Consider the following 110,199-nt stretch of genomic DNA (forward strand, 5'->3'; position numbering starts at 1 on the left):
AGTTCCGTGGACACGCGGACCGAGGTGCTGATCCAGAAGGGCATGGCCAAACTCGCCGCCGGGCGGACGTCGTTCGTGATCGCGCACCGGTTGTCGACGATCCGGGACGCGGACACGATCCTCGTCATGGAGAACGGTTCCATCGTCGAACAGGGCGCGCACGCCGAACTGCTGGCGGCGGACGGGGCGTACGCCCGCCTGTACAAGGCGCAGTTCGCGCAGGCGGTGGCCGAGGTGGACTAGGCGGGGAGGGGGCCGCTCCCGGTTGTCCGGGCGGCCCCTCTTCCTCGTCCGCCTCAGTCCAGGTAGCCCCTGAGCTGGTCCGCGTACGCGTGGTCCCTGAGCTTGTTGAGGGTCTTGGACTCGATCTGGCGTATCCGTTCGCGGGTGACGCCGAAGAGGCGGCCGATCTCCTCCAGGGTGCGCGGACGGCCGTCGAGGAGGCCGTAGCGCAGCTGTACGACCTTGCGCTCGCGCTCGCCCAGCGTGGACAGCACGGCCTCCAGGTGCTGCTTGAGCAGCAGGAACGCGGCGGACTCCACGGGGCTGGCGGCGTCGCCGTCCTCGATGAGGTCGCCGAGCGCCACGTCGTCCTCCTCGCCGACGGGGGCGTGCAGCGAGACGGGTTCCTGGGCGAGCCGCAGCACCTCGCCGACGCGCTCGGGCGGGAGGTCGAGATGGGCGGCGACCTCCTCGGGCGTCGGCTCGTACCCGCGCTCCTGGAGCATGCGGCGCTGCACCCGCACCACCCGGTTGATCAGCTCCACGACGTGCACCGGGACGCGGATGGTGCGGGCCTGGTCGGCGAGGGCGCGGGACATGGCCTGGCGGATCCACCAGGTGGCGTACGTGGAGAACTTGTAGCCGCGCGCGTAGTCGAACTTCTCCACGGCCCGGATGAGCCCGAGGTTGCCCTCCTGCACGAGGTCGAGCATGGTCAGTCCGCGCCCGACGTACCGCTTGGCCACCGACACGACGAGCCGCAGGTTGGCCTCGATGAGCCGCCGCTTGGCCAGCCGTCCCATGACCACCAGCCGGTCCAGATCGTGCGCCAGCCGGCTGTCCAGGTCAGGGGTGCCGCTCAGCTTCTCCTCCGCGAACAGGCCGGCCTCGACGCGGCGGGCGAGTTCGACCTCCTCGGCGGCCGTGAGCAGCGGGATGCGGCCGATCTCGCGCAGGTACTGCCGGAAGAGGTCGGCGGAGGGCCCGCCGCTCTCCGGGTACTGTGACGGACGCCCCTGTGGTGGCACGGCCACGAGAAGGTCCGGCTCCGCGTCCGGCTCGTCCGTGACGGCACCGGTACCACCGGGGGCAGGGGTGAGGGTCTGGGTCTGCACGAGGGCGACCTCCAGGATGTACGCCGGACTCGGCACCCCAAACAGTGTGGGGTAAGACACATCGCCGCCACGAGGGGTGTGCGGTGACTTTTTGCGTCCGATCCGTGACCCGCTGCTGACCGGGCCCGCCGACGGGTACCAAGTGCAGCGCCGCGTCGATCCCTTCGGGGGCTGCCGGTCGGCTGGCGGGGTCGCCGAGGTGGAGGCCGACGGCGCATCTGTGGCCGGCGGGTCGGCGCTGTACTAGCTAGCTAGTACTGGAAGAGTACTTCCGGATTGTTCGGCGAGGGGCCGTCCAGCAGCGGACGGTGGATCCCCTTCAGCGTCCGGTCGAAGAACGCTGTCACGTACTCGCGGGTGATCACCACCCCGCGTTCCGGGGAGAGGGGCGGCGCCGGGAACCCGGCCTCCTCCAGAAGCAGGTCCAGGTCGGTGAAGCTGGTGTGGTCGGCGCCGGCGACCGTCAGCCACTTCTTGTAGCCGCCGAGGGCGGCCCAGGTCTGCCCCCACGCGGTGTCGTGGCTGCCGACCGAGTGGTAGGGGGCCCTGCCCAGCATGAGGAACGGCCGGTTGATCTGGCCGGGCATCGGGGCCGGGTGGAAGGTGCCGTCCATGTCCACTCCGGCCAGTACTCGCGGGTCGGTGATCATCGTGGTGGCGGCCGCCGCTCCGCCGAGGGAGTGTCCGGCCATGCCGATCTCGTGCTTGTCGATGAGGTGTGCCAGGGGCCACGCGGTATTGCCATGCGTCAACCGGTCGATCACGAAGGACACGTCCAGCGCGCGGCTGGCGGCGACGGAGTCGAAGTCGAGCGACGCCGGGTCATCGCAGATCGCGCACGGCGGCGTCCGGCCGTCCGCCAGCGTCTCGCCGCTGTCCTCGTAGGTGTGGCCGACGAGCGCGACGACGTAGCCGTGACTGGCCAGGTCGGTCGCGAGCGAGGTGAGCACCATGCGCGGGTCCTCGAACCCGGGTGAGAGGACCACCAGCGGATACGTGCCGCTCTGCGGCCGCGCGCCGTCGAAGGCGTGAGTGGTGACGCTGGAAAGGTTCTGTGGGGTGACGCCGGAGCTCGCCGGCATCTTCCGGTGCTGGATGGATCCGGCTGCCTCGGCGAGGGTCATATAAGGGGCCGGAGTCCCGGTCCCGGGGACGGCCGGGTAGACCATCGTGACGGTCAGTTGGCGGGGGCCGGACGACGGCACCCACGGGTCGGGACGGCTCGCGTCGGTGAGGTGGACGACGTCCTCGCCGGCGGCGTAGGGGCCGGTCGGCGCGGGGAGCGTGCCTTGGAAGGACGGCGTGGGCGCGGTGGCCGTGGCCGGTGCGGTGTCGAACGCCTGCGTGGCCACCGGTGTGGCCGACGGTGTGGTCGTGGCGGCGAACCCGGCGCCGGTTCCGGTGACGAGGGCGGCGAGCGCCAGCACCGCGACAGCGCTGATACGGCGATTGCGTTTCATGGGATCGACGCTAGGTTCCGCGGCTCCGTATCGAGTCAGCCCACGGATGTAAACAGTCCGTAGCCCCTGCGAGGTACTGGAGTCATCCGCCGAGACTATGCCGTGCGGTGCGGGGTTCCCTTCGCCGGCATCGTCGAGGCGCCGCACTAGAGCGCCGCCGCGCCCCGTTCCCGCAAGGACTGGTCGTACTGCTGGAGGATCCACATCTCGTTCTGGACGGCGGCCAGTCGGGCGGGGTCGCCGCCGGCGGAGAGGCGGGTCATCTGGAACTCGATGTCGTGGATGCGTCGTTCGACGGCGCGGCGGCGGATCTGGACCAGGACCGTGCCGGCGTAGGTCTCGTCGACGGTGCGGCGCAGGATCGGTTCGACGGCCAGTTCGGTGACCATGGCGCGCACCGTGTCGTCCGGCGCGGCCTCGCGGACGCGGACCAGGTACTCCTGCGGGTCGGACACGCCCAGCTCCGCGCCGCCCGCCTCCGCGATGGTCTGGCGTACGGCGGCGTACGGCGGGGCCGTGAACTCGTCGACCCCGTACGCGTCGAAGGCCGGAGAGACCAACTCGGGCCGCTGGAGGGCGAGTTTGAGGAGTTCGCGTTCGGCGGCGTACACCGGGTTGCGCAGGGTGAGGGCCGGGCCGGAGTTCGCGGTGCGCGGGGCCGCCGCCCACTGCTGGTCCGCGCCGCGCGGCCGGTCCTGCTGCGGGCCCCGGCCACCCCGGTCCCGTGCCCAGCGGGCCAGCTGGGCCACCCGGCGCACCACGAACTGCGTGTCCAGGATGCCGAGCAGACCGGCCAGTTCGACCGCGACCTCGTGCTGCGCGCCGCTGTTCTTGATGCGGGCCACGATCGGCGCGGCCTCGTCCAGCGCGGCGGCGCGCCCCCCCGAGGTGTCCAGGTCGTACCGGCTCACGATCTGCCGCAGCGCGAACTCGAAGAGCGGGGTGCGGGGTTCGACCAGGTCGGCCACCGCCTCGTCCCCCTTGGCGAGGCGCAGCTCGCACGGGTCCATGCCGTCCGGCGCGATCGCGATGTACGTCTCGGCGGCGAACTTCTGGTCGTCCTCGAACGCCCGCAGCGCGGCCTTCTGTCCCGCCGCGTCGCCGTCGAAGGTGAAGATCACCCGGGCCGAGCCGTTGTCCATCAGCAGCCGGCGCAGGATCTTGATGTGCTCGCCGCCGAAGGCCGTACCGCACGTCGCGATGGCCGTCCTGACCCCGGCCAGATGGCAGGCCATGACGTCGGTGTAGCCCTCGACCACGACCGCCCGGCTGGACTTCGCGATCTCCTTCTTGGCCAGGTCGATGCCGTAGAGGACCTGCGACTTCTTGTAGATCGCGGTCTCGGGGGTGTTGAGGTACTTCGGCCCGTTGTCCGACTCGTACAGCTTGCGCGCGCCGAAGCCGACGACCTCGCCGCCGATGTCCCGGATCGGCCACATGAGGCGGCCCCGGAAGCGGTCGATGGGCCCGCGCCGCCCCTCCTGGGACAGACCGGAGAGGATCAGTTCCTTGTCGCTGAAGCCCTTGCCGCGCAGGTAGCGGGTGAGGTGGTCCCAGCCCTGGGGGCTGTAGCCGACACCGAAGTGCACCGCGGCGGCCTGGTCGAAGCCGCGCTCGGCGAGGAAGACCCGGCCGGTCTCCGCCTCGGGGCCGCTCGCCAGCTGCTCGGCGTACCACTGCGCGGCGATCTTGTGCGCCTCGACCAGCCGGATGCGCTCGCCGCGCTGGTGGGCCGGGTTGTACCCGCCCTCCTCGTACCGCAGCGTGATCCCGGCCTGGGCGGCGAGCCGCTCCACCGCCTCCGAGAAGGAGAGGTGGTCCACCTTCATCACGAAGGTGATGGTGTCGCCGCCCTCCTGGCACCCGAAGCAGTGGAAGAGACCCTTGCCGGGGCTGACCTGGAAGGACGGCGACTTCTCGTCATGGAACGGGCACAGCCCCTTGAGGTTGCCGCCGCCCGCGTTGCGCAGCTGGAGGTACTCGGAGACCACGGCGTCGATCGGGACCGCGTCCCGTACCGCCTTCACGTCCTCGTCGTTGATCCGTCCTGCCACGAGTGAATTCTACGGTGGCGCGCGGGCAGCCCCGGGGCTCCGGGGGTTCAGGGGACGATGCGGTCGAGGGGCACATGGGGGTCGGCCAGGGCGTCCGTGTCCACCCGCGCGCGGGACCGGATCAGCCGCTGCACCTGCTCCGTGACGTTCCACACATTCACGTTCATCCCCGCGAGCACCCTCCCCTCGCGCACCCAGAACGCGATGAACTCCCGCCTGCCCATGTCGCCGCGGACGACCACCTGGTCGTACGACCCCGGCGGCGCCCACCCGCTGTACTCCATCCCCAGGTCGTACTGGTCGGTGAAGAAGTACGGCACCCGGTCGTACACGGCGTCCTGCCCGAGCATCGAGCGCGCCGCGGCCGGTCCCCCGTTGAGCGCGTTGGCCCAGTGCTCGACCCGGACCCGGGTGCCGAACAGTTCCAGCGGGAAGGCGGCGACGTCACCCGCGGCGTGGATGTCGGGGTCGGACGTCCGCAGCCGCTCGTCCACCACGATCCCGCCACCGCGCGCCCGGTCGGCGATCTCCAGGCCCGCCGCCTCCGCGAGCGCGACCCGCGGCACCGCGCCGATCGCCGCGAGGACGTCGTGCGCCGGGTGCTCCTCGCCGTCGTCCGTGCGCGCCGCGAGGACCATCCCGTCCTGGCCGATGATCTCGGTGAGCCGCCGTCCGAACCGGAAGCGGACGCCGTGCTCGCTGTGCAGCTGCGCGAAGACGTCGCCCAGCTCGGGGCCGAGCACGCCGTGCAGCGGCGTCGGCTCCGGCTCGATCACGGTGACCTCGGCGCCGTACTCGCGCGCCGCCGCCGCGACCTCCAGGCCGATCCAGCCGGCGCCGGCGATCACGAGGTGCCCGTTGTCCCGGCCCAGGGAGGCGAGCACGCCCTTGAGCCGCTCGGCGTGGGCGAGGCGGCGCAGATGGTGGACGCCCGCGAGACCCGTGCCGGGGATGTCCAGGCGGCGGGGCTCGGCGCCGGTGGCCAGCAGCAGCTTGTCGTAGCGGACGAGGGTGCCGTCGTCGCCGTAGCGCACCGTCTTGGCCGTACGGTCGATGCGGTCGACGGTCTGGCCGAGGTGCAGCTCGATGTCGTTCTGCGCGTACCAGGCGGGCTCGTGCACGAAGACGCTGTCGCGCTCCTCCTTGCCGAGCAGGAAGCCCTTGGACAGCGGCGGTCGCTCGTACGGGTGGTCGCGTTCGTCGCAGATCAGTATCACCCTGCCGGTGAAGCCCTCCGCGCGGAGCGTCTCCGCCGCCTTCGCGCCGGCCAGGCCGCCTCCGACGATGACGAATGTCTGATCCGCGTCGACCACTTGTATGCCTCCTCGTAAGGGTGCCGCCACATGCGAGCGTCCCGCACACGGTGTGCTGCGGGAAGGGGGGGTGACCCGATCAGGCCACCCGGTGTCACGTTCCTCTCACATATGCCCCGTCAGTCTCGCGTGCAGCGAGAGGGCGGAGGCGTCGGTGAGGGACGCGATCTGGTCGACGATCACCCGCTTGCGCGCGTGGTCGTCGGATGCCCGGTCGAACAGGGTCCGGAACTGCGGGTCCAGGCCGTCCGGCGCGCGGGCGGTCAGCGCCTCGGCCAGCTCCGCCACGATCACCCGCTGATCGGCCCGCAGCCGCTCCTGCTCGGCGCGCTGCATCACGTACCGGTCGGCGACCGCCTTGAGGACCGCGCACTCCATCCGGGTCTCGCGGGGTACGACGAGACGCGCGCCGTAGCGGGTGAGCCGGCCGCTGCCGTACGCGGCGCGGGTGGCGCCCTCGGCGGCCAGGCAGAACCGCCCGATGAGCTGACTGGTGGCGTCCTTCAGGCGGGCCTGGGCGACCGCGGTGCCGTCGTAGCCGTGCGGCCACCACTCCTCGTCCTGGAGGCGGTCGAGGGCGCCCGCGAGTTCCGCGGGATCGGTGTCGGCGGGGGCGTAGCGGCCGACGGCCACCTCGAACACGGCCTGCCGTTCGGGCTCGGCGTGCAGGCAGTTGGGGTCGATGTGGCCGGCGTGCAGGCCGTCCTCGACGTCGTGCACGGAGTAGGCCACGTCGTCGGACCAGTCCATGACCTGGGCCTCGAAGCAGGTGCGGGTGCCGGGGGCCTCGGCCCTGACCCAGTCGAACACCGGGCGGTCGTCCTCGTACACCCCGAACTTCCCGGACGCGGGGTCGGTGGGATGGGCGCCGCGCGGCCACGGGTACTTGGTGGCGGCGTCGAGGGCGGCGCGGGTGAGGTTGAGGCCGACGGAGCCCTCCTCGGTGAACCGCTTGGGCTCGATGCGGGTGAGCAGGCGCAGGGACTGGGCGTTGCCCTCGAAGCCGCCGCAGTCGTCCGCGAAGGCGTTCAGCGCCTGTTCGCCGTTGTGGCCGAAGGGCGGGTGGCCCAGGTCGTGGGAGAGGCAGGCCGCCTCGACCAGGTCGGGGTCGCAGCCGAGGGCGGCGCCCAGTTCCCGTCCGACCTGGGCGCATTCCAGGGAGTGGGTGAGCCGGGTGCGGGGGCTGGCGTCCCAGACCTGGCTGTGGCTGCCCGGCGTGACGACCTGGGTCTTGCCGGCGAGGCGGCGCAGCGCGGCGGAGTGCAGGACGCGGGCGCGGTCGCGCTGGAAGGCGGTGCGGCCGGGGCGCTTGTCGGGCTCGGGGGCCCAGCGCTCCAGCGCGGCCGGGCCGTAGGGGTCGGTGGATGCGCTGCCTTCCATGATTCGACAGTAAGCGCAGGTGGTGACGAATGGGGGGTGCCGGGTGGCCCAGTCGTACGGCCGCGGCGGGAATTCGCCCTCCCCGGCGGCGGCGGAATCGCACAACGAGGCGAACCGGATCGCCGCCGCAGGCGTCCTCCTTGGTCGGAACCGACACCGGAATCAACACCGGGACCGACACCGGGGCCGGGCGGCGGGATCCTGTACGCGAGCCGAACGCCGGGACCGGCGACCGGGTTCCGAACCGAGGGGGAGCACATGAGGATCCGTCGACCGCGGCTGCCGCGCACACGCGCCGGGCAGCGGCGGCTGGTGCAGGCCGTGGTGGCCGTCTGCGTGCTGGCGCTGCTGCCGACGACCTGGCTCTTCACGTCCACGGCGGGCCGGATGCGCACGGTCGCCGACGCGCCGGGGGCGCCGGTCGCGGTGGTGTTCGGGGCCGGGCTGTGGAACGGGGAGCCGTCGCCGTACCTGGCGCACCGCCTGGACGCGACGGCGGCGCTGTACCACGCGGGCCGGATCAGGGCCGTCCTGGTCACCGGCGACAACAGCCGCAAGGACTACGACGAGCCGGACGCCATGCGCACCTACCTGACCGAGCACGGGGTGCCGGCCGGGCGGATCGTGCGCGACTACGCCGGGTTCGACACCTGGGACTCCTGCGTCCGGGCGAAGAAGATCTTCGGGGTGGACCGGGCCGTGCTGGTCAGCCAGGGCTTCCACATCAGGCGGGCGGTCGCGCTGTGCGAGGCGGCGGGCGTCGACTCGTACGGCGTCGGGGTCGACGAGCCGCACGACGTGACCTGGTACTACGGCGGCACGCGCGAGGTGTTCGCGGCGGGCAAGGCGCTGCTGGACACCGTCTTCCACCCGAACCCGACCTTCCTGGGCCCCCGGGACCAGGGGGTCGCGAAGGCGCTTGCCGGGGCGGGGAGCCCGGCGGGCACGGCCCGGCGCGGGAACGGCTGAGCATGGAGATCACGGACCTGACGCCCGCCGAACTCCGCGTCCGCGACGCCTTCCCGCTCGGCGAGGGGGTGGACTTCCGGGAGGGGGACGACGACGATCCCGCGCTGGGCGCCGCCTGGGGGCCGGAGCGCACCGTACGGGCCGAGTTCCTGCGGGAGTTGCTGCTGGCCGGGCCGGTGCGGGAGGACCGTACGGCCGGGCTGAAGGTGCGCGGCGCGCGGATCACCGGGCGGCTGGATCTGAAGTACGGCACCGTCGCCCACGCCGTCCGGCTGCGGCACTGCCACTTCGAGCAGGCGCCCGACCTGTACGGGGCGCGAATCCTCGCCCTGGTCCTCAGCGACTCGGTGCTGCCGGGGCTGACGGCCGGGACGCTGCGCGCCGACGGGGTCGTACGGATCACCTGCTGCCGCGTCACCGGCCCGGTACGGCTCCAGGGGGCGAAGCTGGCCGGGGCGTTCTTCGCCAACGGGGCGCACCTCGGGGCGCCGGGCGAGGACCCGGAGGAGGCGGTGCTCCAGCTCAACCACGCCGAGCTGGCCACGGACGTGTGGGCGCCGGGGCTGGTCGCGCATGGCACGGTACAGCTGAACGGGGCGGTCGTCGGCGGGCAGGTGAACCTCAACGACGCGGTGCTCGACGCCCCCGGCGGCACCGCGCTGCACGCCGAGGTGCTGGCGGTCGGCACCGACCTGCACGCGATGCGGCTGCGCGCCCGGGGCCGGGTGAACCTCAGCGGCGCCCGTATCCCGCGCCAACTCAACCTGGCCCGCGCACGGTTGTCCAATCCCGACGGCCATGCCCTGCGCGCCAGCAGCAGCGTCATAGGCGAGCTGTGGCTGCGCTCGGCCGCACCGATCCAGGGCACGGTCAATCTGCGCCGCGCCCAGTTCGACGTGCTGCACGTGCCACCGGAGGTCTGGCCCGACCGGGTCCAACTCGACGGCCTGTCCTACCGCGTCCTGACCCCGCACCTCCCCGCCGAACAGCGCCTGCCCCTGCTGGAACGCGAACCGGACGGCTACCTCCCCTACCCCTACGAGCAGTTGGCCACCGCCTACCGCACGGTGGGCGACGACGACGCCGCCCGCACCGTCCAGCTGGCCAAGCTCCGCCGCCACCGCGGCACCCTGCCGCCGTACGCCCGGCTGTGGGGTTACCTCCAGGACGCCGTCGTCGGCTACGGCTTCCGCCCGATGCGCGCCGCGTTCTGGCTCCTCCTGCTCCTGTGCACGGGCACCCTCGCCTTCGCCCTGCACCACCCGCCCGCGCTCAAGCCCTCGGAGGCGCCCGCCTTCAACCCGCTCTTCTACACCCTCGACCTCCTCCTCCCCATCATCGACTTCGGCCAGGAGTCCGCCTTCGCCCCCCGGGGCGGCTACCAGTGGCTGTCGTACCTGCTGATCGCCTTGGGCTGGGTGCTGGCGACGACGATCGCGGCGGGCGTCACACGGTCGCTGAACCGGCAGTGACACGAGGGCGGTCGGGGCGGGGCGGGAGGGGCGTCTTCCCGCCTTTCCTGTGAACCCCCTATGGGCATCGCAGTCACCCTCTCCCCCGCCGCCCACGCCGCGGCCACACCCACGCGGGCCGCCGCCGTGCGGCACGCGGCGTCGGCGCCCGCGGCACACGCGTCGAGTCTCGGGCTCGACTCCGCGCAGGCCACGAGCGTGCGGGACGGACTCGCCCACGTGCGACGGCTCCACGGTCACCGGCATCGGCCGCGACAAGGTCGGCAGGATCTGGTACCGGGCGCTGACGGTCCTCACGACCTCCTCCACCGACTACGCGGGCGCCCGCACGGCCACCCTCGACGCGGCCAAGGACCTCTACGGCGCTGGCGGCACGGAGTACGACGCGGTGGCGGCGGCGTGGAGCGCGGTCAACGTGAACTGAGGCGGCGGGTCACGGACGGGAGGCCAGGGGCTCCGCGGCCGTCCGCCGTGCGGGCCCCTGTCCCGTGACGGTGCCCGTCCATGACGCCCCGTCACCCGTTCTCCGTTCCTCGTCGCTCCATTCGTGTGTTCTTCTTACTTTCTTCTCGTGCTCCCCGGCACACCCCCTCTGACCTGCCCGGATTCCCCCGCGGCTCAGCCGCATGGCCGCCGCGCCCGCCACCCGTTCACCGCAGTCCGGACGAACTCTCGGCAAGCGGATCGCGCCGCGAGCCCTTTTCCTCAAAAGGGCAGGGGACACACCAGTCGGACAAGCTCTGGGGAGCACCATGCGACGCACCGCCCGTCTGCTGACCGGTACCGCGCTCGCCGCGGCCACGGCGGCACTCGCCGCCGCGCCCGCCCACGGCGGCGCGCCGCAGCCGGCGGCCCAGCCCTTGCGCGCCCCCGTCGGCAGCCTGGAGGTGTACCCGGCCACCGCGATCCCCGGCGGACAGGTCACGGTGAACACCGCCGCCTGCGGGGACAAGGGCGGCGCGACCGGGGACGCGGGCGCGGTCGGCGCCGGCGTCTTCACCCTGGCGCCCACCACGCACCAGGGCGAGGCGATCGGCCGGTTCCAGGTGCCGCCGAGCGCGCAGCCGGGGACGTACGAGATCGTCGCGAAGTGCGCGGAGGGCAGCAGGCAGGTGACGGGCGACCTGGTGGTGGCCCTCGGCGCGGCGCAGGTGCAGCCGCGCGGAAGCGTGAAGACGGGGGTCGGCGGCGCGCTCGGTCCCGACCCCGTGCAGACCGCGGCGGGTGTGACGGCGCTGGCCGTCGCCGCCGCGGGCGGTACCTGGCTCCTGCATCGCCGGGCGAGAGGCGACGGGATCTGACGGACACCCTCCGCTGTCCGTCCGCCGGTACCGCACGTCCCACCCCCTCCGGGTCCGATGCCCCTCGCGGCCCGGAGGGGGAGGGGGTCCGCCAGCAGCTGGCAGGACCGCCCCGGGTTTCCGGTCCGGGCCCGACCCGGGTCCGGTCCGGCCCCAGGTCCAGTTCGGGGGTCCGCCCCCGGGAGAGGGGTCCGTATGCGCGGCACAGGCCGTACGACCGGGAGCCGCACCCGTGGCACCCGCCGGCTCCGCCCGCGTGGGCGCCGCGCGCGCCGGCTCGGGGACACCGCGATAGCCGCGGTCACCGTGGTCGCGCTCGCCTCGGGAGTCTGGCTGCTGGGCGGCCGGTCGCACACTCCCCCGCAGCCGACGGCCGCCGAGGGCCGCCCCGACCCCGGCGAGGAGCGTCTGACCGCGCCCTCCCTGCCGCCGTCCCCGCCGCTGCGCATCCGCATTCCGGCCATCCGCGTGGACGCCCCGCTGATGGGCCTCGCCCTCACCCCCTCCGGCAGCCTGGACGTGCCGCCCGCGCGGGACAAGAACCTGGCCGGCTGGTACGAGGCCGGGACCATGCCCGGTGAGACCGGCACCGCGGTGGTCGCCGGGCACGTGGACAACACGGAGGGCCCGGCCGTCTTCTACGACCTGGGCGCGCTCAAGCGGGGCGCCCGGATCGAGGTGGACCGCCGGGACGGCACGGTGGCCGAGTTCACCGTGGACGCCGTCGAGGTCTACGCCGCCAGCAACTTCCCCGACCAGAAGGTCTACGGCGCCGCCCGCCGCCCGGAGCTGCGCGTGATCACCTGCGGCGGCGGCTACTCGAAGACCACCGGCTACCAGGGCAACGTCGTCGTCTTCGCCCATCTGACCGGCAGCCGCTGAGGCGGTCAGTCGATGCCCGACCGCTCCACCCCCGCCACGATCCACCGCTGGAAGCACAGGAACACCACCAGCAGCGGCAGGATCGAGGCGGCCGCCGCGACGAACAGCTCGTGCAGGCGCACCACCTGGGCGGTGGTGAAGGAGGACAGCGCCACCTGGACCGTCCAGGCGTTCCGGTCCTGCCCGATCACCAGCGGCCACAGGAAGGAGTTCCACGCGCCGAGGAAGACGATGGTGCCGACCGCCGCGAACACCGGCCGCGCGTTGGGCACGACCACCAGCCAGTACGTCCGCCAGGGGCCGAGCCCGTCGACCTGTGCCGCGTCCTCCAGTTCCCGGGGGAACCCCAGGAAGTACTGCCGGAAGACGAAGCAGGCGAACGCCGAGAACAGGGTGGGGACGATCAGCCCGCGCAGCGTGGAGATCCAGCCGAGGGACGACACCAGCACGAAGCTCGGTACGAAGGTGACGGCGGCCGGGACCAGGAGGGTGCCGAGGATGCCGTAGAAGACCTTGTCCGCGTGCCGGTAGGGGATGCGGGCGAGGCCGTAGCCCGCGAGGGAGGCGAGCAGGAGGGTGCCGAGGGTGGTGGCGACGGCGATCAGGGCGGAGTTGAGCAGCGACCGGGCGAACGGCACGGAGGGGTCGTCGAACAGCTCCGGTACGTTTCCCCACCGCACCTCTGCCGGGAAGAAGGTCCAGTCGGGTGAGGTGATGTCCTGCTCGCTGGACAGCCCGTTGCGGACCAGCAGATAGAAGGGGATGAGGAAGAGCAGCGCGAGCACCACGAGCACCACGACCCGCAGCGCCCGTCCGGCCCGTACCAGCGCGTCATCCATCGGCCTCGCTCCTTCCCAGCCGCAGCCAGCGCGCCTGCCCCACCGTGACGATCGCGATGATCAGGGCGAGGAGCACCGCGCCCGCGCTGCCGAGTCCCAGGTTCTGCCCCTGGCCGAGGGCGGTGTAGTAGAGGTAGACGAGCGGCGGTCGGGCGTACGGCGGGTAGCCCTGCGCGTTCGACAGCAGGTTGTAGAACTCGTCGAAGGCCTGGAAGGCGTTGATGACGAGCAGCAGCGCCACCGCGACCGAGGTGCCCCGCAGCTGGGGCAGCGTGATGTTCCGCAGCACCGTCCAGCCGGGCCGGGCCCCGTCCACGGCGGCGGCCTCGTAGAGCACCGGGTCGATCCGCTGGAGCCCGGCGAGGAACAGGATCATGTAGAACCCGGCCTGCAACCACAGCCGCACGGTCACGATGACCAGCCAGTACCAGGGCGGATCGGTGGTCGACAGCCAGGCCACGGGATCGGCGCCGAACCAGCCCAGCACGGTGTTGGCGAGCCCGAAGCGCACCCCGTTGAACAGGGACATCTTCCAGATCAGGGCGGCCACGACGTAACTGCACGCGGCGGGGAGGAAGAAGACCGAGCGGAAGAACGCGCGGGCCCGCCGCACCCGGTTGACCATCAGGGCGAGCGCGAGGGAGAGGGCGAAGGTGACCGGCACGATGAAGGCGGTGAAGACGAGGAACGTGCGCAGGCTCCCGGTGAACGCGCCGTCCCTCAGCATCGCCGTGTAGTTGTCCAGGCCGACGAAGCGGGTGGGCGTCACGGTGTTGTGCGCGTCGAAGAAGCTCAGGCCGACGCTCCACAGCAGCGGAACGTAGGTGAACAGCGCGAGCCCGGCCGCGAACGGTCCCACGAACACCCAGAACCAGAAGGTCCTGCCCCGCCTCACGACGTGTGCCGCACGCGTTCGAGTTCCGCGGACACCTTCCTCACGACGCCCCGCAGTTCACCCTCCGGGCTCGCGCCGTCCTTGATGATCCTGCTCAGCGCGTCCTGGTAGGCGGCCTGGGCGGCCGGGGTCCACAACAGGGGCTGGGCGTGACCGTGTTCGGTGGCGAACCGTACGGCGTCGGCGGCGGCGCCCGACTTCAGCTTGCCGGCCCTCCGGGCGAGGGAGATCCGGGCCGGGATGTGGAAGCCGTAACCGAGCGCGAAGTCCTCCTGGTCGTCGGTGCGTTCGACCCAGAGCCACTTCACGTACTCCTTGGCCGCCTCCTTGTGCCTGCTGCGCGCGCTGACGGCGGCGCCGTACGCCCCGACGGGGACGGCGGGCCTCCCCGCGGGGCCGTCCGCGGGGAACGGCAACACCCCGAAGTCGTCGCCGAGTTCCTTCTGCACCTGCGGCAGGGCCCACAGCCCGGACCACTGCATCGCGGTGAGCCCCTGGAGGAGGGCGGAGGGGTCCGACCAGTCGGCGGGCGCGCCGAGCAGCAGGGACTTGTCGGCGTAGAGCCGGTGGAGTTTGCCGAGGGTCCGGGCGGCGGCGGGATCGTCGAAGCCGGCCTTCCCGTCGTCGGTCACCAGGCTCAGCCCCGCCGCGTACAGGGGCGTCCCGCCGAGCACCCCGGCACCCCCGTCGTTACCGAGGAACAACCCCTTGACCTTGCTGCTGGTCAACGTGCGTGCCGCCGCGACGAGTTCGTCGAGCGTCCGCGGCGCCCGCACCCCCGCGTCCCGCAGCATGCTCCTGCGGTAGTAGAGCATCTGCATGTCGATGGTCTGCGGGATGCCGTAGACCTTCCCCCGGTACGTCTTGGGCGCCAGCACCGCCGGATTGAAGTCGTCCCTGACCCCGTCCAGCAACGCGGTGAGGTCCTCGACCTGCCCGCCCTGGATCTGGTCGAGCGAGGGCCCGTTGACCTCGAAGACATCGGGGCCGGAGTCGGTGAGCAGCGCGGCGGCGGTCTGCTGGTCGTAGTTCCCGGGACGCCACTGCACGGTGACGTGCGCCTTCCCGTAGGCGGCGGCATACCGCTCGACGGCCTGCTCGGTCCCGGGTTCCCCGTACTGGTGGTACCACTGCGCGAGCCGGACCCCGCCCGAACCCCCGCTCCCGCGCCCGGTGTTGGACCCACAGGCGCTCAGCATCCCCGCACCGAGTCCGGCACCCGCGCCCAGCAGCGTCCTACGGCTGATCGTCATCTTCTCCCCCTGACGTCGGTCCTCAACGCACGGCCCAACGATCAACCATGCGCGCCGATTACGAAAGGGTGCCGCGGCGGTGTGTCACCGCGCTCGGACAGCGTGTGACCCCGCGCTGCCCTACCATTTCCAGCGGGCGGGAGGGCCCGCCCGTACGACCGTGACGAGGAACGGGACGAGGGGGCACGGTGAACCCGGAGACGGCTGTCGAGTTGGCGCGGACCGCTGGAACCGCGATCGTCGGCGCCATGGCGACGGACACCTGGAACCGCACGCGGGACGGGATCGTCGCCCTGTGGCGTCGAGCGCATCCGGAGGGCACGGAGCAGGTGGGGAGTCAGCTCGACGCGACACGCGACGACTTGCTCAACGCACGCGCACGTGGTGACGAACTCTCCGAGGCGGAGCTGCGTGCGGAGTGGCAGGGGCGGGTGCGCAGACTCCTGGTGGAGCACCCCGACCTCGCCGCCACGCTGCGCGCGCTCCTCGAAGAGGCCGGCGCGCTTCCCGCGGGGCGCAACGCCGATGTCGGGGAGGTACGGATGAGCGCCCGCGCGACCGGCAACGGCCGGGTCTACCAGGCGGGTCGGGACCAGCACATCACCGAGCGATGAGATCCCAGCACGGAGAGGCCTCCGGGCAGGGGCAGGTGCACCAGGCCGGGCGCGACCAGAACAACCACCACATCGAGACGCACTTCCACCTTCCGGTGGGGCGGTTGACGGTGCTCGCGGCCGGCCTCGCGGCGGTGGCCATCGGCATCACCGTGATCGTGTGGCCGGCCTCCGGGGACAAGGCGGCGCAGCGGACACCGGGCCCGCCCGCCTCCGCACAGGCCGGCGCGACGGCGGCATCGTCCGCGCCGGAGACCCCCTCGGCGTCCGCCTCCGGCGACGAGGCGTCACCGAGCCCCCGGGCGGACAAGCCGGTGTACACCGGGGATCTCAGACTGACCAATGTCGATCTCGACTCGGATCCGCCCTCGGTGCTGTCGAGCAACACGGGAGCGAGCTTCTGGATCAACTACTCCACCGTCGGCGACACCCGCCAGGACACGATCTACGGCCTCGGCGGGGGATCTTTCACGGTGAAGCCGACCATCGCCGCGTGGCAGGGCACCACGCGCCCCAGCCGGCGGCAGTGCACGACACTGATCGCCACCCAGGGAGCGGAGAACCTGCCGGTCAGCCCCGGCAGCCGCTACTGCGTGAAGTCGGCGAAGGGCCGTATCGCCTCCGTCACCGTCACGGCGTTCGACGAAGCCGGCGGCAGCTACGCGGGCAGCGTCACCGTGTGGAACGGCGCCTCCTGACCGCCCGCGGCCCCCGGCCTCGGGCGCGTACCGGCCGCCGGGGACCCCCGGCGGCCGGTACGCCGAGGGGCGGCACCCCCGCACGGGGGCCACGGCGCGCGGCCGGCCGGGCTACGACTCCTGAACGTCGCTGCTGCCCCTGGCCGGTGCCGCTGCCGCTCTTGCGGTAGGGCGTTTTCGACGGCATGCACCATGCAGTCGGATACGATAAATGGGTGTAAACCTCGCGTAGCCACCCCGTCCTATCGGATGCAGTGCCTGCGGGAGGCGCGGGTCGCAAGGAGCAAGGCATGATCCATTCAGCCGATATCCGCGAGTGGCGCAACCGGGACGTGATCGATCCCAAGGGGCGCAAGATCGGAGCCCTGGAAGCGGTCTATGTGGACACCACCACCGACGCGCCGACCATGGCCACCGTCCGTACCGGCCTGCCGACTCGACACCGACTGGTCTTCGTGCCCCTCGACGAAGCAACGCTGGGCCCCGGGTACGTGAAGGTGGCGCACGGCAGAGGGCTGGTGAGGAAGGCGCCGTCCATGGGCATGGACGACGTCCTGCCGGTCGAGCGGGAGGAAGAGGTCTTCAAGCACTACGAGAGGCCTTACGAGCGCGGCAAGGGGCGTCGCCTCGCACGCCGCTGACCGGCCTCCGTCGCAGGAGCGCGGCAGAGGCCTGAGGATGTGCTCACCATGGCACTTTTCCTGTTCCTTATCCTCGTGGCCATCGTCCTGGGAATCATCGGCACGGTGGCGGCGGGGCTGTCCTACCTTCTGATCATCGGCATCGTGGTCTTCGTGGCAGACCTGGTCCTGTTCGGTGTGCGCTGGTCCCGGCGCTCTCATGGGCACTTCGTCCGGTGATGCCACCACTGCCGGGGACCGGTACGGGCGTGAGCGGCAAACTGGCTACGAGGTTCGATTCCCGCCGCCCGCGCTGTACGCCGAAGGCCCAGGCAAGAGGCTGCTTCCCTCTTCCCCTCCGTGGAGTCTCACTGCTCGTGTGCCCCTGGTGATATGCGGTGAAAACGCCGTTCAGCCTGGTCAGCGGCTTGGCTCGGCACTCTTGGCAGATCGTGCGCCGAGGGGCGGCACCCCCGCACAGGGTGCCGCCCCTCTCTTTCGTGCGCCGGGTCCGCCGTCGATCCGATGAGGGTCGGGGACCGACGGCTGACCCGGGCTGCGGACCCGGCAGGGGTCAGCGGTGGTCGCTGCCCGCGGACTGGGTCGCCGCCCGGCCCGCTTCGAGGCGGGCGACCGGGATGCGGAACGGGGAGCAGGAGACGTAGTCGAGTCCGGCCTCGTGGAAGAAGTGGACCGACTCCGGGTCGCCGCCGTGCTCGCCGCAGACGCCGAGCTTGAGGTCGGGGCGGGTGCGCCGGCCGGCCTCCGCCGCGGCCTTCACCAGGGAGCCCACGCCGTCCTTGTCGATCGTCTCGAAGGGCGACACACCGAAGATGCCCTTCTCCAGGTAGGCCGTGAAGAAGGAGGCCTCGACGTCGTCCCGGCTGAAGCCCCAGACCGTCTGCGTGAGGTCGTTGGTGCCGAAGGAGAAGAACTCCGCCGCCTCCGCGATCTGGCCGGCGGTCAGCGCGGCGCGCGGCAGCTCGATCATCGTGCCGATCGCCAGCTTCAGCTCGGTGCCCGTCGCCGCCTGCACCTCCGCGATGACCTTGTCGGCCTCCTCGCGGACGATCTCCAGCTCCTGGACGGTGCCCACGAGCGGGATCATGACCTCGGCGCGCGGGTCGCCCTTGGCCGCCTTGCGCTCCGCGGCCGCCTCGGCGATCGCGCGGACCTGCATCGAGAACAGGCCGGGGATGACCAGGCCGAGGCGCACGCCGCGCAGGCCCAGCATCGGGTTCTGCTCGTGCAGCCGGTGCACGGCCTGGAGCAGGCGCAGGTCGTTCTCGTGCGGCTCCTGGCGGGCCTCGGCGAGGGCCACGCGGACGGAGAGTTCCGTGATGTCGGGCAGGAACTCGTGCAGCGGCGGGTCGAGGAGGCGGATGGTGACCGGCAGGCCGTCCATCGCCTCGAACAGCTCGACGAAGTCCTTCTTCTGCAACGGCAGCAGCTCGGTCAGGGCCGCCTCGCGCTCCTCCGCGGTGTCCGCGAGGATCAGCTTCTCGACCATCTCGCGGCGCTCACCGAGGAACATGTGCTCGGTGCGGCACAGGCCGATGCCCTGGGCGCCGAAGCGACGGGCGCGCAGCGCGTCCTCGGCGTTGTCCGCGTTGGCCCGCACCCGCAGCCTGCGCTTGCGGTCGGCGAAGGCCATCATCCGGTGCACGGCCTCGACCAGCTCGTCGGCGTCGTCCGCGCCCGGGTGCATCCGGCCCTCGAAGTACTCCACGACCGGCGAGGGGACCACCGGGACCTCGCCCAGGTAGACCTTGCCCGTGGAGCCGTCGATGGAGATGACGTCGCCCTCCTCGACCACATGGCCGCCGGGGACCGTCATACGGCGCCGCTTGGTGTCGACCTCCAGCTCCTCCGCGCCGCAGACACAGGTCTTGCCCATGCCGCGCGCGACCACGGCCGCGTGGGAGGTCTTGCCGCCGCGCGAGGTCAGGATGCCCTCGGCCGCGATCATGCCGTCGAGGTCGTCGGGGTTGGTCTCCCGGCGGACCAGGATGACCTTCTCACCCGAGCGCGACCACTTGACGGCCGTGTACGAGTCGAAGACCGCCTTGCCGACCGCCGCGCCCGGCGACGCCGCGATGCCGCGGCCGACCTGCTCGACCTTCGCGCCCTCGTCGAAGCGCGGGAACATCAGCTGGGCCAGCTGGGCGCCGGTGACGCGCTGAAGCGCCTCGGTCTCGTCGATCAGGCCCTGGTCGACCAGCTGGGTGGCGATGCGGAACGCGGCGCCCGCGGTGCGCTTGCCGACCCGGGTCTGGAGCATCCACAGCTGACCGCGCTCGATCGTGAACTCGATGTCGCACAGGTCCTTGTAGTGGTTCTCCAGCGTCTCCATGATCTGCATCAGCTGGTCGTACGACTTCTTGTCGATCTGCTCCAGCTCCGCCAGGGGGACGGTGTTGCGGATGCCCGCCACGACGTCCTCGCCCTGGGCGTTCTGCAGGTAGTCGCCGTAGACGCCCTGGTGGCCGGAGGCGGGGTCGCGGGTGAAGGCGACGCCGGTGCCGGAGTCCGGGCCGAGGTTGCCGAAGACCATGGAGCAGACGTTGACGGCCGTGCCGAGGTCGTGCGGGATGCGCTCCTGGCGGCGGTAGAGCTTGGCGCGGTCGCCGTTCCAGGACTCGAAGACCGCCTTGATGGCGAGGTCCATCTGCTCCCGCGGGTCCTGCGGGAAGTCCCGGCCGGCCTCCTTCTTGACGATCTTCTTGAAGGCGGTGACCAGCTTCTTCAGGTCGGCGGCCTCCAGGTCGGTGTCGACCTTGACCTTCTTGGCGTCCTTGGCCTTGTCCAGGGCCTCCTCGAAGAGGTCGCCCTCGACGCCGAGGACGGTCTTGCCGAACATCTGGATGAGGCGGCGGTAGGAGTCCCACGCGAAGCGCTCGTCGCCGGCCTGCTTGGCCAGGCCCTGCACCGACTTGTCCGACAGGCCGATGTTGAGGACCGTGTCCATCATGCCGGGCATGGAGAACTTGGCACCCGAGCGCACCGACACCAGCAGCGGGTCGTCCGCCTGGCCGAGCTTCTTGCCCATCCGGGACTCCAGGGCGTCGAGGTGCGCACTCACCTCGTCACGCAGTGCCGCCGGCTCCTCGCCGCTCTCCAGGTAGACCTTGCAGGCCTCCGTGGTGATGGTGAAACCGGGAGGAACCGGGAGACCCAGGTTGGTCATCTCGGCGAGGTTCGCGCCCTTGCCACCGAGGAGGTCTTTGAGGTCCTTGTTTCCCTCGGTGAAGTCGTAAACGAACTTCGCTACGTGGGGTGCTTTGTTTTCCGACACGGGACTCGACTCCTTGAGACCACGGTGGCTGCCCTGACGGCGAGGAACATACCCAGATCGAAGGCCCATGGGTACGTCCACTTGCGGGTCATGTGCATGTAACCACCCGTCCGCCAGCGGATCAAAAGTCAAAGCTTGGCAAGGCGTAACGCGATTATGTGTTCACTTCTTGAACACAAACCCCCCGGGAGAGTGGGTTTTCCGCTCACATGAGCGACTCTCGCCACGATTGAGTTCGATCGATGAACGATCAAAGGGTGGCACCCAGTGCCACCCTTTGGAGAAGTGCATCCGGGCCACCCCTCGCTCATTTGAGCACAACCGTGATCAGGGGTGGCGAGAATCACGCTCTCGCGACGCCCCGGATTTCACCATCCGGACCCCGGTGGGTCGCCACACGGACGACGTGCCACCGGACATACCGGCGTGAAGCGGATGGTACGGCACCATCACACCCCCAGGGCCCGCAGCCGCTCCTCCACCCGCTCCGGCGCGTACAGATGCTCCACGACCAGCGCCCCCGCTCCGATGAGCGCCGCCCGTTCCCCGAGCTTGGAGGTGACCACGTCCAGGTGGGCCGTGGAGCGCGGCAGCGCCCGCTGGTACAGCAGCTCCCGCACGCCGGTGAGGAAGGGTGTTCCGGCCAGATCTCCCGCGATCATCAGCACCCCGGGGTTGAGGAGCGTGACGACGGTCGCCAGGACGTCCCCGACCCGGCGCCCGGCCTCCCGGGCCAGCGCCGCCGCCTCCGGGTGCCCCGCCGCCAGCAGGTCCCGTACGTCCGAGCCGGAGGCGGCCGGCACCCCGGAGGCCGCCAGCCGCCGGGCCACGGCGCCACCGCTCGCGACGGCCGCGAGACAGCCGTACGAGCCGCAGCGGCACAGCGCGTCCGCACCCACCCGGATGTGCCCGATGTCGCCCGCGCCGCCGTCGATCCCCCGGTATATGGAGCCGTCGACCACGACGCCCGCGCCGATGCCCGTGGACACCTTCACCAGGACGAAGGCCCCGCAGTCGGGATGGCCCGCGCGCTGTTCGCCGTACGCCATGAGGTTGGCGTCGTTGTCCACCAGGACCGGGACCGGCGGCGCCCCGGTGTGTTCGGCGAGGGCGCGCGAGAGGCGGGCCGTTATGTCGTAGCCGTCCCAGCCGGGCATCATCGGGGGCTGCACCACCCGGCCGGTCACCGTGTCGACCGGGCCGGGCACCGCGAGCCCGACGCCGCACACCTCGTCCGGCCGCTGCCCGGCCTTCTCCAGCAACTCGCCGAACCAGAGTCCGAGTTCCGCCAGCACCGGCTCCGGGCCCTCCTCGATCACCAGGGTGCCGGAGTGCTCGGCCAGGATCTCGCCGGTCAGGGACAGCACGGCGGCGCGCGCGTGCCGGGTGTCGAGGTCGGCCGCGAGGACGACCGCGTGGGAGCCGTCGAACTCCAGGGTGATGGAGGGGCGTCCGCCGAGCGGGGACCCGACCGGCCCGCCGGCGCCCTCGCGCAGCCAGCCGGCCCGGAACAGCCGGTCCAGGCGCTGGCCCACGGTCGCCCGGGACAGCCCGGTCGCCTGCTGGAGCGCGCCCCGCGTCACCGCCCGCCCGCTGCGCACCAGTTCGAGCAGATCCCCGGCGCCTGCCTGACTGCCGCTCCTGGAGTTCATCCCGTTCCTCCTCGGACGTCCGGTCATGCGCACCCCCTTGTGTTTCCCAAGCGTGCATTACATAGTGGGTTTTGCGTGTTAAATAGACGTAACTCTACGGCGGTCGGGGCCGAACCCCGTCGGCCGTCCGTCCGGACGTCGCCCCGGGGGAGCCGCGAGTGGACCGCACCGCCCAACTCACCGCCCACGCAACGCCGTACGCGACCCCGTCCGCCCTGTGCGCGAGGGCCGCGCGGGTGCTGGACGCCAACTGGACGGGCGGCTCGACGGTCCCCTCCCGGAGCCTGTATCCCCACCAGTGGTCGTGGGACTCGGCGTTCATCGCGATCGGACTGCGGCACGTCTCGCCGCTGCGCGCCCAGACCGAGCTGGAGACACTGCTGGCGGCCCAGTGGGCGGACGGGCGTGTGCCGCACATCGTCTTCAACCCCTCCGTCCCCCTCGGCGCCTACTTCCCCGGCCCCGACTTCTGGCGCTCCAGCACCGCCGGACACCCGGCGGGCGCTCCGCGCACCGTACAGACGTCGGGCATCGTGCAGCCACCGGTGCACGCGCTGGCGGCCTGGCTGGTGCACCGCGCCGACCCCGGACTCTCGCATGCCCGGGGCTTCCTGGCCCGCGTGTATCCCAGGCTGGCCGCCTGGCACCGCTATCTGCTGCGGTGCCGGGACCTGGGCGGCGGCGGTCTGGTGTCCGTCGTCCACCCCTGGGAGCAGGGGATGGACAACAGCCCCTGCTGGGACATGCCGCTCGCGCGGATCACCCCGGCGCCGGCCCGTTCCTTCCGGCGCGCCGACCTGGACCACGGCGCGCCCGAGGACCGGCCGACGGATCTGGACTACGGGCGGTACGTGCGGCTGGCCGTGGACTACCGGGACGCCCGGTACGCCGACGGGCAGGGGGAGTTCGCGGTGGAGGACCCGTCGTTCAACGCCCTCCTCATCGCCTCCGAGCACGCCCTCGCCCATATCGCCGCCGAGTTGGGCGCCTGTGCCGCCGCCCGGCACGCGCGGGCCGAGCGGCTGACGTCGGTGCTGGTGGAGCGGCTGTGGAGCGCGGAGTACGGGATGTTCCTGTGCCGGGACGTGCGGGGCGGCGGGCTGATCCCGGAGCGGGGCGTCACCGGCCTCGTCCCCCTCCTGCTCCCCACGCTGCCCCGCGAGTCGGTCGCCGCGCTGGTGCGCACCCTGACCGGTCCGCACTTCGGGCTCGGCGGCGCGACCCGGCTCGTACCCAGTTACGACCTGCTCGGCGAGGGCTTCGATCCGCACCGGTACTGGCGGGGTCCGGCCTGGTTCAACACCAGCTGGCTGGTGGAGCGGGGGCTGCGGCTGCACGGCGAGCGGGCACCGGCCGACGCGCTGCGGTCGGCGGTGCTGGAGCTGGCCGAGGCGACCGGCTTCGCGGAGTACGTCGATCCCTACACGGGCGAGGCGTGCGGCGCGACCGGCTTCGGCTGGACCGCCGCGCTCGCGCTCGACCTGCACCGAGAGCCGCTCGACCGGCCCGCATAAAGGGCTTCTCAAGCGACCTGCATAAAGAGCTCAAGCGCCCGTCGCGAGGCGTGTCCAAGGCGGGCACCGGCACGTTCGACAGGAGTGACGAGGGAAGGGACCGGGGAATGACCGACCGGCATCACCTGCTCGTACACGGCGCGACGTTCGCCGCCGTGGGCGATCGGGGCGACATCAGCGGGGTCCGGGGCGGCGGCTCCCCGGACGGGCTGTTCGTGCGCGACGCCCGGCATCTCAGCCGCTGGCAGCTCACCGTGGACGGGGCGGTGCCCGAGGTGCTCACGCCGGTCGCCGACGGCGCCACCGCGCGCTGCGTCCTCGTGCCGCGCGGCACCTGTCCGGAGCCGCCCGCGCACACGCTCTTCCGTGAACAGGCGGTCGGGGACGGCGCGTTCGTGGAGACGGTACGGGTGACGAGCAATCGCCCGGCGCCGACGACGATCCGGCTGGCGATCACCGCGGACGCGGACTTCGCCGACCAGTTCGAGCTGCGCCCGGACCATCGCACGTACGTGAAGGCGGGCGCCCTGCGCTCCCGGATCGTGCTGGACGACGGGATCGAGTTCGCGTACCGGCGCGCGGAATGGCGTTCGTGCACGACGATCACGGCGGACCCGGCGCCGGACGCGGTGGAGGAGACGGGCACGGGCGCGCGCCGCCTGGTGTGGACGCTGGAGCTGCCGGCGCACGGCACGCGGGAACTGGTGCTGCGGGTGATGGCGCGGCCGCACGGGGACAGGCGGGCGCTGCGGGTGCCCCGGGACCCCTCCGCCGTGGAAGCCCAACGCGAATCGCTGGAAGCCGAGTTCGTGGAGGGCGTGGCCTTCCCTACCGGGTGGCCGGAGCTGGCGGCGGCCTGCGCGCGGGGCCTCACCGACCTGGCGGCGCTCCAGATCCCGGCCACCGGGCCGGACGGCGAGGAGCTGCGGGTGCCGGCCGGCGGAGCCCCCTGGCACCTGACGCTGCTCGCCCGGGACGCCCTGCTCACCTCTCTGTTCGCGCTCCCCTACCGGCCCCGCTCGGCGGCGGCGACGCTGCTCGCGCTCGCCGCGACCCAGGCGACCGGCGCGGGCCGGGGCCAGGGCGCCGAACCGGGCAAGATCGTGCACGAGGTACGGCACGGGGAGCTGGCGCACTTCGGGCAGGTGCCGTACGCGCGTTACTACGGCTCGGTCGACGCGACCCCGCTCTTCCTCGTCCTGCTCGGCGCGTACACCGAGCGGACCGGCGACCTGGCACCGGCCCGCCGCCTGGAGACGCACGCCCGAGCCGCCGTCGGCTGGATGCTGGACCACGGCGGGCTGGCCTCACGCGGCTACCTCGTCTACCGCGCCGACGAGGGCGGACTCGCCAACCAGAACTGGAAGGACTCCCCCGGCGCGATCTGCCACGCCGACGGCACGCGGCCGAGCGGGCCGGTGATGGCGGCGGGCGCGCAGGGCTACGCGTACGACGCGCTGCGGCGCACGGCGTGGGTGGCGCGCACGGTGTGGGCCGACGGGACCTACGCCGCGCTCCTGGAGCAAGCGGCCGCCGACCTGCGGGACCGCTTCCAGCGGGACTTCTGGATGCCGGACGCGTCCTTCCCGGCGCTGGCCCTGGACAGCGAGGGCCGCCGGGTCGACGCGCTGGCCTCGGACGCGGGGCACCTGCTGTGGACCGGACTCCTGGACAAGGAGTACGGCGAGGTGGTGGGCCGCCGCCTGCTGGAACCCGACTTCTTCTCCGGCTGGGGCGTGCGCACCCTGGCCTGCGGCCAGCCCGCCTACCATCCCCTCTCCCCCCACCGCGGCTCCGTCTGGCCCCACGACAACGCCCTCCTCGCCCTCGGCCTCTCCCGCTACGGCCTCCACGACGAATCCCGCGCCATCGCCCACGCCCTTCTCGCCGCCTCCCTCGCCACCTCCCACCGCCTCCCCGAGGTCCTCGCCGGCTACCCCCGCACCACCCACCCCGAACCGGTCCCCTATCCCCACACGTGCACCCTCGAATCACGCTCGGCGGCGGCTCCGCTGGCGTTGCTGACGGCGGTGGGGGGCGCCTGACGGTCCCCCGGGTGCTGTGCGGGACGCGAGGGTGCCCGGGGTGCCCGAGCACGGGCCCGGGAGCCTCGTCGTCGATCTCGACGGGCCGGTGATCGGCCGGATCCTCCCAGGCGGGCGACGGGGAGCGTCGCCCGCCGCGGGACGCGTCGAGTCGGCGTCGGCACTCTGGGTGGTGCGCACCACCGGCTCGCCGGCAAGCGCGTGGGCGAGCCGGCCGGGTGCCGCCGCGCGTGCCTCGGTCGGCGTGAGCCACGTCACCGATGCGGAGCGGTCCCGGGCAGCGGACGCCGAGCGGCGGCCCGGCCCGTGGCCCCTGGTCACGCCCACCCCTTGAGACGGCATCGCCGGGCCGCCCGGCCGGAGCATGGCCGAGAACTGGGTTCCGGCGGCCGGCGCAAGGGGCCGGGCCCCGCGGGGTCAGCCGCCGGAGGTGTCCAGTTCCGCGTCCTCGCTCACGCCCGCGCAGTCGTACGGGTCCTTCAGCCAGCCGTCCGGCAGGACCACGCGGTTGTTGCCGGAGGTGCGGCCGCGGGGGCCGTCGGCGCCGGAGGGCCAGGGCTGGGAGAGGTCCAGCTCGTCGAGGCCGTCGCGCAGCTCCGACAGGGAGGACGTGATCGCGAGGCGCTTGCGCATCTCCGAGCCCACCGCGAAGCCCTTCAGGTACCACGCGACGTGCTTGCGGAAGTCGATCACGCCCTTGGACTCGTCGCCGAGCCACTCGCCGAGCAGCCGGGCGTGCCGGACCATCACGTCGGCGACCTCGCGCAGCGTGGGCCGGCGGAAGTCGTCGCGGCCCTCGAAGGCGGCGACCAGGTCGGCGAAGAGCCAGGGGCGGCCCAGGCAGCCGCGGCCCACGACCACGCCGTCGCACCCGGTCTCGCGGACCATCCGCAGCGCGTCCTCGGCCGACCAGATGTCCCCGTTGCCGAGCACGGGGATCTCCGGCACGTGCTCCTTCAGACGCGCGATGGCGGACCAGTCGGCCGTGCCGCCGTAGTGCTGCGCCGCGGTACGGCCGTGCAGCGCGATCGCCGTCACGCCCTCCTCCACGGCGATCCGCCCGGCGTCGAGGAAAGTGAGGTGATCGTCGTCGATGCCCTTGCGCATCTTCATCGTCACGGGCAGGTCCCCCGCCCCGGACACCGCCTCGCGCAGGATCGCCCGCAGCAGGTTCCGCTTGTACGGCAGCGCCGAGCCGCCGCCCTTCCGGGTCACCTTGGGGACCGGGCAGCCGAAGTTCAGGTCGATGTGATCGGCGAGGTCCTCCTCCGCGATCATGCGGACGGCCTTGCCGACGGTCGCGGGGTCGACGCCGTACAGCTGGATCGAGCGCGGCGTCTCGCTCGCGTCGAACCTGATCAGCTGCATGGTCTTCTCGTTGCGCTCGACCAGCGCCCGGGTCGTGATCATCTCGCTGACGTACAGCCCCTTGCCCCCGCTGAACTCGCGGCACAGAGTGCGGAAGGGCGCGTTCGTGATCCCCGCCATGGGTGCGAGCACGACGGGCGGTGTCACGGCGTGCGGGCCGATGGAGAGCGGGTGGGTCATCAGACGGCTCCGGGGCGGATGTGCGGACGGGCGTACAGCGGGAAACAACGTAGGACGAGGATCCATTGTCCCTCACCGCCCGAGGTGCCGGACGACCTCGCCCGTCGGCGGGCAACCCCAGCCCGTGTAATAGTCATTAGTTAGACGCACTATCGAATTCCGCGTACGATGACGCGCATGCCAGAGCTGAGTCACCGCGGACGCCTGCTCGTGCTGGCGATCTGCTGCATGAGCCTGCTGATCGTGAGCCTCGACAACACCGTGCTGAACGTGGCGTTGCCCTCGATGCAGCGCGACCTGCACGCCACCACCTCCGGTCTGCAGTGGACCATCGACGCCTACACCCTCGTCCTGGCCTCGCTGCTGATGCTGGCGGGTTCGACGGCCGACCGGATCGGCCGCAAGCGCGTCTTCATGGCCGGCCTCGCGGTGTTCACGGCCGGCTCGGTGCTGTGTTCGCTCGCGCCCGACCTGAGCCTGCTCGTCGTCTTCCGCATGGTCCAGGCCATCGGTGGCTCGATGCTCAACCCGGTCGCCATGTCGATCATCACCAACACCTTCACCGACGCCCGCGAACGCGCCCGCGCGATCGGCGCGTGGGGCGCGGTGGTCGGCATATCCATGGCACTCGGCCCGCTGGTCGGCGGCCTGTTGGTGCAGTCCGTGAGCTGGCGCGCGATCTTCTGGATCAACCTCCCGATCGGCCTCGCCGCCCTGCTGCTCACCCTGCGCTTCGTCCCGGAGTCCCGCGCCCCCAAGGGCCGCCGCCCCGACCCGGTGGGCCAGGTGCTGGTGATCGCCCTGTTCGGCGCGCTGACGTACGGGATCATCCAGGCCCCGGACGCGGGCCCCGCCTCGGTCACGCCGTACTTCGTGATCGCCCTCGCCGCCCTGCTCGCGCTGCTCTGGTACGAGCCCCGGCGCGATGAGCCCCTCATCGACCTGCGCTTCTTCCGCTCCGCGCCGTTCAGCGGGGCGACCGTGATCGCGATCAGCGCCTTCGCCGCGCTCGGTGGCTTCCTGTTCATGTCGACGCTGTACCTCCAGAACGTGCGCGGCCTCGACGCCCTGCACGCGGGTCTGTGGATGCTCCCCATGGCCACGCCGACGTTCCTGTGCGCGCCCCTGTCCGGCCGCCTGGTCGGCACCCGCGGCCCCCGCCTGCCGCTGCTGATCGCCGGTACGGCGATGACGGTCAGCGGCCTCATGTTCGCGCTCTTCGAGGCGGAGACCTCGAACGTCACCCTGTTCATCGGATACGTCCTGTTCGGCATCGGCTTCGGCTTCGTCAACGCGCCGATCACCAACACGGCCGTCTCCGGCATGCCCCGCGCCCAGGCCGGCGTCGCCGCCGCCGTCGCCTCCACCAGCCGTCAACTGGGCCAGACCCTCGGCGTCGCGGTGATCGGCGCGGTCCTCGCCTCCGGCATCGGCGCGTCGTCGTACCGCGCCGCCTTCGTCTCCGCCGCCCGCCCCGGCTGGTGGATCCTCACCGTCTGCGGTCTCGCCGTGCTCGCCCTGGGCCTGCTCACCAGCGGCCTGTGGGCCCGTCGTACGGCCGAGCGTGCGGCGGAGCGGCTGGAGACCGCGGAGATACGGCAGGCGGTGGGCGCCGCCGGCCGCGGCTGACCCCCACGGACGAGGAAGGAGCCGGCCCCGGCAGGACACCGGGGCCGGCTCCTTCTCGGTGGGGAGCCTCAGCGGCGGGCGGCCTTGGCCAGCGCCTTGACGAAGCTCGGCGCGTCCGGTGTGCCGACGCCGGTGGCCATGTCGTAGCCGTCGACGGCCTTGTAGCCGGTGACGCCGCCGTAGCTGTTGTCCGTGCCGTCGTTGACGTCCACGACGCCGGTGCCCCTGTGCTTGGCGAGGCTGTAGAGCGCGGCGTTGATGTTGCCGAGGCGGTGCCCGGCGACCTGGTCGGCGAGGGCGACGACGCCCGCGAAGAGCGGGCTGGACTCGCTGGTGCCGCCGTAGACGTTCCAGCCGACGGCGGTCGGGTCGTAGCTGGAGTACACCCAGGCACCGCCGTTGACGGCGGCGGACATCGAGATGTCCGGGGTGCCGCGGTGAGTGCCGACGATCTTCTTGACGCCGTTCTGGAAGGCGGGCCGGGAGAACACGTGGGACTCGCCGCCGCCGCCCGCCCCGTAGTCGTTGTAGACGCTGTCGGGGCTGACCCGGTCGCCGTGGTCGTCCAGGTGCAGCTGGGTGCCGCCGACGGAGGTGACCAACGGGTCCGAGGAGGGCCAGGAGTTGACCCGCATCGGGTAGTCGCCCGAGCCGTCCAGCGTGCTGTTGGTCGGGCCGTCGTCGCCGGAGGAACCGAGGACGGTCACGCCCTTGCGGGCCGCGTCCTCGAACGCGTAGCGCAGGTTCCGGATGCTGGAGAAGTCGCCCTTGTCGAAGCCCGGGAAGGTGTTCTCGGTCGCGTCGAAGCTCTGCGTGATGACGTCGCCGACCCCGTGGTCGATCAGGGACTTCTCGGCGCTCATCATCTCCGGCAGACCGGTGACGCCCTCGGTCTCGGCCACCCCCGTCTCGACGAGCACGATCTTGGCACCCGGCGCGGCCGCGTGGGCCATCTCGACGTCCAGGGTGGACTCGCCGGCCCAGCCCGTCATGTCGGGGTTCTTCGGGTCGAAGGGGGGCACCTTGCCCCACTTGACGACCGAGACCTTGGTGCTCGCCATGCCGAACTGCTTGCTGTACACGTCGAGGTCGTGCTGGATCGTCGGGGAGCCGAACGAGTCGACGATGACGATCGTGCGCCCCTTGCCCGTGATGCCCTCGCGGTACAGCGCGCCGAGGCGGTACGCGGTGCGGTACTGCAACGGCGTGTAGCAGTTGATGTGCCACTTGGCCTGGCACTGGGCGATGGAGAGCGGGCTGTCCACGTCGTGGGCGAGGGTGTGCCCGGCGATGGCCGGAGCCGCGAAGGTGTGCGGCACGGCGGCGGGGGCCGCGGCGGCGGTGACGCCCGCGGGGGCGGCGGTCGCCAGCGCGGCGGCGACGAGGGCGGCGGCGCCGGTCGTGGCGGCAGCGACGCCTCGCCCGGTACGGGATATGCGCATGAAATCCCCTGAGAGGTCTGGTGTCGACCGAAGTGGTCTCACGCATCCCATCGAGCGAGTCATGCACAGGACAACCCTGTCGAGTTGTGGGTCTCGAATGTTTTACCCAAAGCGCACCAGTCCGCGGGGGACTGATCAACTCCCCTGCGCCGGCCGGTCGCCGCCGACATCGCGGGGAGCGGCCGGCGGGCGGTGTTCCTCGTCAACGTGCCCGTGGTGGTGCTGGGCCTGGTCCTCGCCGTACGACTGGTGCCGGAGACCCGTTCCCAGCACCCGGAGCCCGTGGACGGCCCCGGCACCGCGCTGCTCGCGGTGTCGCTGCTGACGCCGCTCGCGCCGCTCACCGAGGGCCGGGCGGCGGGCCGGCCGCTGTGGACGTGGCTGTCGCTGGCCGCGTTCCCGTTCGCGGCGGGCGCGTTTGGCTGGTGGAGCTGCGGGCGGACCGGGCGGGGCGCACGCCCCGGGTGCCGCCGAGCCTGCTCGGGCTCGTGTCGCCGCGGCGCGGGCTGGTGCTGATCGTGCCGTTCTCGGTCGGCGTCAGCGGGTTCATGTTCGTGATCGCGCTGGCGCTCCAGCAGGGGGCGCACCCGGGCCCGGTGCCGACGGGGCTCGCGCTCGCGCCGATGGCGTTGGTGTTCCTCTTCGTCTCGCTCGTGGGACCGCGGCTGATCGGACGGTTCGGCACCCGGGTGGTCCCGGCCGGGTCGGGGGTGCAGGGCGTCGGCGTGCTGCTGATCGCGCTGGCGGTCTGGCGGGACTGGCCGCATCCGGGTCTCCTCGCGCTGCTGCCGGGGGTGGCGGCGGCCGGGTCCGGTCAGGCGCTCCAACTGCCCGATTTGATGCGGCTGGTGCTGTCCGAGGTGCCGAGCGCCCGCGCCGGCGTCGGCGGCGGGATGCTGGTGACCACGCAGCAGTCGGGACTCGCGCTCGGGGGTGGCGACGCTCGGGACGCTCTACCTGACGCTGGTGCCGCACGTGGGGATGCGGGAGGCGCTGGTGGTCACGCTCCTCACGCAGGTGGCGGGGATCGTCCTGACGGGGCTGCTGGGGCTGCGGCTGCCGCGGCGGGTGGGGTGAGCGGGTGCCCGCGGCGCCGGCGCGGGTGGCGGGACTGTGGCCGGGTGCGGCCGTTCGGCGGACGGGCGCAGGGGCCCCCACCGCTTCGGCAGGGCTCGCGGAAGGGAGCCTGGAATCCGTCCTAAATCGCTTCTGACCTGGGCATTCATAGATCCACTTACTCGATTACCCACCGTTTCGAGTGGCCGACGGAGCGAAGTCGGGTCAGCCTGGGAGACGTCCGATCGAGCGAACGATCGAACGATCGAGCGACAGGAGACAACCATGACCTCCGTACTCCGCCACCACCGCTACGGCCGTGCGCTGGGCGCCGGTGCGATGACCGTGGCGCTGCTCTCCGGCGGTACGGCCGGAGCCTTCGCCGCGACCAGCACCCCCAGCCCCAAGGCGACCATGAGCGCGGGCATGCCGACCAAGAAGCCGATGCCCACCCACATGGCGACCGGGAAACCGATGCCGACGCGCACGGCGACCGCGATGGGCTCCATCACGGTCTCGACCGCCCACAAGACCGTCCGGCACGGTGAGACCGTGGCCTTCGCCGGACGCGTCAAGGGCATCAAGTCCGGCGCCACGCTGGTGCTCCAGCACCGGACGAAGGGCAAGTGGACCACCCTGCGGTCCATGACGACCGTCAACCGCAACGGCACCTTCACCATCCGCCGGGCGTTCACCGCCAAGGGCACCGAGACGGTGCGCGTGGCGACGAAGGACGGCAGGATCATGTCCTCGCCGCTCACCGTGAAGGTCAGCTGACCTCGGCAGACGTCAGCGAAGACCCCGCGGCGGCAGGTCCATGACGGCCGTGGACTCCTCGCCGACGCCGGACCGGTCCACTCCCTGGCATGACAGGGATCGCGGAGACGGCCGGTGGCCTGGAGGACGGCTCGGGCCGCGGCGGCCGGGTCGGGCACCGTGAAGGCGCCCGACCCGGCCGCTTCCTCGTTGGGCCGGGCCATCGAGCTGGGACGACTCGAAGGGCTGGGCGTTCAGCGACAACGCCGAGGCGCCGCGAGGACGTTGACACGCGCGGGACATACGGGAGCCGGGCGGGCCGAGTCGATCGGCCCGCCCGGCTTCGCGACGATCTGACCGCCGCGGACGGGCGACGGACCGTCCGCGGCGCTGCCGGTGGAGCGCTTACGCGCCGATGAGGCGCTGCGCCAGGTAGCCCTCGATCTGGTCGAGGGACACGCGCTCCTGCTTCATCGTGTCGCGCTCACGCACCGTCACCGCGTTGTCCTCGAGGGTGTCGAAGTCGACGGTCACGCAGAACGGCGTACCGATCTCGTCCTGACGGCGGTAGCGGCGGCCGATGGCGCCGGCGTCGTCGAAGTCGATGTTCCAGTTCTGCCGCAGCGCCTGCGCGAGGCCCTTGGCCTTCGGCGACAGCTCCGGGTTGCGGGACAGCGGCAGCACGGCCACCTTCACCGGGGCGAGACGGTGGTCGAGGCGCAGCACGGTGCGCTTCTCCATCTTGCCCTTGGCGTTCGGCGCCTCGTCCTCGACGTACGCGTCGAGCAGGAAGGCCAGCATGGTGCGGCCGACACCGGCCGCGGGCTCGATGACGTACGGCGTCCAGCGCTCGCCGGCCTCCTGGTCGAAGTAGGAGAGGTCCTGGCCGGAGGCCTTGGCGTGGGCGCCGAGGTCGTAGTCCGTACGGTTGGCGACACCCTCCAGCTCGCCCCACTCGCTGCCGCCGAACTGGAAGCGGTACTCGATGTCCGCGGTCCGCTTCGAGTAGTGGGAGAGCTTCTCCTTCGGGTGCTCGTACCAGCGCATGTTCTCGGTACGCAGGCCGAGGCCCGTGTACCAGTTCCAGCGCTGCTCCATCCAGTACTCCTGCCACTTCTCGTCCTCGCCCGGCTTGACGAAGAACTCCATCTCCATCTGCTCGAACTCGCGGGTGCGGAAGATGAAGTTGCCGGGCGTGATCTCGTTGCGGAACGACTTGCCCATCTGGGCGATGCCGAACGGCGGCTTGCGGCGGGAGGTGGTCTGCACCTGGGCGAAGTTGGTGAAGATGCCCTGGGCGGTCTCGGGGCGCAGGTAGGCGACCGAGCCGGAGTCCTGGGTCGGGCCGAGGTGCGTCGACAGCAGACCGGAGAACTGCTTGGGCTCGGTGAACTGGCCCTTGTTGCCGCAGTTCGGGCAGTTGATGTCGGCCAGGCCGTTCGCCGGGGCGTGGCCCTTCTTCTCCTCGTAGGCCTCTTCGAGGTGGTCGGCACGGAACCGCTTGTGACACGCGGTGCACTCGGTCAGCGGGTCCGTGAAGGTGGCGACGTGGCCGGACGCGACCCAGACCTCGGGGGCCAGGATGACGGACGAGTCGATACCGACCACGTCCTCGCGCGACGTCACCATGTAGCGCCACCACTGACGCTTGATGTTCTCCTTGAGCTCGACACCCAGCGGTCCGTAGTCCCAGGCGGCACGCTGACCGCCGTAGATCTCACTGCACGGGAAAACGAAGCCACGGCGCTTGCTCAGGCTGACGATGGTGTCGATCTTGTCGGCGGCCACGGTGCTCTCTTCATTACGACGACGGGCGTTGAAGCGAGATGCTTCCAGCGAATGATTCAGGTTACCGGCGCAGGCTCCCCCACGACCAAATCGGCCCCCGTCCCGGGACCCACGGGAGGGCTTGTTGACAACGGTTTCCATTTTTGTTGAAAATGACTGTCATGAACATACGTGGACGCCTCATACCCGTCGCCGCCCTCACGGCCGTCGCCGCGCTCGGCGTCGGCACCCTCTCCGGCTGCTCCGGGAACGACGCGGCGGCGGCCGGCGACGGCAGGCTCGACGTCATCGCGTCCTTCTATCCGATGTCCTTCCTCGCCGAGCGGATCGGCGGCGCCCACGTCCACGTCACCAGTCTCACCACACCCGGCCAGGAGCCGCACGACCTGGAGATCAGCCCCCGGCAGATCGCCGCGATCGACGACGCCGACGCCGTCCTCTACCTCAGGAACCTCCAGCCCTCCGTCGACGACGCGGTCGCCCAGTCCTCGGTGAGGACGAAGATCGACGCCGCCGCCCTGACCACCCTGGAGGCGCACGGCAACGAGGTCGGCGGGCACGCGGCCGCACACGACACCCGGCCCGGCGAGGAGTCCGCGGGCCGGGACCCGCACCTCTGGCTCGACCCCGTGCGCTACGCCCAGGTCGCCCAAGGGGTCGGCAAGGCCCTCGAGAAGGCGGACCCCCGGCACGCGGCCGACTACGAGAAGAACACCGCCGCCCTGGTCAAGCAGCTGAAGGACCTGGACCAGCGGTTCCGCGCCGGACTCGCGCACACCCGGTCCAAGGTCTTCATCACCACGCACGCCGCGTTCGGCTACCTCGCCGAGCGCTACGGCCTCACCGAGGAGGCGGTCAACGGCCTCGACCCCGACTCCGAGCCGAGCGCCGCGCGGGTGCGGGACCTGGAGCGGATGGCGAAGGCCGACCACGTCTCCACCGTCTTCTACGAGACGCTCGTCAGCGACAAGACCGCGAAGACCATCGCGCACGACGCGAACCTGCGGACCGACGTCCTCGACCCGCTCGAAGGCATCACGGCCAAGTCCCGCGGCACGGACTACTTCTCCGTCCAGAACGCCAACCTCAAGGCCCTCCAGCAGGCGCTGGGCGCCGAGTGACGGGAGATCCCATGGAAACCACCGAACCTGTCATATCCCTGCGCGGGGTGCGGGCCGACCTCGGCGCCCGCCCCGTCCTGCGCGGCATCGACCTCACGGTCCGCCGCGGCGAGGTCGTCGCCCTGCTGGGCGCCAACGGCTCCGGCAAGTCCACGGCGATCCGGGCCCTCATCGGCCAGGTCCCGGTCACCGACGGCACCGTCGAACTGTTCGGCACGCCCCGGCGCGCCTTCCGCGACTGGGCCCGCGTGGGCTACGTGCCGCAGCGCACCACGGCCGCGGGCGGCGTCCCGGCCACGGTCGCCGAGATCGTCTCGTCCGGCCGCATCGCCCGCACCCGCTTCGGCCTCTTCCGCAGGGACGACCGGGACGCCGTGCGGCACGCACTGGAGCAGGTCGGCATGGCGGACCGCGCCAAGGACGCGGTGACCGCCCTGTCCGGCGGACAGCACCAGCGCGTCCTGATCGCCCGCGCGCTCGTCGCCCGGCCCGAGCTGCTGATCATGGACGAGCCGATGGCCGGCGTCGACCTGGCCAGCCAGGAGGTCCTGGCGCGGACGCTGAAGGACCAGGTGAAGGCGGGTACGACGGTCCTCCTCGTGCTGCACGAACTGGGCCCCCTGGAACCGCTGATCGACCGGGCGGTCGTCCTGCGCGACGGCCGCGTCCTGCACGACGGCCCACCGCCGAGCGCCGTCGGCCGGCACGATCCCCGGCCCGGCCACGACCACGTGCACCCCCACGCCCCCGAACCGATCCGCACGGGACTGCTGAGCTGATGGACTTCCTGAACTACGCCTTCATGCAGCGGGCCCTGCTCGCCGCCGTCCTGGTCGGCGTCACCGCCCCCGCCATCGGCATCTACCTCGTCCAGCGCCGCCAGGCCCTGATGGGCGACGGCATCGGCCACGTCGCCATGACCGGCGTCGGCCTCGGCTTCCTGCTGTCCACGTCCCCGGTCTGGATGGCGACGGCGGTCTCCGTCCTCGGCGCCCTGCTGATGGAGCTGATCCGCTGGTACGGCCGCACACGCGGCGACATCGCGCTGGCCATGCTGTTCTACGGCGGCATGGCGGGCGGCGTGATGTTCATCAACATCGCCCCGACGGGCTCCAACGCCAACCTGATGACGTACCTCTTCGGCTCCCTCTCCACGGTCTCGCAGTCCGACGTCCTGGCGATCTGCCTGCTGGCCGCGTTCGTGGTGCTGGTCACCCTCGTCCTGCGCCGCCAGATGTTCGCGGTGAACCAGGACGAGGAGTTCGCACGGGTCCTGGGCCTGCCGGTGCGCGCGCTCAACCTGCTGACGGCGGTCACGGCGGCGGTGACGGTGACGGTCGCCATGCGCGTCGTCGGGCTGCTGCTGGTCTCCGCGCTGATGGTGGTGCCGGTGGCGGCGGCGCAGCAACTCGCCCGCAGCTTCGCCGCGACGTTCGCGATCGCGGTGGCGATCGGGGTGACCGTGACGGTGAGCGGCACGATCACGTCGTTCTACCAGGACGTTCCGCCCGGCGCGACGATCGTCCTGCTCACCATCGCCGCGTTCGCCGCGCTGACCGTGCTGGCCGCTCCGCTGGCCCGCCGACGCGCCCGCGCGGCGACGGCGGCGGAGCCCGGCGGGGACCCCGCGCAATGCGTGATCCCCGTCGCGCGCGGCACGGCGGAGGAGATCAACGCCTGACCCCGGGCGGACCGGGCTGGCACAATGGCCCGGGTCAGGGGTGAGACGTGAGGAGGCAACAGTGACGACCGCTGGACCGCCCGTGAAGGGCCGCGCGACCCGGCAACGGGCAGCAGTGGCGGCGGCGCTGGACGAGGTCGACGAGTTCCGCAGCGCGCAGGAACTCCACGACATGCTCAAGCACAAGGGCGACTCGGTCGGCCTCACCACCGTCTACCGCACGCTCCAGTCCCTCGCCGACGCCGGCGAGGTCGACGTCCTGCGCACCTCCGACGGCGAGTCCGTCTACCGCCGCTGCTCCACCGGCGAGCACCACCACCACCTCGTCTGCCGCACCTGCGGCAAGGCGGTCGAGGTGGAGGGCCCGGCGGTGGAGAAGTGGGCGGAGGCGATCGCGGCGGAGCACGGCTACGTCAACGTGGCGCACACCGTGGAGATCTTCGGTACGTGTGCGGACTGCGCGAGCGGCTGATCGCCGAGCCGCGGCTCAGGACGAGCCGTCGCCCTCCATCGCCAGCAGTTCCTCGTTCGGGATCGCGCCGCCGAAGCGGCGGTCGCGGGAGGCGAACTCGACGCACGCCCGCCACAGGTCCCGCCGGTCGAAGTCCGGCCACAGCACGTCCTGGAAGACCAGTTCGGCGTAAGCGCTCTGCCAGAGAAGGTAGTTGGACGTCCGCTGCTCCCCGCTGGGCCGCAGGAACATGTCGACGTCCGGCATGTCCGGGTAGTACAGGTACTTCTGGATCGTCTTCTCGGACACCTTCGCCGGGTCCAGCCGGCCGGCCCGTACGTCCTCCGCCAACGCCTTGGCCGCGTCCGCGAGTTCGGCCCGGCCGCCGTAGTTCATGCAGAAGTACAGCGTGAGCAGGTCGTTGTCCTTGGTCTGCTCCTGCGCGACCTGGAGTTCCTTGGCGACCGACTTCCACAGCCTGGGCATCCGCCCGGCCCAGCGCACCCGCACGCCCAGCGCGTCCAGCTGGTCCCGGCTCTTGCGGATGAAGTCGCGGTTGAAGTTCATGAGGAAGCGCACCTCCTCGGGCGACCGCTTCCAGTTCTCGGTGGAGAAGGCGTACAGCGAGATGTTGCGCACGCCCATCTCGATCGCCCCCTGGAGCACGTCGAGCACCTGCTCGGCGCCGACCTTGTGCCCCTCGGTCCGCGGCAGCCCCCGCTCCTTGGCCCACCGCCCATTGCCGTCCATGACGATCGCCACGTGGTTCGGGACCAGCTCACCGGGGAGCTTCGGCGGCCGGGCCCCGGAGGGGTGCGGCTCCGGCGCCGTGTACTCGCGCCGCTGGCGCCCCAGGATCCCGCGTACCACCATGTGCTCGACTCCCTCTACGACTCTCTAGGCCGACTATCCAGGTCCGTCTAGGACTTTTCCACGTACCGCAGCGACCGCAGCCCGCGCTCCAGATGCCAGTGCAGATAGGCGGAGACCAGCCCACTGCCCTCCCGGACGTACCGCGCCTCGCAGGCGTCCGCCGTCTCCCAGTCTCCCGTAAGCAGCGCGCCCAGCAGTACCAGGGTCCCCGGGGAGGGTACGACGCTGCCCGGCACCCGGCAGTCGGCGCACACGGAGCCGCCGGAGGCGACGGAGAAGAACCGGTTGGGGCCGGGCATCCCGCACTTCGCGCAGTCACCGAAGCTGGGCGCGTACCCGTTGACCGCGAGCGAGCGCAGCAGGAAGGCGTCCAGCACGAGGTGCGGGGCGTGCTCCCCCCGGGCCAGCGTGCGCAGGCCGCCGACCAGCAGCAGGTACTGCTGCACGGCCGGCTCGCCCTCGTGGTCGGTGAACCGCTCGGCGGTCTCCAGCATGGCCGTGCCGGCGGTGTAGCGCGCGTAGTCGGTCACGATGCCACCCCCGTACGGCGCGATCGTCTCGCTCTGCGTGCACAGCGGCAGCCCCCGCCCGACCAGTTCGCTCCCGCGCGCGAAGAACTGCACGTCCACATGGGAGAAGGGCTCCAGCCGGGCTCCGAACTTCGACTTGGTCCGCCGCACGCCCCGCGCCACGGCCCGCACCCGGCCGTGTCCCCGGGTGAGCAGGGTGATGATCCGGTCCGCCTCGCCCAGTTTCTGGGTGCGCAGCACGATGCCGTCGTCGCGGAACAGACTCATGCCCCCATTCTCCCCCATGGGCCCGACGGCCCTTCCCCGCCGGTCCGGCACGGCGGGCACCGCCGGGGCCCGCGATGTCCGAAAGGTGATCGCTCGTTGGTGGGACCCCGGCATAAGGGGGCGATTTCGTGACGAGCCTCCCGTCGGCCGTCGCGGACGGCCGCGCAGTCCCACCCCCACACGGAGGATCGACCATGAGCTTCATCCAGACGGGCAAGATCGCCCTGAGGTCCGACAATCCGATCGAGACGAGCGGCGGCAACACCTCGACCTTCACGCGGGTCACGTTCCCCACGCCGTTCCCGCCCGGTTCCGACGTGGTCGTCCTCCCGCTGACGCAGACCTTCAACGGCCCGGAGACGCCGGGCATCCGCATCCACGACGTCACCAACACGGGCTTCCTCATCCGCCTGAACGAGGTGTACGCCGGCGCCACCAAGAGCGACGGCAAGCACACCACCGAGACCATCGGCTGGCTGGCCGCGACCGTCTGACCCGCCGCTCGGAGACTCCGGCCGAGCACCGGGCACCCGGTCCCGCCCGGCCGGAGTCTCGTCAGCGCGGGCCGCCCGTTCGCCGGCCGGCGTCGCCGACGTGCTCGTTACGATCGCGGCATGACAGCGAGAAGAGGCCGGTCAGCCGCCGGGAGCGGCCCGCGAAGCCCGCGCTGACCCGGCAGGGCGTCGTGGACGCCGCCGTACGGCTCATGCGCGCCGAGGGGCTGGAGAAGGTCACCATGCGCCGTCCGGCGCAGGAGCTGGACACCCGGCCCGGCCTCGCTGTACGTGACCCCGGCGCGTCCACGCCCTCCCCATCGGCCACCGCTGGGACCGGGTCCCGGGCGTGACCCTGCCGGGCGACGCCGCCCACGTGATGCCCCCGTTCGCCGGCGAGGGCGCCGACCTGGCCATGTTCGACGGCGCGGAACTCGCCCGAGCCGTCGCCGCCCGGCCCGGCGACACCGAGGCCGCCTGACCGCCTACGAGCAGGCCCTCTTCCCCCGCCCGCGGCGCCGCCTCCGCCACGGAGTCCGCGGCCCGCCTGGACACCATGTTCGGCGAGGACGGCCCGACCCGGACGGCCGCCTTCTCCACCACCCACGCGACCTCCTCGTGACTCCCCGGACCGGCTCGGGCCGCCCCCGGGCCGCCGCACCCCGTCGGCCCGATCCCGCCGGCCGGTCCGGTGCCGTCCGCGACCCGGCCGCCGGGCGGCCGCCCCTCCGTACCCGACGCCGGAAGGCGGACAAGGTCCGCGCACAGGTGATGCCTGACTTCCCGGCCGCGTCGCACCCGGCGCACCGCTCCCGCTGTCACATCCTGTGGAGGAGGACCCGTCGACCCCCAGCCCGCAGGAGCCGTGAATGACCTTCCCCGCACCGCTCACCGGAGTCGTCCCGCCCCTGTGCACGCCCCTGACGCCCGAGCGGGAGGTCGACGTGCCCTCGCTGCTCCGGCTGGTGGACCACCTCGTGGGCGCGGGGGTGCACGGGCTGTTCGTACTCGGCTCGACCTCCGAGGCGGCCTTCCTCACGGACGCCCAGCGGCGGCGGGTGGTGGAGGCGGTCGCCGGGCACGTGGGCGGGCAACTGCCGGTGCTGGCCGGGGTGATCGACATGACGACCCCGCGGGTCCTGGACCACGTGCGGGCGGTCACGGCGGCCGGCGCGGAGGCGGTCGTGGTCACCGCGCCGTTCTACGCCCGCACCCACCCCTCGGAGATCGTCCACCACTACCGCAGGATCGCGGCGACGAGCCCGGTGCCGGTGATCGCCTACGACATCCCGGTCGCCGTGCACACCAAGCTGCCCCCCGAGCTGGTTCTGGGGCTCGCCGGGGACGGGGTGCTGGCGGGGGTCAAGGACTCCAGCGGGGATCTGGCGGCCTTCCGGCAGATCGTCACCGGGGCCCGCGCCCATCCCGGCTTCGCCGTGCTGACCGGCTCCGAGCTGATCGCCGACGCCGCGCTGGCGCTGGGCGCCGACGGGGCGGTGCCGGGGCTCGCCAATGTCGATCCGCACGGGTACGTACGGCTCTACCGGCAGTGCCGGGCGGGCGACTGGACGGGGGCGCGGGCCGAACAGGACCGGCTGTGCGCGCTGTTCGGGCTGACGGGGGTGGGCGATCCGGCGCGCATGGGCGGCAGTTCCTCGGCGCTCGGCGCCTTCAAGGCGGCCCTGCACCTGAGGGGCGTGATCGCCTGCCCGGTCACGGCCGAGCCGCAGGTGCCGCTGTCCGGCGAGGAGACGGAGAAGGTCGCCAAGTTCCTCGCGTCGGCGGGGCTGTTGTAGCGGCCCGCCGCCCGGGTCCCGGGCCCGCGACCGCCTGGCGCGGTCCGGGTCAGTCCGGCTCCGGCCCGCCGGCCACGCGCGTCTCGGCCCAGCTGACCAGCTCGGGCTCACGCAGTGTCGGCAGCCACAGGTCGGCCCGTTCCGCGCCGTCCCCGGCCGGGCGGGGACCGACCCCGAGCACCCGCAGCCCGGCTCGGTGGGCCGACTCCACCCCGGTCAGGGAGTCCTCGACGGCCATCGCCTGGAGCGGGGGCACCCCGCACAGCCGCGCCGCCAGCAGGTACACGTCCGGCCAGGGCTTGGGACGTACCGAGTCGCCTGCCTCGGGTACGACGATGTGCTGGAAGTGCGTGCGCAGCCCGGCCCGTTCCAGGCTGCCCTCCACCACGACCATCGGGCAGTTGCTGGCCACCGCGAGGGGCAGCCGGCCGGACAGCGTCCGGACGAGGTGGACGGCGCCCGGCATGGTCACCGGGTCGTCGGTGACCAGCTCCAGGAAGTGGTCGAGGAGCGCGCCCGTCAGGCCGGCCGCCAGCTCGGGTTTGTGCACCGAGTCCGCCATCAGCCGGCCGCACTCCTCGTAGTGCATGCCCTTGGCCTGCTCGGCGAACCCGGGCGGCGCCTGGAGGCCGAACTCCCGGAAGGCCCGGCTGCGGGCCTCCTGCCAGTGGCGCTCGCTGTCCATCAGCGTGCCGTCGCAGTCGAAGACGACGGCTCGGGGCGACCAGTCGAGCAGCGGGCGGGGGTTGGCGTTCACAGTGACCTCCTAGGGTGGCAGGGACGGGGGGCGGCGTGCGGCGCACGCGTGGATGAATTGCGGCATTCCCGATCGATCCACAGGAAACGGAAAGATAGCGACGACTACGATATTTTCCCGTCGGGAAATCATGCAATAACCCCATAGAGGGACTGGACTGCGGCGATATCCGGGTGTATGGGATGTGCAAACGACTCCCATACCACCCAGCCGCGTTCACGCTCGAAGGAAATACGTGATTACCGCGCGAGTGTGATTCCTGATTGCTCCCGGCGTACGCGGGCGCACTACATTCAAGCCGTCGGAAATGCCGGACGAGGGCAGGCGGAACGTTGCAGGAACGGGCCAGGACAACCCGCAGATCACTTCTGGAAGCGGCCGCCCAGCTCTTCGCCGAACAGGGATACGCGGGCACCAGCGTCAACGACATAAGCGCACGGTCCGGCCGGACCAGCGGCGCCGTCTACTTCCACTACGCCAGCAAGGAGGGCATCGCCCTCGCCGTCGTCAGGGACCGCTTCGCCACCTGGCCCCAGCTCACCGCGCGCTACGCGGACGCGGCGGTCCCGCCGGTCGACCGGCTCGTGGCCCTCAGCTACGACATCGCCCGCGCCCTCGCCGAGGACCCGCTGACGCGCGCGGGCGCACGCCTGTGGGCCGAGCGCGCCACCATCGACGCACCCCTGCCCGACCCCTTCGCGCTGTGGACCGCCGCGGCGACCCGGCTGCTCGCCGAGGCCCGGCACGCGGGCCACCTGGCCGCGCATGTGCGCCCCGCGCCCACCGCCCGGACCCTGGTGCGCGCGTTCTTCGGGCTGTGCTCCCTCACCGAGGCGCTGGAGGGCGCGGCCACCGTCACCGACCGGCTCACCGACTGGTGGCAGCTGACCCTGCCCTCGCTCCGGGCCGCCGCCCCGGGGGGTCAGCGGCGGGACGGCGAGCCCGCGGGCGAGTGGGCGCCGACGCCGGTCAGCCGGCGGAACTCCAGGCCGTCGTAGGAACCCGTCTCGTAGAGGACACCGACCGCGCCGGTGCCGAGCTGGACCAGGTCGGAGTAGGCGGCCGGGCCGTCGTTCAGGGTGGTCAGGCGGGTGAAGGTGCGGCCCGCGTCGGTGCTGGACCACACGGCCAGGTCGCGCCGGGCGGTCGGCACGGAGGGCGCGGAGAACAGCAACGGGGCGCGTGCGCCCTGGAGTTGGAGGACGCTGCCCTGGACCACGGGGACGTCCTTGAGGGTGGGCTGCGCGGCGTAGGGGCGGTCGAGGCCGGCGCCGCCGTCGGACGAGTAGGTGTCGAGGCGATTGCCGGGGGCGCTGCCGTACTGGTCGCGGGCGCTGAAGTAGACCCGTCCGTCGGGGAGTTGGGTGGCAGTGGTCTCGTTGACGTCGACGACCCCGCCGGGTCCGGTGGCGGTGAAGCCGAGGCGCCAGGTGAGGCCGCCGTCGTCGCTGTAGAGGGCGTGGCCGCCGTAGTGGCGGCTCTCCCGGCCGGTGTCCTTCGAGCCCGCGGGCGGGGCGGTGGAGTGGTCGGCGGGGACGAGGAGGCGCCCGGCACGGGGGCCCCGGGTGAGGGCGACGGCGTGCCCGGGACCGGTGGCGTACCAGCGCCAGCCGGGGCGCTTCACGTCGGCCGTGATGTCCCGCGGCGCGGTGAAGGTGCGGCCGTCGTCGGTGCTGCGCTGGACGTACACCCGGCGGCCCCGCTCGGCCGTGACCCGCCCGCGCATGATCTGGTCCTCCGTCACGTCGCCCGGGTTTCCGCAGGTGACGAGGACGATGGCGCCGGTGCTCGGGTCGACCACGGGCGCCGGGTTGCCCCGGGTGTCCCCCTCGCCCGCGGCCACCACGGCGAGCGGGCCCCAGGTGCAGCCGCCGTCGAGGGAGCGGCGCAGCACCACGTCGATGTCGCCGCTGTCGCCGGAGCCGTCGCGCCGGCCCTCGGCGAAGGCCAGGACGGTGCCGCGTCCGGTGCGGACCAGGGCGGGGATGCGGTAGGCGGCGTATCCGCCCCGTCCCGAGGTGTAGGGCCGGGAAGAGGCGCAGCCCCGCGGGGGGTCGAGTGGCCCGGCGTGGGCCGGCGGGGGGGCCGCCAGGGCGGCGAGGAGCGTGAGGCCGGTGAGAACGGCGCGTCGCAGCGGAGTCACGCCGTGATGCTGCCCCGATCCGGCCGGCCCTCGCTACTCCGTTCGGGGTAATCCGGGCACACCGGCGGCGCATCCGCAGGGTTCGGGAGGGCGGCGGGGGGCGCCGGGTGGTCAGGACGGGGTGCGGGCCGCCGCCAGGAGCCGGGTCACGTCGTCGGCCGGGAGCGTCAGGGCCGCGCCGACCGTGGTCAGGGCATCGCGTTCGGCGGGGGTGTAGGGACCGTCGGCGAGGGCGATGTGGGCGCCCTGGAGGAGCAGGGCCTCGCGGCCCGCCGGGGCGAGGTGGGGGGCGAGCGGGTCCAGCGCCTCGTGCAGCTCTATGGTCAGGCCGGCGCCGCAGGGCTCGCCCAGGACCCGCCCGGTGTCGGCGGCCAGGGCCTCGACCAGGGCGGCGAGCTGGTCCTCGGTGCAGTCGTCGACGCCGCCCGCGCGGACCGCGGCACAGGCCGTCTCCAGGGGCGCCCGGGAGCCGGTGCCGCCCGCGGCGAGGACGGCGAGGGCGACGGTGTGCACGCCGTCGCGGAGCATCGCCGAGAAGCGGCGGGTGGTGGGGTGGTCGAGGACCTCGGTGCCGTAGCGGTGGCCGCAGGCGGCGCACTCCACGACGGGCCCGGTGGTCCCGCGCGGCAGCACCGGCACCCCGAGCAGGGTGAGCCGGCGGCGTCCGGTGAGCCGCTGGTAGTTGCGGTCGCCCCCGCAGCCGGGACAGTAGAACTCGCCGTCGCCGACGGGCGTCCATGCGATGCGGGTGCCCAGGATGCGCGGCACCCTGGAGTCATGGCCGTCTCGTCCCCGTACTGGCAGCACGTCGCACCTCCCTCACCGCACGGCACCATCGCCGCGCTGGCGTGATGTTAGCCACATCACGGAGGCTGAGTCAGTACCCCGGACGATACCGATCTGTGACCTGTTCGGCCCTATGGCCGAGAAACGACGGGGCTCCGGTCGCCACGCGCGGCGATCGGAGCCCCGAAACCCCCGATGGGGGTGGATCAGCGGGCGGCGCGGTTGACGGCCGAGACGACCGCCTTCAGCGAGGCACGCGTCGTGTTCGCGTCGATGCCGATGCCCCACAGGACCTTGCCGTCGATCGCGCACTCGATGTACGAGGCGGCCTGCGCGGAGGCGCCCTCGCTCATCGTGTGCTCCTGGTAGTCGAGCAGGCGTACGTCGATGCCGATGGACTCCAGGGCGTCGAAGAAGGCCGAGATCGGACCGTTGCCGGAACCGGTCAGCACGCGGTCCTCGCCGTCCACGGTGGCCTCGACGGTGAGCGTGTCCACGCCGTCGTTGTCGGTGGTCGACTGACCCGTCTTGACCTGGATGCGGCCCCACGGGTTGTCCGGGTTGGGCAGGTACTCGTCCTGGAAGACCGCCCAGATCTCCTTCGGGGTGATCTCGCCGCCCTCGGCGTCCGTCTTCGTCTGGATGATCTTCGAGAACTCGATCTGCATCCGGCGCGGCAGGTCCAGCTTGTGGTCGTTCTTCAGGACGTACGAGACGCCGCCCTTGCCGGACTGGGAGTTGACGCGGATGACGGCCTCGTAGGAGCGGCCGACGTCCTTGGGGTCGATGGGCAGGTACGGCACCGCCCACTCCAGGTCGTCCACCGAGACGCCCTTGGCCTTCGCGTCGGCCTCCATCGCGTCGAAGCCCTTCTTGATGGCGTCCTGGTGGGAGCCGGAGAAGGACGTGTAGACCAGGTCGCCCACGTACGGGTGGCGCGGGTGGACCTCCATCTGATTGCAGTACTCCCACGTACGACGGATCTCGTCGATGTCGGAGAAGTCGATCTGCGGGTCGACGCCCTGGGAGAACAGGTTCATGCCCAGGGTGACCAGGTCGACGTTGCCGGTGCGCTCGCCCTGGCCGAACAGGCAGCCCTCGACGCGGTCGGCGCCGGCCATCACGGCCAGCTCGGCCGCCGCCACCGCCGTACCGCGGTCGTTGTGCGGGTGCACGGACAGGCACACGTACTCGCGGCGGGAGAGGTTGCGGTGCATCCACTCGAAGCGGTCCGCGTGCGTGGACGGGGCCGAACGCTCCACCGTGGCGGGCAGGTTGAGGATGATCTCGCGGCCCGGACCCGGCTGGTAGACGTCCATGACCGCCTCGCAGACCTCCAGGGCGAAGTCCAGCTCGGTGTCGGTGAAGATCTCCGGCGAGTACTGGTAGCCGAACTCCGTCTCCGGGCCCAGCAGCTTCTCGGCGTACTCCATCACCAGGCGGGTGCCGTCGACGGCGATCTGCTTGATGTCGTCCTTGGAGCCGCGGAAGACGACCCGGCGGAAGACCGGGGCGGTGGCGTTGTACAGGTGGACGGTGGCGCGCCGCGCGCCCTTGAGGGACTCGACGGTCCGCTCGATCAGGTCCTCGCGGGCCTGGGTCAGGACGGAGATGGTCACGTCCTCGGGGATCGCGCCCTCCTCCTCGATGATGGAGCGCACGAAGTCGAAGTCGGTCTGGCCGGAGGCGGGGAAGCCGACCTCGATCTCCTTGTAGCCCATCCTGACCAGCTGGTCGAACATCCGGCGCTTGCGCTCGGGCGACATCGGGTCGATCAGGGCCTGGTTGCCGTCGCGCAGGTCGGTGGAGAGCCAGCGGGGAGCTACGGTGATCCTCTGGTCCGGCCAGGTGCGGTCCGGGATGTCCACCTGCTCGTAACGGCCGTACTTGTGGATCGGCATGGAACTGGGCTGCTGGCGGTTGGCCATGGTGCGTGGCTCCTCGATGGGGTCCGGATGTCCGAGTGGACGGCCGACGACGCAACGCCAAGCTCCGCGGGGAGGGAGTCGGCCTCGACTACAGACCCTCGCCGCGGCAGCTAAGGAGAAGCAGCCCGAAACGCATGATGCTGCGCAGCCTAGCCGAGCGGTTCAGGATGTGGGGACGCCGTCCAGTATGCGGGACCGTGGGGACAAAAAGGGCAAAGAGTGCCGTAGACCACAGCGACGCCGCGAGGGTGGCACGGAAAGGCGCATCGCCGTACCACAGCGTCACACCCCGCCGTGTCCTCTGTCCCGGTATTTCACCAATCATGGTTGCGAGTAGTGACTTTGACGTCACTCAGTGCAATGGTCGATGACATGACGACGACGAACGGGGGCTTCGGGCCCGTCTTCTGCACGATCGTGCCGCCGCACGTCCTCGACCGGCTCTCCCAGGCCGAGGACCCGGATGTGTCGGCACCCGCCCGCCGCTCCCTGGAACACGACGCCTACCAGCGCACCCGGCGCCGGCTGACCACCGTGCTCGGCGCGACCGCCGCCGCGCTTCCCGAGGGCGCCGCCGCCGACCGGCCGCACCGCACCGTCTACGACACCCACCACACCCAGGACCTGCCCGGCACCAAGGTCCGCGAGGAGGGCTCGGACCCGGGCCCGGACGCCTCCGTCAACCGCGCGTACGCGGGCCTCGGCGCCACCTTCGAGCTGTACCTGAAGGTGTACGGCCGCCACTCCATCGACGGCAACGGACTGCCGCTGGACGCCACCGTGCACTTCGGGGAGGGCTACGACAACGCCTTCTGGAACGGCGAGCAGATGGTGTTCGGCGACGGCGACGGCAAGGTCTTCCTCGACTTCACCATCCCGGTCGACGTCATCGGGCACGAACTGACCCACGGCGTCACCCAGCACACCGCCAACCTGGAGTACTTCGGCCAGTCCGGCGCGCTCAACGAGTCGCTCTCCGATGTCTTCGGCTCGCTGATCAAGCAGTACGCGCTGGGCCAGACCGCCGCCGAGGCCGACTGGCTGATCGGCGCGGGTCTGCTCGCCCCGGGCGTGCACGGCACCGCGCTGCGCTCGATGAAGGCCCCGGGCACGGCGTACGACGACCCGGACCTCGGCAAGGACCCGCAGCCCGCGACCATGGAGCACTACGTGCGCACCGGCCGTGACAACGGCGGCGTGCACATCAACTCCGGCATCCCCAACCACGCCTTCTACCTCGCCGCCAAGGCACTCGGCGGCCACGCCTGGGAGAAGGCGGGGCAGATCTGGTACGACACGCTGACCGGCGGCGACCTGGCGTCGGACGCCCAGTTCGCCGACTTCGCCACGCTCACCGTGAAGGCGGCGCGCGAGCGGTTCGGCGCCGACGAGCTCCAGGCCGTGCAGAAGGCCTGGGAACAGGTCGGGGTGCCCACGCGGTAGCGCCCGCGCTGCGACACTGGACCCATGCGGATTCAGGTGAGGCGCACAGGCGGTTTCGCGGGCATCGAGCGCCGGGCCGAGGTGGACACCTCGGCCCGGCCCGACGCCGAGGAGTGGCACTCCCTGGCCGGACGCGCCCTCGCGTCCGGCCAGGACACCCCGCCGGCCGGTGTCCCGGACGGCTTCAGCTACGAGATCACGGTGGACGGCCGCACGGTGTACGCGGCCGACCCCCGGCTGTCCGAGGACCAGCGGGAGTTGGTCTCCCGGGTGCTCAAGGAGGGCGCTTAGCGGGACGCGGGGATCGCTAGCAGTAGCCCTTCTCCAGGAAGCCGCGCCGACCCGGGTCGCCGAGGTCCAGCGGGATGTCGACGTGGCTCGGCAGCTCGGCGAAGGACGCGTTGGGGAGGATGAACTCCCGCCCGGTGTACCGCTGTCGTACGGTCTGCTCGTCGGCGGGCTTGCACACGAACGGGTTGGCGTACGTGTTGTAGCCGAGGCCCACACCGGTGTTGAGGAACCCGGCGTCCTGGCACTGGTACAGGACGGCGCGCAGGGCGGCGGCGTCGCGCGGGCCGGTGTAGCCGGACTGGAAGCCGGCGAAGCAGGCCAGCGAGGAGGCGCCGTCGTACGGGGAGGGCCCGGCGGCGGCCAGCGCGTCGAGGAAGTCGCGGTTGCAGCCGATGGCCGCCGAGGGGGCGGCGCCCTGGAGCAGCTGGTCGCGGCGGCAGCCGGTCACGTCCTGGAAGGCGCCGACGACGTCCTCGCCCTTGCGCAGGCGTGAGTAGGCGAGCACGAGGTCGCGCTGGGCGGCGAGCGGGTAGGCGCCGGTGTCGCCGAACTTCTCGTCCAGCAGCCGGAACCAGGTCTCGAACGCCGGGACCTGGGCGCGGACCTGGGCCGGCACGGTGTAGACGGCCAGATCGGTCGGCGTGGTCCAGGTGTCGAGTCCCGGGTAGCCGACGAAGGACAGGACGCCGATGCCGGTCTTCGGCGGCTGGTCGCCGTAGCGGCTGCGCAGCTGGAGGTACCGCTCCAGGTTGGTGTTCGAGCCCGCCCACGCGTACCAGAAGCCGCTCGGGTAGAGAGTGGTGTCGCCCCGGGTGTGGGTGGTGCCGAACAGGGTCGGCGCCACACAGCGCACCCGGCGCGCGTCCCAGGCGGCCTTGTACTCGGCCGGGGTGGCGATGCAGTCGGTGGACGCCGTGTCGCGCCGGGTGTCGGCGAGCGCGCCGGGCACGCCGCCGAGCAGGAAGAGCAGGCACGCCGCGAGCACGGTGAGCAGTCGTGCGCGCGGCCTGGTGGACCGCTGATGGAGAGTCATGCGGGACAGTCTCGGAACGGCGGTGCGCGAGATGCCAGTCGATTGGGCCATGCGGCCCACAGGCACGCGGTCACTGGAGCCGCTGCGCACACGGGTGTTGGCCACTTCCCGCCCGTGCGTCGGCCACTGTCGGCACGGGCGTTGACTTCGTTACCGGGGGTACGGATGATCCGGCCATGGCGACTGACGCAGGCAATCCGATCCCTCGGTTCCCGGCCGGCTTCCTGTGGGGCGTGTCGACCTCCGCCCACCAGATCGAGGGGGCGGCCGACGAGCGCGAGCCCTCCGTGTGGGATGAGTTCACCGCCGGACCGGGCCGGGTGAAGGACGGCTCGACGGCGGCGGTGACCTGCGACCACTACCACCGCTACCCCGAGGACGTGGCCCTCCTCGCCGGCCTGGGCGTGGACGCGTACCGCTTCTCCGTCTCCTGGCCCCGGGTCTCCTCCCCCGGCGGCCTCGACTTCTACGACCGGCTGGTGGACGAGTTGTGCGCGGCGGGCGTGCGGCCGGTCGCCACCCTCTTCCACTGGGACCTGCCCGCCTCCCTGGACTGGCTGGAGCGGGACACGGCGGCCCGGTTCGCCGACCACGTGTCGGTGATCGCCGGGCGCCTGGGCGACCGGGTCGCCAAGTGGATCACCCTCAACGAGCCCGCCGAACACACCCTCCTGGGCCACGCCCTCGGTGTCCACGCCCCCGGCAAGCGGCTGCTGTTCGACGCCCTGCCGGTGGCCCACCACCAGCTCCTCGCCCACGGCCTCGCGGTACGGGCCCTGCGCGCGGCCGGCGCCGGCGACATCGGCATCGCCAACTCACACGGCCCGACGTGGGCGGCGTCCGCGGACCCGGCGGACACGGAGGCCGCGGACTTCTACGACACGCTCCTCAACCGACTCTTCGCGGAACCGGTGCTGCTGGGCGAGTACCCGGAGGGGCTGGGCGATGTGATGCCCGCCGACATCGCGGCGGATCTGACGGTGATCGCCGAACCCCTCGACTGGTACGGGATCAACTACTACGCGCCGACCCTGGTGGGCGCCCCGCTGGGCACGGAGACCGAGTTCGGCGGGGTGCCGATACCCGCGGAACTCCCCTTCTCGGTGCGGGAGATACCGGACCGGCCCCGGACGGACTTCGGCTGGCCGGTGGTCCCGGAGGGGCTGACCGAGCTGCTGTGCGGCTTTCGCGACCGCTACGGCGACCGGCTCCCGCCGATCCTCATCACCGAGAACGGCTGCTCGTACGAGGGCCTCGACGACCAGGACCGGATCGCCTACCTGGACGCCCACCTCCGCGCGCTGCACGCCGCGTTGACGGCCGGGGTGGACGTGCGCGGCTACTTCGTGTGGTCCCTCATGGACAACTTCGAGTGGGCCGAGGGCCATGCGCGGCGCTTCGGTCTGGTGCACGTGGACTACGAGACGCTGGAGCGGGTGCCGAAGGCGTCGTACCGGTGGTTCCGGGACGTGCTGCGGGCCCAGAGGTGACCACCGGCCGCCTCCCGGCCGCGCTCGCCGAGCCGGCCGAGCCGGTGGGCCGGGGCTGGACGGCGGCCCTCTCGCTGGCCAACGGGGCGATCTGGGTGGGCTGGTTCGGCCCCCTCCAGATCCTCCTGGCCTCCCAGGCGAAGGACCTCGCGCCCGGCACCGGGATGTCCAAGGAGACGCTGCTGGCCTGGGTGACCGGTACGGGCGCGGTGGTCTCCCTGCTGGCGAACCCCCTCTTCGGCGCCCTGTCCGACCGTACGACCGCCCGTGCGGGCCGCCGCACGCCGTGGATCGTGTCCGGGGCGGCGGGCGGCGCGCTGGCGCTGCTGCTGCTCGCGGGCGCGGACGGGCCGTGGTCGATGGCACTCGGCTGGTGCCTGGTGCAGTTCACCCTGAACGCGGCCTTCGCCGCGGTGACGGCGGCCGTCCCGGACCGGGTGCCCCGGCGCCAGCGGGGCGCGGTGGGCGGCTGGTTGGGCGCGGCGCAGATCCTCGGCGTGGTCGGGGGCACGGGCCTGGCGACGGCGGCGGGCGGCGTCCGGGCGGGCTACGCGGCCTGCGCGGCGTGCACGCTGGCGGGCGTCCTGCCGTACGTCGTGCGCTACCGGGATCTCCGCCTCCCCCGCGGGAACCGCCCCCCGTGGTCCTGGCGCGGCTTCCTGGCGTCCTTCTGGCTGAGCCCCCGCCGCCACCCCGACCTGGGCTGGGCCTGGCTGACCCGCTTCCTGATCAACCTGAGCAACTCCCTGGTACTGCTGTACCTGCTCTACTACCTCCGCGACCGCGTCCACTACCCCGACCCGGGCCGGGGCGTCCTGATCCTGACCGCGGTGAACGGCGTGACCCTGCTGGCGACGGTGGTGATCGGCGGGGTCTGGTCCGACCGGCTCGGCCGCCGCAAGCCGTTCGTCGTCTGGTCGGGCGCCCTGATGGCGCTCGCGACGGCCGCCCTGTCCGGCTGGCAGACCTGGCCCGGAGCGGTGGCGGCGGCGGCCGTCCTGGGCGTCGGCTTCGGCGTCTTCACCTCGGTCGACTTCGCCCTGATGACCGACGTCCTGCCGCACGCCCTCGACCGGGCCAAGGACCTGGGCGTCATCAACGTGGCCAACGCCCTGCCCCAGGCGGCGGCCCCGGCCCTGGCTGCGCCGCTGGTGGCGTACGCGGGCGGCTACCGGGTGCTCTATCTGGTGGCGGCGGGGTTCGGGGTGGCGGGGGCGGTACTGGTGGGGCGGATCAGGGGAGTGGACTAGAGGCGGACCAGCGGGTCAGAAGCCCAGCTTGCGGAGCTGCTTCGGGTCCCGCTGCCAGTCCTTGGCCACCTTGACGTGCAGGTCGAGGAAGACCGGCGTACCCAGCAAGGCCTCGATCTGCTTGCGGGACTTGATGCCGACCTCCTTGAGCCGCTTGCCCTTCGGCCCGATGATGATGCCCTTCTGGCTGGGCCGCTCGATGTAGACGTTCGCGTGGATGTCGAGCAGCGGACGGTCCGCGGGCCGGTCCTCGCGCGGCAGCATCTCCTCGACCACCACCGCGATGGAGTGCGGCAGCTCGTCCCGCACCCCCTCCAGCGCCGCCTCGCGGATCAGTTCGGCGACCATCACCTGCTCGGGCTCGTCCGTGAGGTCGCCCTCGGGGTAGAGCGCCGGCCCCTCGGGCAGCAGCGGCACCAGCAGGTCGGCCAGCAGCTCCACCTGCTTCGAGCCGACCGCGGACACCGGCACGATCTCCGCCCACTCGAAACCCAGCTCCTTGCCGAGCTGGTCGATGGCGATCAGCTGCTCGGCGAGCGTCTTGGAGTCCACGAGGTCGGTCTTGGTGACGACGGCGACCTTGGGCGTCTTCCTGATCCCGGCCAGTTCCTTGGCGATGAACCGGTCGCCGGGTCCGATCTTCTGGTCGGCCGGCAGGCAGAACCCGATCACGTCGACCTCGGCCCACGTCGTGCGCACGACGTCGTTCAGCCGCTCGCCCAGCAGCGTGCGCGGCTTGTGCAGACCGGGGGTGTCGACCAGGATCAGCTGGGCGTCGGGCCGGTGCACGATGCCCCGCACCGTGTGCCGCGTGGTCTGCGGCCGGTTCGAGGTGATCGCCACCTTCTGCCCGACCAGAGCGTTCGTGAGGGTGGACTTGCCCGCGTTGGGGCGGCCCACGAAGCAGGCGAAGCCGGCGCGGTGGACGGTTTCCGCCGGCTGCTCGGATGACTGGGTGCGAACGCTCATGCCGTTCATTGTCCCTGATCCCGAAGCCCCCGCCGCACCGCGAACCTCCGGTGACAGAGCGTCGCGACACCGTCACGGAAACACACTTCCACTCGCCACACGACCACCATCGCCACCAACGGCAGCCGGGTCATTGCGTGGAACGACGTCCGCGCCGGGACCCGCGCCCCGGCGCACCCGCGGTCGCGGCGACGGCCACCCGGTCGGGCGACGGCGCGTCGGGCGAGGTCTCGAAGAGTCGTGCCGACTGGCCGGGCAGCGGCTCGGCCGGCACCCGGGCCGCCCGGCGGGGGTGCGGCCGAACGCCGGTGGTGGCTGGGGCGCAGGTGGGGCACCGCGGGCGCGGGCAGCGCCGGGCCGCTCACCCGGAGGTGGATCCGCTCCCCGGGTCGATCCGCTCGTCCAGCGCGACGATCGCCCCGGGATGATCACCGGGCTCCGCGTCCCGCGGCACTCGCGGTGTCAACGGCACGGTCACCGTCCGATGCCCCGGCACCATGATCCGCGCCGTCGCGAGCCGTCCCCGCACCCCGGCCCCGCGCATCGCCGCGGCGGCCGTGCGGCGGCGGACGTGGCCGTGCCGCCGCCGAAGATGCCGCGGCGCGCGGTGACGGCCGCCGACCGGGGAGCCACGGCGGCCGCGGACGGTGCGCGGGCGGGACCGGCGACCGCGAGGGCCCCGGCGGCCACGGCCGCCTCCTGCCGGGCACGCCGGACGTGCCGGTCGGGTGACCGGAAGGTGCGCCGACGAGCGGCAGGCCGGTCGGGCGGGCGCGGGCGCACGGGACCGGCGGTGCGGATCTGACGGGTCGTAACCGGCTTTCGCCCGGCTGAGGGACGGAGCGGAGGCCGCCGCGGGACGTACGCGTTCACTGACGCACCGCGCCCCGCGACCCGGTCAGGCCGAATTCCGGCCGGTCTCCCGGTGTGTCACTCGGAGTCGGCGGAGAGGGTGGCGCGCACCGTGCCGTCCGTCCCCGCGAGCAGCACCGGTGTGCCCGCGGCCCCGAGGTCGGCCACCGCGGCCAGGTCCTCGGCCGGCACCGACTCCACGTCGCTGACCACCGCCGCCGCCTCCAGCGACGCGGCGCCGGACGCCACCGCCATGGCGACGGCGGTGCGCAGCGCGCTGAGCTTCAGCGAGGGCAGGTCCACGGTCCCGGCGACGTAGGTGCGCCCGGTGTCGTCGCGTACGGCCGCCCCCTCGGGCACGGCGTTGCGGGCCCGCGCGGAACGGGCCAGGGTCACGATCTTGCGGTCCTCGGGGTCAAGCGCGCTGCTGTCGGTCATGCCCCGAGCATACGAAGCCGTACGGAGTCGTACGACGCTCACCCCGCCACGGGGTACATGGCGCCCCGCCGGCCCTCCGGGGAGGCCAGCCACTCCAGCTTCTCCGCGGTGTTCGCCTCGTCCAGCGGAGCGTGCAGCACGATCATCAGATCGGGCCGGGCGGGCACCTTCAGCACCGTCGACTCCACGACCAGCAGCCCGGCCAGCGGATGCGACAGTTCCTTGCGCACCTGCCCCTGGTCCTCGATGTCCCGCTCGGCCCACAGCGCCCTGAACTCCTCGCTGGCCGCGCTCACCTCGGCGAGCACCTCCCGGAAGCCCTCGTCGTCGGGGCGCGCCGCGCACGCGGCCCGGAACTGCGCCACGACGGTGCGCGCGTTGCGCTCCCAGCTCCGGCTGCGCTCCCGGTACAGCGGGTCGGTGAAGAAGTCGATCAGGCAGTTCTGGGTGATGCCGGGGCGCATGCCGAGCACGATCGCGGCCGCGTCGTTGTACAGCACGCAGTTGTAGTAGAGGTCCATGATGTGCGCCGGGTACGGCATCCAGGTGTCGATCAGCCGCCGCAGCCCGTCGCACATGTCCCGCTTGCCCGGCGTCACCCGGGGCGCGGGCGGGTTCAGCCCGGCCAGCAGGTACAGGTGCCGCCGCTCGGCGTCGCTGAGCCGCAGCACCCGGGCTACCGCGTCCAGCACCTGCGGGGAGACGGAGATCTCCCGCCCCTGTTCCAGCCACTGGTACCAGGAGGCGCCCACCCCGGCGAGCACGGCCACCTCCTCGCGGCGCAGCCCCGGCGTCCTGCGCCTGCCGCCGCCGGCCGGCAGCCCGGCCTCCTCGGGGCTGATGCGGGCGCGCCGGCTCATCAGGAACTCCCGCAGTTCGTCACGCCGATGACTGCGCGTCGCCTCAGCAGCAGACACGTCCGCCCCTCCCCCGTCGGGTCCGTCTGGTGGTGCCACCACCACCATAAGTTGCGACTCCCCACCGGTATTCCGCTCGTCCGAAGCTCTTGCCATGGCGATCGACACCACCACCCAGACCTCCCCCGCAGCGGTCACGCCGCCTGACACTCCCCGGCTGTCGACGCGTGACAAGCTCGTCCTGTTCGTGCTGTGCGCGGCCCAGTTCATGGTCGCGCTGGACTTCTCCGTGCTGAACGTGGCCCTGCCCGCCCTCGGCCGCGACCTCGGGATGAGCCGCGCCGCGCTCCAGTGGGCCGTCACCGCGTTCGCGCTGCCCTCCGGCGGCTTCCTGCTGCTGTTCGGACGCGTCGGCGACCTCTTCGGGCGCCGCAGGCTGTTCCTGACCGGACTGACCCTGTTCGGCGCGGCCTCGCTGCTGTCCACCCTCGCCTGGGACCCGGCCTCCTTCCTCGCCGGGCGTGCCCTGCAAGGGCTCGGTGCGGCGGCGATCGTACCGACCGGCATGTCCCTGCTGACGACCACCTTCCCGGAGGGCCCGGCCCGCGACCGCGCCCTCGGCATCTCCGGCACCCTGCTGTCGCTGGGCTTCACCATCGGCATGGTCGCGGGCGGCACCCTCACCGACACCTTCGGCTGGCGCTCCACGATGGCCCTGCTGACGGTGTTCGCGCTGATCGTGCTGCCGCTGGCGCCGGGCCTGCTGCCGGAATCGCGCACCCCGGACCGCCCCCGCCTGGACGTGCCCGGCGCGGTCACCGTCACCGCCGGACTGCTGTCCCTGATCTACGCCCTGTCCACCGCCGCCGACCACGGCTTCGGCCGCGCCGACGTCATCGCGGCCCTGATCGCCGGACTCCTGCTGCTGGCCGCGTTCGCGATCGTGGAATCCCGCTCGGCCGCGCCCCTGGTCTCCCTGCCGATGCTGCGCCGCCGCACGGTGGCATGGGGCAACCTGGGCGGACTCGTCACCTTCTCGATGATGTCCACGATCGTCTTCGTGCTGACCCTGTACCTCCAGGAGATCCTGCGCCTGTCCGCCTTCGAGACCGGCCTGGTCTTCGGCTTCCAGGGCCTGCTGTCCGTCGTCGCCGGCACCCTCGCCCCGAAGGTCATCGGCCGCCTCGGCGCCCGCCGCACCCTGGTCGGCTCGCTGACCGGCCAGGGCGCGCTGATCGCGACCCTGCTCCTGCTGGACCGCCACGGCTGGTCGGTGTGGCTGGCCACGGCCGCGGTGGCCCTGGCCAGCATGTGCCACCTGGGCGCGATCATCGCCTACGGCCTGACGGTCACCTCGGGCGTCCCGGACGCCGAACAGGGCCTGGCCACCGGCCTGGTGACCTCCACCCAGCAGGTCGGCATCACGGTCGGCATCCCGCTGCTGGGCGTGCTGGCCACCACCTCCGGCGATCTGCTGTCGGGCGTGCGCACGGTGGTCGCGCTGGACGCGGCGATCGTGCTCGGCGCCGCGGTCCTGATCGGGCTGGGCCTGCGCCGGGGCCGGTCCGGGGCCTGACCCCGCACCGGGCTCGGCACCCGGTCCGGGGGCTGACCTCAGTCCAGGGTCTGGACGATCTCGCTGCGCGCGGCCGTGTGCACCACACGGCCGCGCGCGCCGTTGACCAGCGGGAGGTGCGGCGCGACATGCCCGCACTCGACGTCCGCGATGATCGGCACGCCCAGCGGTCCGAGCGCGTCGAGGACGGCCTCGCGCTGGGTGAGGGTGGGGCTGTCCGGGGCGTTGGTACGGCCGACGAGCACGGCGGCGGCCCGGTCGAAGAACCCGGCCAGGCGCAGACCGTGCAGATGGCGGCAGATGGTGAAGGCGTTGTCCTCGCACGCCTCGACGTAGACCAGCAGCGGCTCGTCCCCGGCGAACCGGGAGGTGTCGAGGTACCGGCTGCCGGCGAGCGGGGCGACGGTCTCGACGCACCCGCCGATCAGCCGCCCCTCGACGTCCACGTCCCCGTCGCCGTCGAGCCGGGTCCAGCCGCCCTGGCCGTCCAGGGTGAGGTCGCGGATCTCCGGGTCGCGGGTCCAGTCGTCCCAGCCGCCGGTGCGGTACCGGCCGGGCGGGATCTGGGCGAACGGCTCCCCCTGGGGCGCCGCCACGACGTCCAGCCAGGACACCAGCCCCTCGGGCACCCGGTACGGGGTGTCCATGAGGTTGTTTCCGTGCACGGTCGCGACCCCGGTCAGCAGGGTCAGCGGGGTGAGCACGGTGGACATGTCCGAGTAGCCGACGACCCAGGTCGGCTCGGCCCGGCCGATCGCCTCGAAGTCCAGGTGGGGCATCAGGTCGATCGCCGTCTCACCGCCCCACGGCGGCACCACGGCCCGGATCGTCGGGTCGGTCAGCATGTCCGTCAGCTCGGCGGCGCGTTCGGCGGCCGGGGCGCTGACGTGGGTGGTGCCGTCCATGCACCGGCCGACGACGACCTCGTGGCCGCGCGCCTCGATCTCCTTGATCGCGACGTCGAGGCGCGGCCGGAGGGGCCCTGCCACACCCGAGGAGGGGGAGGTCACGCCGATACGGTCACCGGGGCGCAGGGGGCGCGGGTATCGAATGGTCATACGGGATGCTTTCGAACTCGCCCGCCCCGGGGCAACGCGATTACGGCCGGTCCAGCCGCAGCCGCTCCGCCCTCGGCAGCCCGGCGACGACGAGGTCGTACGAGTCCTCGATCAGCTCGCGCAGCAGCTTGTCCGGCAGGCCGCCGTCGGCGGTGACGGTGTTCCAGTGCCGCTTGTTCATGTGCCAGCCGGGGACGATCAGGCCCGGGTGGTCGGCGCGCAGCCGCAGCGCGTCCTCCGGGTCGCACTTGAGGTTGACCGTCAGGGGCCGCGTGTCCAGGCCCGTGAGGGCGAACATCCTGCCCAGCACCTTGAAGACCGAGGTCTCCGGGTTGAAGGGGAAGTCCTCCACGGCCGCGTTGAAGGACAGGCAGAAGGCGCGCAGCTCCTCCGGGGTCACTCCGGCTTCTCCTCCCCGGCGGACGCGGCGGGTTCCACCAGCACGGTGACGATCTTGTTGCGGCGGCCGGCGGAGGACTCCGCCGTGAGCTTCAGCCGCCGCTCGTCGGGCAGTTCGACCTCGGCATGGGCGCCGGCGATCGGAACGCGGCCGAGGGCCTTGGCCAGCAGTCCGCCGACGGTCTCCACGTCCTCGTCGTCGTACTCCTCCAGGCCGTACAGCTCGCCGAGATCGGTGATGTCCAGGCGGGCGGTGACCCGGAAGCGCCCGTCGCCGAGGTCGACCACGGGCGGCAGTTCACGGTCGTACTCGTCGGTGATCTCGCCGACGATCTCCTCGAGGATGTCCTCGATGGTGACGATGCCCGCGGTACCGCCGTACTCGTCGATGACGACGGCGACGTGGTTGCGCTCCTTCTGCATCTCGCGCAGCAGGTCGCCGGCGTTCTTGGTGTCGGGCACGAAGACCGCCGGACGCATGGCCGTCGACACCAGGTCGCTTTCGGCGTCCCGGCTGATGTGCGTCTTGCGGACCAGGTCCTTCAGATACACGATGCCGACGATGTCGTCCTCGCTCTCACCGGTGACCGGGATCCGGGAGAACCCGGAGCGCAGGGCGAGGGTGAGGGCCTGCCGGATGGTCTTGAACCGCTCGATGGTCACCAGGTCGGTGCGCGGCACCATGACCTCGCGCACCAGGGTGTCGCCCAGCTCGAAGACGGAGTGCACCATGCGGCGCTCCTCGTCCTCGATCAGCGACTCCTTCTCGGCGAGGTCGACCAGCGCGCGCAGCTCCGCCTCGGAGGCGAACGGGCCGTGCCGGAAGCCCTTGCCGGGGGTGAGCGCGTTGCCGAGGAGGATCAGCAGTGAGGGGATCGGGCCCATCACCCGGGCCAGCGGCACCAGGACGTACGCGGCGGCGGTCGCGGTGTTCAGCGGGTGCTGGCGTCCGATGGTGCGCGGGGAGACGCCGACGGCGACGTACGACACCAGGACCATCACGGCGATGGCGACCAGCAGGGCCTGCCAGGTGGCGGGGAACTCCTCCAGGCAGGCGTAGGTGACCAGGGCCGCGGCCGCCATCTCGCAGGCGACGCGGACCAGGAGGGCCACGTTGAGGTAGCGGGTGGGGTCGGCGGCGATCTGCGCCAGCTTGGCGCCGCCGCGCCGCCCGGACTTCACGGCCTCCTCGGCCCGGAAGCTGGAGACCCGGGCCAGGCCCGCCTCCGCGCAGGCGGCGAGCCAGGCGACGACGACCAGCGCGATCGCGCCGATCACGATCTGCGGGGACATACGGCCGGCTTACGAGACGGTCGGCGCCGGGGAGGGCCCGGTCAGGCCGTGCTCGGCCCGCCAGCCGTCCACGATGGCGGCCTGGAGCCCGAACATCTCGGCCTTCTCGTCGGGCTCCTCGTGGTCGTACCCCAGCAGGTGCAGCACGCCGTGGACGGTGAGCAGCTGGAGCTCCTCGTCCATGGAGTGCTGCGTCGGGGCGTCCGCCCCCTGCTTGGCGGCCACCTCCGGGCACAGCACGATGTCGCCGAGCAGCCCCTGCGGGGGCTCCTCGTCGTCCTTGCCCGGCGGGCGCAGCTCGTCCATCGGGAAGGACATGACATCGGTGGGGCCGGGCAGGTCCATCCACTGGATGTGCAGCTGCTCCATGGCGTCGGCGTCCACGACGATCACCGACAGCTCGGAGAGCGGGTGGATGCGCATCCGCGCGAGCGCGTAGCGGGCGATGTCGAGGATCGCCTGCTCGTCGACCTCGGTGCCGGATTCGTTGTTGACGTCGATCGACATGCTCGCCGGTCTACTTCCCCTTGGTGCCCTTGGCGCCGGTTCTGACACGGCCGCCCTTGTGGGTGCCGTTCTCGGTGCCGTTCTTGCTGTCGTACTTCTCGTACGCGTCGACAATACGGCCCACCAGCTTGTGCCGTACGACATCGTGGGACGACAGCCGGGAGAAGTGCACGTCCTCGACGCCCTCCAGGATCTCCTGGACCTGGCGCAGACCCGACTTCTGCCCGTTCGGCAGGTCGACCTGCGTCACGTCACCCGTGATCACGATCTTCGAGTCGAAGCCGAGGCGGGTGAGGAACATCTTCATCTGCTCGGGGCTCGTGTTCTGGGCCTCGTCCAGGATGATGAAGGCGTCGTTGAGCGTGCGGCCGCGCATGTACGCCAGCGGGGCGACCTCGATCGTCCCGGCGGCCATCAGCTTCGGGATGGAGTCCGGGTCGAGCATGTCGTGCAGCGCGTCGTACAGCGGGCGCAGGTAGGGGTCGATCTTCTCGTAGAGCGTGCCGGGCAGGAAGCCCAGCCGCTCGCCGGCCTCGACCGCGGGCCGGGTGAGGATGATCCGGTTGACCTGCTTGGACTGGAGGGCCTGGACGGCCTTGGCCATGGCCAGGTAGGTCTTGCCGGTACCGGCGGGGCCGATGCCGAAGACGACCGTGTGCTTGTCGATCGCGTCGACATAGCGCTTCTGGTTGAGGGTCTTGGGGCGGATGGTGCGGCCGCGCGAGGACAGGATGTTCTGCGTCAGCACCTCGGCCGGGGTCTCCGAACCGTCGTTCGTACCGTTCTCGCTCGCCTTGAGCATGGCGATCGAGCGTTCCACTGCGTCCTCCGTCATCGGCTGCCCGGTGCGGAGCACCAGCATCATCTCGTCGAACACGCGGGAGATCAGGGCGACGTCGACCGGGTCGCCCACCGCGCTGATCTCATTGCCCCGGACATGGATGTCGGCCGCCGGGAAGGCCCTCTCGATCACACGCAGGAGGGAGTCGCCGGAACCCAGAACGGTCACCATGGGGTGCTGGGCGGGGACGGTGAGCTGCGCTCTCGCCTGCTCCTGCGCGGGGGTGTGAGCTGTGGGTGTCTGTGTCATGGGCCGGCGCGAAGGCCTTGCGCTTCCTCCTGATCACGACCGCACAACGCAGGGCGGCCTCGTCGCTGTCCAGGGTACGCCGGACGACGTACAAGCCTGTAGGACTTTTCCACCGGTCCGGGCCGCGCGTCCGGCCGCGGTCGTCCGCCGGTCAGCTGGAGCGCCGGAAGCCGATCGTCGGCACCGCCCGGCGCAGCGGCCAGGGGCGGTCCAACTCCCTGGGGACCAGTCCGTCGAGGAAGGCGTACCGCCGCAGCGCCATCGGGTCCTGGCCCGGCAGGGACTGCACCCGGCGCCACCACGCGCCGATCTCCGACCACCCCGGTGCCGACAGCGATCCCCCGAACTCCTGCACCGACAGCGCCGCCGTGAGGCCCGCGAAGGCCAGCCGGTCCGCCAGGGGCCAGCCCGCCAGGGAGCCCGTCACGAAGCCGGCCACGAAGACGTCGCCCGCGCCCGTGGGGTCCAGCGCCTGCACCGCGATCGCCGGGACCTCGGCGGCCTCGCCGGTCCGGCGGTCGACGGCGTACGCGCCCTCGGAGCCCAGCGTCACCACCGCCACCGGCACGTACTCGGTGAGCGCGTGCGCGGCGAGCCGGGGGCAGTCGGCGCCGGTGTACCGCTTCGCCTCCTCCGCGTTGGGCAGGAACGCCTCGCAGTGTTCGAGGTCGGGCAGCCCCGCGAGGTCCCACGCGCCCGTCTCGTCCCAGCCGACGTCGGCGAAGATCCGTGTCCCCTCGCGCGCCGCCTGGGCGATCCAGGGGGCCCGGCGGCCCGGCGTGAGGGAGGCGACCGCGGCCCTGGCGCGGGGCGGGCAGTCGGGGGCCGGCTCCTCCGGCGGCGGCTCGTGCCCGTGCGAGACCATCGTCCGCTCGCCCTCGTACGCCATGGACACCGTCACCGGTGAGTGCCAGCCGGGCACCGTCCGCGACGGCGTGAGGTCGATCCCCTCGCCCTGTTCCAGCGCGTCCCAGCAGTACTCCCCGTAGTGGTCGTCCCCGAACGCGGCCGCGAGCGAGGTCCGCAGCCCGAGCCGGGCCAGCGCGCTGGCCATGTTGGCGACCCCGCCGGGGCTGGACCCCATGCCCCGCGCCCAGGACTCCGTGCCGCGCACGGGCGCCGAGTCGAGGCCGGTGAAGATGATGTCGAGGAAGACGGTGCCCGTGAGATAGACGTCCCAGGGCGGGTCCCCGGGCGCCCGCCGGGCGGCGAGCGGATCGACCTGGGCCTGGCGGTGCCCCGCCGGGGTGAGGTGCTCGGGTTCCTCTCCGGTGAGGGTGTGCGACGAGGTCACGGTGCGCTCCCTGGTGTGCGGGTCTGGCCAGTGTGCACCACGGCGGTCACCGCGCACGGGCATACGGCCGGGTCCGCGAACGGGAAAGAGCCCCGCCCCGCGCATCGCGGGACGGGGCTCACCTTGAGCGCCGGGCAGGCCTTGCACCTGCATTTCCCCGCAGGAAGCGGGGCGTCTTTCCTTGGACCACCAACGCACTGTCCGGCTACCGGAGTTCCGGCGGCCTCGACATGATCAATCATAGCCCATGCCGGGACCCCGTCCGGACACGCTCAGAACGCGTACGCGTCCACCTCGGCCAGGTACCGGGCGCGGCGTTCCTCGTCGTCCTCCAGGAAGGAGGCGAGGAAGGAGTTGCGGGCCAGCTCGCGCAGCCGCTCCTCGGTCAGCCCGAGACTCTCGCGCACGGCCCGGAAGTTGTCCTCGGCGTACCCGCCGAAGTAGGCCGGGTCGTCGGAGTTGACGGTGCACAGCAGCCCGGCGTCCAGCATGGCCGGCAGCGGGTGGTCGGCCAGGGTGTCCACCGCGCGCAGCCGGACGTTGGACAGCGGGCACAGGGTGAGCGGGATCCGCTCCCGCACCAGCCGCTCGACCAGCGCGGGGTCCTCCATGCAGCGCAGCCCGTGGTCGACGCGCTCGACGCCGAGCAGGTCCAGGGCCTCGGCGATGTACTCCGGCGGCCCCTCCTCGCCGGCGTGCGCCACCCGGCGCAGCCCGAGCGCGGCGGCGGCCTCGTACACCTCGCGGAACTTCACCGGCGGGTGCCCGACCTCGGCGGAGTCGAGGCCGATGCCGGTGATCCGGTCCAGGTAGGGTCGGGCTGCGTCGAGGGTCTCCAGCGCGGAGTCGGCGGACTCGTCGCGCAGGAAGCACATGATGAGCTTCGTGGAGATGCCGTGGTTCTCCTCGCTGCGGCCGAGCGCCCGCCACAGCCCCTCCACGACGGTGCCCATGTCCAGGCCCCGGGCCAGGTGGGCCTGCGGGTCGAAGAAGATCTCCGCGTGCCGCACCCCCTGGGTCGCGGCGCGGGCCAGATAGGCGTCGGCGAGGTCCTCGAAGTCCCGCTCGGTGCGCAGGACGGCCATCAGCTCGTAGTACAGGTCCAGGAAGGACTGGAGGTCCTCGAACCGGTACGCCTCGCGCAGTTCGTCCGTGTCGGCGTAGGGCAGCTTCACGCCGTTGCGGGCGGCCAGCTCGAAGGCGAGGTCCGGCTCCAGGGTGCCTTCGATGTGGAGGTGCAGTTCTGCTTTGGGGAGGGGCATCAAAGCATCGTACGGCGCGTTCACCGACGTTTCGGAACCGGCACTCGCTGAAGGTCGTACGCCACCGTCAGCTCACCCTCGAAGCCGGCGGCCCGCGCCTGCCGCTCGAACTCCCCGGGTTCGGAGTACCGCTGGCTGAAGTGGGTGAGCACGAGGTGCCGCACTCCCGCCTCCCTCGCCACCGCCCCCGCCTGCCCGGCCGTCAGGTGCCCGTGTTCCGCCGCCAGTTCCCGGTCCTCGTCCAGGAAGGTGGACTCGATGACGAGCAGGTCGCAGCCCTCGGCGAGCGCGTGGACGCCCTCGCAGAGCCGGGTGTCCATGACGAACGCGAACCGCTGTCCGCGCCGTACCTCGCTGACCTCCTCCAGCGTCACGTCCCCGAGCCGTCCCTCGCGCTGGAGCACGCCCACGTCCGGGCCCTTGATCCCGTGCGCGGCGAGCCGCTCGGGCAGCATCCGGCGGCCGTCGGGCTCGGTGAGCCGGTAGCCGTACGACTCCACCGGGTGCGACAGCCTGCGGGCCTCCAGGGTGTACGACGGCGTCACCGCGAGGGTGCCGTCGGCGGCCACCGGGGCCTCGGTGACGCCCACGGTCTCCCGGTACGCGGTGGCGTACCGCAGCCGGTCGAAGAAGCGCTGCCCGGAGGCCGGGTAGTGCGCGGTGACCCGGTGCGGCACCTGGTCCAGGTTGATCCGCTGGATGATCCCGGCGAGGCCGAGGCAGTGGTCGCCGTGGAAGTGGGTGACGCACAGGCGGTTCAGGTCGTGCGCGGCGGCCCCGGCGCGCAGCATCTGGCGCTGGGTGCCCTCGCCGGGGTCGAAGAGGATGCCCTCGCCGTCCCAGCGCAGCAGGTAGCCGTTGTGGTTGCGGTGCCGGGTCGGGACCTGGCTGGCGGTGCCCAGCACCACGAGTTCACGGACGGACACGGCGGACTATCCGGGCGGCCACTCGAGGCCACGGCCGCCGAGCACGTGCCCGTGGGCGTGCCAGACGGTCTGGCCCGCGCCGGTTCCGGTGTTGAAGACGACGCGGTAGCTGTCGAGCTTCTCCTCGTCGGCCACGGCCTGGGTCTCGCGCAGCACGTCCGCCGCGATCTGGGGGGCGCCGGCGGCGAGCGCGGCGACATCCCGGTAATGGACCCTGGGGATCACCAGGATGTGCGTGGGCGCCTGGGGGTTGATGTCCCGGAAGGCGATGGTGGTGTCCGTCTCGCGGACGATCGTGGCCGGGATGTGGCCCGCGACGATTTTGCAGAACAGGCAGTCGTCCTGCGGTTCTCCAGCCATTTCGCGTGCGCTCGCTTTCGCCGGGATGCGTGTACGGGGGGCATCGTAGTCGTTCGGGTGCGGGTGGGTCGTGGGGTGCTCGCGTGGTCCCCCGCGCCCTTAAGTCGGCAGCGCCGGAGGCGTTTTCGCCGGTACCGCCTCCAATGCCGCCAATGCCAGCCTTATCGCCTCGTCCAACTGCGTATCCGCACCCCTCGCCCAGTCCTGCGGGGTCTGTACGACCTCCACGTCCGGGTCGACGCCGTGGTTCTCCATGGTCCAGCCGGGACCCTCCAGCCACATGGCGTACTTGGGCTGGGTGACCAGGGTGCCGTCGACGAGGCGGTAGCGGCTGTCGATGCCGATGACGCCGCCCCAGGTGCGGGTGCCGACGACGGGGCCGATGCCGAGGGCCCTGATGGCGGCGTTGACGATGTCGCCGTCGGAGCCGGAGAACTCGTTGGCGACGGCGACGACGGGGCCGCGCGGGGCGTGCTGGGGGTAGCTGAAGGGGCGCCGGCCGCGGGGAAGGTCCCAGCCGATGATGCGGCGGGCCAGTTTCTCCACGACGAGTTGGGAGGTGTGGCCGCCCCGGTTCTCGCGCACGTCCACGATCAGGCCCTCGCGGGCGACCTCGACGCGCAGGTCGCGGTGGATCTGGGCCCAGCCGGGGGCCTGCATGTCGGGGACGTGCAGGTAGCCGAGGCGGCCGTCGGAGCGCTCGTGGACATGGGCGCGGCGGTCGGCGACCCAGGCGTGGTAGCGCAGGGGTTCCTCGTCGGCGAGCGGGACGACCACGACGTGCCGGGGGTCGCCGCCGGCCGCGGGCGAGACGGTGAGTTCGACGGGGCGTCCGGCCGTGCCGGTGAGCAGGGGGCCGGGTCCGGTCACCGGGTCGACGGGGTGGCCCGAGACGGCGAGGATCGCGTCCCCGGGGCGGACGGCGACGCCGGGCGCGGCGAGCGGGCTGCGGGCGTCCGGGTCCGAGGTCTCCGAGGGCAGGATGCGGTCGACGCGCCAACTCCCGTCCTCGTGGCGGGAGATGTCGGCGCCGAGCAGGCCCTGGCGGGGGCCGCCGCCGTAGCCGCCGCGGGGGATGACGTAGGCGTGCGAGGTGCCGAGTTCGCCGTGCACCTCCCACAGCAGGTCCACGAGGTCGTCGTGGGTGGCGAGGCGGTCGAGGACGGGGCGGTAACGGTCGAGGACGCCGTCCCAGTCGATGCCGCCGAGGTCGGGACGCCAGAAGTTGTCGCGCATGAGGCGGCCGGTCTCGTCGTACATCTGCCGCCACTCGGCGGCGGGGTCGACGGTCTGCCGGATGCGGCCGAGGTCGACGGTGATGTTGGAGTCGCTGTCCTCGTCGGAGGAGGCGCGCCGGTCGCTGGGTACGACCTTGAGCTTGCCGTCGGTCCACAGCAGGACCCGCTTGCCGTCGCCGCTGACCTCGAAGTGGTCGGCGTCGGCGGAGAGGTGTTCCAGGCGCTGCTGGGCGAGGTCGTAGCGCTCCAGTTCGGTGCTGGGGTCGGCCTCGTCGGGGGTGGCGCGGGTGGTGCCGAGGACACCGTGCAACGGGTGCCGCAGCCACAGGACGCCGTCCTTGGCCGCGCGCAGGTTGCCGTAGCGGGCGGCCTCGACCGGGAAGGGCACGATGCGGTCGGCGAGCCCGTCGAGGTCGATCCGGGTGGCGGGCACGCCCTCGCTGTCGGGGGTCTCCTCCTTGTCGGAGGTCTCGAACGGGCGGCCGTGGCGCTGGGGCCCGAACGGGGAGGGGGTGGTCGCGGCGAGCGTGATCAGGTAGGGGCGGGTGCCCTCCACGAAGGCCAGGTCGAAGACGTGCTCGTCGTAGACCGGGTCGAAGGAGCGGTTGGAGAGGAAGGCGAGGTGCTTGCCGTCGAGGGTGAAGGCGGGCGCGTGGTCCTGGAAGCGCAGCGGCGTGGCCTCGCTGACGGTCAGGTCGGTGGTGTGCGCGAGGCGCAGCTGGCACAGCGGGCGGGGGCCGGGGTGGGTCCAGGCGAGCCAGGCGGAGTCGGGCGAGAAGGTGAGGTCGCGGACGTCGCCGTCCTCGCTGCGGTCGACCTCGCGGACCTCGCCGGTCTCCCGCTCGACCAGCAGCAGCCGGCCGTCGTGGGCGGCGACGGCGGCGCGGCTGCCGTCGGGGGCCATGGCGAGTTCCAGGACCCGGCCGAGGCGTCCGGCGGCGAGCCGGCGCGGGGTGGCGCCGAGGGCGGGGCCGGTGGCGGGGGCGAACTCCAGGGCGTCCTCGCCCTCGGCGTCGGTGACCCAGACGACCCATTCCTCGCCGTCGGCACGGAAGGTGCGGGGCAGCCGGGTGCGGACGCCGGGTTCGGCGGCGAGCGCGCGGACCGGACCGGAGCGGTGGGTGACCCAGTGGACCGTGCCGCGCAGGCCGACGGCACTGCCGCGGGCGGTGTGGTCGGGGGCGGCCGAGCCGAACCAGCGGGAGGCGTTCACCTGGAAGGGCTGGAGGTCGACGCGGGGGCCGCCGAGGCGGACGTCCAGGGGGCGGGGGGCGGCGCCGTCGAGGTCGTCCAGGAGCCAGAGCCGGCCGGCGCTGGAGTAGACGACGCGGGTGCCGTCACCGGCGGCGTGGCGGGCGTAGAAACCGTCGAGGGGAGTGTGCCTGCGCAGGTCGGAGCCGTCGGCGCGGGAGGAGTAGAGGGCGCCGGTGCCCTCGTGGTCACAGAGGAAGGCGATGCGGTCGCCGACCCAGAGGGGGTACTCGATGTTCCCGTCGAGTTCCTCGTGCAGCCGGACGAACCGCCCCTCCCCCTCCCGGTCGATCCACAGCTTGCCGGCGGTGCCGCCGCGGTAGCGCTTCCACCAGGCGGCCTCGCGGCCCATCGGGGCGGACAGCAGGACGGGGTGCGGGCCGTGGGCGACCTCGCCGACGGGGCCGTACGGGAGGGTGGTGGCGGGTCCGCCGTCGAGGGGGACGGCGCGGGCCCAGGTGCGGCGCAGGCTGGGCTGGCCGGTGGTGCTCAGCGCGAGGACGTGGCCCTCGGGGGTCCAGCCGCGGACCTGGGTCCTCCAACTGCCCCAGTAGGTGAGGCGTTTGGCGGGGCCGCCGGCGACGGGCGCGATGTGCACCTCGGGGGCGCCGTCGCGGGTCGAGGTCCAGGCGAGGGTGGTGCCGTCGGGCGAGATGCGGGGATGGTTCACCGGGACGTTGTCGGCACTGGCCCGCCAGGCGCGGCCTCCGTCGAGGGGGGCCAGCCACACGTCGTCCTCGGCGACGAAAGTCACCAAGTCGCCGTGCAGGTGCGGGAATCGGAGGTAGCCGGAGGTTCCTGTCGAAGCGCCCTGAGTCACCCCGTCACCTTACGCAGTGGCCGCCGTGCGCGTGCCCATTTCCGATCACTTGCCCTGCACGGGCAGGCAGACGGGATCGTTCGGGCACCAGACGGTCCGGGTGACGGTGACCGTCACCGCGGGCCGCGGGCCGACGGTCGGGTAGCCGGGCGGGCGGTACGTGGGCCCCGACGCGGCGTCGCAGTCGCCGAGCCCGCTGACGTGGAACACCTGCTTCCCCCCGACCCTGGCCCGCAGATCGCCCCGCACACAGGCCCCGCTCACGGCCCGCGTCACCTCGCCATCGACGGTGATCCTCCGCCGGTCCCGGGTCTCCCCCCGGCAGTCGACGGAGACGACGGCGGTCTCCCCCGGCGAGGGCGTCGCGCCGGTCCCGCCGCCCGAGTCACCGGTGCAGTTGAGCCAGCCGACGTCCACATGCGCCTGTTCCAGCCGGGCGGTGGCGGTCGTCCCGGTGGTGTAGGCGACACTCGCCGACCCGAGCACATCCGGCTGACACGCCACGAGGGCCCCACCGGCCGCGACGACGATCCCGGCGACGACGGTCACCCGCGGTCGAATCCACATGAATGCCCCCATGCACGGCAGCGTGCCACCGCACGGGGGCGGACGGAAGCCCGTGCACGGCCACTCACCCGTTCGGCGGGCCGGGTCGTCCGAAGCGGCCCGTGCCGGGGGGCGGTTGCCGCTCAGCCCCGCAGCAGCAACCACTCCTGGAGTTCCACCAGGTTGTCCTCCGGGTCCTTGAGGTGGGCGACACGCATGCGGTCGGTCAGGGGGGTCGGGGGCTGGAGGAGGGTGGCGCCGCGGGAGGTGATGTCGGCGCAGTAGGCGTCGAGGTCGTCGACGCGCAGGACGACCAGGGAGCGGTGGCCGTCGGCGGGGGCGGCGAGTTCGGGGAGGAGTTCGGCCATCATGGCGCGGTCCTGGAGGGCGATGCCGGCGGACCCGGCGTGGGGGCTGAACTTCTCGTAGGGGCCCTCGGTCGCACCGGACTGCGGCTTCAGGCCGAGGACGTCGGCGTAGAAGCGGTAGCAGGCCGCGAAGTCGGTGACGAGGAGCCGTACTTGGGCGAGTTCCATGGTGTCCCCCGGACGATGTTCAGGACCAGCGGCCGGTGCGGCCCAGCAGGAGGGCCGCGGCGGCGGTGCCGGCGGTGGATGTACGCATCACGCTCGGCCCGAGGACGTACGCCTTCGCGCCCGCCTCCTCGAAGAGCGCCAACTCGTCGCGGGAGACGCCCCCTTCGGGCCCCACGACCAGCACGATATCGCCGTCGGCGGGGAGTTCGGCCGTGGCCAGCGGCTCGCTGGCGTGCTCGAAGTCGGAGTGCAGCACCCCGGCGAAGTCGGCCTCGGCCAAGAGCGCCGCCACCTGCTTGGTGGTCGCCGCCTCCGCGACCTGCGGGAAACGCACCCGCCGCGACTGCTTGCCGGCCTCGCGCGCCGTGGCCCGCCACTTGCCGAGCGCCTTGAGCCCCCGCTCGCCCCTCCACTGCGTGATGCAGCGCGCGGCCTGCCACGGCACGATCGCGTCGACCCCGACCTCGGTCATCGTCTCGACGGCCAGCTCCCCCCGGTCCCCCTTGGGCAGCGCCTGCACCACCGTGATCCGGGGCCGCGGCGCGGGCTCCTCGGACACCTCCGGCATCCGTACGACCAGCCGGTCCTTGCCCTCGCTGCCGAGCACCTCGCACACCGCGTAGCGCCCCGCGCCGTCGGTGAGCACGACCTCCTCGCCGGCCTCCAGACGCTTGACCGAGACCGCGTGCCGGCCCTCGGGACCGTCCAGGACGTAGCGGTCGCCGTCCGGGGTGAAGTCCGGTACGACGAAGACGGGCGCGGTCATCGCTGTCCACCACCGATCACGGGACGTTCGGCCAACCGGGCACGGGCCTCGGCGAGTTCTGCGACCAGTACCTCCACCAGGCGTGCGGCGGGCAGTTCCCGGGCCAGCCGGTGGCCCTGGCCCGCCCACAGCGCCATGCCCTGCGCGTCCCCGGCCTTCGCGGCGGCCTTGCGCAGCGGCGCGGTGAGGTGGTTGATCTCCGGGTAGGCGGCGGGCGCGTACGGCCCGTGCTCGCGCAGGAAGCGGTTGACCAGGGCGCGCGCCGGACGGCCGGTGAACGCGCGGGTGGTCTCCGTGCGCGCGAACAGGGGGTTGGTCAGCGCCTGCTTGTGCACCTCGGGCGCACCGGACTCGGGGGTGGCGAGGAAGGCGGTGCCCAGTTGGGCGGCGCTCGCGCCCGCCGCGAGGACGGCGGCGATCTGGGCGCCGCGCATGATGCCGCCCGCGGCGACGACCGGGAGGCGGACGGCCTCGCGGATCTGCGTGATCAGGGACAGCAGGCCGATGCCGGTGCCGTCGTTCTCCGCGATGTCCCGGTGCGTGCCCTGGTGGCCGCCGGCCTCCACGCCCTGGGCGATCACCGCGTCCGCCCCGGCCCGCTCCACGGCGACGGCCTCCTCGGCGGTGGTGGCGGTGACCAGCGTGACGGTGCCGGCCCGCCGCAGCCGCTCCAGCGCCTCCCGGCTCGGCACGCCGAAGTGGAAGGAGACCGCGGGCACCGGGTCGTCCAGGAGCACCGCGAGCTTGGCGTCGTAGCCGTCGTCCCGGCCGCTGTCCGGATCGCCCAGCTCGGTCTCGTACCAGGCGGCCTCGCCGGCGAGCTGGTGGGCGTAGACCTCGACCGCGCCGCTCTCCGCGTACTCCGGCTGCGGCATGAACACATTGACGCCGAAGGGACCGTCGGTGAGGCTCCGCAGCCGCTTGATCTCCTGGTACATGCCGTCGGCCGTCTTGTACCCGGCGGCCAGGAACCCGAGCCCGCCGGCCCCGCCCACGGCCGCGACCAGCTCCGGCACGGAGACGCCGCCGGCCATGGGGGCCTGCACGATCGGGTGACGGAGAAGATCGGTCAGTGCGGAGGACATGACCGCATGGTGTCACGTCCCCCGAACAAGTCCGAATCGGGTGCCGGTCTCGGCATATACCGCGCGCACCTGCGCTTCCCGGCAGGTGGCCGGGCCGGGGGGCGCGCCCCCGGCTCACCCGTCAGCGTCCGTTGAACGCGTCCTTCAGCCGCGAGAACAGGCCCTGCTGACCCGGCTGGAACTGGCCCTGCGGCCGCTCCTCGCCCCGCAGCTTGGCCAGCTCGCGCAGCAGTCGCTCCTGCTCCGGGTCCAGCTTCGTCGGCGTCTGCACCTCGACGTGCACGATCAGGTCGCCCCGGCCGCCGCCCCGCAGATGCGTGACGCCCCGGCCGTGCAGCGGGATCGACTGCCCGGACTGCGTACCCGGCCGGATGTCGACCTCCTCCAGGCCGTCCAGCGTCTCCAGCGGCACCTTCGTGCCGAGCGCAGCCGCGGTCATCGGGATCGTCACCGTGCAGTGCAGGTCGTCGCCGCGCCGCTGGAACGTGGAGTGCGGCAGCTCGTGGATCTCGACGTACAGGTCACCGGCCGGACCGCCACCGGGCCCGACCTCGCCCTCACCGGCGAGCTGGATCCGCGTGCCGTTGTCGACACCGGCCGGGATCTTCACGGTCAGCGTGCGACGCGAGCGGACCCGCCCGTCCCCGGCGCACTCCGGGCACGGCGTGGGGACCACGGTCCCGAAGCCCTGGCACTGGGGGCACGGCCGTGAGGTCATGACCTGGCCCAGGAAGGACCGGGTGACCTGCGAGACCTCACCGCGGCCGCGGCACATGTCACACGTCTGCGCCGACGTGCCGGGCGCCGCGCCCTCGCCGTTGCAGGTGTTGCAGACGACCGCCGTGTCGACCTGGATGTCCTTGGTCGTCCCGAAGGCCGCCTCGTCCAGCTCGACCTCGATCCGGATCATCGCGTCCTGGCCGCGCCGGGTGCGCGAGCGCGGCCCGCGCTGCGACGCCGTACCGAAGAACGCGTCCATGATGTCGGAGAAGTTGCCGAAGCCACCGGCCCCGAAGCCGCCCGCGCCGGCGCCGCCGGACTGCGAGAGGGGGTCCCCGCCGAGGTCGTAGACCTGCTTCTTCTGCGGGTCCGACAGCACCTCGTAAGCGGCGTTGATCTCCTTGAACCGCTCCTGGGTCTTCGGATCCGGGTTGACGTCCGGGTGCAGCTCGCGCGCGAGCCGCCGGAACGCCTTCTTGATCTCATCCTGCGACGCGTCGCGGCGCACGCCGAGAACGGCGTAGTAGTCCGTGGCCACTTACGACTCCGCCAGGATCTGTCCGACGTACCGTGCCACTGCGCGTACCGCTCCCATCGTTCCCGGGTAGTCCATGCGGGTCGGTCCGACCACGCCGAGCTTGGCAACCGCCTCGCCGCCCGAACCGTAGCCCACCGACACCACGGAGGTTGAGTTGAGTCCTTCGTGGGCGATCTCGTGCCCGATGCGCACGGTCATGCCCGGATCCTTCGCCTCGCCGAGGAGCTTGAGGAGCACGACCTGCTCCTCGAGGGCCTCCAGGACGGGCCGGATCGTGAGGGGGAAGTCGTGTCCGAAACGGGTGAGATTGGCGGTGCCGCCGATCATCAGCCGCTCCTCGTTCTCCTCGACCAGTGTCTCCAGAAGGGTGGAGAGCACCGTGGAGACCGTACCGCGATCCTCGTGTTCGAAGGCGTCCGGCAGGTCCTCGACCAGCGTCGGCACGTCCGCGAACCGGCGGCCCGCGACCCGGCTGTTGAGCCGCGCGCGCAGGTCCGCGAGGGACGCCTCGCCGAACGGCGCCGGGCAGTCGACCATCCGCTGCTCGACCCGGCCGGTGTCCGTGATCAGCACGAGCATCACGCGCGCGGGGGCGAGCGCGAGCAGTTCCACGTGCCGCACGGTGGACCGGGTCAGGGACGGGTACTGCACGACGGCGACCTGCCGGGTCAGCTGCGCGAGCAGCCGTACCGTACGCGCCACGACGTCGTCGAGGTCGACGGCGCCGTCCAGGAAGTTCTGGATCGCGCGCCGCTCGGGCGCGGTCATCGGCTTGACGCCGGCGAGCTTGTCGACGAACAGCCGGTAGCCCTTGTCGGTGGGGATGCGCCCCGCGCTGGTGTGCGGCTGCGCGATGTACCCCTCGTCCTCCAGGGCCGCCATGTCGTTGCGTACGGTCGCCGGGGACACGCCGAGGCTGTGCCGCTCGGTCAGGGCCTTGGACCCGACCGGCTCCTCGGTGCCGACATAGTCCTGGACGATGGCGCGCAGCACCTGAAGCCTGCGTTCACTCAGCATTCGCGCGCACCTCCAGCATGTCGTCCCCTCGTTCCCTCGGTTGTCCGCCTTGGCACTCTTCGCATGTGAGTGCCAGCGTTCCCCGGCCCAGTGTACGGCCGTGGGGTACACACAGGGCAAGGTCGGTGCCCCTGCTGCCGCTCCTGCGGTTAGCGTCGCGGTATGACGGTGACTTGGGAAGAGCGCGGATGGCAGCGGCTGGCCGCCGGGGTGGGGCGGTGCCGGCTGCCGGGCTGGGACTGCACGGCCGGGCTGGTCCTGGGCGCGGGCACGGCGCTCATGGTGGACGCCGGGTCGAGCCTCGCGGAGGGGGCGCGGCTGCGGTCCGCGGCCGAGGCGCTCGCCGGTGGACGTGTGACCCATCTCGCGCTGACCCATGTCCATTTCGACCATGTCTTCGGGGTCCCGGCGTTCGCGGGGGCCGCGGTGTACGCGGCGGTGGGGGCGGACGCGGTGTTCCGCCGCGGGCGGGACGAGCTGCGGCACGACGCCGTCCACCACGGGCTCCCGGCGGAGGAGGCCGAGGAGGCGGCGCTGGCGCTGGTGCCGCCGCGGCACCTGGTCTCCGGGGAGCGCACCCTGGACCTGGGACCGGGCCGGCAGGTGCTGCTGGCCAACGTCGGTCCCGGACACACCGCCCATGACCTGGTCGTTCTGGTGCCGGGCGATCCGGAGGTGGTGTTCTGCGGCGACCTGGTGGAGGAGTCGGGGGAGCCCCAGGCGGGGCCGGACGCCGTACCGTCGCGCTGGCCGGACGCGCTGGACCGGCTGCTGGCGCTGGGCGGCGAGGACGCGTTGTACGTGCCCGGTCACGGCGCGGTGGTCGACGCGGCGTTCGTACGACGTCAACGGGACGCGTTGGCCGCGCGTTTCGGCGTGTCCTGAGCGCCGCCCCGCCGCTTCTCCTATCGTCATCCGAATGCGCCCACCCGTCTCCCGCCACCGCCCTTCCGCCGAGGGTCCTTCGGGCCCGCGCCCTCGCCTGTACTCCCCCGACCTGACTCCTGGCTGGAAGAAGCCACGGCCGGTGCCGGAGGTGCCCGCCGAGCCGGGGCTCGTCGTGGAGGAGCCCGGCACCGGGTTCTGCGGGGCGGTGATCCGCTGCGAGGCGGGCACGGTGACCCTGGAGGACCGCTTCGGCAGACACCGCGTGTTCCCGCTGGAGCCGCGCGGTTTCCTGCTGGAGGGCCGGGTGGTCACGCTCGTACGACCCGCCTGCGGACCGGAGCGGCCCACCCGCACCGCCTCCGGCTCGGTCGCCGTCCCCGGGGCCCGCGCCCGGGTGGCGCGGGCCGGCCGCATCTACGTCGAGGGCCGGCACGACGCCGAGCTGGTCGAGAAGGTGTGGGGCGACGACCTGCGCGTCGAGGGCGTGGTCGTGGAGTACCTGGAGGGTGTGGACGATCTCCCCTCGATCGTCGCCGACTTCTCCCCCGGCCCGGACGCCCGCCTCGGCGTCCTCGTGGACCACCTCGTCCCGGGCACGAAGGAGTGGCGCATCGCGCAGTCCGTGACCAGCGAGCACGCCCTGGTGGTCGGCCACCCCTACATCGACGTGTGGGAAGCGGTGAAACCCGCCTCCCTGGGCATCGCGCGGTGGCCTCGGGTGCCCCGCGGCCAGGACTGGAAGACGGGCGTGTGCCGCGCCCTGGGCTGGCCCTCGGACAACACCGGCGCGGTGTGGCAGGCGATCCTGAAGCGGGTGAACTCCTACAAGGACCTGGAGCCCGAGCTGCTGGGGCGGGTGGAGGAGCTGATCGATTTCGTCACGGGCGCGTGATCAGTCCACCAGGTCCCGGACGACCGCGTCCGCGAGCAGCCGCCCCCGCAGGGTGAGGACGGCACGGCCCCCGTCGTACGGGCCGGCGTCCAGGAGGCCGTCGGACAGCGCGCGGCGGGAGGCCGCGAGGCCCTGCTCCTTCAGGAGGGACAGCGGGACGCCCTCGCGCAGGCGCAGCTCCAGCAGGACGCGTTCGACGCGGCGGTCCTCGGCGGACAGCACCTCGCGGCCGGCGCCCGGCGAGCGGCCGGAGGCGAGGGCGGAGGCGTAGGCGCCGGGGTGCTTCACGTTCCACCAGCGCACGCCGCCCACGTGGGAGTGGGCGCCGGGGCCCGCGCCCCACCAGTCGGCGCCGCGCCAGTACAGCTCGTTGTGCAGGCAGCGGCCGGCCTCGGAGGTGGCCCAGTTGGAGACCTCGTACCAGGAGAAGCCCGCGGCGCGGAGGGTCTCCTCGGCGATCAGGTAGCGGTCGGCGTGGACGTCGTCGTCGGTCATCGGGACCTCGCCCCGGCGGATCCGGCGCGCGAGCTGCGTGCCCTCCTCCACGATGAGCGCGTAGGCGCTGACGTGGTCGGGGCCCGCGCCGATCGCGGCGTCCAGGGAGGCCCGCCAGTCGTCGTCGCTCTCGCCCGGGGTGCCGTAGATCAGGTCGAGGTTCACGTGGTCGAAGCCCGCCGCGCGGGCCTCCGCCACGCATGCCTCGGGCCGGCCTGGGGTGTGGGTGCGGTCGAGGATCTTCAGCACGTGCTGCCGGGCGCTCTGCATCCCGAAGGAGATCCGGTTGAAGCCGCCCTCCCGGAGCGCCGCGAGGTAGGCCGGGTCGACCGACTCCGGGTTCGCCTCCGTGGTGACCTCGGCGTCCGGCGCGAGCCCGAACTCGTCCCGGATCGCCGCCAGCATCCGTACGAGGTCCCCGGCGGCCAGCAGCGTGGGCGTACCGCCGCCGACGAAGACCGTGCGCACCGGACGCGGGTCGGCACCGAGCACCTTGCGGGCGAGCCGCACCTCGTCGACGAGCGTCCTCGCGTAGTTGTCGCGCGAGGCCAGTACCCCGCCCGTGCCGCGCAGCTCGGTCGCGGTGTACGTGTTGAAGTCGCAGTACCCGCAGCGGGTCGCGCAGTACGGAACGTGCAGATAGAAACCGAGCGGACGCTCCCCCGCCCCGTCGAACGCGTGCGCGGGCAGCGCACCGTCCTCGGGCACGGGCTCACCGTCGGGGAGTGCGGAAGGCATACGCCCATTGTCCAGCACGGGAGGAGAGCCCTGGTCGCGGAGCGCGGCGGGGGCGGGGGGCGACGGGAGTGGCGGGAGCGGCGCGAGCGGCACGAGCGGCGCAAGTGGCAGGAGTGACGGAAGACCTAGAGCGGCCGGAGCGGCGCAAGTGGCCGGAGTGGCGGGAGTGGCGGGCGTGGCGGGAGTGGCGGGCGGCGTAAGTGGCCGGAGTGGCGGAGTGAACCTCTACCGGCGCAAGTGGCCGGAGCGGCGAAAGCGGCGCAAGTGGCCGGAGCGGCGAAAGCGGCCGGAGCGGCCGGAGCAGGCGGGACCGGCGGGACTGGCGGAAGCGGCCGGAGCGACGGAAGCGGCGCGGCGGCCGGAGCGGCCGGAGCGGCCGGAGCGGCCGGAGCGGCCGGAGCGCCAACCCCGTTCCGCGCCGCCGGGCACGGGCAACCACCACGCAAGGGGCCCCCGGGAGCGAAGGCCGTCCGCGACCGCCGCACGAAGGCCATCACGGACCGCCCGGCGCGCACACCGGCCCGGACCACCGCCCACCACGCCCGGCCCCGGCACCCACCCCCAGCACCGGACCGCCCCCGCCGCCCGCCCCACCCCCGGCACGGGACCGCCCCCGCCGCCCGCCCCGCCCCACGCACGAGCCGCCCCCGGCCGCGTGACACCGGGGCTGGGGCCGCCCGTCGTCGGCCACCGGCGCGGGGGCGGAGACAGTCCCCGACCGCCGGTCACCGAGGCCGCCCGCGCCGCCGGGCCCCGGTCGCCGCCGAAGGCGGGCAGCGGGATCTGCGGGTTGCCGTTCTGTCGTCGCCCGGCCCGTCCGGGCACGAGGTCGCCGCCCGCCGCCGGTCCGCCGAGTGCCGGGACGACCGCGCCGAGGCCGCCCCCGTCGCCGCCGAAGGCGGGCGGGCCGACGTACCGCGGCAGCCCCCGCCCGGCACCCCGCACCGAGAACCCGGGCACACCGGACCGGCGACGAGACCGAGGCCCTCGCTCGTTCGGCGACGCCGGCCCCGTCTCCTCACCCCGCCTGGAGCACCAGCAGGGCCAGGTCGTCCTCCGGAGGGGCCTCGCCGAAGGTGTGGACCAGGTGGCGGATCCTTTCGGCGATCTCGTCGGCGGTGAGGCCGGCGCAGGAGGCGAGGGCGGCGGCGAGGCCGTCGGCGTCGTCGAACTGGCGGGAGCCGCAGCGGCGTTCGGTCACGCCGTCGGTGACGCACAGCAGGCTGTCGCCGGGCCCGAGGTCGAGGGTCTCGCTGGTGTAGGTCTCGTCCTCGACCACCCCGAGCAGCGTCTGCGGACGGGCCGCGGTGCGCACCGTGCCGTCGGGGCCGAGGACGAGCGGCAGCGGGTGTCCCGCGGAGGCGAGGGTGCAGCGGACCCCGCCGTCGTACGGGGTCAGCTCGCCGTAGAGGAGGGAAAGGAAGCGCGTCTGCGGGCCCTCCCCTCGGCCGTCCGCGGCGACCAGGGCACGCGCCGCGGCGTCGGCGGCCTCCGTGGCGTCGTCCAGGAGGAGCTGGTTGAGCCGGTCGAGGACGTCGGCGACCCGGTACCCCTCGCGGGCGAGGAGCCGCAGCCAGGGGCGCGCCAGCCCGATCACGACCGCCGCCTCCGGGCCCTTGCCCTGCACGTCGCCGATCGCGAAGCACCAGCGGCCGTCGCCCGCCGGGAACAGGTCGTAGAAGTCGCCGCTGGGGCCGCCACTCCTGTCGCACGGCTCGTAGACCAGCGCGCTGCTCATCCCGGGGATCTCCGCGACCGCGTCCGGCAGCAGACCGCGCTGGAGCACGGCGCTGATGGTGGCCTGGCGGGCGTACTGCCGGGCCGCGCCGATGGCGAGCGCCACCCGGCGGGCCAGATCCTCCACCAGGCCGGTGATCTCGTCGGGGAAGCGTTCCAGCCCGCACCGCCCGATGACCAGCGTGCCGAGCGGCCGCCCGCCCGCGACCAGCCGGTACGCCAGCGCGGTACCGTCCGCGCCCCGCGAACCGAGCGCGTCGCCGGGCCAGGGGTACGGCTCGGGCCCGAAGCCCACCGCGTCCCCGGCCCGCGGCGGCTCCTTCTCCAGGGCGAGACGCAGTTCCTCGATGCGGTTCTCGCTGGCGTGCCAGACCCGGGCGGGACCGTCGTACGACCCACCGCGCGCGGATGCCTCGTCCTCCAGCCACACCGCGCACCAGTCGGCGAGCCGGGGCACGATCAGCTGCCCGGTGAGGGCCGTGACCAGGCTCTCGTCCAGCTGGCCCGCGAGCAGGTCGGACGCCTCGGCGAGGAAGGACAGCGCGCCCCGGCCGAGCCAGTCCCGGTCGCTGGCCGCGCGCTGCGACTGCGGGGCCAGGTCCTCGGCGACCTCCAGCGCGTCCTGCGCGCCGGGGCCGGCCGACGGCTCACTGCCGCCCGGGGGCAGCCTGGCCCACACCGACTTGGCGCCGGAGCGGTAGGTGACCCCCCAGGACTCGGCGAGCGCCCCGACCAGGCGCAGGCCGCGGCCGTACTCCAGGGTGTCGTACGACGGCTCGTCCGCGGTCGCGTCCCGCGGCGGGCGGGCCGGGTGCCGGTCCCCGACCTCGATCACGAACGCGCCGTCGTCCTCCAGGCACCAGTCGAGCGATATCTCGGTGCCCGCGTGCACCACGGCGTTGGTGACCAGCTCACTGACGACCGCCATGGCGTCGTCGACGAGCCGGGGCGCCACGGGCGCCTCGGCCAGCGCTGCCCGCACCAGGTCCCGCGCGGAGCCCGGCGCGAGCGGACTGCCGGGCAGCGCGGCCTGGCCGCGCGCCCGGCCCACCGTCTCCCGCTGCGTGGGTATGGCCGCCATGTCCATGCGGCCAGGGTGACAGACAGGGGTCGCGCATAAGCGTGAAGTCACCGAAGTGGCCACGCCTGGCCGAGAACCGTGCTAGGACTGCGTCACAAGGGGCAACCATTCGGACTCCGGCGGCCCGAAAGCGGCACGGGGACCTCCTACTTCTCCCGAGCCCCCTCGTACATCTCGTCGATCAGCCCCTTGTACTCGCGCTCCACCACCGGCCGCTTCAGCTTCAGGCTCGGCGTGATCTCCCCGTGCTCCACGTCCAGATCCCGCGGCAGCAACCGGAACTTCTTGATCGTCTGCCAGCGCTGGAGCCCGGCGTTGAGCTGCTGGACGTACCCGTCGACCATCTCCACCGTCTGCGGCGCCGCCACGATCTCGGCGTACGCCTTGCCGCCGAGGCCGTTCTCCTTCGCCCACTCCGCGAGCGCGAGTTCGTCCAGGGCGATGAGCGCGGTGCAGTAGTTCCGGTCGGCGCCGTGCACGAGGATGTTGGAGACGTACGGGCAGACCGCCTTGAACTGGCCCTCGACCTCGGCCGGCGCGACGTACTTGCCGCCGGACGTCTTGATGAGGTCCTTCTTGCGGTCGGTGATCCGCAGGTACCCGTCGGGCGAGAGTTCTCCGATGTCGCCGGTGTGGAACCAGCCGTCGGACTCCAGCACCTCGGCGGTCTTCTCGGGCAGCTTGTGGTAGCCCTGCATGATGCCGGGGCCGCGCAGCAGGATCTCGCCGTCCTCGGCGATGCGCACCTCCGTGCCGGGCAGCGGCTTGCCGACCGTGCCGGTGCGGTACGCCTCCCCGGGGTTCACGAAGGACGCCGCGGAGGACTCGGTGAGGCCGTAGCCCTCCAGGATGTGGATGCCGACGCCGGCGAAGAAGTAGCCGATCTCGGGCGCGAGCGCGGCGGAGCCGGAGACGCAGGCGCGCAGCCTGCCGCCGAACGCCTCGCGGATCTTGGCGTAGACGAGGGTGTCGGCGACCTTGTGCCTGGCGGCGAGACCGAAGGGCACGGCGCGGTTGCCGGTGTGCCGGAAGTTGTCCTGCTCGGTCCTGGCGTACTCGCGGGCGACCTCGGCCGCCCACTGGAAGATCTTGTACTTGGCCGCGCCGCCCTCGCGGGCCTTGGCCGCGACGCCGTTGTAGACCTTCTCGAAGATGCGCGGCACGGCGGCCATGTACGTCGGCCGCACCACCGGGAGGTTCTCGATGATCTTGTCCACGCGGCCGTCCACGGCGGTGACGTGCCCGGTCTCGATCTGGCCGGAGGTGAGCACCTTGCCGAAGACGTGCGCGAGCGGCAGCCACAGGTACTGCACGTCGTCCGGACCGAGCAGCCCGGTCGCGGTGATGGCCTTCGCCATGTAGGACCAGTTGTCGTGCGGCAGGCGTACGCCCTTGGGGCGGCCGGTGGTGCCGGAGGTGTAGATGAGGGTGGCGAGCTGGTCCTTGGTGATCGCGCCGACCCGCTCCTTGATCAGCTGCGGGTGCTGCTCCAGATAGGCGGCGCCGCGCTTCTCCAGCTCGGCGAGGGTGATCACCCAGTCGTCGTCCGCCGCGCCGGCCGGGTCGATGACGACGACCTTGACGAGCTCGGGCAGCTCGGCGCGCTTCTCGACCGCCTTGGCGACCTGGGCCGCGTTCTCGGCGATCAGCACCCGGCTGCCGGAGTCGGCGAGGATGAACGCGGACTCGTCGGCGTTGGTCTGCGGGTAGATCGTGGTGGTGGCGCCGCCGGCGCACATGATGCCGAGGTCGGCGAGGATCCACTCCACGCGGGTGGACGAGGCGAGCGCCACCCGCTGCTCGGGCTCGATGCCCAGCTCGGTGAGTCCGGCCGCGATCGCGTGCACCCGCTCGGCCGACTGGGCCCAGCTCAGCGTCTTCCAGTCGTCCGGGCCCTCGCCGGAGGCGGGGGGCACCGGGTAGCGGTAGGCCTCGGCGTCCGGTGTGGCCGCGACGCGCTCAAGGAAGAGGGCCGCGACGGACGGCGGACGGTTCTCGATCTGGGTCTGTGTGTCGCTCACGACATCCTCCGGGGCCCGCGACGGCGCGGTTGGTACTCGGTGCGGCTGGGTTAACTCACGGTGGGTCAGCGCTGTTGTTTAACTCGCGAGTAACTATCGAGCAGGCATCAGAGTAAGGCGCGACCGCCCGCTGCGTAAGGGGCTTCACCCTGTCTCTTTCCACGCGGAGTCAGCGCCGGGCGACGCCGCGCACGCGCGGGGGCCCGCCGCGCTTTCGCACGACGGGCCCCCTGGTGTCCGGTTTGCGGACGCGCCTGGCCGTTGCCTCCGGTTACTTCTTGCCCTTGGCCGATCCCGCGCTGTCATCGCTGGAGAGGACGGCGATGAACGCCTCCTGCGGAACCTCCACCGAACCCACCATCTTCATCCGCTTCTTGCCTTCCTTCTGCTTCTCCAGCAGCTTGCGCTTGCGGGAGATGTCGCCGCCGTAGCACTTGGCGAGGACGTCCTTGCGGATGGCGCGGATGGTCTCGCGGGCGATGACCCGGGAGCCGATGGCGGCCTGGACCGGCACCTCGAAGCTCTGCCGCGGGATCAGCTCCTTGAGCTTGGCGACGAGCCGCACGCCGTACGCGTACGCCTGGTCCTTGTGGGTGATCGCCGAGAAGGCGTCCACCTTGTCGCCGTGCAGCAGGATGTCGACCTTGACCAGGGAGCTGGCCTGCTCACCGGTGGGCTCGTAGTCCAGCGAGGCGTAGCCGCGGGTCTTGGACTTCAGCTGGTCGAAGAAGTCGAAGACGATCTCCGCGAGCGGCAGCGTGTAGCGGATCTCGACCCGGTCCTCGGAGAGGTAGTCCATGCCGAGCAGGGTGCCGCGCCGGGTCTGGCACAGCTCCATGATCGCGCCGATGAACTCGGTGGGCGCGAGGATCGTGGCCCGCACGACCGGCTCGTAGACCTCGTCGATCTTCCCCTCGGGGAACTCGCTCGGGTTGGTCACCGTGTGCTCGCTGCCGTCCTCCATGAGCACGCGGTAGACCACGTTCGGGGCGGTGGCGATCAGGTCGAGGCCGAACTCGCGCTCCAGACGCTCGCGGATCACGTCCAGGTGCAGCAGGCCGAGGAAGCCGACGCGGAAGCCGAAGCCGAGGGCGGCGGAGGTCTCCGGCTCGTAGACCAGCGCGGCGTCGTTGAGCTGGAGCTTGTCCAGGGCCTCGCGCAGCTCGGGGTAGTCGGAGCCGTCCAGCGGGTACAGACCCGAGAACACCATCGGCTTCGGGTCCTTGTAGCCGCCGAGCGCCTCGGTCGCGCCCTTGTTCTGGCTGGTGACGGTGTCACCGACCTTGGACTGGCGGACGTCCTTCACACCGGTGATCAGATAGCCCACCTCGCCCACGCCCAGGCCGTCGGCCGGGAGCATCTCGGGCGAGCTGACGCCGATCTCCAGCAGCTCGTGGGTCGCGCCCGTCGACATCATCCTGATGCGCTCGCGCTTGTTGAGCTGGCCGTCGATGACACGGACGTACGTCACGACACCGCGGTAGGAGTCGTACACCGAGTCGAAGATCATCGCGCGGGCGGGAGCGTCGGCGACGCCGACCGGGGCCGGGATCTCCTTGACGACCTTGTCGAGCAGCGCGTCGACGCCGAGACCCGTCTTCGCGGAGACCTTGAGCACGTCGTCCGGCTCGCAGCCGACCAGGTTCGCCAGCTCCTCGGCGAACTTCTCCGGCTGGGCGGCCGGCAGGTCGATCTTGTTGAGCACGGGGATGATCGTGAGGTCGTTCTCCATCGCCAGGTAGAGGTTGGCGAGGGTCTGCGCCTCGATGCCCTGGGCGGCGTCGACGAGGAGGATGGTCCCCTCGCAGGCGGCCAGCGACCGCGAGACCTCGTAGGTGAAGTCGACGTGCCCCGGGGTGTCGATCATGTTGAGGATGTGGGTCGTGCCCTGGTCGGGGCCCTCGGTGGGGGCCCAGGGCAGACGCACCGCCTGGGACTTGATCGTGATGCCGCGCTCGCGCTCGATGTCCATCCGGTCGAGGTACTGAGCGCGCATCTGCCGCTGCTCGACCACGCCGGTCAGCTGGAGCATCCGGTCGGCGAGCGTGGACTTGCCGTGGTCGATGTGCGCGATGATGCAGAAATTGCGGATCAGCGCCGGGTCGGTACGGCTCGGCTCGGGCACGTGGTTAGGGGTCGCGGGCACGCAGGGTCCTGTCTCTTGAGGCGCCTTATGCCTCGGGTCGGATCGATACGTAGACTCCATGGTCCCACGCGAAGGGACCGGGGGGCGTTTTGGGCCGGTCGCAGGGCCACTGGTACTGTAGATGGCTGTGCCTCATGCCCTCTCTGCACGAGGCGCGATCAGAGAAATTTTGGATCACCGGTACGGGACCTTCACGGCCCCGCACCTGAACCTGAAAAGGCTCCTTCGTGGCGAACATCAAGTCCCAGATCAAGCGGATCAAGACCAACGAGAAGGCCCGGCTGCGCAACAAGGCCGTCAAGTCCTCCCTGAAGACCGCGATCCGCAAGGCCCGTGAGGCCGCTGCCGCGGGTGACACCGAGAAGGCCACCGAGCTGCAGCGCGCTGCCGCGCGTGCGCTCGACAAGGCCGTCTCCAAGGGCGTCATCCACAAGAACCAGGCCGCCAACAAGAAGTCGGCGCTCGCTTCCAAGGTCGCGTCCATCAAGGGCTGAACTTCCCCTTTGATCTGACCGCCGGAAAGACCCAGAGCGGGCCCTCTCTCATCCGCTCCCGACCGGCATCCCAGGATTCGCACGCGGCCTGCGTTCGCCACGCGGGTGCGAGTCCGGCAGCTTGAACCGAAGGCCCCGACGCCTCTCCCTTCCCCAGGGCGGGCATCGGGGCCTTCGGCGTGCCGGGACGGAGCCGGGGCCACCTCGCACGGAGGGCGCGTCCTGCGGGCCGCCTTCCAGCCGGCGGTTTCCTACCCCCGGCCCCGCGAGCGCGCGGCACGGGCGATGACCACGACCGCCTTCTCCAGCGCGTACTCGGGATCGTCCCCCCCGCCCTTCACTCCCGCGTCCGCCTCCGCGATCGCCCGCATCGCCACCGAGACACCGTCCGGCGTCCAGCCCCGCATCTGCTGCCGCACCCGATCGATCTTCCACGGCGGCATCCCCAGCTCACGCGCCAGATCGGCCGGCCGGCCGCCCCGCGCGGACGACAGCTTGCCGATCGCCCGCACCCCCTGCGCCAGCGCGCTCGTGATCATCACCGGCGCCACTCCCGTCGCCAGCGACCACCGCAGCGCCTCCAGCGCCTCCGCCGTACGCCCCTCCACCGCCCGGTCCGCGACCGTGAAGCTGGATGCCTCGGCCCGCCCGGTGTAGTACCGCCCGACGACGGCCTCGTCGATCGTGCCCTCGACATCCGCGACCAGCTGCGTCACCGCGGACGCCAGCTCCCGCAGATCGCTGCCGATCGCGTCGCACAACGCCTGGCACGCCTCGGGCGTCGCCGACCGGCCCGCCGTGCGGAACTCCCCGCGCACGAAGGCCAGCCGGTCCGCCGGCCTGGTCATCTTCGGACAGGCCACCTCCCGCGCCCCCGCCTTGCGCGCGGCGTCCAGCAGCCCCTTGCCCTTGGCGCCGCCCGCGTGCAGCAGCACCAGCGTGATCTCCTCGGCGGGCGCGCCGAGGTACGCCTTCACGTCCTTGACGGTGTCGGCCGACAGATCCTGCGCATCGCGTACGACGACGACCTTGCGCTCGGCGAACAGCGACGGACTGGTCAGCTCGGCGAGCGTGCCCGGCTGCAACTGGTCCGGGGTCAGGTCCCGCACGTCCGTGTCGGCGTCGGCGGCGCGCGCCGCCGCCACGACCTCCCGCACCGCACGGTCCAGCAGCAGGTCCTCCTGGCCCACGGCAAGCGTCACCGGGGCGAGAACGTCGTCATTCGCAGTCTTCCTGGCCATCGCCCCAAGCATCCCACGCCCCACCGACAACGCCCCGGCCCCCGGGGACCGGCGCCCCGAGGGTCACGGCTCCTCGCGCCACCCGTCCCACTCCCGCGCGAACGCGTCCAGCTCCCGGGGGTCCAGCAGCCCCTCCTCGTCGGCCAGGACGACCAGCCACTGGGCGTCCTCGGCGTCGTCCTCGCCGGCCAGCGCGTCCCGCAGCAGCCGGGGTTCCTCGTCGAGGGCGAACCGCTCCCCGAGCGCCTCGGCCGCCTCCTCCGCCGCATCCCGGTCGGGCAGCACCAGCACATGTCTCACATCACTCACGCCGCCATTCTCCGGGACGCCCGCGGACCCGATCCGCCAGGTCGACTCCTCGCCTCGGTGGCGGCCCGGCGGCCGGCCCGGCGGGCGACCCGCGTCTCGCCCTCGACGCCGTCGCGGAGCCCGGGGTGCCCGAGCACCACCGCTCTGTCCGTCCGCCGATCCCCACCACCCCGCGAAGGAGTGGACCCCTCCGCGGGGCCGGCGACGCCGTCGCCGGGAACGTCCCGTACGGGTCCGCCCCATCGGCCAGGCCCGCGCCCCATGGCGCCGCCGGCCGTGAACTCCCGCTTCCGGTCGGCCGGTCGGCCGGATCGACCGCCCCGCGGCCGGAGCACCCCGCGGCGGGCGGCGTCCGCCCTCACCGCATCACGAACTGGCACCTTCGGCACGAAAACTTCACATGAACATCACATCCGAAGTTACGGTCTTACCTCCGACGCACCTTGGGGGGACACATGAGCTACCCGTACGCCATGCCGCCGATGCCGCCGCAGCCGCCCGCACGAACGGCTCCGAGGTGGGCGCGCAAGCGGTACGTGCTGCCCACGATCGGACTCGCCTTCTTCCTCGGCATCGGGATCGGCGCCGGCGGCCAGGACAACGGAACCGATGCCAGGCCGACGGCCGCCAAGGTGCAACCGACCGCCACGGTCACGGCAACCGCCACCGCCACCCGGACGGCGGCGCCCGAGCCCGCGCCCACGGTGACGGCGACGAAGACGGTGAAGGTCGAGGTGACCGTCACCGCCCACGCGCCGACCACCGGTCCGGGGAGCGACGGAGGCTCTTCGGGCGGGACGTCGGGCGGATCGTCGGGGAGCGGGGGCTCCGGTTCCTCGGGAGGTTCCGGCGGCGCGGGGAACGGCGCCACCGCGCTGTGCAACGACGGCACCTACTCGTACGCCGCCCACCACCAGGGCGCTTGCTCGCACCACGGCGGCGTGGCCGTCTTCTACAAATAGCCTTCAGGTTCTGTCGCGCGTCACCTCCAGCCCCCTGTCCGGGCCGGCGGACCCCGCGTGGCCGCCCACCGCGAGCGCCCCGTCCCGGTCGGTCCGCAGCACCACCGCGCCACCGGCCCGCAACGCGGCCACCGTCGAGGGGGCCGGGTGCCCGTACGGGTTCCCCGTGCCGCAGGAGATCAGCGCCACCCGGGGCGCCACGAGCCGTATCAACTCCGGGTCCTGGTAGGCGGATCCGTGATGAGCCACCTTCAGCACGTCCACACCGGCCAGCCCGGCCGCCTCCGTGGACCTCGACAGCGCCTGCTGCTCCGGGGGTTCGAGGTCGCCGAGCAACAGCAACCGCAGCCCGCCCGTGCGGACCAGCAGCGTCACACTGGCGTCGTTCGGGCCGTCGAAGTCCGGAGCGGGGACCGGTCCGGTCGGGGGCGGGACGGGGGTGGCGGGTGGACCGGCACCCGCGGGGGGCGAGCCGGGACCCGCGGGGGGCGAGCCGGGACGGGCGGGGGGCGAGCCGGGACGGGCGGGAGGTCCGGTAACCCCAGGAAGCGGCCCCGCGTACGCCGGGGCCGGCGGCGGCCACAGCACCCGCCAGGACACCGGGCCGGTGCGCCGTTCCTCTCCCGCGACGGCCCGGATGACCGGGATGTGCCGTGCGGCCGCCTCCCTTCCGACGAACTCCGCCTCCTCCCGGGGTTCTTCGAACCCCGTCGTCTCGATCGCGGCCACCTCGCGCCCCCGCAGCACACCGGTCAGCCCCGCCACATGGTCGGCGTGGAAGTGGGTCAGTACGAGGAGGGGGACGCGGGTGATGCCCAGTCGCCGCAGACAGCGGTCCACCGGTGCCGGGTCGGGCCCGGCGTCCACGACCACTCCGGCTCCGGCACCCGCCGCCAGCACGGTCGCGTCGCCCTGGCCGACGTCGCACATCGCGAACCGCCACCCCGGCGGCGGCCACCCCGTCACCACCCGGGTCAACGGCGCGGGACGCACCACCGCCAGCAGGAGCAGCGCCCCGAACAGCCCGCACCACCACGGGTGCCGCACCAGTCGCCGCCCGGCCAGGACGACGGCCACCGTGACCGCCGCGAGCAGCAGCGCCCCGGGCCACCCGCCCGGCCAGTCCACTCCCGCGCCGGGCAGCGCGGCCCCGGTCCGGGCGACCCAGGCGATCCATCCGGTCGGCCAACCGGCGCACCAGGCCAGCGCCTTGGCCGACGGCATCGCCACCGGGGCGGTGGCCAGCGCGGCGAAACCCAGCACCGTCGCGGGTGCCACCGCCGCCTCCGCCAGCAGATTGCAGGGCACGGCCACCAGGCTCACCCGGGCCGACAGCACCGCCACGACCGGAGCGCACACGGCCTGCGCCGCTGCGGCCGCCCCCAGCGCCTCGGCCAGCCTCGGCGGAACCCGGCGCCGGCGCAGGGACTCGCTCCAGCCCGGGGCCAGCACCAGCAGGGCGCCGGTGGCCAGCACCGAGAGCAAGAAACCGTAACTCCGGGCGAGCCACGGGTCGTACAGCACCAGCAGCAGTACGGCCGCGGCCAGGGCCGGGACGAGGGATCGACGGCGCCCGGTGGCCAGGGCGAGCAGCGCGATCGCTCCGCAGGCGGCGGCCCGCAGCACGCTCGGGTCGGGCCGGCACACGATCACGAAGCCCACCGTGAGCGCTCCCGCGAGCAGGGCGGTCGTCCTCAGGGAGAGGCCCAGGCGCGGGGCCAGGCCCCGGCGTTCGGCCAGCCGGGCCAGGCCGGGCGGGCCGACGAGGAGGGCGAGCAGCACGGTGAGATTGCTGCCGGAGACCGCGAGGGTGTGGGCCAGGTCGGTCGCGCGGAAGGCATCGTCCAGCTCGGGTGTGATCCGCGAGGTGTCCCCGACGACCAGTCCGGGCAGCAACGCCCGCGCGTCACCGGGCAGTCCGCCGGTCGCCTCCCGCAGCCCGTCCCTGAGCCGCCCCGCCAACCGCTGCGCCCCGCTCGGCCCCGCCACGATCCTCGCCCCCGGCCGCCCCCGCACCCGGAGCACGGCCGCCGTCCGGTCACCGCCCACCAGGGCGGGCGCCAGCCTCCCGCCCAGCCGCAACCGGGTGGACGGCAGAAGCCGAAGCCAGCCGGCTTGCCCGGCCCGTGCCCGGGGACCCCCAGCCCGCGCTGCCGATCCGTCCGGCGCCCCGGCGTACCCGTCGGGAGGCCCCCCGGCCGACGGCCGTCCGTCCGACCCCTCGGTACCCCCTGGTTCCCGCGGCGGACCGGCACCCCCCGTCGGCCCCGGCACACCACCGTCGACCACCACCAGAACCGGCGCCCGCGTCCGCGTGCTCCGCCCGTCGCTCTCCTCGACGCGCCGTACCTCAGCCCGGACCAGCACCGCCGCCGGTGCCGTGTGGTCGCCCCGCACCCGGGGCCTGCTCAGCCAGGGATCGCCGGTCAGTTCGATGTCGGCGGTCACGGTGGCGGAGCGCCGGGCCAGTTCGGGAACCGGTCCGCGCCGTACGTCCGCGCCGTGCAACCCGGACGACGTGGCCGACGCGGCGACGCAGAGGAGCACCGCGGCGAGCGAGGCCCGTGCCCGGACCGGCCGACCGGCCGGCGGGTCCGGAGCCCGAGCCGCCCGGCTCGCGCCCAGCAGGGCGATCCCCCCGAGGAGGGCGACGGCCGCGATCCCCACGGTCCGGCCGGCCGGAACGTCAAGGGTCAGCGCCGCCGTGGCCCAGGCCGCGAGTGCGGGGGGCACCAGGCGCAGGTCCAGGGGGCCCGGCTCGGGCAGGGGCTCGGCCTCGCCGCCGTGGAGAAGGGCGGCGCTCATGGCCGCACCACGTCGCGGAGGTCGGTGAAGCGGCGGTCGCCGATGCCGTTGACCTGGCGCAGCTCGTCCACCGAGCGGAAGCCGCCGTGCCGGGTGCGGTAGTCGATGATGTGGCGGGCCAGCACCGGTCCGACTCCCGGCAGCGTGTCGAGCTGGTCCTCGGTGGCCGTGTTGAGGGAGACCGGCGCGGCCGGGCCGGACGGGGCGGCCGGACCGGCGGCGGGCGCGCCGGCGGCCACCTGCTCGCCGACGACCAGCTGCTCGCCGTCCACCAGGAAGCGGGCGCGGTTGAGACCGTCGGTGTCCGCACCAGGCCGGACACCGCCCGCGGCCCGCAGCGCGTCGGCCACCCGGGAGCCTGCCGGGAGGTGGCGGAGCCCCGGATCGCGGACCTTTCCGGCGACGTCCACGACGATCTCCCCGCCCGGAGTCGCCGTGCCGCCCCCGGCCGCGGCGGACGGCGCCTTCGCGTAGGTCGCCTGTGCGCGCACCACCTGAGGCGCGCTCACCGGCTGGGGCCGGCCCGTCCAGAAGTGCTGCACCGCGAACAGCGCGGCGACCACCAGCAGTACGGCGAGCGCCACGGTCCCGCGTCGGTCCACCCCGCACCGCGACTGCAACCACACGGGCAGCCGCTCCCGCAGCGCCGTCCCGGCCCGCTCCCGCCAGTCCGGCGGCACGGGACCGGTGGGCTCGGAGGGCTCGGAGGGCTCCGGCCAGTCCACCGGTTCGGGCGCGCTCACGTCCGGCGGCGCCTTCCCCGCCTCCCGCCGCTGCACGGCGCGTTCTCCGAAGAGGAGTTCCGCCCGGCGCCGTAGGTCCTCCGCGGGCGCGGGCCCGGCGTGCCGGAGCCGCCGGTGCTCCGTCGCGCGGTGGCGCGTGCGGACGTCGGAGGCGGGCCCACGGCCGGGGCCGCTGGTCGGGGTGACGCTGCGGGAACGTGATCGAAGTGCCATGCGACGAGGATGGAGCGTCCCGCCGTCTCGCGATGATCTTGGTCAATTCCCGGGGACACCCGCCGCGTTGTGGACAACCTCGCCACCCGTGCGAGTGACGGTGCCCCTCCGCGTCACCGCGGCGAGACCACCGCCCCCAACAACCCCGGCCCGGTGTGCGCCCCGATGACCGCCCCCACCTCGCTGACGTGCAGCTCCCCCACCCCCGGCACCCGCTCCCGCAGCCGATCGGCCAGCGCGGCGGCGCGCTCGGGCGCGGCGAGATGGTGAACGGCGATGTCGACCTCCGCGCCCCCCGCCCGCTCGGCCGCGATCTCCTCCAGGCGCGCGATCGCCTTCGACGCCGTGCGGACCTTCTCCAGCAGTTCGATGCGGCCGCCGTCGAGCTGGAGCAGGGGCTTGACCGCGAGCGCGGAGCCGAGCAGGGCCTGGGCGGTGCCGATGCGGCCGCCGCGGCGCAGATAGTCGAGGGTGTCGACGTAGAAGTACGCGGAGGTACCCGCGGCCCGTTTCTCCGCGGCGGTGACGGCCTCGTCCACCGTACCGCCGGCCTCCGCCGTCTCGGCCGCGGCCAGGGCGCAGAAGCCGAGGGCCATCGCGACCATCCCGGTGTCCACCACCCGCACGGGCACCGGTGCCTCCCGGGCCGCGAGGACGGCCGCGTCGTAGGTGCCGGACAGTTCGCCGGACAGGTGCAGGGAGACGATGCCGCGCGCGCCGGACTCGGCGACCTCGCGGTAGGTCTCGGCGAACACCTGGGGACTGGGGCGCGAGGTGGTGACGGGGCGCCGTTTCTGCAGGGCCTGGGCGAGGGCGCGGGTGGAGATCTCGGTGCCCTCTTCGAGCGCCCGGTCGCCGAGCACCACGGTCAGGGGCACCGCGGTGATGCCGTGCCGCTCCATCGTCCGGTGCGGCAAGTAGGCCGTGGAATCGGTGACGATGGCGACATGGCGGGACATGAGCTGGAGGTTACCCGCCGTGGCGCGCACGCGGCAGCCCGGCCCCTGACGTGTGCCCCGGGGCGGTCCGCTCAAGCCCGCCGCCCTCGGTCGTCATGGGGCGGTCATGTGGTGCTTTCGGGGCGGGGGTTCTTCTGCCAGGGGTAGGAGGGGCGCGGCGCGGGCGGGGTGAGGGACTGGGGTGCCGGCTGTGCGGCAGGTTCCCCGGCGGTCCCGGGGCGGGTCCAGTGGCGCAGGGCGTCGGCCTCGATGTCGATCTGCGCGCTGAGGCTGCCGAGATCGTCCTCGGCGAAGCGGCGGGCGCGGTCGCGGACCGCCCAGCGCAGGGAGTCCGCGGACTTGGTGATGCGCTCGGCGCGGGCGCGCAGTTCGGGCAGCAGGGCGGCGAGCGTGGCCCGGTCAGGCTCGGCCTCCAGGCGCTTGAGGTCGGCGTCCAGCTCGTGTCCGTGCGCGCTGAGGCGCTCGAACAGGCCCAGGGACTCCTTCAGCGACTCGTCCTCGGCCGCTCCCGCCTGCAACGCGTCCTGGGTCGCGCGCATGGAGGTGCGCAGGGTGAGGCGCAGCTGGGCCAGCTCGGCGGCCGGGCCGACCTGGGCGAAGGATCTGGCGCGCAGGGTGTGGTCCTCGACGGTGCGCCTGGCCTGGACGATGGTGCGGTCCACGCCGCGCTTGGCGGCGCCCACCACCTTGACGGTGGCGTACACGCCCGCGACGACGAAGGCCAGGAAGAGCAGGGCGATGATGATGATCACTGCTTCCACGACGCTCCTCCTCGACCGGTGCGCCGCGCGTCGCGGCACTCCTCAACGGTAAACGCAACGGGCAGGCCCGGGGTTCCAGAAAAACCCCGAACCTGCCCGTAGGGGAGTACCCCGAGAGGCGCCGCCGTTACGCCGGAACGATGTTCACCAGCTTCGGCGCGCGCACGATGACCTTGCGGATGCCCGCGCCGTCCAGCGCCGCGACGACCTTCTCGTCGGACAGCGCCACCTTCTCCAGCTCCTCCTCGGAGATGCCCGGCGGCACCTCCAGGCGGGCCTTGACCTTGCCCTTGATCTGGACGACGCAGGTCACGGTCTCGTCCACCACGTAGCGCGGGTCGGCGACCGGGAAGTCCCGGTGGACGACCGAGTCGGTGTGGCCCAGGCGGCGCCACAGCTCCTCGGCGACGTGCGGGGCCAGCGGGGCGACCATCAGGACCAGCGGCTCGGCGACCGTACGCGGCAGGGCGGCGCCGGCCTTGGTCAGGTGGTTGTTCAGCTCGGTGACCTTGGCGATGGCGGTGTTGAACCGCAGGCCCTCCAGGTCCTGGCGCACTCCGTCGATCGCCTTGTGCAGGGCGCGCAGCGTGTCCTCGTCGGGCACGGCGTCGACCACGGTCACCTCGCCGGTGTTCTCGTCCACGATGTTGCGCCACAGCCGCTGCAGCAGCCGGAACTGGCCGACCACCGCGCGCGTGTCCCAGGGGCGGGAGACGTCCAGCGGGCCCATGGCCATCTCGTACAGGCGCAGGGTGTCGGCGCCGTACTCGGCGGCGATCTCGTCCGGGGTCACCGCGTTCTTCAGGGACTTGCCCATCTTGCCCAGCAGGCGGCTGACCTTCTCGCCCTGGTAGTAGTACGCGCCGTCGCGCTCCTCCACCTCGGCGGCCGGCACGGCGATGCCCCGGCTGTCGCGGTAGACGTAGGCCTGGATCATGCCCTGGTTGAACAGCTTGTGGAACGGCTCCGCGGAGGAGACGTGACCCAGGTCGAACAGCACCTTGGACCAGAAGCGGGCGTACAGCAGGTGCAGCACGGCGTGCTCGGCGCCGCCCACGTACAGGTCGACACCGCCGTGCGGCCGGCCCTCGCGCGGGCCCATCCAGTAGCGCTCGATCTCCGGGTCGACCATCTTCCGGTCGTTGTGCGGGTCCAGGTAGCGGAACTCGTACCAGCAGGAACCGGCCCAGTTGGGCATGGTGTTGGTCTCGCGGCGGTACTTCCTCGGCCCGTCGCCCAGGTCCAGGGTGACGTGGACCCACTCGTCGTTGCGCGACAGCGGGGTCTCCGGCTGGGTGTTCGCGTCGTCCGGGTCGAAGGTGCGCGGGCTGTAGTCCTCGACCTCGGGCAGCTCCAGCGGCAGCATCGACTCGGGCAGCGGGTGGGCGATGCCGTCCTCGTCGTAGACGATCGGGAAGGGCTCGCCCCAGTAGCGCTGACGGCTGAACAGCCAGTCGCGCAGGCGGAAGTTGACGGTGCCCCGGCCGATGCCCTTGCGCTCCAGCCACTCGGTGATGCGCGCCTTGGCCTCGGTGACGCCCAGGCCGTCCAGGGAGACGCCCTCGCCGTGCGAGTTGACGATCTTCGCGTCGTACGAGGCGAACGCGTCCTCCCACTCGGCGGTGTCGGTGCCGCGGCCGTCGGTCGGCTCGACCACGCAGCGCACGGGCAGCTCGAAGGCGCGCGCGAAGGCGAAGTCGCGGCTGTCGTGCGCCGGCACGGCCATGATCGCGCCGGTGCCGTACCCCATCAGGACGTAGTCGGCGATGAAGACGGGGATCTTCTCGCCGTTGACCGGGTTGACGGCGAACTCGCCGGTGAAGACGCCGGTCTTGTCCTTGGCCTCGGCCTGGCGCTCCACGTCGGACTTGGCGGCTGCCTGCGCGCGGTAGGCGGCGACGGCCTCGGCGGGGGTGGCGTGGCCGCCGGTCCACACCTCGTGGGTGCCCTCGGGCCACGACTCGGGGGTGAACTTGTCGACCAGGGGGTGCTCGGGCGCCAGCACCATGTAGGTGGCGCCGAACAGGGTGTCCGGGCGGGTGGTGAAGACCGTGATGTACTCGCCGTCCACGGGGAAGTCGACGCGGGCGCCCTCGCTGCGGCCGATCCAGTTGCGCTGCTGCAGCTTGATGGCCTCGGGCCAGTCCAACTCCTCCAGGTCCTCCAGCAGGCGGTCCGCGTAGGCGGTGATCCGCATGTTCCACTGGCGCAGCTTGGCCTTGAAGACGGGGAAGTTGCCGCGCTCGGAGCGGCCGTCGGCGGTGACCTCCTCGTTGGCCAGCACGGTGCCCAGGCCGGGGCACCAGTTGACCGGTGCGTCGGAGGCGTAGGCCAGGCGGTACTCGCCCAGGACGTCGGCGCGCTCGGCGGCGCTGAGCTCGTTCCAGCCGCGCGTGGTGCCCGGGATCGCGCGCTCACCGGCCTCGAACTGGGCGATCAGCTCGTCGATCGGCCGGGCCTTGCGGGCCTCGTCGTCGTACCAGGAGTTGAAGATCTGCAGGAAGATCCACTGGGTCCACTTGTAGTAGTCCGGGTCGATCGTGGCGAAGGACCGGCGCTTGTCGTGGCCCAGGCCCAGCCGGCGCAGCTGGGCCTTCATGTTCTCCATGTTGGCCTCGGTGGACACGCGCGGGTGCGTGCCGGTCTGCACGGCGTACTGCTCGGCGGGCAGGCCGAAGGCGTCGAAGCCCAGGGTGTGCAGGACGTTGTGGCCGGTCATGCGCTGGAACCGGGCGTAGACGTCGGTGGCGATGTAGCCCAGCGGGTGGCCGACGTGCAGGCCCGCACCGGAGGGGTACGGGAACATGTCCATGATGAACTTCTTGGGCTTGGCGGCCGCGTCGCCCGCCAGGTCGCCCTCGGGGTTGGCCGCCGCGTAGGTGCCGTCGGCGTCCCAGAAGTCCTGCCAGCGTGCCTCGATGTCGGCGGCCATGGCGGCCGTGTAGCGGTACGGGGCGGCCTCCGCCGGATTCGCGGCGGCAGCGGGGTTCGTCTCGCTCATGATCCTCAAAGCTCCATCGATCGTCTCTGCCTGCAGAAATAAAAAATCCCCTCACGCAGGAGGGGACGCCGCGCCGATGTCGACCTCACGGGTACCACCGGGGTCGGTACTGATCAGCGCGGCCCGCTAAGCAGAAGGCGTACGGCACGCATGGCGCCTAGGGTACCGCAGGCGTCGAGCGGGCGGCGACGCGGGGCACGAAAAGACCGAGGGCGGACCACCCTTCCGGATGATCCGCCCTCGACTTCTGTGGAGCTAAGGAGAATTGAACTCCTGACCTCCTGCATGCCATGCAGGCGCTCTACCAACTGAGCTATAGCCCCTTGCTCTGTTTCACTCGCCCGGTTCCCCCGGCGACGTCGTAAACATTACAGGTCCTGGGCTGGAGCGCCAAATCGGTTTCCGTTACGACTACTTAGTCTTGAATGTCCGATTCAATGATGATCGACTCGGCGTCCAGGCCCCGCCTGTTCAGGCGGCGACGAAGGAGTAGAACCTCTTGAGCGTGCAGTGCTCCTCGAGCAGGCGGCCGTAGATCGGCTCGCCCTCCAGCTCCCGGTACGTCTCGATGGGGTCGCCTTTGATGATCAGCGCCCGCGCACACTCCTCGCACCAGTACTGGTAGTCGGCGTTGACCGGCTCCATGTCGCGGACGATGGGCGTACCGCTGCCGCACCAGTCGCACTTCCGCCTGTGTGCACCCATCGATCAGCTCCCGTCGGACCGCGCCCCCTTCCGGCCGTCCGATTCTGCCATGAGGGGGCCGACACGGTCAGCGACGCTTCAGTAGCACAAACAGAAGATCCCGCCCCCTGACGGGGACGGGATCTTTCTCCTGTGGAGCTAAGGAGAATTGAACTCCTGACCTCCTGCATGCCATGCAGGCGCTCTACCAACTGAGCTATAGCCCCTTGCCCTGTTCTTCCCGCTCGGCGGGGCGAACAAGAAGAACTTTAGCCTGTGACCTGCCGGAAAGTGAAATCCGGGGTCCGGGGCGCCCCCGGCGGGCTCAGTCGTCGTCGCCGAGGACCGGCTCGGGGAGGGTGCCCGCGTTGTGCTCCAGCAGGCGCCAGCCGCGCACGCCCTCGCCGAGCACCGACCAGCAGCAGTTGGAGAGGCCGCCGAGGCTCTCCCAGTGCGGGGCCTGGAGGCCGAGCAGCCGGCCGATGGTGGTGCGGATGGTGCCGCCGTGGCTGACGACGACCAGCGTGCCGTCCACGGGCAGCTTCTCCACGTGCCGCAGCACGACGGGCGCGGCCCGGTCGGCGACCTCGGTCTCCAGTTCGCCGCCGCCGCGGCGGACCGCCTCGCCGCGCTTCCAGGCGGCGTACTGATCACCGTGGCGGGCGATGATCTCCTCGTGCGTCAGCCCCTGCCAGACGCCCGCGTAGGTCTCGCGCAGGCCCTCCTCGCGGGTGACGTCGAGGCCGGTGAGCAGGGCCAGCTCGGCGGCCGTGTCCGCGGCCCGGGTGAGGTCCGAGGAGACGATCGCGTCGGGGCGCAGGGAGGCCAGCAGCCGGGCGGCGCGGCGGGCCTGGCCCACGCCGGTCTCGGTCAGCGGCACGTCCGTGCTGCCCTGGAAGCGGCGCTCCACGTTCCACGCGGTCTGGCCGTGCCGCCACAGGATGACGCGGCGGCCCCGGTCCTTGCGGTCACTCACCTCACCGGTGGGGCTCATCACCACTCCCCGCCCGGTTCCCGGTCGGCCTCGGCCGCCTGGAGCTTGGCGTGCTCCTCGGCCTTGCCGCGGGTGGCCTTGGCGTCGGCGGGCAGCTCGATCTCGGGGCAGTCCTTCCAGAGCCGCTCCAGGGCGTAGAAGACACGCTCCTCGCTGTGCTGGACGTGGACCACGATGTCGACGTAGTCGAGCAGGACCCAGCGGGCCTCGCGGTCGCCCTCGCGGCGCACCGGCTTGGCGCCGAGTTCCTTCTGGAGGCGCTCCTCGATCTCGTCGACGATGGCCTTGACCTGGCGGTCGTTCGGCGCGGAAGCGAGCAGGAAGGCGTCCGTGATCGACAGGACGTCGCTGACGTCGTAGGCGATGACGTCATGGGCGAGCTTGTCGGCAGCCGCCTGGGCGGCGGTGTTGATGAGCTCAAGGGAACGATCGGTGGCGGTCACTGCGTGGCTTTCCGTCGGCGGTCACTGAACCTCAAGGGTCTCACGGACGGCCGGGGGCACCCCACGTGATTAAGGGCATCACGGGGGCGCCCCGGAGCGGTCAGGAACCGGACGGCCTGTAGTCCCGGCCCAGGACCACCGAGACGTCGGCGCCCGAGGAGACCGAGCCCTTGGTGACCGAGCCCGCGGGCAGGCCGAGGGTCTTGGCGACCTCGGTGGCGTTCTGCCTGTCCGAGGCGTCCTGGTAGACGACCTTCGAGGCCGGCTGGGTGCCGCTCCCGCTGCCCCCCTCCAGGAAGGTGAAGCCGCCGTTGAGGAGCACCACGCGGGCCTGCTCGGTGTCGTCCTTGACCCCGGTGGCGTTCTGCACCGAGACCCTGACCGCGCTGCCAGCGTCGGGGCTCTTGGCGGCGCCGCCCAAAATGTCCTTGACCACGCTGCCGCTGGTCTGGGCGCTGAGCGTGCCGTCGGGCTGCACCGGCAGCAGGGCGGTTCCGTAGTCGCCCTCCTTGGCGAGATCGGCGAGCTTGGCCAGGAAGGCGCCGAGGTCCTTGTCGGTGAGCGAGGGGTCGAGGATCTGCGCGAGGCTCTGCACGGTGACCGTGGCGTCCGACGCGTCGGTGGAGATCTTGCGCAGGACGCCCTGCATGACCTGCCCGAACCGCTCCAGCTGGGCGTTCTCCGACTCGCCGGGGGCCCGGTAGGTGGCGTAGGCGACGGCCATCCTGCCGCTGAGGGTCTGGTCGCCGCCCTTGCTGACGAGCGGTTCGGTGCCCTTCTTCTTGGCGGACGGGTCGGGCACGTCCGTGTTGGTGTCGATGTCGATGTCGCCGACGAGGTCGACGAGGTTCTGGAGGTAAGGGGTGTCCAGGCGCCAGGTGCCCTGGATGTCGGTGCCGAGGACGGTGTTCAGCTGGTCGCGGGTGCCCGAGGAGCCGTCGTCGTCCACGGACTTGGCGAGGGTCGTGGTGGAGCCGTCGTCGTCGGTCAGCGCGAGGGAGTTGGGCAGCAGGACGGTGGTGCCCCGCTTGGTGGTGGTGTTGTCGACCAGCAGCACCGTGGAGGTGCCGCGCTTCCCGGTGTTGTGCAGATGGACGACGATCACGTCGCGCTTCTGGGCGCCGACCGGCGTGGCCGCGCCGGCACCGGAGGCGGAGGAGGACAGGAAGGGCAGCTTCCCGGCGTACCAGAGGTAGCCGACGCCGACGACGGCGACGAGGGCGAGGACGACGCCGAGGGCGACGAGCCGGCCGCGGGCGCGGCGGCGGGCCTCCTCGCGGCGCTCGGTCCGGTTCTCGGTGAACTTCAGCCAGTCGATGACGTCCTCGGAGTCGCCGTCCGGCTCCTCCACGAACGCGAACTGCTCGGTGTGGTAGTCCGGTTCGCCGTCCGCGTCGTCCGTGTCCCGCGCGTTCCCGCTCGCGAGTTCCGCGTACGGGTCGGGTCGGCGGGCGTCGGGCGGTCCCGCCTGCTGGGGGATGTGCGCCGTCTGCTCGGCGACCCGGGGCTGCTGTCCGCTGCTCGCGGCCCGCCCGTAGGGGTCGTACCCGGGATCCCCCCCGTGCCCCGCGGCCTGGTTGCCGTAGGGGTCGTAGCCGCCGTAGCCGCCGTTCGCGGGGTACGACGGGGCCTGCGGCTGCTGTCCGGTGCCGTAGGACCCGTACGGCTGCGCCGGCTGCTGGGAGCCGGTGGCGTAGGGGTCGTAGCCGTAGTCCTGCGGCTGGGCATAGGGGTCGTAGGACCCGCGCGGAGCCTGCTGCGCCGGAACCTGGCGGTAGACGGGCTGTCCGTACTCGTCGTAGCCGACGATCTCGTACGGTCCGGCTCCGTAGCCGGCGTCACCCGCGTCGTATCGGTCGTTCACCGGTGCCCCTCTCGGCTCACTCGCCGCGGTACAGCTCGCGCTTGTCGATGTAGCGCACGACTCCGTCCGGCACCATGTACCAGATGGGGTCGCCCTTGGCGACTCTCGCACGGCAGTCTGTGGACGAGATGGCGAGCGCCGGAACCTCGACCAACGAGACCCCGCCCTCGGGCAGTCCCTGGTCGCTGAGGTGGTGGCCGGGCCGGGTGACGCCGATGAAGTGCGCGAGGGAGAACAGCTCCTCGCTGTCGCGCCAGGTCAGCAGCTGGGCGAGGGCGTCGGCACCCGTGATGAAGAACAGGTCGGTGTCCGGGTTGAGGGCCCGCAGGTCGCGCAGGGTGTCCACGGTGTAGGTGGGGCCGCCGCGGTCGATGTCGATGCGGCTCACGGAGAACTGCGGGTTCTCGGCGGTGGCGATGACCGTCATCAGGTAGCGGTCCTCGGCCGGGGAGACCTGGCGGTGGGACTTCTGCCACGGCTGGCCGGTGGGCACGAACACCACCTCGTCCAGCTGGAACTGCGCGGCGACCTCGCTGGCCGCCACGAGGTGCCCGTGGTGGATCGGGTCGAAGGTGCCGCCCATGACACCCAGGCGCCGCTTGCCGGGGCGGGCGGGGCCGTGGCCCGGCCGGTGCCGGCGGTACTGCGGCTGGTCGGCCGTGCCGGCGGCGGTCTCGTGCACCGGGCCGGTAGGCATGTCCTGCTCTCCCATGCGTGCAGACCCTACCGGCCCGGCCTTCGGCATCCGGCCGGGGCCGGTCCCCGGGCTCAGCGGTCGCGGTTGAAGCGGGTGGTGATCCACAGCAGCAGAAGCAGGATGGCGAGGGCGGCGCCGCCGGTGAGGGCGGGGTTCAGGCTGTCGTGGTGGCCGCCCTCTTCGGCGGCGAGGGAGATCAGCGGGGCTGCGGCGCTGGTGAGCATCATCTTCGACAGGACCTATCGCGTGTGGGCGGGATAAAGACGTCGGCTCATCGTATGCGGGCGGCCCTTCGGCGATCACGCCGACTCCGCCGTTGGGGAGCGGGGGTGCGGGGCGTGGAACTCCGGCCGGGTGTCAGTCGTCCTTCTGCTTGTAGCCGCGCAGCAGGAACCAGGCGGTCAGCGCGCAGCCCAGGATCATCACGATCAGGACGACGCGGAGCAGGTATCCGCTCCCCCCCTGCTGCTGGGCGGCGCTCGCCGCCGCCTCGGTCAGCCGGGCGGCTGCGGGGTGGTACTCCATGGCTGGACTCCTTCGGCTGTCTGCCCGTCCACGGTATCTCCGCCTAGGCTGAGCCCCGCCTCGGGGGCTCACCGGCACTCAACGCACTTGGGGGATGACATGCACGAAGGCGATCGGCAGGACGGGCACGAGCGGGTGCCCAGCAGGCAGCGGACGCGTTTCCCGGGGATCTCCTCGCGGGCGTACGAGCATCCGGCCGACCGAAGCGCCCTGGTGGCGCTGCGCAAACTCAGCGGATTCGACCAGGTGTTCAAGGCACTCAGCGGGCTGCTCCCGGAGCGGAGCCTGCGGCTGCTCTTCCTGTCCGACTCGGTGCGGGTCTCCGAACGGCAGTTCGGTCATCTGCACGACATGCTGCTGGACGCCTGCTACATCCTGGACCTGCCGAAGGTCCCGCCGATGTACGTCACGCAGGACCCGCAGCCGAACGCGATGTGCATCGGCCTGGACGAGCCGATCATCGTGATCTCCACGGGTCTGGTGGAGCTGCTGGACGAGGAGGAGATGCGGGCGGTCGTCGGGCACGAGGTCGGGCACGCGCTGTCCGGGCACTCCGTGTACCGCACCGTCCTGCTGTTCCTGACGAACCTGGCGATCAAGGTCGCCTGGATCCCGCTGGGCAATCTCGCGGTCATGACGATCATCGCCGCGCTGCGGGAGTGGTTCCGCAAGTCCGAGCTGTCCGCCGACCGGGCCGGGCTGCTGGTGGGCCAGGACGTACGGGCCTCGATGCGCGGCCTGATGAAGATCGCGGGCGGCAACCACCTGCACGAGATGAACGTCGACGCGTTCCTGGAGCAGGCCGAGGAGTACGACTCCGGGGGCGACCTGCGCGACTCCGTGCTGAAGATCCTGAACGTGCTGCCGCGCTCGCACCCGTTCACCACCGTGCGCGCGGCCGAGCTGAAGAAGTGGGCCGGGTCCCGGGACTACCAGCGGATCATGGACGGCCACTACCCGCGCCGCGACGACGACAAGGACGCCAAGGTCAGCGACTCCTTCCGCGAGTCCGCGGCGAGCTACGCGAGCGACGTCAAGGACTCCAAGGACCCGCTGATGAAGCTGGTCACCGACCTGGCGGGCGGCGCGGGCGACCTGGGCGGCCGGGTCAAGCGCGGCTTCGACGGCTTCAAGAGCCCGCCGCCCGCGAAGGGCGGACCGGCCACGGCGGCGGAGTAGGACGGGCGAGGCCCACGGCTCCCGCCGGGCCCGGCGGGAGCCCGCCCCGGGACCCCGCCGCTCCTCACGCCCTGGGCTGCGCCCCGGGGGCCAGCGTTCCGCACAGCGAGGCGGGGCTGTCGGTCCGGTAGGGGTCGGTGCCCGCGGGGGCGCCCGGACGGGAGGTCTGGCCCGCCAGGAGGGGGCGCAGGTAGGACGTGGAGTCCTCGGCGCAGGACAGGGGGCCGGCCTCGACGTAGGCCGTGATCAGCTGGACCTGGCGGGTGCGCAGGTCGTCGCGGGTGAAGCGGAAGGTCACGGCGCGGCGGACGGTGAAGAGGGAGACGCGCGCGCTCGCGGGGCCGGCGGGGCGCAGGGCGTAGACGAAGGTGTGGTCGGCGCTGACCTCCAGGGTGGCCGGGTCGGCCTCGGTGACACGCAGATCGCCCTGGACGCGGATCCGGTCGTCGGCCAGCCGGTCGCGGGCCGGGTCGAGGCGCACCAGCCAGCCGGTGGGGGCGTGCCGGCCGTCCGCCGCCGGACGGTCGAAGCTCTGGTCGAACTGGGCGAGCTGGTCGGAGTCCACCAGCGCCCGCGCGGGCGCCGCCGTGCGGCCGTCGAGCACCTCGGGATACAGCGAGGAGCGCACGATGTAGTCCTTGGCCGTGGTCAGCGCGGTCACGACCTGGCTGTCGGAGAAGTGCGCGGTGCCCCGCGCGGCCGGCAGCGGGATCCCCTCGGCGCCGACGTCGAACTGCGCGGCCGGGCTGTGCGCGTACAGCGTCTCCGCGTCCCTCCCGCCCGGCACCTCGGCCTGCGGGGCGAGCGGTATCACCGTCATCCGCAGGGGCTCGGCGGGCCGTGGGGCGCCGGCGGGGTCGTAGGGGTGGCGGACACCCATGTAGACGGCGGTGGCGAAGGCCACGGCGATCAGCAGGACCAGGATCATCGCCTGCCGGACGAGCCCCCGGTGCGGCGGCCTGCGGCGCACGGCGGGCGCGTGGTCGGCCATCCGCTCCTCGGCGGAGTACTCCTGGAGGCGGGCAGCGCGCACGAACGACTCGTCGAACACGACGGATCGGTACTCGTCCTCGGCACCGCCGGGGCCGCCCTCGGGTGCCCCCTCCGGTGGGTCTCCAGGCCCGCCCATACTTTCAGAGTGGGTTCCGTGGGCCCCGGGTAAACGCCCCGCTCCACCACAACTTCTGACACGCCCTCACCCCGGGCGGCACAGGGGCCGGTCAGGGCAGGTGGGGCACCGCCGACGCCTCGGGGCGGACGGGAGCCGCCGTGGGAGCCTGGTTCTGGCCGGTCGTGGTGGGCGGCGGAAGCTGGTCGCGGGTGCCCGAGGAGGTGCCCCGGTAGACCGCGGCGAAGGCCAGGGCGACCATGCCGACGCCCATCACCACGGCGAGCACCCAGGCCACGGGGCGGTGCCAGCGGACCTGCTTGCCGTGGCCGTCGAAGGGGCCGCGGTCGAGGGCGTGGACGTCGTCCGGCTCGTCCCAGTCGTCGTCCGGATCGGCGCCGGGATCGGCGCCCCCGTACCCGTCGTCGTAGCGCTCGCCCCGGGCGCGGGCGCGGCGGGCCCGCTCGGAGGCCTCGGCTCTGGCCTCGGCGGCGGCGAGGAGGCGTTCGACGGCGGTCGGCTCATGGACCGTGGCCGCCCGTACGAAGGCCTCGTCGAAGACCACGGAGGCGAACTCTTCGTCCGACACCCCGCGGTCGTGGTCGTCGTCGGGCTCCCAGCCGTCAGGGAACGGCGTGCCCCCCACGTCCTCCGGCACACGACCAGAGTAGACCTGGGGGGTCAATTTGGGCAGACGGTACGGAAATTCATCCACCTGTCGAGACGCCCTCCCGGCCGCCTGCCGGGGAGCCGTCCCGCTCGCCGGCTCAGCGGCGCACGTGCCCGTCGCCGGTGACGATGTACTTGGTGCTGGTCAGCTCCGGCAGGCCCATCGGGCCGCGGGCGTGCAGCTTCTGCGTGGAGATGCCGATCTCCGCGCCGAAGCCGAACTGCCCGCCGTCGGTGAACCGGGTGGAGGCGTTCACGGCGACGGTGGTGGAGTCGACCAACTGGGTGAAGCGGCGGGCTGCCTGCTGCGAGGTGGTGACGATCGCCTCGGTGTGCCCGGAGGTCCACAGCCGGATGTGCTCGACGGCCTTGTCGAGGGAGTCCACCACGGCGGCGGCGATGTCGTACGACAGGTACTCGGTCTCCCAGTCCTCGGGGGTGGCCTCGACCACGGTGGCCTTGGAGTCCTTGGCGTGGGCCATGACCCGCTCGTCGGCGTGCACGGTGACGCCGGCCTCGGCGAGGGCGTCCAGGGCGCGCGGCAGGAAGGCGGCGGCGATGTCCTGGTGGACGAGGAGCGTCTCGGCCGCGTTGCACACGCTGACCCGCTGGGCCTTGGAGTTCACGAGGATGTCGATCGCCATGTCGATGTCGGCCTGCGCGTCGACGTAGACGTGGCAGTTGCCGGTGCCCGTCTCGATGACGGGCACGGTGGACTCGCTGACCACGGTCCTGATCAGGGAGGCGCCGCCGCGCGGGATGAGGACGTCGACCAGGCCACGGGCGCGCATCAGCTCGCGCACGGACTCGCGGCTCTCCCCCGGCACCAGCTGGACCGCGTCGGCGGGCAGCCCGGCGCCGCCGACCGCGTCCCGGATCACCCGGACCAGGGCGGTGTTGGACTCGTAGGCGGAGGCGGAACCGCGCAGCAGGACGGCGTTGCCGGACTTCAGGCACAGGGCGGCGGCGTCGACGGTGACGTTCGGGCGGGCCTCGTAGACGATGCCGACGACGCCGAGCGGGACGCGGACCTGGCGCAGGTCGATGCCGTTGGGGAGGGTGGAGCCGCGGACCACCTCGCCGACCGGGTCGGGCAGCCCGGCCACGTGGCGGACGTCGGCGGCGATGGCGCGGACCCGCTCGGGGGTGAGCGTGAGCCGGTCCACGATGGCCTCGCTGGTGCCGTTGTCGCGCGCCTTGGCCACGTCCTTGGCGTTGGCCGCCACGATCTCCCCGGCGCGCACCTCCAGGGCGTCGGCGATGGCGAGCAGCGCGTCGTCCTTCGCGGCGCGCGGCAGCGGCGCGAGGTCGGCGGCGGCGGCCCTGGCCCGGTAGGCGGCCTGGGTGACCGGGGACATCGAGTCGTACGGCGAGAGCGTGGTCATGAGGGAAGGGTAGTGCGCGGTGCGGAGCCCTTCCGCGCACGTTTCACACCCCGAGACGAAAACGCCGGTAAGGGCTCAGAAGGGGTGGACCCCTACGGGTGTCGCGGGCGGTGGCCCGTAGCCCTCGGCGACGCGCTGGTGGTACGTCTCGCGGTCGATGACCTCCAGGCCGACGATCTCCCACGGGGGCAGTCCGGCGCTCAGCCGGTGCTCGCCCCACAGGCGCAGGGCGACGGCGGCCGCGTCATGCAGGTCGCGGGCCTCCTCCCAGTACCGGATCTCGGCGTGGTCGCTCGCGTATCTGCTGGTGAGCAGGAAGGGGTGGTCGTGGGCCAGCTGCTCCAGGGCCCGGCGCAGATCCGTGAGGGGGACGCTCCCGCCGGCCACGCTGAGGGTGACGTGCCACAGCCGGGGCAGGTCCCTGGGCTCCTCGTAGGTGTCACCGGCCGCGACGCTCGTCAGGGCACCTCGGGTGGTACCCCCAGGGCGCACTCGTCTCACGACGGCCTCCTTCACCCGAGTGCTCGGAAACATGTCTTGCACACAAAGTTGAGCAGGCCGTAAGGCTTCGCGGGGCGGTTTTACGGAACGTCCCCCACCGGAGGCCCGCGGGGGCGCCCCGCTGTACGAGTGTCACCGGTGCAGGAGCACCAGGTCGTCCCTGTGTACGACCTCGCGTTCGTACGCCGGTCCCAGCTCGCGCGCCAGCTCGTGGGTCGAACGGCCGATCAGCCGCGGGATCTCCTTGGCGTCGAAGCTGACGAGCCCCCGCGCCACCGCGCGGCCCCCCGTGTCCCGCAGCTCCACCGGGTCGCCGGCGCTGAACTCGCCCTCCACGGCCGCGATTCCCGCGGGCAGCAGCGACTTGCGGCCCTTGACGACCGCCTCCACGGCGCCGTCGTCCAGGGTGAGCGCGCCCTGCGGGGTGGAGGCGTGCTGGAGCCACAGCAGCCGGTCGGCGGAGCGCTTGCCGGTGGTGTGGAAGTAGGTGCCGGTGTCGCCGCCGCCGAGGGCGTCCGCCGCGTGCACGGCGCTGGTGAGCACCACCGGGATGCCGGCGGCGGCCGCGATCCCGGCCGCCTCGACCTTGGTGACCATGCCGCCGGTGCCGACGCCGGCCTTGCCCGCGCTGCCGATCTCCACGCCCGCGAGGTCTGCGGGGCCGCGCACCTCGGCTATCCGGGAGGTGCCGGGCCTGCTGGGATCGCCGTCGTAGACGCCGTCGACGTCCGAGAGGAGGACGAGCAGGTCGGCGTGGACGAGGTGGGCGACGAGGGCGGCGAGCCGGTCGTTGTCGCCGAAGCGGATCTCGTCGGTGGCGACGGTGTCGTTCTCGTTGACGATCGGCAGGGCACCCATCGCGAGGAGTTTGTCGAGGGTGCGCGAGGCGTTGCGGTGGTGGGCGCGGCGGCTCATGTCGTCGCTGGTGAGCAGGACTTGGCCGACGCGCAGGCCGTAGCGGGCGAAGGAGGCGGTGTAGCGGGCGACGAGCAGGCCCTGGCCGACGCTGGCGGCGGCCTGCTGCCGGGCGAGGTCCCGGGGGCGGCGGCGCAGTCCGAGCGGGGCGAGCCCGGCGGCGATGGCACCGGAGGAGACGAGGACGACCTCCTTCTCCCCTCCGCTGCGGCTCTTGGCCAGCACGTCCACCAGGGCGTCCACGCGGTCGGCGTCCAGGCCGCCCGCCGCGGTGGTCAGGGAGGAGGAGCCCACCTTGACGACGATCCTGCGGGCCTCCACCACGGCCTGCCTCGCGCTTGCCACTTGCCTGCCGTCCCTTTCGCCCGTACCGGCCCCGTGCTGCGCAATGTACGCGACCCGGGACCTTCGGCGCGCTCCGGTTCCGGTGGGCGGACGCCCGCCGGTCACCGCACGCGCCGAGCGGCGGAGACCGGAAAACCGAGGAAATCCGGGATCGCGCTTCCGTGCACGGTGTCCGTGAACAGGACGGGGCGCGGCGGCGGAATAACCGGTCGCCTTTTCTTTTCCCGGATCTCCGGGGTGGCTCGCTTCGCGATGTCCGATCGCAGACGCTTCCTGCAAACAGGGGCGCCGTCATCGGGACGGCGCCCGTTCCCGCCGGGACGGCCGCCGTCCCGCACAGCGCCGGGAACACCCCGGGACCACGCCTCCGCGCGGTTTCGGCCGCGGTGTGCGCGGCGGTGTCGAATCCACCACATCGGGGCCGCACCTGCGGGCGGAGCCTCGCGGCATCCGCACCGCGGACTCCGGCGGCACCTTCGCGGGGCGGGATGACCGGATCGCCCGGTTCGCCTTCCCCGACGGCGGTGTTCTCACCGAGGACTCACCTTCTCTTACCCGGTACGCCCCCGGGAACGGGCCGACCGGGCCACGCGGCGACCGGTCCGGCCGGGGAACCGGATCACCGCCCGCCGCCGGGCCCGCGGCGCCCTCCGCTTGCGCCCGCGGGACCCCGCCGGCTCCGCGCCGGGCCCGGCCGCACCCTCCCTCGCGGCCGCACGCCGGGCCCGGTCGGCACCCCCGTGCGGGGGCCTGGGACAGAGCCGTCCGGGCCCCTGACCGGCCGCCATCGGCACGGTCCCGCCGTGCGGCGCACCCGCCCCGGTGGTCTCCGGCACCGGCTCGCGCGGGAGAGTGCGCGCCTCCCGCCGGAACGTGCTCGTCCGGGCTCGGGGAAGGCGTGCCCGCGGGGTCCCGGACGGCCCCGCCCCGAACGCCCCCGCGGGCGCCCGTGAGTCACGCCACACCCGGGTCCGCCCGGTCCCGCGCGGCCGTACGGTGAGACCATTCGGAGGGGCACGTTAGGGTAGGGTTAAACGCCCCTTAACCTCGCACTCCTTGTGCCTCTCGCCCCCACGCCGCACCGGCACCGGGAGGCGGTTGAGAGTCTGACCGACAGTCCAGGAGCCCCAAGCATGCCCGTAGCGAATGGAAACGCTTCGCCGAAAATAAGCGTTGTCGTCCCTGTCTACAAAGTCCAGGGATATCTGCGTGCGTGCTTGGACTCTATTCTGTCCCAGTCCTTCGAGGACTTCGAGATCGTCGCCATCGACGACCACTCCCCCGACTCGTGCGGGAAGATACTCGATGAATACGCCGCCCTCGACAGCCGCGTCATACCCGTGCATTTCGAGGAGAACCGGGGCATCGGAAAGGCGCGCGACGCCGGTGCGCTGAAGTCCCGCGGCGAGTACATCCTCTTCCTCGACAGCGACGACACGCTGGCCGACGGCGCGCTCCAGGCGATAGCCGACCGCCTGGAGGTCACGGGCAACCCCGACATCCTGCTGCTCAACCACGTCCGCACCTACTGGAACAACCGCGTCCAGGCGAGCGCGGCCGGTGAACTCCTCGCGAGCGCGGGGACGGACGTCTTCACGGCCCTCGAACGGCCCGACTTCCTCACCATGTTCGCCGTCGTCTGGAACCGCGCCTACCGCCGCGAGTTCTACGTCGGCAACAACTTCGTCTTCACCGACGGCATCTACGAGGACGCGCTCATGGTCTACAAGACCATGCTGACCGCGGAGCGCATCGCCGCCACCGACCACGTCTGCGTCGAGTACCGCCAGCGCCGCCAGGGCAACTCCATGCGCACGCCCGGCCGCAAGCACTTCGGCATCTTCCAGCAGTACGCCCGCCTCTTCGAGTTCCTCGACGAGCGCCCGCACCTGGAGTCCGTGCGCGCCCTGTTGTTCGAGCGCGCGGCGAGCCACTACCTGTTCACGCTGGCCCGCGAGGACCGCATCGTCCCCAAGGACCGAGCGGAGTTCTTCAAGCTCGCGGCGGCCTCGTACAAGCGCTACAAGCCCAAGGGCTTCGTGCTCCCCGAGGGCTCCCAGGGCGTCCGGTTCCAGCTGCTGGAGCGCGGCTCCTACACGGCGTACGCCGCGGTGACCGCCGCCGGCAACACCCGCCGGCAGGTCATCCAGCGCGCCACCAAGGTCAAGACCAAGCTCGGCAAGACCGCCTACAACCGGCTGTACCGGCTGCACCTGCGCCGCCCGGTGGACGAGAACCTCGCGGTCTACGCGGCCTACTGGAACCGCGGCGTCGCCTGCAACCCCGCGGCCATCTACCACAAGGCCAAGGAACTCGCCCCGAACGTGCACGGCGTGTGGGTCGTGCGCCGCGACATGGTGGACAACATCCCCGCGGGCGTCGACTACGTGGTGGCCAACTCGCCGCGTTACTGGGAGGTCATGGCCCGCGCCAAGTACCTCGTCAACAACGTCAACTTCCCGAACAACATCGTCAAGCGCCCCGAGCAGGTCTTCCTCCAGACCCATCACGGCACCCCGCTGAAGCAGATGGGCATCGACCAGCAGAAGTACCCGGCGGCGGCGAAGAACATGAGCTTCGCCAAGATGCTGGAGCGGGCCGACAAGTGGGACCTCAGCCTCACCTCCAACCAGCACTCCACGGAGAACTGGGAGCGGGTCTACCCCTGCGCGTTCGAGGCGATCGAGTTCGGCTACCCGCGCAACGACGTCTACTTCCGCACCGACGGTGACGGCGTCCTGCGCATCCGCCGCGAACTGGGCATCGAGGACGGCAAGAAGGCCGTCCTGTACTGCCCGACGGTGCGCGACTACCAGAAGGGCTACGTCCCCCGCATCGACCTGGAGCGCTTCTGCTCCGAGCTGGGCCCGGACTTCGTCGTCCTGGTGCGCACGCACTACTTCTACGGCGCCGACCCCCGCCTGGAGGCCCTCCAGGAGCGCGGTCTGATCAAGGACGTGTCGACGTACCCGGTGGTGGAGGACCTCTGCCTGGCCGCCGACGCGCTGATCACGGACTACTCGTCCATCATGTTCGACTACGCGTGCCTGGACCGCCCGATCGTCACCTACGCCGACGACTGGGAGGTCTACCGCAAGGCCCGCGGTGTCTACTTCGACATCCTCTCCGGCCAGCCGGGCGAGACCCCGGGCGCGACCGCGACCGACGAGGACCAGCTGATCGAGGTCTTCCGTTCCGGTGCCTGGAACAGCGCCGAGGCCGCCGAGCTGCGGGCCGCGTTCCGTGAGCGCTTCGTGCAGTTCGACGACGGAAACGCGGCGGAGCGTGTGGTGCGCCGCCTCTTCCTCGGGCAGCAGGAGACCACCCCCGCGGTGATCCCGCTGGCGGACCGGACGCCCGCGCCCGCGCCGGGGGCCCTCGCCAAGGCCCGCATCCCGCGCCAGCCCACCGGTGAGCACGGCCTCATCGACGCCTGAGCCCGGCCGCACCGGCGCCCGACGTGCAGAACGAGAGAGACGAACACCTGATGGCTTCCCGCCCCACCATTTCCAAGGCGGTCATCCCGGCGGCGGGTCTTGGCACCCGGTTCCTGCCGGCCACCAAGGCCACTCCCAAGGAGATGCTGCCGGTCGTCGACAAGCCCGCGATCCAGTACGTGGTCGAGGAGGCCGTGTCCGCGGGGCTCGACGACGTCCTCATGATCACCGGTCGTAACAAGCGTCCCCTGGAGGACCACTTCGACCGCAACTACGAGCTGGAATCCGCCCTGGGGAAGAAGGGCGACGCCGAACGGCTCGCCAAGGTGCAGGAGTCGAGCGACCTGGCGACCATGCACTACGTCCGCCAGGGCGACCCCAAGGGCCTCGGCCACGCCGTGCTGTGCGCCGCCCCGCACGTCG

General features: G+C 72.4%; 94 protein-coding genes, 2 tRNA genes and 5 pseudogenes (1 of these 101 only partly in view). 36 read left to right on the plus strand and 65 right to left on the minus strand.

From position 1 onward, the window contains the following. Positions 1–243, plus strand: the end of a protein-coding gene (locus tag QSK45_RS07535; protein ID WP_285554466.1) for an ABC transporter ATP-binding protein. 1,686 nt of this gene lie to the left of the window's left edge; 243 of the gene's 1,929 nt are visible here — the last part of the coding sequence; the start codon falls outside the window, past its left edge; its stop codon occupies positions 241–243. A 53-nt stretch (positions 244–296) separates the two neighbouring features. Here the strand turns inward: QSK45_RS07535 and QSK45_RS07540 are convergent, their stop codons facing one another. The 5 genes from QSK45_RS07540 to QSK45_RS07560 all read right to left on the minus strand — a co-directional run bounded on the left by QSK45_RS07540 (position 297) and on the right by QSK45_RS07560 (position 7,544). After that, positions 297–1,373, minus strand: coding sequence for an RNA polymerase sigma factor (locus QSK45_RS07540; protein ID WP_285554468.1), 1,077 nt, complete (start codon positions 1,371–1,373; stop codon positions 297–299). 215 nt (positions 1,374–1,588) lie between these two features. Next, positions 1,589–2,797 carry an alpha/beta hydrolase family protein gene (locus QSK45_RS07545; protein WP_285554469.1) on the minus strand — a complete coding sequence of 403 codons (1,209 nt, stop codon included), beginning with the start codon at positions 2,795–2,797 and terminating at the stop codon, positions 1,589–1,591. Positions 2,798–2,943: 146 nt separating this feature from the next. Then, on the minus strand, positions 2,944–4,851 hold the full coding sequence (gene dnaG / locus QSK45_RS07550) for a DNA primase (protein WP_285554471.1): 1,908 nt from the start codon (positions 4,849–4,851) through the stop codon (positions 2,944–2,946). Between the two features lie 47 nt (positions 4,852–4,898). Next, positions 4,899–6,164, minus strand: a complete 1,266-nt coding sequence (locus QSK45_RS07555; protein ID WP_285554473.1) for an NAD(P)/FAD-dependent oxidoreductase — start codon at positions 6,162–6,164, stop codon at positions 4,899–4,901. Between the two features lie 105 nt (positions 6,165–6,269). Beyond that, a complete protein-coding gene (locus QSK45_RS07560; protein ID WP_285554474.1) occupies positions 6,270–7,544 on the minus strand; it encodes a deoxyguanosinetriphosphate triphosphohydrolase in 1,275 nt (424 codons plus the stop codon). Between the two features lie 258 nt (positions 7,545–7,802). Here QSK45_RS07560 and QSK45_RS07565 point away from each other — a divergent pair, with 258 nt between their 5' ends. From QSK45_RS07565 to QSK45_RS07585, 5 genes and pseudogenes are all read left to right on the plus strand, one after another. Then, a complete protein-coding gene (locus QSK45_RS07565) occupies positions 7,803–8,513 on the plus strand; it encodes a SanA/YdcF family protein (protein WP_285554475.1) in 711 nt (236 codons plus the stop codon). A gap of 2 nt (positions 8,514–8,515) precedes the next feature. Next, a complete protein-coding gene (locus QSK45_RS07570; RefSeq protein ID WP_285554476.1) occupies positions 8,516–9,985 on the plus strand; it encodes a translocation/assembly module TamB domain-containing protein in 1,470 nt (489 codons plus the stop codon). Between the two features lie 208 nt (positions 9,986–10,193). Then, positions 10,194–10,409: pseudogene (locus QSK45_RS07575) on the plus strand (M4 family metallopeptidase); the annotation flags it as partial. A gap of 328 nt (positions 10,410–10,737) precedes the next feature. Continuing rightward, entirely contained in the window at positions 10,738–11,286 is a 549-nt protein-coding gene (locus tag QSK45_RS07580) for a hypothetical protein (RefSeq protein ID WP_285554478.1), read from the plus strand. Positions 11,287–11,481: 195 nt separating this feature from the next. Next, entirely contained in the window at positions 11,482–12,168 is a 687-nt protein-coding gene (locus QSK45_RS07585; protein WP_285554479.1) for a class F sortase, read from the plus strand. Between the two features lie 5 nt (positions 12,169–12,173). Here the strand turns inward: QSK45_RS07585 and QSK45_RS07590 are convergent, their stop codons facing one another. From QSK45_RS07590 to QSK45_RS07600, 3 genes are read right to left on the minus strand one after another with little or no spacing between them, the layout of a single operon-like run. Next, positions 12,174–13,007, minus strand: coding sequence for a carbohydrate ABC transporter permease (locus QSK45_RS07590; RefSeq protein ID WP_285554480.1), 834 nt, complete (start codon positions 13,005–13,007; stop codon positions 12,174–12,176). Then, positions 13,000–13,902, minus strand: coding sequence for a carbohydrate ABC transporter permease (locus tag QSK45_RS07595; RefSeq protein WP_285554482.1), 903 nt, complete (start codon positions 13,900–13,902; stop codon positions 13,000–13,002). Before QSK45_RS07595 ends, QSK45_RS07590 begins: the two co-directional genes overlap by 8 nt. Then, a complete protein-coding gene (locus QSK45_RS07600; protein ID WP_285554484.1) occupies positions 13,899–15,155 on the minus strand; it encodes an ABC transporter substrate-binding protein in 1,257 nt (418 codons plus the stop codon). Before QSK45_RS07600 ends, QSK45_RS07595 begins: the two co-directional genes overlap by 4 nt. Before the next feature lie 188 nt (positions 15,156–15,343). On the opposite strand from QSK45_RS07600, the gene QSK45_RS07605 reads away from it, so the two are divergent. From QSK45_RS07605 to QSK45_RS07620, 4 genes are all read left to right on the plus strand, one after another. Further along, the gene (locus QSK45_RS07605; protein WP_285554486.1) at positions 15,344–15,769 is read left to right on the plus strand and encodes a hypothetical protein; all 426 of its coding nucleotides are present in this window, start codon (positions 15,344–15,346) and stop codon (positions 15,767–15,769) included. Further along, complete coding sequence (locus tag QSK45_RS07610; RefSeq protein WP_285554488.1) at positions 15,766–16,467, plus strand: hypothetical protein; 702 nt, start codon at positions 15,766–15,768, stop codon at positions 16,465–16,467. The genes QSK45_RS07605 and QSK45_RS07610 overlap by 4 nt, the downstream gene beginning before the upstream one ends. A gap of 290 nt (positions 16,468–16,757) precedes the next feature. Then, positions 16,758–17,108 carry a PRC-barrel domain-containing protein gene (locus tag QSK45_RS07615; RefSeq protein ID WP_285554490.1) on the plus strand — a complete coding sequence of 117 codons (351 nt, stop codon included), beginning with the start codon at positions 16,758–16,760 and terminating at the stop codon, positions 17,106–17,108. A 48-nt stretch (positions 17,109–17,156) separates the two neighbouring features. Continuing rightward, the gene (locus tag QSK45_RS07620; protein ID WP_285554492.1) at positions 17,157–17,327 is read left to right on the plus strand and encodes a hypothetical protein; all 171 of its coding nucleotides are present in this window, start codon (positions 17,157–17,159) and stop codon (positions 17,325–17,327) included. Between the two features lie 334 nt (positions 17,328–17,661). Here QSK45_RS07620 and ppdK read toward each other — a convergent pair whose 3' ends face one another. Continuing rightward, positions 17,662–20,382, minus strand: a complete 2,721-nt coding sequence (gene ppdK / locus QSK45_RS07625) for a pyruvate, phosphate dikinase (RefSeq protein ID WP_285554493.1) — start codon at positions 20,380–20,382, stop codon at positions 17,662–17,664. Between the two features lie 449 nt (positions 20,383–20,831). Further along, positions 20,832–22,061: an ROK family transcriptional regulator gene (locus tag QSK45_RS07630; RefSeq protein WP_285554495.1), complete on the minus strand. Its 1,230-nt coding sequence runs from the start codon at positions 22,059–22,061 to the stop codon at positions 20,832–20,834. A 131-nt stretch (positions 22,062–22,192) separates the two neighbouring features. Between QSK45_RS07630 and QSK45_RS07635 the strand changes: the two genes are divergently transcribed. Beyond that, the gene (locus QSK45_RS07635) at positions 22,193–23,548 is read left to right on the plus strand and encodes an MGH1-like glycoside hydrolase domain-containing protein (protein ID WP_285554496.1); all 1,356 of its coding nucleotides are present in this window, start codon (positions 22,193–22,195) and stop codon (positions 23,546–23,548) included. Positions 23,549–23,655: 107 nt separating this feature from the next. Then, positions 23,656–25,593, plus strand: coding sequence for an amylo-alpha-1,6-glucosidase (locus tag QSK45_RS07640; protein WP_285554498.1), 1,938 nt, complete (start codon positions 23,656–23,658; stop codon positions 25,591–25,593). Positions 25,594–26,010: 417 nt separating this feature from the next. On the opposite strand, the gene dusB is transcribed toward QSK45_RS07640, so the two are convergent. Further along, on the minus strand, positions 26,011–27,141 hold the full coding sequence (dusB, locus tag QSK45_RS07645) for a tRNA dihydrouridine synthase DusB (RefSeq protein WP_285554499.1): 1,131 nt from the start codon (positions 27,139–27,141) through the stop codon (positions 26,011–26,013). A gap of 177 nt (positions 27,142–27,318) precedes the next feature. Here dusB and QSK45_RS07650 point away from each other — a divergent pair, with 177 nt between their 5' ends. Continuing rightward, positions 27,319–28,770, plus strand: coding sequence for an MFS transporter (locus QSK45_RS07650; protein ID WP_285554500.1), 1,452 nt, complete (start codon positions 27,319–27,321; stop codon positions 28,768–28,770). A gap of 68 nt (positions 28,771–28,838) precedes the next feature. On the opposite strand, the gene QSK45_RS07655 is transcribed toward QSK45_RS07650, so the two are convergent. Further along, on the minus strand, positions 28,839–30,212 hold the full coding sequence (locus QSK45_RS07655; RefSeq protein WP_285554502.1) for a S53 family peptidase: 1,374 nt from the start codon (positions 30,210–30,212) through the stop codon (positions 28,839–28,841). A gap of 156 nt (positions 30,213–30,368) precedes the next feature. Here QSK45_RS07655 and QSK45_RS07660 point away from each other — a divergent pair. Further along, positions 30,369–31,289: pseudogene (locus QSK45_RS07660) on the plus strand (MFS transporter); the annotation flags it as partial. 264 nt (positions 31,290–31,553) lie between these two features. Further along, on the plus strand, positions 31,554–32,045 hold the full coding sequence (locus QSK45_RS07665) for a hypothetical protein (protein ID WP_285554678.1): 492 nt from the start codon (positions 31,554–31,556) through the stop codon (positions 32,043–32,045). Between the two features lie 116 nt (positions 32,046–32,161). Here QSK45_RS07665 and QSK45_RS07670 read toward each other — a convergent pair. Together QSK45_RS07670 and QSK45_RS07675 are read right to left on the minus strand one after the other, a co-directional pair. Beyond that, positions 32,162–32,248 (minus strand): annotated as a pseudogene (locus QSK45_RS07670) (hypothetical protein); the annotation flags it as partial. A 181-nt stretch (positions 32,249–32,429) separates the two neighbouring features. Continuing rightward, the gene (locus QSK45_RS07675; protein WP_285554503.1) at positions 32,430–33,812 is read right to left on the minus strand and encodes a glycine--tRNA ligase; all 1,383 of its coding nucleotides are present in this window, start codon (positions 33,810–33,812) and stop codon (positions 32,430–32,432) included. Positions 33,813–33,973: 161 nt separating this feature from the next. On the opposite strand from QSK45_RS07675, the gene QSK45_RS07680 reads away from it, so the two are divergent. The 4 genes from QSK45_RS07680 to QSK45_RS07695 all read left to right on the plus strand — a co-directional run bounded on the left by QSK45_RS07680 (position 33,974) and on the right by QSK45_RS07695 (position 37,086). Further along, positions 33,974–34,933 carry a metal ABC transporter substrate-binding protein gene (locus tag QSK45_RS07680; protein ID WP_285554504.1) on the plus strand — a complete coding sequence of 320 codons (960 nt, stop codon included), beginning with the start codon at positions 33,974–33,976 and terminating at the stop codon, positions 34,931–34,933. A gap of 11 nt (positions 34,934–34,944) precedes the next feature. Then, the gene (locus tag QSK45_RS07685; protein ID WP_285554506.1) at positions 34,945–35,712 is read left to right on the plus strand and encodes a metal ABC transporter ATP-binding protein; all 768 of its coding nucleotides are present in this window, start codon (positions 34,945–34,947) and stop codon (positions 35,710–35,712) included. Then, the gene (locus QSK45_RS07690) at positions 35,712–36,614 is read left to right on the plus strand and encodes a metal ABC transporter permease (protein ID WP_285554507.1); all 903 of its coding nucleotides are present in this window, start codon (positions 35,712–35,714) and stop codon (positions 36,612–36,614) included. The genes QSK45_RS07685 and QSK45_RS07690 overlap by 1 nt, the downstream gene beginning before the upstream one ends. Before the next feature lie 61 nt (positions 36,615–36,675). After that, on the plus strand, positions 36,676–37,086 hold the full coding sequence (locus QSK45_RS07695) for a Fur family transcriptional regulator (protein WP_285554509.1): 411 nt from the start codon (positions 36,676–36,678) through the stop codon (positions 37,084–37,086). Positions 37,087–37,101: 15 nt separating this feature from the next. Here QSK45_RS07695 and QSK45_RS07700 read toward each other — a convergent pair whose 3' ends face one another. Together QSK45_RS07700 and recO are read right to left on the minus strand one after the other, a co-directional pair. Then, the gene (locus QSK45_RS07700; protein WP_285554511.1) at positions 37,102–37,938 is read right to left on the minus strand and encodes an isoprenyl transferase; all 837 of its coding nucleotides are present in this window, start codon (positions 37,936–37,938) and stop codon (positions 37,102–37,104) included. 47 nt (positions 37,939–37,985) lie between these two features. Further along, the gene (recO, locus tag QSK45_RS07705) at positions 37,986–38,735 is read right to left on the minus strand and encodes a DNA repair protein RecO (RefSeq protein WP_285554513.1); all 750 of its coding nucleotides are present in this window, start codon (positions 38,733–38,735) and stop codon (positions 37,986–37,988) included. Positions 38,736–38,929: 194 nt separating this feature from the next. Between recO and QSK45_RS07710 the strand changes: the two genes are divergently transcribed. The 4 genes and pseudogenes from QSK45_RS07710 (at position 38,930) to QSK45_RS07725 (ending at position 41,025) form a co-directional block, all read left to right on the plus strand. After that, positions 38,930–39,229 (plus strand): hypothetical protein, encoded by a 300-nt coding sequence (locus tag QSK45_RS07710; RefSeq protein ID WP_285554515.1) that lies wholly within the window; start codon positions 38,930–38,932, stop codon positions 39,227–39,229. A 137-nt stretch (positions 39,230–39,366) separates the two neighbouring features. Then, positions 39,367–39,533 (plus strand): annotated as a pseudogene (locus QSK45_RS07715) (TetR family transcriptional regulator); the annotation flags it as partial. Further along, a pseudogene (locus QSK45_RS07720) lies at positions 39,525–39,851 on the plus strand (FAD-dependent oxidoreductase); the annotation flags it as partial. The pseudogenes QSK45_RS07715 and QSK45_RS07720, both read left to right, overlap by 9 nt. 247 nt (positions 39,852–40,098) lie before the next feature. Then, positions 40,099–41,025, plus strand: coding sequence for a dihydrodipicolinate synthase family protein (locus QSK45_RS07725; protein WP_285554517.1), 927 nt, complete (start codon positions 40,099–40,101; stop codon positions 41,023–41,025). 49 nt (positions 41,026–41,074) lie between these two features. Here the strand turns inward: QSK45_RS07725 and QSK45_RS07730 are convergent, their stop codons facing one another. Next, positions 41,075–41,782, minus strand: a complete 708-nt coding sequence (locus QSK45_RS07730) for an HAD family hydrolase (RefSeq protein ID WP_285554520.1) — start codon at positions 41,780–41,782, stop codon at positions 41,075–41,077. A 332-nt stretch (positions 41,783–42,114) separates the two neighbouring features. On the opposite strand from QSK45_RS07730, the gene QSK45_RS07735 reads away from it, so the two are divergent. Continuing rightward, positions 42,115–42,780 carry a ScbR family autoregulator-binding transcription factor gene (locus tag QSK45_RS07735; protein ID WP_285554522.1) on the plus strand — a complete coding sequence of 222 codons (666 nt, stop codon included), beginning with the start codon at positions 42,115–42,117 and terminating at the stop codon, positions 42,778–42,780. Here QSK45_RS07735 and QSK45_RS07740 read toward each other — a convergent pair. From QSK45_RS07740 to leuA, 3 genes are all read right to left on the minus strand, one after another. Next, entirely contained in the window at positions 42,705–43,925 is a 1,221-nt protein-coding gene (locus QSK45_RS07740; protein ID WP_490993511.1) for a sialidase family protein, read from the minus strand. The two genes, QSK45_RS07735 and QSK45_RS07740, sit on opposite strands and share 76 nt — an antisense overlap. A gap of 111 nt (positions 43,926–44,036) precedes the next feature. Next, positions 44,037–44,732, minus strand: a complete 696-nt coding sequence (locus QSK45_RS07745) for a TerB family tellurite resistance protein (protein WP_285554524.1) — start codon at positions 44,730–44,732, stop codon at positions 44,037–44,039. A gap of 185 nt (positions 44,733–44,917) precedes the next feature. Further along, positions 44,918–46,639: a 2-isopropylmalate synthase gene (gene leuA, locus QSK45_RS07750; protein WP_285554526.1), complete on the minus strand. Its 1,722-nt coding sequence runs from the start codon at positions 46,637–46,639 to the stop codon at positions 44,918–44,920. Between the two features lie 372 nt (positions 46,640–47,011). On the opposite strand from leuA, the gene QSK45_RS07755 reads away from it, so the two are divergent. Both QSK45_RS07755 and QSK45_RS07760 read left to right on the plus strand, forming a co-directional pair. Next, a complete protein-coding gene (locus QSK45_RS07755; RefSeq protein WP_285554528.1) occupies positions 47,012–48,082 on the plus strand; it encodes a M4 family metallopeptidase in 1,071 nt (356 codons plus the stop codon). A 24-nt stretch (positions 48,083–48,106) separates the two neighbouring features. Further along, positions 48,107–48,373, plus strand: a complete 267-nt coding sequence (locus QSK45_RS07760) for a protealysin inhibitor emfourin (RefSeq protein ID WP_285554530.1) — start codon at positions 48,107–48,109, stop codon at positions 48,371–48,373. A gap of 16 nt (positions 48,374–48,389) precedes the next feature. Here the strand turns inward: QSK45_RS07760 and QSK45_RS07765 are convergent, their stop codons facing one another. Then, positions 48,390–49,406, minus strand: a complete 1,017-nt coding sequence (locus tag QSK45_RS07765) for a hypothetical protein (RefSeq protein WP_285554531.1) — start codon at positions 49,404–49,406, stop codon at positions 48,390–48,392. Positions 49,407–49,582: 176 nt separating this feature from the next. Between QSK45_RS07765 and QSK45_RS07770 the strand changes: the two genes are divergently transcribed. Together QSK45_RS07770 and QSK45_RS07775 are read left to right on the plus strand one after the other, a co-directional pair. After that, entirely contained in the window at positions 49,583–50,896 is a 1,314-nt protein-coding gene (locus tag QSK45_RS07770) for a GH1 family beta-glucosidase (protein WP_285554533.1), read from the plus strand. Beyond that, the gene (locus QSK45_RS07775; RefSeq protein WP_285554535.1) at positions 50,893–52,146 is read left to right on the plus strand and encodes an MFS transporter; all 1,254 of its coding nucleotides are present in this window, start codon (positions 50,893–50,895) and stop codon (positions 52,144–52,146) included. The genes QSK45_RS07770 and QSK45_RS07775 overlap by 4 nt, the downstream gene beginning before the upstream one ends. Before the next feature lie 15 nt (positions 52,147–52,161). Here the strand turns inward: QSK45_RS07775 and era are convergent, their stop codons facing one another. From era to QSK45_RS07795, 3 genes are all read right to left on the minus strand, one after another. After that, positions 52,162–53,115 (minus strand): GTPase Era, encoded by a 954-nt coding sequence (gene era, locus QSK45_RS07780; protein WP_285554536.1) that lies wholly within the window; start codon positions 53,113–53,115, stop codon positions 52,162–52,164. 930 nt (positions 53,116–54,045) lie between these two features. Beyond that, positions 54,046–54,405 carry a cytidine/deoxycytidylate deaminase family protein gene (locus tag QSK45_RS07790; protein ID WP_285554538.1) on the minus strand — a complete coding sequence of 120 codons (360 nt, stop codon included), beginning with the start codon at positions 54,403–54,405 and terminating at the stop codon, positions 54,046–54,048. Between the two features lie 38 nt (positions 54,406–54,443). Then, a complete protein-coding gene (locus QSK45_RS07795; RefSeq protein ID WP_285554667.1) occupies positions 54,444–55,265 on the minus strand; it encodes a helix-turn-helix transcriptional regulator in 822 nt (273 codons plus the stop codon). 151 nt (positions 55,266–55,416) lie between these two features. On the opposite strand from QSK45_RS07795, the gene QSK45_RS07800 reads away from it, so the two are divergent. Further along, complete coding sequence (locus QSK45_RS07800) at positions 55,417–56,838, plus strand: MFS transporter (RefSeq protein ID WP_285554540.1); 1,422 nt, start codon at positions 55,417–55,419, stop codon at positions 56,836–56,838. 38 nt (positions 56,839–56,876) lie between these two features. On the opposite strand, the gene QSK45_RS07805 is transcribed toward QSK45_RS07800, so the two are convergent. The 16 genes from QSK45_RS07805 to hrcA form a co-directional block, all read right to left on the minus strand. Beyond that, positions 56,877–57,896, minus strand: a complete 1,020-nt coding sequence (locus QSK45_RS07805) for a S66 family peptidase (protein WP_285554541.1) — start codon at positions 57,894–57,896, stop codon at positions 56,877–56,879. A 40-nt stretch (positions 57,897–57,936) separates the two neighbouring features. Further along, complete coding sequence (locus QSK45_RS07810; RefSeq protein WP_285554543.1) at positions 57,937–58,296, minus strand: MmcQ/YjbR family DNA-binding protein; 360 nt, start codon at positions 58,294–58,296, stop codon at positions 57,937–57,939. Further along, positions 58,293–59,588: a hemolysin family protein gene (locus tag QSK45_RS07815; RefSeq protein WP_285554544.1), complete on the minus strand. Its 1,296-nt coding sequence runs from the start codon at positions 59,586–59,588 to the stop codon at positions 58,293–58,295. The genes QSK45_RS07810 and QSK45_RS07815 overlap by 4 nt, the downstream gene beginning before the upstream one ends. Before the next feature lie 9 nt (positions 59,589–59,597). Beyond that, a complete protein-coding gene (gene ybeY, locus QSK45_RS07820; protein ID WP_285554546.1) occupies positions 59,598–60,095 on the minus strand; it encodes an rRNA maturation RNase YbeY in 498 nt (165 codons plus the stop codon). Between the two features lie 10 nt (positions 60,096–60,105). After that, entirely contained in the window at positions 60,106–61,185 is a 1,080-nt protein-coding gene (locus QSK45_RS07825) for a PhoH family protein (protein WP_285554547.1), read from the minus strand. 151 nt (positions 61,186–61,336) lie between these two features. After that, positions 61,337–62,479: a carbohydrate kinase family protein gene (locus QSK45_RS07830; RefSeq protein ID WP_285554548.1), complete on the minus strand. Its 1,143-nt coding sequence runs from the start codon at positions 62,477–62,479 to the stop codon at positions 61,337–61,339. Between the two features lie 272 nt (positions 62,480–62,751). After that, positions 62,752–63,741, minus strand: a complete 990-nt coding sequence (locus QSK45_RS07835) for an adenosine deaminase (protein WP_285554549.1) — start codon at positions 63,739–63,741, stop codon at positions 62,752–62,754. Positions 63,742–63,761: 20 nt separating this feature from the next. After that, positions 63,762–64,667: a ribonuclease Z gene (locus QSK45_RS07840; RefSeq protein ID WP_285554551.1), complete on the minus strand. Its 906-nt coding sequence runs from the start codon at positions 64,665–64,667 to the stop codon at positions 63,762–63,764. 6 nt (positions 64,668–64,673) lie between these two features. Next, entirely contained in the window at positions 64,674–65,027 is a 354-nt protein-coding gene (locus QSK45_RS07845) for a histidine triad nucleotide-binding protein (RefSeq protein WP_285554553.1), read from the minus strand. 99 nt (positions 65,028–65,126) lie between these two features. Beyond that, entirely contained in the window at positions 65,127–68,336 is a 3,210-nt protein-coding gene (locus QSK45_RS07850) for a S41 family peptidase (protein ID WP_490993512.1), read from the minus strand. A 45-nt stretch (positions 68,337–68,381) separates the two neighbouring features. After that, positions 68,382–68,915, minus strand: a complete 534-nt coding sequence (locus QSK45_RS07855) for a hypothetical protein (protein WP_285554555.1) — start codon at positions 68,913–68,915, stop codon at positions 68,382–68,384. Between the two features lie 110 nt (positions 68,916–69,025). Beyond that, the gene (locus QSK45_RS07860) at positions 69,026–69,418 is read right to left on the minus strand and encodes a VOC family protein (protein WP_285554556.1); all 393 of its coding nucleotides are present in this window, start codon (positions 69,416–69,418) and stop codon (positions 69,026–69,028) included. 19 nt (positions 69,419–69,437) lie between these two features. Then, positions 69,438–70,184, minus strand: coding sequence for a 16S rRNA (uracil(1498)-N(3))-methyltransferase (locus tag QSK45_RS07865; protein WP_285554557.1), 747 nt, complete (start codon positions 70,182–70,184; stop codon positions 69,438–69,440). After that, on the minus strand, positions 70,181–71,269 hold the full coding sequence (locus QSK45_RS07870; RefSeq protein ID WP_285554558.1) for a nitronate monooxygenase: 1,089 nt from the start codon (positions 71,267–71,269) through the stop codon (positions 70,181–70,183). Before QSK45_RS07870 ends, QSK45_RS07865 begins: the two co-directional genes overlap by 4 nt. A gap of 121 nt (positions 71,270–71,390) precedes the next feature. Next, a complete protein-coding gene (gene dnaJ, locus QSK45_RS07875) occupies positions 71,391–72,527 on the minus strand; it encodes a molecular chaperone DnaJ (RefSeq protein WP_285554559.1) in 1,137 nt (378 codons plus the stop codon). Further along, positions 72,528–73,544: a heat-inducible transcriptional repressor HrcA gene (hrcA, locus tag QSK45_RS07880; RefSeq protein WP_285554560.1), complete on the minus strand. Its 1,017-nt coding sequence runs from the start codon at positions 73,542–73,544 to the stop codon at positions 72,528–72,530. A gap of 162 nt (positions 73,545–73,706) precedes the next feature. Between hrcA and QSK45_RS07885 the strand changes: the two genes are divergently transcribed. Then, on the plus strand, positions 73,707–74,429 hold the full coding sequence (locus QSK45_RS07885; protein WP_285554561.1) for an MBL fold metallo-hydrolase: 723 nt from the start codon (positions 73,707–73,709) through the stop codon (positions 74,427–74,429). Positions 74,430–74,463: 34 nt separating this feature from the next. Then, positions 74,464–75,324, plus strand: a complete 861-nt coding sequence (locus tag QSK45_RS07890; RefSeq protein ID WP_490993513.1) for a DUF3097 domain-containing protein — start codon at positions 74,464–74,466, stop codon at positions 75,322–75,324. On the opposite strand, the gene hemW is transcribed toward QSK45_RS07890, so the two are convergent. The 4 genes from hemW to lepA all read right to left on the minus strand — a co-directional run bounded on the left by hemW (position 75,325) and on the right by lepA (position 83,542). Further along, positions 75,325–76,557: a radical SAM family heme chaperone HemW gene (gene hemW / locus QSK45_RS07895; protein WP_285554563.1), complete on the minus strand. Its 1,233-nt coding sequence runs from the start codon at positions 76,555–76,557 to the stop codon at positions 75,325–75,327. Positions 76,558–77,575: 1,018 nt separating this feature from the next. Continuing rightward, entirely contained in the window at positions 77,576–79,375 is a 1,800-nt protein-coding gene (locus tag QSK45_RS07900) for a SpoIIE family protein phosphatase (protein ID WP_285554673.1), read from the minus strand. Positions 79,376–79,521: 146 nt separating this feature from the next. Then, positions 79,522–81,396: an AMP-dependent synthetase/ligase gene (locus tag QSK45_RS07905; protein WP_285554565.1), complete on the minus strand. Its 1,875-nt coding sequence runs from the start codon at positions 81,394–81,396 to the stop codon at positions 79,522–79,524. 271 nt (positions 81,397–81,667) lie between these two features. Continuing rightward, entirely contained in the window at positions 81,668–83,542 is a 1,875-nt protein-coding gene (gene lepA, locus QSK45_RS07910; protein WP_285554567.1) for a translation elongation factor 4, read from the minus strand. A gap of 227 nt (positions 83,543–83,769) precedes the next feature. Between lepA and rpsT the strand changes: the two genes are divergently transcribed. Continuing rightward, a complete protein-coding gene (gene rpsT, locus QSK45_RS07915; RefSeq protein ID WP_189813295.1) occupies positions 83,770–84,036 on the plus strand; it encodes a 30S ribosomal protein S20 in 267 nt (88 codons plus the stop codon). Between the two features lie 251 nt (positions 84,037–84,287). Here the strand turns inward: rpsT and holA are convergent, their stop codons facing one another. Together holA and QSK45_RS07925 are read right to left on the minus strand one after the other, a co-directional pair. Beyond that, complete coding sequence (holA, locus tag QSK45_RS07920) at positions 84,288–85,277, minus strand: DNA polymerase III subunit delta (protein ID WP_285554572.1); 990 nt, start codon at positions 85,275–85,277, stop codon at positions 84,288–84,290. Positions 85,278–85,340: 63 nt separating this feature from the next. After that, a complete protein-coding gene (locus QSK45_RS07925; RefSeq protein WP_285554575.1) occupies positions 85,341–85,586 on the minus strand; it encodes a hypothetical protein in 246 nt (81 codons plus the stop codon). 455 nt (positions 85,587–86,041) lie between these two features. On the opposite strand from QSK45_RS07925, the gene QSK45_RS07930 reads away from it, so the two are divergent. Then, the gene (locus QSK45_RS07930) at positions 86,042–86,548 is read left to right on the plus strand and encodes a DUF3761 domain-containing protein (protein ID WP_285554576.1); all 507 of its coding nucleotides are present in this window, start codon (positions 86,042–86,044) and stop codon (positions 86,546–86,548) included. Positions 86,549–86,551: 3 nt separating this feature from the next. Here the strand turns inward: QSK45_RS07930 and QSK45_RS07935 are convergent, their stop codons facing one another. The 14 genes from QSK45_RS07935 to QSK45_RS08000 all read right to left on the minus strand — a co-directional run bounded on the left by QSK45_RS07935 (position 86,552) and on the right by QSK45_RS08000 (position 100,237). Continuing rightward, on the minus strand, positions 86,552–89,353 hold the full coding sequence (locus QSK45_RS07935; protein ID WP_285554577.1) for a ComEC/Rec2 family competence protein: 2,802 nt from the start codon (positions 89,351–89,353) through the stop codon (positions 86,552–86,554). Next, positions 89,350–90,309: a ComEA family DNA-binding protein gene (locus QSK45_RS07940; protein ID WP_285554579.1), complete on the minus strand. Its 960-nt coding sequence runs from the start codon at positions 90,307–90,309 to the stop codon at positions 89,350–89,352. Before QSK45_RS07940 ends, QSK45_RS07935 begins: the two co-directional genes overlap by 4 nt. A 113-nt stretch (positions 90,310–90,422) precedes the next feature. Further along, positions 90,423–91,268, minus strand: a complete 846-nt coding sequence (locus tag QSK45_RS07945; RefSeq protein ID WP_285554580.1) for a DegV family protein — start codon at positions 91,266–91,268, stop codon at positions 90,423–90,425. Positions 91,269–91,372: 104 nt separating this feature from the next. Continuing rightward, complete coding sequence (locus QSK45_RS07950) at positions 91,373–92,029, minus strand: hypothetical protein (protein ID WP_285554582.1); 657 nt, start codon at positions 92,027–92,029, stop codon at positions 91,373–91,375. Between the two features lie 127 nt (positions 92,030–92,156). Further along, positions 92,157–95,030, minus strand: coding sequence for a leucine--tRNA ligase (gene leuS / locus QSK45_RS07955; RefSeq protein WP_285554584.1), 2,874 nt, complete (start codon positions 95,028–95,030; stop codon positions 92,157–92,159). 250 nt (positions 95,031–95,280) lie between these two features. Then, positions 95,281–95,353: transfer RNA gene (locus QSK45_RS07960), tRNA-Ala, on the minus strand. Between the two features lie 148 nt (positions 95,354–95,501). Further along, complete coding sequence (locus QSK45_RS07965) at positions 95,502–95,735, minus strand: hypothetical protein (protein WP_037655034.1); 234 nt, start codon at positions 95,733–95,735, stop codon at positions 95,502–95,504. 133 nt (positions 95,736–95,868) lie between these two features. Continuing rightward, positions 95,869–95,941: transfer RNA gene (locus tag QSK45_RS07970), tRNA-Ala, on the minus strand. Between the two features lie 98 nt (positions 95,942–96,039). Further along, positions 96,040–96,708: a histidine phosphatase family protein gene (locus QSK45_RS07975; protein ID WP_285554596.1), complete on the minus strand. Its 669-nt coding sequence runs from the start codon at positions 96,706–96,708 to the stop codon at positions 96,040–96,042. Continuing rightward, the gene (gene rsfS, locus QSK45_RS07980) at positions 96,708–97,151 is read right to left on the minus strand and encodes a ribosome silencing factor (protein WP_285554597.1); all 444 of its coding nucleotides are present in this window, start codon (positions 97,149–97,151) and stop codon (positions 96,708–96,710) included. Before rsfS ends, QSK45_RS07975 begins: the two co-directional genes overlap by 1 nt. Before the next feature lie 100 nt (positions 97,152–97,251). Next, the gene (locus tag QSK45_RS07985; protein ID WP_285554601.1) at positions 97,252–99,015 is read right to left on the minus strand and encodes an LCP family protein; all 1,764 of its coding nucleotides are present in this window, start codon (positions 99,013–99,015) and stop codon (positions 97,252–97,254) included. A 16-nt stretch (positions 99,016–99,031) separates the two neighbouring features. Continuing rightward, positions 99,032–99,727, minus strand: coding sequence for a nicotinate-nucleotide adenylyltransferase (gene nadD / locus QSK45_RS07990; protein ID WP_285554602.1), 696 nt, complete (start codon positions 99,725–99,727; stop codon positions 99,032–99,034). A gap of 56 nt (positions 99,728–99,783) precedes the next feature. Beyond that, positions 99,784–99,939: a hypothetical protein gene (locus QSK45_RS07995; protein WP_285554603.1), complete on the minus strand. Its 156-nt coding sequence runs from the start codon at positions 99,937–99,939 to the stop codon at positions 99,784–99,786. A gap of 130 nt (positions 99,940–100,069) precedes the next feature. After that, positions 100,070–100,237: a hypothetical protein gene (locus tag QSK45_RS08000; RefSeq protein WP_285554604.1), complete on the minus strand. Its 168-nt coding sequence runs from the start codon at positions 100,235–100,237 to the stop codon at positions 100,070–100,072. A 99-nt stretch (positions 100,238–100,336) separates the two neighbouring features. On the opposite strand from QSK45_RS08000, the gene QSK45_RS08005 reads away from it, so the two are divergent. Continuing rightward, positions 100,337–101,416 (plus strand): M48 family metallopeptidase, encoded by a 1,080-nt coding sequence (locus QSK45_RS08005; RefSeq protein ID WP_285554605.1) that lies wholly within the window; start codon positions 100,337–100,339, stop codon positions 101,414–101,416. Between the two features lie 64 nt (positions 101,417–101,480). Here the strand turns inward: QSK45_RS08005 and QSK45_RS08010 are convergent, their stop codons facing one another. From QSK45_RS08010 to proB, 5 genes are all read right to left on the minus strand, one after another. Further along, on the minus strand, positions 101,481–102,545 hold the full coding sequence (locus tag QSK45_RS08010) for an SCO2583 family membrane protein (protein WP_285554606.1): 1,065 nt from the start codon (positions 102,543–102,545) through the stop codon (positions 101,481–101,483). A 91-nt stretch (positions 102,546–102,636) separates the two neighbouring features. Further along, positions 102,637–103,182 (minus strand): SCO2584 family spore wall biosynthesis protein, encoded by a 546-nt coding sequence (locus QSK45_RS08015; protein ID WP_490993514.1) that lies wholly within the window; start codon positions 103,180–103,182, stop codon positions 102,637–102,639. Positions 103,183–103,291: 109 nt separating this feature from the next. Next, a complete protein-coding gene (locus QSK45_RS08020) occupies positions 103,292–104,578 on the minus strand; it encodes a glutamate-5-semialdehyde dehydrogenase (RefSeq protein ID WP_285554609.1) in 1,287 nt (428 codons plus the stop codon). 75 nt (positions 104,579–104,653) lie between these two features. Beyond that, the gene (locus tag QSK45_RS08025) at positions 104,654–105,079 is read right to left on the minus strand and encodes a DUF8830 family protein (protein WP_285554610.1); all 426 of its coding nucleotides are present in this window, start codon (positions 105,077–105,079) and stop codon (positions 104,654–104,656) included. A 132-nt stretch (positions 105,080–105,211) separates the two neighbouring features. Then, positions 105,212–106,318 (minus strand): glutamate 5-kinase, encoded by a 1,107-nt coding sequence (proB, locus tag QSK45_RS08030; protein ID WP_285554675.1) that lies wholly within the window; start codon positions 106,316–106,318, stop codon positions 105,212–105,214. Between the two features lie 1,238 nt (positions 106,319–107,556). Between proB and QSK45_RS08035 the strand changes: the two genes are divergently transcribed. Beyond that, positions 107,557–109,776 (plus strand): bifunctional glycosyltransferase/CDP-glycerol:glycerophosphate glycerophosphotransferase, encoded by a 2,220-nt coding sequence (locus tag QSK45_RS08035; RefSeq protein WP_490993515.1) that lies wholly within the window; start codon positions 107,557–107,559, stop codon positions 109,774–109,776. A 50-nt stretch (positions 109,777–109,826) separates the two neighbouring features. Continuing rightward, on the plus strand, positions 109,827–110,199 hold a 373-nt coding region (locus QSK45_RS08040), incomplete at its 3' end, for a UTP--glucose-1-phosphate uridylyltransferase (protein ID WP_285554613.1).

Origin of the sequence: Streptomyces hygroscopicus subsp. hygroscopicus (assembly GCF_030269125.1) — a bacterium.
Classification (GTDB): domain Bacteria; phylum Actinomycetota; class Actinomycetes; order Streptomycetales; family Streptomycetaceae; genus Streptomyces; species Streptomyces hygroscopicus_C.

What these genes read in the sequence shown, in the direction of transcription:
- QSK45_RS07790 (WP_285554538.1), bottom strand. Translation starts at nt 54,405, where the DNA reads ATGACCGACAGCAGCGCGCTTGACCCCGAGGACCGCAAGATCGTGACC.
- QSK45_RS07680 (WP_285554504.1), top strand. Translation starts at nt 33,974, where the DNA reads ATGAACATACGTGGACGCCTCATACCCGTCGCCGCCCTCACGGCCGTC.
- QSK45_RS07570 (WP_285554476.1), top strand. Translation starts at nt 8,516, where the DNA reads ATGGAGATCACGGACCTGACGCCCGCCGAACTCCGCGTCCGCGACGCC.
- QSK45_RS07640 (WP_285554498.1), top strand. Translation starts at nt 23,656, where the DNA reads ATGACCGACCGGCATCACCTGCTCGTACACGGCGCGACGTTCGCCGCC.
- QSK45_RS08010 (WP_285554606.1), bottom strand. Translation starts at nt 102,545, where the DNA reads ATGGGCGGGCCTGGAGACCCACCGGAGGGGGCACCCGAGGGCGGCCCC.
- holA (WP_285554572.1), bottom strand. Translation starts at nt 85,277, where the DNA reads ATGGCCAGGAAGACTGCGAATGACGACGTTCTCGCCCCGGTGACGCTT.
- QSK45_RS07610 (WP_285554488.1), top strand. Translation starts at nt 15,766, where the DNA reads ATGAGATCCCAGCACGGAGAGGCCTCCGGGCAGGGGCAGGTGCACCAG.
- QSK45_RS07845 (WP_285554553.1), bottom strand. Translation starts at nt 65,027, where the DNA reads ATGGCTGGAGAACCGCAGGACGACTGCCTGTTCTGCAAAATCGTCGCG.
- QSK45_RS07795 (WP_285554667.1), bottom strand. Translation starts at nt 55,265, where the DNA reads ATGAGCCGGCGCGCCCGCATCAGCCCCGAGGAGGCCGGGCTGCCGGCC.
- hemW (WP_285554563.1), bottom strand. Translation starts at nt 76,557, where the DNA reads ATGCCTTCCGCACTCCCCGACGGTGAGCCCGTGCCCGAGGACGGTGCG.
- QSK45_RS07940 (WP_285554579.1), bottom strand. Translation starts at nt 90,309, where the DNA reads ATGGCACTTCGATCACGTTCCCGCAGCGTCACCCCGACCAGCGGCCCC.
- QSK45_RS07650 (WP_285554500.1), top strand. Translation starts at nt 27,319, where the DNA reads ATGCCAGAGCTGAGTCACCGCGGACGCCTGCTCGTGCTGGCGATCTGC.
- leuS (WP_285554584.1), bottom strand. Translation starts at nt 95,030, where the DNA reads ATGAGCGAGACGAACCCCGCTGCCGCCGCGAATCCGGCGGAGGCCGCC.
- QSK45_RS07770 (WP_285554533.1), top strand. Translation starts at nt 49,583, where the DNA reads ATGGCGACTGACGCAGGCAATCCGATCCCTCGGTTCCCGGCCGGCTTC.
- QSK45_RS07590 (WP_285554480.1), bottom strand. Translation starts at nt 13,007, where the DNA reads ATGGATGACGCGCTGGTACGGGCCGGACGGGCGCTGCGGGTCGTGGTG.
- QSK45_RS07565 (WP_285554475.1), top strand. Translation starts at nt 7,803, where the DNA reads ATGAGGATCCGTCGACCGCGGCTGCCGCGCACACGCGCCGGGCAGCGG.
- QSK45_RS07890 (WP_490993513.1), top strand. Translation starts at nt 74,464, where the DNA reads ATGCGCCCACCCGTCTCCCGCCACCGCCCTTCCGCCGAGGGTCCTTCG.
- QSK45_RS07930 (WP_285554576.1), top strand. Translation starts at nt 86,042, where the DNA reads ATGAGCTACCCGTACGCCATGCCGCCGATGCCGCCGCAGCCGCCCGCA.
- QSK45_RS07690 (WP_285554507.1), top strand. Translation starts at nt 35,712, where the DNA reads ATGGACTTCCTGAACTACGCCTTCATGCAGCGGGCCCTGCTCGCCGCC.
- QSK45_RS07945 (WP_285554580.1), bottom strand. Translation starts at nt 91,268, where the DNA reads ATGTCCCGCCATGTCGCCATCGTCACCGATTCCACGGCCTACTTGCCG.
- QSK45_RS07975 (WP_285554596.1), bottom strand. Translation starts at nt 96,708, where the DNA reads ATGAGCCCCACCGGTGAGGTGAGTGACCGCAAGGACCGGGGCCGCCGC.
- QSK45_RS07630 (WP_285554495.1), bottom strand. Translation starts at nt 22,061, where the DNA reads ATGACCGGACGTCCGAGGAGGAACGGGATGAACTCCAGGAGCGGCAGT.
- QSK45_RS07655 (WP_285554502.1), bottom strand. Translation starts at nt 30,212, where the DNA reads ATGCGCATATCCCGTACCGGGCGAGGCGTCGCTGCCGCCACGACCGGC.
- era (WP_285554536.1), bottom strand. Translation starts at nt 53,115, where the DNA reads ATGAGCGTTCGCACCCAGTCATCCGAGCAGCCGGCGGAAACCGTCCAC.
- QSK45_RS07545 (WP_285554469.1), bottom strand. Translation starts at nt 2,797, where the DNA reads ATGAAACGCAATCGCCGTATCAGCGCTGTCGCGGTGCTGGCGCTCGCC.
- QSK45_RS08000 (WP_285554604.1), bottom strand. Translation starts at nt 100,237, where the DNA reads ATGGAGTACCACCCCGCAGCCGCCCGGCTGACCGAGGCGGCGGCGAGC.
- leuA (WP_285554526.1), bottom strand. Translation starts at nt 46,639, where the DNA reads ATGGCCAACCGCCAGCAGCCCAGTTCCATGCCGATCCACAAGTACGGC.
- QSK45_RS07825 (WP_285554547.1), bottom strand. Translation starts at nt 61,185, where the DNA reads ATGACACAGACACCCACAGCTCACACCCCCGCGCAGGAGCAGGCGAGA.
- hrcA (WP_285554560.1), bottom strand. Translation starts at nt 73,544, where the DNA reads ATGCTGAGTGAACGCAGGCTTCAGGTGCTGCGCGCCATCGTCCAGGAC.
- QSK45_RS07560 (WP_285554474.1), bottom strand. Translation starts at nt 7,544, where the DNA reads ATGGAAGGCAGCGCATCCACCGACCCCTACGGCCCGGCCGCGCTGGAG.
- dusB (WP_285554499.1), bottom strand. Translation starts at nt 27,141, where the DNA reads ATGACCCACCCGCTCTCCATCGGCCCGCACGCCGTGACACCGCCCGTC.
- QSK45_RS07665 (WP_285554678.1), top strand. Translation starts at nt 31,554, where the DNA reads ATGACCTCCGTACTCCGCCACCACCGCTACGGCCGTGCGCTGGGCGCC.
- QSK45_RS07615 (WP_285554490.1), top strand. Translation starts at nt 16,758, where the DNA reads ATGATCCATTCAGCCGATATCCGCGAGTGGCGCAACCGGGACGTGATC.
- QSK45_RS07815 (WP_285554544.1), bottom strand. Translation starts at nt 59,588, where the DNA reads ATGTCCCCGCAGATCGTGATCGGCGCGATCGCGCTGGTCGTCGTCGCC.
- QSK45_RS07855 (WP_285554555.1), bottom strand. Translation starts at nt 68,915, where the DNA reads ATGGGGGCATTCATGTGGATTCGACCGCGGGTGACCGTCGTCGCCGGG.
- QSK45_RS07860 (WP_285554556.1), bottom strand. Translation starts at nt 69,418, where the DNA reads ATGGAACTCGCCCAAGTACGGCTCCTCGTCACCGACTTCGCGGCCTGC.
- QSK45_RS07710 (WP_285554515.1), top strand. Translation starts at nt 38,930, where the DNA reads ATGAGCTTCATCCAGACGGGCAAGATCGCCCTGAGGTCCGACAATCCG.
- QSK45_RS07805 (WP_285554541.1), bottom strand. Translation starts at nt 57,896, where the DNA reads ATGACCATTCGATACCCGCGCCCCCTGCGCCCCGGTGACCGTATCGGC.
- QSK45_RS07760 (WP_285554530.1), top strand. Translation starts at nt 48,107, where the DNA reads ATGCGGATTCAGGTGAGGCGCACAGGCGGTTTCGCGGGCATCGAGCGC.
- QSK45_RS08005 (WP_285554605.1), top strand. Translation starts at nt 100,337, where the DNA reads ATGCACGAAGGCGATCGGCAGGACGGGCACGAGCGGGTGCCCAGCAGG.
- QSK45_RS07800 (WP_285554540.1), top strand. Translation starts at nt 55,417, where the DNA reads ATGGCGATCGACACCACCACCCAGACCTCCCCCGCAGCGGTCACGCCG.
- QSK45_RS07900 (WP_285554673.1), bottom strand. Translation starts at nt 79,375, where the DNA reads ATGGCGGCCATACCCACGCAGCGGGAGACGGTGGGCCGGGCGCGCGGC.
- QSK45_RS07585 (WP_285554479.1), top strand. Translation starts at nt 11,482, where the DNA reads ATGCGCGGCACAGGCCGTACGACCGGGAGCCGCACCCGTGGCACCCGC.
- QSK45_RS07765 (WP_285554531.1), bottom strand. Translation starts at nt 49,406, where the DNA reads ATGACTCTCCATCAGCGGTCCACCAGGCCGCGCGCACGACTGCTCACC.
- QSK45_RS07870 (WP_285554558.1), bottom strand. Translation starts at nt 71,269, where the DNA reads ATGTCCTCCGCACTGACCGATCTTCTCCGTCACCCGATCGTGCAGGCC.
- QSK45_RS07620 (WP_285554492.1), top strand. Translation starts at nt 17,157, where the DNA reads ATGGCACTTTTCCTGTTCCTTATCCTCGTGGCCATCGTCCTGGGAATC.
- QSK45_RS07600 (WP_285554484.1), bottom strand. Translation starts at nt 15,155, where the DNA reads ATGACGATCAGCCGTAGGACGCTGCTGGGCGCGGGTGCCGGACTCGGT.
- recO (WP_285554513.1), bottom strand. Translation starts at nt 38,735, where the DNA reads ATGAGTCTGTTCCGCGACGACGGCATCGTGCTGCGCACCCAGAAACTG.
- QSK45_RS07700 (WP_285554511.1), bottom strand. Translation starts at nt 37,938, where the DNA reads ATGGTGGTACGCGGGATCCTGGGGCGCCAGCGGCGCGAGTACACGGCG.
- QSK45_RS07835 (WP_285554549.1), bottom strand. Translation starts at nt 63,741, where the DNA reads ATGCCCCTCCCCAAAGCAGAACTGCACCTCCACATCGAAGGCACCCTG.
- QSK45_RS07685 (WP_285554506.1), top strand. Translation starts at nt 34,945, where the DNA reads ATGGAAACCACCGAACCTGTCATATCCCTGCGCGGGGTGCGGGCCGAC.
- QSK45_RS07865 (WP_285554557.1), bottom strand. Translation starts at nt 70,184, where the DNA reads ATGACCGCGCCCGTCTTCGTCGTACCGGACTTCACCCCGGACGGCGAC.
- QSK45_RS07725 (WP_285554517.1), top strand. Translation starts at nt 40,099, where the DNA reads ATGACCTTCCCCGCACCGCTCACCGGAGTCGTCCCGCCCCTGTGCACG.
- QSK45_RS08020 (WP_285554609.1), bottom strand. Translation starts at nt 104,578, where the DNA reads ATGACCACGCTCTCGCCGTACGACTCGATGTCCCCGGTCACCCAGGCC.
- QSK45_RS07755 (WP_285554528.1), top strand. Translation starts at nt 47,012, where the DNA reads ATGACGACGACGAACGGGGGCTTCGGGCCCGTCTTCTGCACGATCGTG.
- QSK45_RS07580 (WP_285554478.1), top strand. Translation starts at nt 10,738, where the DNA reads ATGCGACGCACCGCCCGTCTGCTGACCGGTACCGCGCTCGCCGCGGCC.
- QSK45_RS07885 (WP_285554561.1), top strand. Translation starts at nt 73,707, where the DNA reads ATGACGGTGACTTGGGAAGAGCGCGGATGGCAGCGGCTGGCCGCCGGG.
- QSK45_RS07965 (WP_037655034.1), bottom strand. Translation starts at nt 95,735, where the DNA reads ATGGGTGCACACAGGCGGAAGTGCGACTGGTGCGGCAGCGGTACGCCC.
- ybeY (WP_285554546.1), bottom strand. Translation starts at nt 60,095, where the DNA reads ATGTCGATCGACGTCAACAACGAATCCGGCACCGAGGTCGACGAGCAG.
- QSK45_RS07995 (WP_285554603.1), bottom strand. Translation starts at nt 99,939, where the DNA reads ATGATGCTCACCAGCGCCGCAGCCCCGCTGATCTCCCTCGCCGCCGAA.
- nadD (WP_285554602.1), bottom strand. Translation starts at nt 99,727, where the DNA reads ATGGGAGAGCAGGACATGCCTACCGGCCCGGTGCACGAGACCGCCGCC.
- QSK45_RS07935 (WP_285554577.1), bottom strand. Translation starts at nt 89,353, where the DNA reads ATGAGCGCCGCCCTTCTCCACGGCGGCGAGGCCGAGCCCCTGCCCGAG.